At 56.5% G+C, this 115,343-nt stretch carries 99 protein-coding genes and 1 pseudogene (2 of these 100 running past the window's edge); 54 read left to right on the top strand and 46 right to left on the bottom strand.

Annotated elements, in window-relative coordinates:
- The 3 genes from PSQ90_RS01420 to PSQ90_RS01430 all read left to right on the top strand — a co-directional run.
- Positions 1-1,615 carry the 3' portion of a beta-galactosidase gene (locus tag PSQ90_RS01420; RefSeq protein ID WP_282211660.1) on the top strand. 398 nt of this gene lie to the left of the window's left edge, so only the last 1,615 of its 2,013 coding nucleotides appear in the window; its start codon lies beyond the left edge, outside the window; its stop codon occupies positions 1,613-1,615.
- 333 nt (positions 1,616-1,948) lie between these two features.
- Positions 1,949-2,149, top strand: a complete 201-nt coding sequence (locus PSQ90_RS01425; RefSeq protein ID WP_282211661.1) for a hypothetical protein — start codon at positions 1,949-1,951, stop codon at positions 2,147-2,149.
- A gap of 321 nt (positions 2,150-2,470) precedes the next feature.
- A complete protein-coding gene (locus tag PSQ90_RS01430; protein ID WP_282211662.1) occupies positions 2,471-3,832 on the top strand; it encodes a putative bifunctional diguanylate cyclase/phosphodiesterase in 1,362 nt (453 codons plus the stop codon).
- A gap of 49 nt (positions 3,833-3,881) precedes the next feature.
- Here the strand turns inward: PSQ90_RS01430 and PSQ90_RS01435 are convergent, their stop codons facing one another.
- Positions 3,882-5,150 carry an MGH1-like glycoside hydrolase domain-containing protein gene (locus tag PSQ90_RS01435; protein ID WP_282211663.1) on the bottom strand — a complete coding sequence of 423 codons (1,269 nt, stop codon included), beginning with the start codon at positions 5,148-5,150 and terminating at the stop codon, positions 3,882-3,884.
- A gap of 188 nt (positions 5,151-5,338) precedes the next feature.
- Positions 5,339-5,776 carry a VOC family protein gene (locus PSQ90_RS01440; protein WP_282211664.1) on the bottom strand — a complete coding sequence of 146 codons (438 nt, stop codon included), beginning with the start codon at positions 5,774-5,776 and terminating at the stop codon, positions 5,339-5,341.
- A gap of 289 nt (positions 5,777-6,065) precedes the next feature.
- On the opposite strand from PSQ90_RS01440, the gene PSQ90_RS01445 reads away from it, so the two are divergent.
- The 8 genes from PSQ90_RS01445 (at position 6,066) to PSQ90_RS01480 (ending at position 14,812) form a co-directional block, all read left to right on the top strand.
- Positions 6,066-6,452: a hypothetical protein gene (locus tag PSQ90_RS01445; RefSeq protein ID WP_282211665.1), complete on the top strand. Its 387-nt coding sequence runs from the start codon at positions 6,066-6,068 to the stop codon at positions 6,450-6,452.
- Between the two features lie 10 nt (positions 6,453-6,462).
- On the top strand, positions 6,463-7,656 hold the full coding sequence (locus tag PSQ90_RS01450; RefSeq protein ID WP_282211666.1) for a hypothetical protein: 1,194 nt from the start codon (positions 6,463-6,465) through the stop codon (positions 7,654-7,656).
- A 267-nt stretch (positions 7,657-7,923) separates the two neighbouring features.
- Entirely contained in the window at positions 7,924-8,853 is a 930-nt protein-coding gene (locus PSQ90_RS01455) for an ABC transporter permease (RefSeq protein WP_282211667.1), read from the top strand.
- A complete protein-coding gene (locus tag PSQ90_RS01460; RefSeq protein ID WP_282211668.1) occupies positions 8,850-10,034 on the top strand; it encodes an ABC transporter permease in 1,185 nt (394 codons plus the stop codon). The genes PSQ90_RS01455 and PSQ90_RS01460 overlap by 4 nt, the downstream gene beginning before the upstream one ends.
- Before the next feature lie 91 nt (positions 10,035-10,125).
- Positions 10,126-11,058 carry an ABC transporter ATP-binding protein gene (locus PSQ90_RS01465; protein WP_282211669.1) on the top strand — a complete coding sequence of 311 codons (933 nt, stop codon included), beginning with the start codon at positions 10,126-10,128 and terminating at the stop codon, positions 11,056-11,058.
- On the top strand, positions 11,058-12,044 hold the full coding sequence (locus PSQ90_RS01470; protein ID WP_456077452.1) for an ABC transporter ATP-binding protein: 987 nt from the start codon (positions 11,058-11,060) through the stop codon (positions 12,042-12,044). The genes PSQ90_RS01465 and PSQ90_RS01470 overlap by 1 nt, the downstream gene beginning before the upstream one ends.
- Before the next feature lie 75 nt (positions 12,045-12,119).
- Entirely contained in the window at positions 12,120-13,700 is a 1,581-nt protein-coding gene (locus PSQ90_RS01475; protein ID WP_282211671.1) for a peptide ABC transporter substrate-binding protein, read from the top strand.
- 128 nt (positions 13,701-13,828) lie between these two features.
- Positions 13,829-14,812: a Gfo/Idh/MocA family protein gene (locus PSQ90_RS01480; RefSeq protein ID WP_282211672.1), complete on the top strand. Its 984-nt coding sequence runs from the start codon at positions 13,829-13,831 to the stop codon at positions 14,810-14,812.
- Positions 14,813-14,844: 32 nt separating this feature from the next.
- Here PSQ90_RS01480 and PSQ90_RS01485 read toward each other — a convergent pair whose 3' ends face one another.
- Together PSQ90_RS01485 and PSQ90_RS01490 are read right to left on the bottom strand one after the other, a co-directional pair.
- A complete protein-coding gene (locus tag PSQ90_RS01485; protein ID WP_282211673.1) occupies positions 14,845-15,765 on the bottom strand; it encodes an acetamidase/formamidase family protein in 921 nt (306 codons plus the stop codon).
- Positions 15,766-15,888: 123 nt separating this feature from the next.
- Positions 15,889-16,926: a LacI family DNA-binding transcriptional regulator gene (locus PSQ90_RS01490; RefSeq protein WP_282211674.1), complete on the bottom strand. Its 1,038-nt coding sequence runs from the start codon at positions 16,924-16,926 to the stop codon at positions 15,889-15,891.
- Between the two features lie 298 nt (positions 16,927-17,224).
- Between PSQ90_RS01490 and PSQ90_RS01495 the strand changes: the two genes are divergently transcribed.
- Genes PSQ90_RS01495 through PSQ90_RS01515 form a run of 5 tightly spaced genes read left to right on the top strand, consistent with a single transcriptional unit; the run spans position 17,225 to position 22,991 of the window.
- Positions 17,225-18,736 (top strand): sulfatase family protein, encoded by a 1,512-nt coding sequence (locus PSQ90_RS01495; protein WP_282211675.1) that lies wholly within the window; start codon positions 17,225-17,227, stop codon positions 18,734-18,736.
- A gap of 54 nt (positions 18,737-18,790) precedes the next feature.
- Positions 18,791-19,660 (top strand): carbohydrate ABC transporter permease, encoded by an 870-nt coding sequence (locus tag PSQ90_RS01500; protein WP_282211676.1) that lies wholly within the window; start codon positions 18,791-18,793, stop codon positions 19,658-19,660.
- Positions 19,661-19,705: 45 nt separating this feature from the next.
- Entirely contained in the window at positions 19,706-20,950 is a 1,245-nt protein-coding gene (locus PSQ90_RS01505; RefSeq protein ID WP_282211677.1) for an ABC transporter substrate-binding protein, read from the top strand.
- Between the two features lie 9 nt (positions 20,951-20,959).
- Entirely contained in the window at positions 20,960-21,901 is a 942-nt protein-coding gene (locus tag PSQ90_RS01510; protein ID WP_282211678.1) for a carbohydrate ABC transporter permease, read from the top strand.
- A 19-nt stretch (positions 21,902-21,920) separates the two neighbouring features.
- On the top strand, positions 21,921-22,991 hold the full coding sequence (locus PSQ90_RS01515; RefSeq protein WP_282211679.1) for an ABC transporter ATP-binding protein: 1,071 nt from the start codon (positions 21,921-21,923) through the stop codon (positions 22,989-22,991).
- Positions 22,992-23,003: 12 nt separating this feature from the next.
- Here the strand turns inward: PSQ90_RS01515 and yghU are convergent, their stop codons facing one another.
- Positions 23,004-23,879, bottom strand: coding sequence for a glutathione-dependent disulfide-bond oxidoreductase (yghU, locus tag PSQ90_RS01520; RefSeq protein ID WP_282211680.1), 876 nt, complete (start codon positions 23,877-23,879; stop codon positions 23,004-23,006).
- A 216-nt stretch (positions 23,880-24,095) separates the two neighbouring features.
- Between yghU and PSQ90_RS01525 the strand changes: the two are divergent.
- Positions 24,096-26,403: pseudogene (locus PSQ90_RS01525) on the top strand (Tex family protein).
- Here the strand turns inward: PSQ90_RS01525 and PSQ90_RS01530 are convergent.
- The 17 genes from PSQ90_RS01530 to PSQ90_RS01610 all read right to left on the bottom strand — a co-directional run bounded on the left by PSQ90_RS01530 (position 26,400) and on the right by PSQ90_RS01610 (position 44,770).
- On the bottom strand, positions 26,400-27,458 hold the full coding sequence (locus PSQ90_RS01530) for a dihydrodipicolinate synthase family protein (RefSeq protein ID WP_282211681.1): 1,059 nt from the start codon (positions 27,456-27,458) through the stop codon (positions 26,400-26,402). The pseudogene PSQ90_RS01525 and the gene PSQ90_RS01530 overlap by 4 nt on opposite strands.
- A gap of 31 nt (positions 27,459-27,489) precedes the next feature.
- Positions 27,490-28,128: a TetR/AcrR family transcriptional regulator gene (locus PSQ90_RS01535; protein ID WP_282211682.1), complete on the bottom strand. Its 639-nt coding sequence runs from the start codon at positions 28,126-28,128 to the stop codon at positions 27,490-27,492.
- The gene (locus PSQ90_RS01540) at positions 28,128-29,009 is read right to left on the bottom strand and encodes an NAD-dependent epimerase/dehydratase family protein (RefSeq protein ID WP_282211683.1); all 882 of its coding nucleotides are present in this window, start codon (positions 29,007-29,009) and stop codon (positions 28,128-28,130) included. The genes PSQ90_RS01535 and PSQ90_RS01540 overlap by 1 nt, the downstream gene beginning before the upstream one ends.
- Positions 28,945-29,169 (bottom strand): hypothetical protein, encoded by a 225-nt coding sequence (locus PSQ90_RS01545; protein WP_282211684.1) that lies wholly within the window; start codon positions 29,167-29,169, stop codon positions 28,945-28,947. The genes PSQ90_RS01540 and PSQ90_RS01545 overlap by 65 nt, the downstream gene beginning before the upstream one ends.
- A complete protein-coding gene (locus PSQ90_RS01550) occupies positions 29,166-30,620 on the bottom strand; it encodes an enolase-like domain-containing protein (RefSeq protein ID WP_282211685.1) in 1,455 nt (484 codons plus the stop codon). Before PSQ90_RS01550 ends, PSQ90_RS01545 begins: the two co-directional genes overlap by 4 nt.
- Positions 30,620-31,447 carry a sugar phosphate isomerase/epimerase family protein gene (locus PSQ90_RS01555; protein WP_282211686.1) on the bottom strand — a complete coding sequence of 276 codons (828 nt, stop codon included), beginning with the start codon at positions 31,445-31,447 and terminating at the stop codon, positions 30,620-30,622. Before PSQ90_RS01555 ends, PSQ90_RS01550 begins: the two co-directional genes overlap by 1 nt.
- 4 nt (positions 31,448-31,451) lie before the next feature.
- The gene (locus tag PSQ90_RS01560; protein ID WP_282211687.1) at positions 31,452-31,970 is read right to left on the bottom strand and encodes a tripartite tricarboxylate transporter TctB family protein; all 519 of its coding nucleotides are present in this window, start codon (positions 31,968-31,970) and stop codon (positions 31,452-31,454) included.
- The gene (locus PSQ90_RS01565) at positions 31,967-33,484 is read right to left on the bottom strand and encodes a tripartite tricarboxylate transporter permease (RefSeq protein WP_282211688.1); all 1,518 of its coding nucleotides are present in this window, start codon (positions 33,482-33,484) and stop codon (positions 31,967-31,969) included. Before PSQ90_RS01565 ends, PSQ90_RS01560 begins: the two co-directional genes overlap by 4 nt.
- A 95-nt stretch (positions 33,485-33,579) precedes the next feature.
- The gene (locus PSQ90_RS01570; protein ID WP_282211689.1) at positions 33,580-34,590 is read right to left on the bottom strand and encodes a Bug family tripartite tricarboxylate transporter substrate binding protein; all 1,011 of its coding nucleotides are present in this window, start codon (positions 34,588-34,590) and stop codon (positions 33,580-33,582) included.
- Between the two features lie 234 nt (positions 34,591-34,824).
- Positions 34,825-35,688 carry an NAD-dependent epimerase/dehydratase family protein gene (locus PSQ90_RS01575; RefSeq protein WP_282211690.1) on the bottom strand — a complete coding sequence of 288 codons (864 nt, stop codon included), beginning with the start codon at positions 35,686-35,688 and terminating at the stop codon, positions 34,825-34,827.
- 101 nt (positions 35,689-35,789) lie between these two features.
- A complete protein-coding gene (locus PSQ90_RS01580; RefSeq protein ID WP_282211691.1) occupies positions 35,790-36,794 on the bottom strand; it encodes an ABC transporter ATP-binding protein in 1,005 nt (334 codons plus the stop codon).
- Entirely contained in the window at positions 36,791-37,822 is a 1,032-nt protein-coding gene (locus PSQ90_RS01585) for an ABC transporter ATP-binding protein (RefSeq protein ID WP_282211692.1), read from the bottom strand. The genes PSQ90_RS01580 and PSQ90_RS01585 overlap by 4 nt, the downstream gene beginning before the upstream one ends.
- Before the next feature lie 13 nt (positions 37,823-37,835).
- Complete coding sequence (locus PSQ90_RS01590) at positions 37,836-38,744, bottom strand: ABC transporter permease (RefSeq protein ID WP_282211693.1); 909 nt, start codon at positions 38,742-38,744, stop codon at positions 37,836-37,838.
- A gap of 6 nt (positions 38,745-38,750) precedes the next feature.
- The gene (locus tag PSQ90_RS01595; RefSeq protein WP_282211694.1) at positions 38,751-39,749 is read right to left on the bottom strand and encodes an ABC transporter permease; all 999 of its coding nucleotides are present in this window, start codon (positions 39,747-39,749) and stop codon (positions 38,751-38,753) included.
- 76 nt (positions 39,750-39,825) lie between these two features.
- Entirely contained in the window at positions 39,826-41,616 is a 1,791-nt protein-coding gene (locus PSQ90_RS01600; protein WP_282211695.1) for an ABC transporter substrate-binding protein, read from the bottom strand.
- A gap of 427 nt (positions 41,617-42,043) precedes the next feature.
- Positions 42,044-43,570 (bottom strand): glucose/sorbosone family PQQ-dependent dehydrogenase, encoded by a 1,527-nt coding sequence (locus PSQ90_RS01605; protein ID WP_282211696.1) that lies wholly within the window; start codon positions 43,568-43,570, stop codon positions 42,044-42,046.
- A 150-nt stretch (positions 43,571-43,720) separates the two neighbouring features.
- Positions 43,721-44,770, bottom strand: coding sequence for a mannonate dehydratase (locus PSQ90_RS01610; RefSeq protein WP_282211697.1), 1,050 nt, complete (start codon positions 44,768-44,770; stop codon positions 43,721-43,723).
- Between the two features lie 128 nt (positions 44,771-44,898).
- Between PSQ90_RS01610 and PSQ90_RS01615 the strand changes: the two genes are divergently transcribed.
- The 4 genes from PSQ90_RS01615 to PSQ90_RS01630 all read left to right on the top strand — a co-directional run bounded on the left by PSQ90_RS01615 (position 44,899) and on the right by PSQ90_RS01630 (position 48,418).
- Complete coding sequence (locus tag PSQ90_RS01615) at positions 44,899-45,549, top strand: GntR family transcriptional regulator (protein ID WP_282211698.1); 651 nt, start codon at positions 44,899-44,901, stop codon at positions 45,547-45,549.
- 65 nt (positions 45,550-45,614) lie between these two features.
- Positions 45,615-46,100, top strand: coding sequence for a 2,4'-dihydroxyacetophenone dioxygenase family protein (locus PSQ90_RS01620; RefSeq protein ID WP_282212966.1), 486 nt, complete (start codon positions 45,615-45,617; stop codon positions 46,098-46,100).
- Positions 46,078-46,845: an SDR family NAD(P)-dependent oxidoreductase gene (locus PSQ90_RS01625; protein ID WP_282211699.1), complete on the top strand. Its 768-nt coding sequence runs from the start codon at positions 46,078-46,080 to the stop codon at positions 46,843-46,845. The genes PSQ90_RS01620 and PSQ90_RS01625 overlap by 23 nt, the downstream gene beginning before the upstream one ends.
- Before the next feature lie 82 nt (positions 46,846-46,927).
- The gene (locus PSQ90_RS01630; RefSeq protein ID WP_282211700.1) at positions 46,928-48,418 is read left to right on the top strand and encodes a M81 family metallopeptidase; all 1,491 of its coding nucleotides are present in this window, start codon (positions 46,928-46,930) and stop codon (positions 48,416-48,418) included.
- A gap of 83 nt (positions 48,419-48,501) precedes the next feature.
- Here the strand turns inward: PSQ90_RS01630 and PSQ90_RS01635 are convergent, their stop codons facing one another.
- A complete protein-coding gene (locus tag PSQ90_RS01635; protein WP_282211701.1) occupies positions 48,502-49,275 on the bottom strand; it encodes a phytanoyl-CoA dioxygenase family protein in 774 nt (257 codons plus the stop codon).
- Positions 49,276-49,399: 124 nt separating this feature from the next.
- On the opposite strand from PSQ90_RS01635, the gene PSQ90_RS01640 reads away from it, so the two are divergent.
- Genes PSQ90_RS01640 through PSQ90_RS01650 form a run of 3 tightly spaced genes read left to right on the top strand, consistent with a single transcriptional unit; the run spans position 49,400 to position 53,612 of the window.
- The gene (locus tag PSQ90_RS01640; protein ID WP_282211702.1) at positions 49,400-50,206 is read left to right on the top strand and encodes a helix-turn-helix transcriptional regulator; all 807 of its coding nucleotides are present in this window, start codon (positions 49,400-49,402) and stop codon (positions 50,204-50,206) included.
- An 11-nt stretch (positions 50,207-50,217) separates the two neighbouring features.
- Positions 50,218-51,300 carry a sialidase family protein gene (locus tag PSQ90_RS01645; RefSeq protein ID WP_282211703.1) on the top strand — a complete coding sequence of 361 codons (1,083 nt, stop codon included), beginning with the start codon at positions 50,218-50,220 and terminating at the stop codon, positions 51,298-51,300.
- Positions 51,301-51,320: 20 nt separating this feature from the next.
- On the top strand, positions 51,321-53,612 hold the full coding sequence (locus PSQ90_RS01650; protein ID WP_282211704.1) for an MFS transporter: 2,292 nt from the start codon (positions 51,321-51,323) through the stop codon (positions 53,610-53,612).
- Here PSQ90_RS01650 and PSQ90_RS01655 read toward each other — a convergent pair.
- The 4 genes from PSQ90_RS01655 to PSQ90_RS01670 are packed head-to-tail and all read right to left on the bottom strand — an operon-like array spanning position 53,602 to position 56,857.
- Positions 53,602-54,729, bottom strand: a complete 1,128-nt coding sequence (locus tag PSQ90_RS01655) for a sialidase family protein (protein WP_282211705.1) — start codon at positions 54,727-54,729, stop codon at positions 53,602-53,604. The two genes, PSQ90_RS01650 and PSQ90_RS01655, sit on opposite strands and share 11 nt — an antisense overlap.
- A 4-nt stretch (positions 54,730-54,733) precedes the next feature.
- Positions 54,734-55,225, bottom strand: coding sequence for a hypothetical protein (locus PSQ90_RS01660; RefSeq protein ID WP_282211706.1), 492 nt, complete (start codon positions 55,223-55,225; stop codon positions 54,734-54,736).
- Complete coding sequence (locus tag PSQ90_RS01665) at positions 55,222-55,680, bottom strand: hypothetical protein (RefSeq protein ID WP_282211707.1); 459 nt, start codon at positions 55,678-55,680, stop codon at positions 55,222-55,224. The genes PSQ90_RS01660 and PSQ90_RS01665 overlap by 4 nt, the downstream gene beginning before the upstream one ends.
- A complete protein-coding gene (locus PSQ90_RS01670) occupies positions 55,673-56,857 on the bottom strand; it encodes an N-acetylglucosamine-6-phosphate deacetylase (RefSeq protein ID WP_282211708.1) in 1,185 nt (394 codons plus the stop codon). The genes PSQ90_RS01665 and PSQ90_RS01670 overlap by 8 nt, the downstream gene beginning before the upstream one ends.
- A 63-nt stretch (positions 56,858-56,920) precedes the next feature.
- Here PSQ90_RS01670 and PSQ90_RS01675 point away from each other — a divergent pair, with 63 nt between their 5' ends.
- Genes PSQ90_RS01675 through PSQ90_RS01685 form a run of 3 tightly spaced genes read left to right on the top strand, consistent with a single transcriptional unit; the run spans position 56,921 to position 59,081 of the window.
- Positions 56,921-57,682, top strand: coding sequence for an SDR family NAD(P)-dependent oxidoreductase (locus tag PSQ90_RS01675; RefSeq protein WP_282211709.1), 762 nt, complete (start codon positions 56,921-56,923; stop codon positions 57,680-57,682).
- Complete coding sequence (locus PSQ90_RS01680; protein ID WP_282211710.1) at positions 57,679-58,674, top strand: hypothetical protein; 996 nt, start codon at positions 57,679-57,681, stop codon at positions 58,672-58,674. The genes PSQ90_RS01675 and PSQ90_RS01680 overlap by 4 nt, the downstream gene beginning before the upstream one ends.
- Before the next feature lie 17 nt (positions 58,675-58,691).
- A complete protein-coding gene (locus PSQ90_RS01685) occupies positions 58,692-59,081 on the top strand; it encodes a RidA family protein (RefSeq protein ID WP_282211711.1) in 390 nt (129 codons plus the stop codon).
- On the opposite strand, the gene PSQ90_RS01690 is transcribed toward PSQ90_RS01685, so the two are convergent.
- The 7 genes from PSQ90_RS01690 to PSQ90_RS01720 are packed head-to-tail and all read right to left on the bottom strand — an operon-like array spanning position 59,076 to position 65,769.
- Complete coding sequence (locus tag PSQ90_RS01690) at positions 59,076-60,056, bottom strand: acetylxylan esterase (protein WP_282211712.1); 981 nt, start codon at positions 60,054-60,056, stop codon at positions 59,076-59,078. The genes PSQ90_RS01685 and PSQ90_RS01690 overlap by 6 nt on opposite strands.
- Before the next feature lie 31 nt (positions 60,057-60,087).
- Positions 60,088-61,371 carry an amino acid deaminase gene (locus PSQ90_RS01695; protein WP_282211713.1) on the bottom strand — a complete coding sequence of 428 codons (1,284 nt, stop codon included), beginning with the start codon at positions 61,369-61,371 and terminating at the stop codon, positions 60,088-60,090.
- Entirely contained in the window at positions 61,371-62,183 is an 813-nt protein-coding gene (locus PSQ90_RS01700; protein WP_282211714.1) for an HpcH/HpaI aldolase family protein, read from the bottom strand. Before PSQ90_RS01700 ends, PSQ90_RS01695 begins: the two co-directional genes overlap by 1 nt.
- Positions 62,184-62,203: 20 nt before the next feature.
- Positions 62,204-62,992, bottom strand: a complete 789-nt coding sequence (locus PSQ90_RS01705; RefSeq protein ID WP_282211715.1) for an SDR family NAD(P)-dependent oxidoreductase — start codon at positions 62,990-62,992, stop codon at positions 62,204-62,206.
- Between the two features lie 3 nt (positions 62,993-62,995).
- Entirely contained in the window at positions 62,996-63,955 is a 960-nt protein-coding gene (locus PSQ90_RS01710) for a Gfo/Idh/MocA family oxidoreductase (RefSeq protein ID WP_282211716.1), read from the bottom strand.
- 12 nt (positions 63,956-63,967) lie between these two features.
- On the bottom strand, positions 63,968-64,762 hold the full coding sequence (locus PSQ90_RS01715) for an SDR family oxidoreductase (RefSeq protein ID WP_282211717.1): 795 nt from the start codon (positions 64,760-64,762) through the stop codon (positions 63,968-63,970).
- Positions 64,759-65,769: a Gfo/Idh/MocA family protein gene (locus PSQ90_RS01720; RefSeq protein ID WP_282211718.1), complete on the bottom strand. Its 1,011-nt coding sequence runs from the start codon at positions 65,767-65,769 to the stop codon at positions 64,759-64,761. The genes PSQ90_RS01715 and PSQ90_RS01720 overlap by 4 nt, the downstream gene beginning before the upstream one ends.
- 258 nt (positions 65,770-66,027) lie before the next feature.
- Here PSQ90_RS01720 and PSQ90_RS01725 point away from each other — a divergent pair, with 258 nt between their 5' ends.
- From PSQ90_RS01725 to PSQ90_RS01780, 12 genes are all read left to right on the top strand, one after another.
- Complete coding sequence (locus tag PSQ90_RS01725) at positions 66,028-66,702, top strand: RraA family protein (protein WP_282211719.1); 675 nt, start codon at positions 66,028-66,030, stop codon at positions 66,700-66,702.
- Between the two features lie 162 nt (positions 66,703-66,864).
- A complete protein-coding gene (locus tag PSQ90_RS01730; RefSeq protein ID WP_282211720.1) occupies positions 66,865-67,188 on the top strand; it encodes a GntR family transcriptional regulator in 324 nt (107 codons plus the stop codon).
- Positions 67,185-67,571, top strand: coding sequence for an FCD domain-containing protein (locus PSQ90_RS01735; protein ID WP_282211721.1), 387 nt, complete (start codon positions 67,185-67,187; stop codon positions 67,569-67,571). The genes PSQ90_RS01730 and PSQ90_RS01735 overlap by 4 nt, the downstream gene beginning before the upstream one ends.
- Positions 67,572-67,651: 80 nt before the next feature.
- The gene (locus PSQ90_RS01740) at positions 67,652-69,229 is read left to right on the top strand and encodes an ABC transporter substrate-binding protein (RefSeq protein WP_282211722.1); all 1,578 of its coding nucleotides are present in this window, start codon (positions 67,652-67,654) and stop codon (positions 69,227-69,229) included.
- Between the two features lie 81 nt (positions 69,230-69,310).
- Entirely contained in the window at positions 69,311-70,273 is a 963-nt protein-coding gene (locus tag PSQ90_RS01745; protein ID WP_282211723.1) for an ABC transporter permease, read from the top strand.
- Complete coding sequence (locus tag PSQ90_RS01750) at positions 70,270-71,208, top strand: ABC transporter permease (RefSeq protein ID WP_282211724.1); 939 nt, start codon at positions 70,270-70,272, stop codon at positions 71,206-71,208. The genes PSQ90_RS01745 and PSQ90_RS01750 overlap by 4 nt, the downstream gene beginning before the upstream one ends.
- Positions 71,209-71,212: 4 nt before the next feature.
- A complete protein-coding gene (locus PSQ90_RS01755; protein WP_282211725.1) occupies positions 71,213-72,229 on the top strand; it encodes an ABC transporter ATP-binding protein in 1,017 nt (338 codons plus the stop codon).
- A complete protein-coding gene (locus PSQ90_RS01760; protein ID WP_282211726.1) occupies positions 72,216-73,229 on the top strand; it encodes an ABC transporter ATP-binding protein in 1,014 nt (337 codons plus the stop codon). Before PSQ90_RS01755 ends, PSQ90_RS01760 begins: the two co-directional genes overlap by 14 nt.
- 58 nt (positions 73,230-73,287) lie before the next feature.
- The gene (locus PSQ90_RS01765) at positions 73,288-74,217 is read left to right on the top strand and encodes a dihydrodipicolinate synthase family protein (protein ID WP_282211727.1); all 930 of its coding nucleotides are present in this window, start codon (positions 73,288-73,290) and stop codon (positions 74,215-74,217) included.
- A 138-nt stretch (positions 74,218-74,355) separates the two neighbouring features.
- On the top strand, positions 74,356-75,660 hold the full coding sequence (locus tag PSQ90_RS01770) for an aminotransferase class III-fold pyridoxal phosphate-dependent enzyme (protein ID WP_282211728.1): 1,305 nt from the start codon (positions 74,356-74,358) through the stop codon (positions 75,658-75,660).
- A 13-nt stretch (positions 75,661-75,673) separates the two neighbouring features.
- Positions 75,674-76,138 carry an ureidoglycolate lyase gene (locus PSQ90_RS01775; protein ID WP_282211729.1) on the top strand — a complete coding sequence of 155 codons (465 nt, stop codon included), beginning with the start codon at positions 75,674-75,676 and terminating at the stop codon, positions 76,136-76,138.
- 11 nt (positions 76,139-76,149) lie between these two features.
- A complete protein-coding gene (locus PSQ90_RS01780) occupies positions 76,150-77,070 on the top strand; it encodes an aminotransferase class IV (RefSeq protein ID WP_282211730.1) in 921 nt (306 codons plus the stop codon).
- Between the two features lie 16 nt (positions 77,071-77,086).
- Here PSQ90_RS01780 and PSQ90_RS01785 read toward each other — a convergent pair whose 3' ends face one another.
- From PSQ90_RS01785 to PSQ90_RS01800, 4 genes are all read right to left on the bottom strand, one after another.
- On the bottom strand, positions 77,087-78,376 hold the full coding sequence (locus tag PSQ90_RS01785; RefSeq protein ID WP_282211731.1) for an HlyD family type I secretion periplasmic adaptor subunit: 1,290 nt from the start codon (positions 78,374-78,376) through the stop codon (positions 77,087-77,089).
- A gap of 102 nt (positions 78,377-78,478) precedes the next feature.
- On the bottom strand, positions 78,479-80,629 hold the full coding sequence (locus tag PSQ90_RS01790; RefSeq protein WP_282211732.1) for a peptidase domain-containing ABC transporter: 2,151 nt from the start codon (positions 80,627-80,629) through the stop codon (positions 78,479-78,481).
- 15 nt (positions 80,630-80,644) lie between these two features.
- On the bottom strand, positions 80,645-80,962 hold the full coding sequence (locus tag PSQ90_RS01795) for a hypothetical protein (protein ID WP_282211733.1): 318 nt from the start codon (positions 80,960-80,962) through the stop codon (positions 80,645-80,647).
- A gap of 27 nt (positions 80,963-80,989) precedes the next feature.
- Entirely contained in the window at positions 80,990-86,050 is a 5,061-nt protein-coding gene (locus tag PSQ90_RS01800; RefSeq protein ID WP_282211734.1) for a DUF4082 domain-containing protein, read from the bottom strand.
- A gap of 931 nt (positions 86,051-86,981) precedes the next feature.
- Between PSQ90_RS01800 and PSQ90_RS01805 the strand changes: the two genes are divergently transcribed.
- The 4 genes from PSQ90_RS01805 (at position 86,982) to PSQ90_RS01820 (ending at position 91,593) form a co-directional block, all read left to right on the top strand.
- Positions 86,982-87,668, top strand: coding sequence for an acyltransferase (locus PSQ90_RS01805; RefSeq protein ID WP_282211735.1), 687 nt, complete (start codon positions 86,982-86,984; stop codon positions 87,666-87,668).
- A gap of 157 nt (positions 87,669-87,825) precedes the next feature.
- The gene (locus PSQ90_RS01810) at positions 87,826-88,749 is read left to right on the top strand and encodes a glycosyltransferase (RefSeq protein ID WP_282211736.1); all 924 of its coding nucleotides are present in this window, start codon (positions 87,826-87,828) and stop codon (positions 88,747-88,749) included.
- 162 nt (positions 88,750-88,911) lie between these two features.
- On the top strand, positions 88,912-90,102 hold the full coding sequence (locus tag PSQ90_RS01815) for a hypothetical protein (RefSeq protein ID WP_282211737.1): 1,191 nt from the start codon (positions 88,912-88,914) through the stop codon (positions 90,100-90,102).
- Positions 90,103-90,186: 84 nt separating this feature from the next.
- Positions 90,187-91,593, top strand: a complete 1,407-nt coding sequence (locus tag PSQ90_RS01820; RefSeq protein ID WP_282211738.1) for an O-antigen ligase family protein — start codon at positions 90,187-90,189, stop codon at positions 91,591-91,593.
- Between the two features lie 13 nt (positions 91,594-91,606).
- Here the strand turns inward: PSQ90_RS01820 and PSQ90_RS01825 are convergent, their stop codons facing one another.
- The 3 genes from PSQ90_RS01825 to PSQ90_RS01835 are packed head-to-tail and all read right to left on the bottom strand — an operon-like array spanning position 91,607 to position 94,760.
- Positions 91,607-92,860, bottom strand: coding sequence for a glycosyltransferase family 4 protein (locus PSQ90_RS01825; RefSeq protein WP_282211739.1), 1,254 nt, complete (start codon positions 92,858-92,860; stop codon positions 91,607-91,609).
- 9 nt (positions 92,861-92,869) lie between these two features.
- The gene (locus PSQ90_RS01830) at positions 92,870-93,790 is read right to left on the bottom strand and encodes a glycosyltransferase family 2 protein (RefSeq protein ID WP_282211740.1); all 921 of its coding nucleotides are present in this window, start codon (positions 93,788-93,790) and stop codon (positions 92,870-92,872) included.
- A 7-nt stretch (positions 93,791-93,797) separates the two neighbouring features.
- Entirely contained in the window at positions 93,798-94,760 is a 963-nt protein-coding gene (locus PSQ90_RS01835; protein WP_282211741.1) for a glycosyltransferase family 2 protein, read from the bottom strand.
- Positions 94,761-94,999: 239 nt separating this feature from the next.
- Here PSQ90_RS01835 and PSQ90_RS01840 point away from each other — a divergent pair, with 239 nt between their 5' ends.
- Positions 95,000-95,857 carry a WecB/TagA/CpsF family glycosyltransferase gene (locus PSQ90_RS01840; protein WP_282211742.1) on the top strand — a complete coding sequence of 286 codons (858 nt, stop codon included), beginning with the start codon at positions 95,000-95,002 and terminating at the stop codon, positions 95,855-95,857.
- Between the two features lie 10 nt (positions 95,858-95,867).
- Positions 95,868-97,127 carry a UDP-N-acetyl-D-mannosamine dehydrogenase gene (gene wecC, locus PSQ90_RS01845; RefSeq protein ID WP_282211743.1) on the top strand — a complete coding sequence of 420 codons (1,260 nt, stop codon included), beginning with the start codon at positions 95,868-95,870 and terminating at the stop codon, positions 97,125-97,127.
- Here wecC and wecB read toward each other — a convergent pair.
- Positions 97,100-98,281, bottom strand: a complete 1,182-nt coding sequence (wecB, locus tag PSQ90_RS01850) for a non-hydrolyzing UDP-N-acetylglucosamine 2-epimerase (RefSeq protein WP_282211744.1) — start codon at positions 98,279-98,281, stop codon at positions 97,100-97,102. The two genes, wecC and wecB, sit on opposite strands and share 28 nt — an antisense overlap.
- 470 nt (positions 98,282-98,751) lie before the next feature.
- Between wecB and PSQ90_RS01855 the strand changes: the two genes are divergently transcribed.
- Positions 98,752-99,435 (top strand): sugar transferase, encoded by a 684-nt coding sequence (locus PSQ90_RS01855; RefSeq protein ID WP_282211745.1) that lies wholly within the window; start codon positions 98,752-98,754, stop codon positions 99,433-99,435.
- Positions 99,436-99,443: 8 nt separating this feature from the next.
- Here the strand turns inward: PSQ90_RS01855 and PSQ90_RS01860 are convergent, their stop codons facing one another.
- Positions 99,444-100,736 carry a polysaccharide biosynthesis/export family protein gene (locus PSQ90_RS01860; protein WP_282211746.1) on the bottom strand — a complete coding sequence of 431 codons (1,293 nt, stop codon included), beginning with the start codon at positions 100,734-100,736 and terminating at the stop codon, positions 99,444-99,446.
- Positions 100,737-100,961: 225 nt separating this feature from the next.
- Here PSQ90_RS01860 and PSQ90_RS01865 point away from each other — a divergent pair, with 225 nt between their 5' ends.
- Entirely contained in the window at positions 100,962-102,500 is a 1,539-nt protein-coding gene (locus PSQ90_RS01865) for a GumC family protein (RefSeq protein WP_282211747.1), read from the top strand.
- Entirely contained in the window at positions 102,497-103,282 is a 786-nt protein-coding gene (locus PSQ90_RS01870; protein ID WP_282211748.1) for a CpsD/CapB family tyrosine-protein kinase, read from the top strand. Before PSQ90_RS01865 ends, PSQ90_RS01870 begins: the two co-directional genes overlap by 4 nt.
- Before the next feature lie 3 nt (positions 103,283-103,285).
- Here PSQ90_RS01870 and PSQ90_RS01875 read toward each other — a convergent pair whose 3' ends face one another.
- Entirely contained in the window at positions 103,286-104,638 is a 1,353-nt protein-coding gene (locus PSQ90_RS01875; RefSeq protein ID WP_282211749.1) for an HlyD family type I secretion periplasmic adaptor subunit, read from the bottom strand.
- On the bottom strand, positions 104,631-106,352 hold the full coding sequence (locus PSQ90_RS01880; protein WP_282211750.1) for a type I secretion system permease/ATPase: 1,722 nt from the start codon (positions 106,350-106,352) through the stop codon (positions 104,631-104,633). The genes PSQ90_RS01875 and PSQ90_RS01880 overlap by 8 nt, the downstream gene beginning before the upstream one ends.
- A gap of 373 nt (positions 106,353-106,725) precedes the next feature.
- Here PSQ90_RS01880 and PSQ90_RS01885 point away from each other — a divergent pair, with 373 nt between their 5' ends.
- The 5 genes from PSQ90_RS01885 to PSQ90_RS01905 are packed head-to-tail and all read left to right on the top strand — an operon-like array spanning position 106,726 to position 111,546.
- The gene (locus PSQ90_RS01885; RefSeq protein ID WP_282211751.1) at positions 106,726-107,226 is read left to right on the top strand and encodes an acyltransferase; all 501 of its coding nucleotides are present in this window, start codon (positions 106,726-106,728) and stop codon (positions 107,224-107,226) included.
- A complete protein-coding gene (locus tag PSQ90_RS01890) occupies positions 107,223-108,260 on the top strand; it encodes a Gfo/Idh/MocA family protein (RefSeq protein ID WP_282211752.1) in 1,038 nt (345 codons plus the stop codon). The genes PSQ90_RS01885 and PSQ90_RS01890 overlap by 4 nt, the downstream gene beginning before the upstream one ends.
- The gene (locus PSQ90_RS01895; protein WP_282211753.1) at positions 108,257-109,360 is read left to right on the top strand and encodes a DegT/DnrJ/EryC1/StrS family aminotransferase; all 1,104 of its coding nucleotides are present in this window, start codon (positions 108,257-108,259) and stop codon (positions 109,358-109,360) included. Before PSQ90_RS01890 ends, PSQ90_RS01895 begins: the two co-directional genes overlap by 4 nt.
- 30 nt (positions 109,361-109,390) lie before the next feature.
- Positions 109,391-110,365, top strand: coding sequence for an NAD-dependent epimerase/dehydratase family protein (locus tag PSQ90_RS01900; RefSeq protein WP_282211754.1), 975 nt, complete (start codon positions 109,391-109,393; stop codon positions 110,363-110,365).
- Positions 110,362-111,546, top strand: a complete 1,185-nt coding sequence (locus PSQ90_RS01905; RefSeq protein ID WP_282211755.1) for a DegT/DnrJ/EryC1/StrS family aminotransferase — start codon at positions 110,362-110,364, stop codon at positions 111,544-111,546. The genes PSQ90_RS01900 and PSQ90_RS01905 overlap by 4 nt, the downstream gene beginning before the upstream one ends.
- On the opposite strand, the gene PSQ90_RS01910 is transcribed toward PSQ90_RS01905, so the two are convergent.
- Positions 111,543-113,090 (bottom strand): O-antigen translocase, encoded by a 1,548-nt coding sequence (locus PSQ90_RS01910; protein WP_282211756.1) that lies wholly within the window; start codon positions 113,088-113,090, stop codon positions 111,543-111,545. The two genes, PSQ90_RS01905 and PSQ90_RS01910, sit on opposite strands and share 4 nt — an antisense overlap.
- A gap of 433 nt (positions 113,091-113,523) precedes the next feature.
- Between PSQ90_RS01910 and PSQ90_RS01915 the strand changes: the two genes are divergently transcribed.
- Positions 113,524-115,343, top strand: the 5' portion of a protein-coding gene (locus PSQ90_RS01915; protein WP_282211757.1) for a M10 family metallopeptidase C-terminal domain-containing protein. 139 nt of this gene lie beyond the right edge of the window; the window shows 1,820 of its 1,959 coding nt (coding positions 1-1,820); the start codon lies at positions 113,524-113,526; its stop codon lies off the right edge, out of view.

Below are 115,343 nucleotides of genomic sequence, written 5' to 3' on the forward strand. Positions count from 1 at the left end.
GAAACGCTATGGTAATCACGAGGCGCTGGTCGCCTGGCAGACTGACAATGAATATGGGTGTCACGATACCACCTATAGCTATTCGCCTGCGGCCCTGGCCGGCTTCCGAGCGTGGCTGGTTGAGCGCTACGGCGATATCGCTGCACTTAACGCCGCTTGGGGTACAGTATTTTGGTCCATGGTCTATCGCAGCTTCGACGAAATCGAGTTGCCAAGTGGCACCGTCACTACCCCCGCCCCAGCGCATTCACTCGATTTTAGACGTTATTCTTCCGATCAGGTTGTCGCATTTAACCAAATTCAGACCGAAATTATCCGCCGAAATTCGCCCGGACGAGCCATCGCCCATAACTTCATGGGCAAGTACACCGATTTTGACCACTACGCGGTTAGTAAGGATCTCGACATCGCGTCTTGGGATGCTTACCCGCTAGGATTTTTGGAACGCGAGATCGGCGATGACGCTTTGGCTGAGCGCTACACCGGTGTAGGTGACCCGGACTTCGATGCTTTTCATCACGATCTTTACCGCAGCTGTGGTCAATTACGAAACGGTAAAGATCAGGGTCGATGGTGGATTATGGAGCAGCAACCCCCAGGCCCGCTAAATTGGGGAAAGTACAATCCGGCACCGAAACCTGGCGCTGGTCGTCTTTGGGTGTGGGAAGCCTTTGCTGCCGGCGCGGAAGTCGTCTGCTATTTCCGTTGGCGGCAACCGTCGTTTGCTCAAGAGCAAATGCACGAAGGGCTGTTGCTGCCCGATGGCCGCACAAATTACGGTTACGAGCTATGTAAGCAAATATCTTCAGAACTGGATGCATTGCAATGTGCGCCTGCCTCCGACCGCTCGTCGGTCGCCTTGGTTTTCGATTACGAGAGCATTTGGTCGCTTGATGTCCTAAAACCGTCCCAGGATATGAATCATTTTGATGCTGTGATGCGGACCTATCGCGCCCTGCGTCGGGCGGGCGTGAACGTCGACATAATACCACCCGAGCCAGAGGCAGTGGCGGGTCGCAAGCTCGTTCTGCTCCCCACACTGGTGAATATATCGGCAGAGCTGGTTACAGCGCTTCAACAAAGTCATGCTGTTGTACTTGCAGGCCCACTAACCGGATCCAAAGGAAAATCCCTCAACATTGCCGACAGTTTACCTCCTGGACATTTGAGATCAATGATCGATATTGCCGTTCGGCGCGTAGAATCTCGTCGACCATCGCTGCCCTATGTGTTGCGCAATGGTGGTAACTTCGTGGGATGGCTGGAGGAGGTTATTGTAGAACCAGACGTCGAGATTATCGAAAAATTGGACGACGGTCGACCCGCGGTGCTCAAGCAAGGCCAAACTATTTATGTTGCCGGCATGGGCGATGATGTCGCGATGGATCGGATTGTACGCGCGACGCTGGATTTGGCCGGTGTTGAGTGGTTTGACCTCCCAACGGACATCCGTTTGCGAGATAATGGTCCGATGCGTTTTATATTTAACTACGGGTCTGCCACGTTGGACTTAAAGTCCCTCTTTAATGGACACGATGTCGCGTCTGGCTCCCTCGAAATGCGAAGTTGCGACGTGACCATCCTGCGGACGAACAAAGCCACCCAACATTTGTAACCCGCGGTACCCAGCCCAAAGCTATTTGTCCCCGTCAGCGCCTGTGTCCCCAATTTAGGTTGTGATGGGGCGGATAGAAACATCATCGGAATAATATTCGATCTCAGGAAAATGCTCGGCATTCCTACTAACGCAATAACCTCCATTCCTTCTCTTCATAGAAAACACGAGACTTCCGAAATTTGTTTGCCCGAAATCGTGCCCAAGTACTCCAGAATCAAAGCGATTGCACATCCAGTGCCGTCGCGCCCATAGGCCCGCCATCGACGCAGCAAATCACACTCTTCTGAGAGGCAAAAAGCGAAACTTTCAGCTGATTGGGGGTAGCCGCTGATGATCACCCTTGCGACGTCTACTACCCGGCTAGGTATTTCGGCGCACCGCCCGGCTAACCTCAACCAATATGCCAAGCCCTATGGCGAACGCCGCCACTACTGCGGCTTGATCGATTGCTTGGGCTGGTGGCATCCCAAGGTATCGAGCGGTCCAAGCCCTTGCCTCGTCGGCATTGGGTATGCCGATGAGGATGTATAGCGCGATGCCAATCCGACCCGTTGCCATGACGAGCGCAATCCAAGCTACAATGTTTCCAAGTCTCGTAAAAATCATACTCTGCCCCCGGTGCATGAGGGAACAATCCTAAGCATAACCGAGATGGCGTCCACGGCTGCTGGCCGGTTTTGCAGGGGGAAAGCAATGCGCTGGAATGGTGATCACTGAAGCGGCGTGGGGTGGTGATTGTTCGCGGGGGCATTTAGAGTTCCTTAGCCACGCACCGATTAAATTGTGTGTGCATACGACTGGTTCATCATAGCAATGCGAAGATGGTTCGAGGTCAACTTTATTAGATAGCCCATGCCCAACCCGACGCCTGTCCATATCAGCCAATATTCAAAGCGAACGGCCGTTGCCTATCGTTATGGTTCGCTTGCGATTGCTGGTATTGGACTGATTTGGGCGGTGATCTTTGCTGCGATGGGCGCTTGGGTTGGGGTGGCGATGGAAGTCGCGGTTTTTGCCACCGGGCTTGTAATCTACCAGTTGAACCTACGCGGCCATAACACCTTCGGAATACTGGCAGGCCAGGCCGCCTTGATAGCGATTGCTACCACCATGGGGTTGTTTCTGGATGTTCCGACCGCAACGGCGCCACGGGTCAGCCATCTCTATCTTTTGGTTGTGGCGGCTCTCGGCTACCTCAATTATCAGCGGGAAAAGTCGCGCGCGCAGCTGGCATTGATCGGTCTATGCCTGATGGCTTTCATCGTGCTCGCCAGCGCGCCGCTGACATCGCCCCAAGTCGTGATGCCGGAGATGGTGCGCAGCGCTGGCACCTGGATCAATACGACGATTGCCACCGCCATGCTTGCCGCCTGCATCCATGCAATGCAGGCCGAGTTTGTGCGCAAGGACAAATTTGGCCGCGATCTAATGGCCGGCTTGTGGAACAACGAGTTTCAGCTTGTCTACCAACCGCAGGTCGATCTTTCCCACGCTACAATCGGGGCTGAAGCGCTGCTGCGCTGGAACAACCCGCAGCGGGGTTCGGTCTCCCCAATGGAGTTCATTCCGCAGGCAGAAAAGTTTGGCCTTATGGTCGCCATCGGCAGCTGGGTGCTCGAAAAGGGCTGCTACACGCTGGCCGAATGGGGCAAGGACCGCCATTTTCAGCACCTGAGGCTGTCCATCAATGTCAGCGCCAGCCAGCTCATGCATGAGGATTTTGAAGTGCTTGTGGGCAACACGTTGGTCAAGACCGGCGCGGACCCGCAGCGCCTGATCCTTGAACTGACCGAGAGCGTTCTGGTGACTGACATGGAACTGGTCATCACCAAACTCAACAGGCTGCGCGAAATGGGGATTACGATCTCGCTCGATGATTTCGGCACGGGGTTTTCCGCGCTGTCCTATCTGCGCCGCTTGCCCATCCAACAGATCAAGATCGACCGTGGCTTTGTGCAGGACGCCGTCAGAACTCCACGCAGCGCGTCGCTGGTCGGGAATGTCATCCGCATCGGCCTGGACCTCGATCAGGACGTTCTGGCCGAAGGCGTGGAAACCACGGAACAGCATGCTTTGTTGGCCAAGCTCGGTTGCACGCAGTTTCAGGGCTATCTCTACGACAAGCCGATGGCGCTTCCCGATTTTGAGAAGCGAATTGAAAACGAAGCGCAACGGCCCAGCCCCAAGATCGCAGCGCTTGGGCGCGTAGGCTGATATTTTCGGCAGGTAGGCGCCATAAACGGCTTTGTCTTGATCTGCGCGGCTATTGTTTCGAGAGGAATTCAACGACCATGGCCGCCGTCCAGGTGAAGTGACCGCCACCACAGGGGGTGCCGCTGATCGGGTCGTAATATTCAGCGAAGCCGGATTTTTCGATCAGTTCCAGACTAGAGTCGATTATGAGTTTTGCGACTGCATTTTCTCCGGCGGCCGCCAGACCGTCGGCGATCATATAGTTGGTTACAAGCCAGACCGGACCGCGCCAGTAACGCGGGGCGTCAAACCGCCTGTCGGCCGGGTCATGCGAGGGTACGCTGAACTGCACGGACTGGCTCAGTCGCTCGACGGTACGGGCAATGGCGTGGGCCCGCCCGGACGGGATTGCCGCGAAGGTGGCCAATATCCCGCCAATGGAAGCGCTGTCGATCAGCGTATTTATCGTACGGTCGCGGCATAGATACTGGCCATGCGGTTCGCTCCACAATCCCTCCATGGCCGCCAGTCCCTTGTTCGCCCAGGCACGGTTGTCTGCGGCGATACCGGGCTCGTCCAATGCATCGGCCATCGCGGCGAGATCGGCGCAGGAGCGGATCAGGATAGCGTTGAATCCGGGGTCGACGACCTGAAATGGCGAGGCGTCGTGAAGCCTGGAATTATCCCAGTTCAGGCTCCGGAAGCGCTGTACCAGCCAGAGATAGCGGTCATACTGAGTCTTGGTCGGGCGGTGGGCAGGATCGGCATGTTGGGTGTCGCGTCTCGAATATTCCCCTACCCCTTCGGTCGGCACCCTCTCCAGTGCCGCGTCCCAATCAATCGAGTTGTCGCGGCCCGACTCCCAAGGATGCAGGATCGCCACCAATCCTTCGCCATGCGGGTCGCGATTGGCGAAGAACCATTTGTGCCAGGCATTGATTTTGGGTAACAGGCGTCGCGCCCGCTCTTCGGCCAATACGCGATCTTTCGCTCCGTCAAATATTCGCTTTGCGGCAAAACCTGCTACGGGCGGCTGGGTCATACCCGAAGTCGGGGTTGGACGGTTGGTGCGCCAGACTTCAGGGCCGGGAAAATACTGGTCGGAAACCTCGTGAAAAACGATATGGGGCACCATGCCGTCCTCCCACTGATGGGCGAACAAGGTTTCAATTTCGGTCCAGGCGCGGGCCTCGTCGACATGACGCTGGCCCAATGCCGTCAGGCAGGAATCCCAGTTCCACTGGAACGGGTATAGCCCCTTGGTTGGCACGGTATAGGTGCCGCGATCATTCTGTTTGAGAACGTTAACGGCGCGGTCATAGGCGGTTTGAGGGGCCATGGTTTATCTTTGTCTAGAGGCTAACGCTTTGGAAATGGGCGTTTGGGGGGTTCACGAGTGATCTGGTTGATGGCGATTTCGGTGCCCGGATTGGTAGTAATGAACTTGGTTACAACTTTGTAGTCCTCAGTATCCTTGCCGCTGAGCACTCACATCGCGTTGGTTGGCCAGCCGTCTTCGTATGGCGCTCAGCTGAGTTCCTGGGCTAGACCGATAAGAAGCCCTTCGGGTCCCCGAATGTAACAGAGCCGATACGCGTCTTGATACTGGACGACTTCGCCGACAAGCTGCGCGCCATGCGTGCGGAGCCTTTCCAGCGTTTCGTCGATATCGTCCACGGTGAACATGACGCGGAGGTAGCCAAGGGCGTTGACCGGGGAATTCCTGTGATCAGCGACGATGGGCGGTTTGAGGAAGCGGGAGATTTCGAGCCGATTGTGGCCGTCCGGCGTGCGCATCATGGCAATTTCGACATGCTGATCGCCCAGTCCGGTGACACGTCCGGCCCATTCTCCCTCGACCGTGCCCTGCCCTTCAAGCTCGAGACCGAGCTCGCGGAAGAAATCAATCGTCCTTCCGAGGTCATCGACAACGATCCCTACGTTGTCCATCCGTTTGACCACCATGTGTCCAATCTCCCAATGTCGTCCGAGCCGTCAATGTCGATCTTCTATATGAACCGTCTCAACGGCGCGTGCATTTTTGCATACTCACCGTCGGAGGCGAACTGGGCATGATTGCTAATGTCGGCAAGACAACAATTGAATTTTTGGTAAAGCCCGTTGGCACACAAGAAAAATTTATAGTTACCTGTGGCCTAAAGCGGCAATTTTTCCCTACATTTTTTCCTCGCTTCTTCCGACCAATTGTGACTAAGATTATATGTAGTTGGCATGATTATCATTGCGCAGGATTATGATGGACCAACAATTTGAAATTCGCCTGGAAGATTTTCCTACCAACCGGTTGCGGCAGGAAATTCTCACTGCGTTAGACAGCAGGCACGATCTGAGCGGCGTAACGCTTGCGCCCCAACGAACGACCGACGCCGCGACGTCAGCACTGGCCGATCCGTCAATCGTCATCGCTATGATTAGCGGTGGAACCACGGTCTTGGCAGCTCTCATGCCGCTCATTGTGGGCATATTTGTGAGGAAGTCGGACACGCCAAGTCCGGTGGTCATCGTCTTCCACGGCACCGGCGATTCGCGCGAGATTGCCTCGGAATCGATCAGCAAAGAGACCCTCGACAAATTGCAAAATGATATCGGCTCGATAGTAGGGGCCGAGATCCGCTCCTGAGGTTGCGATCATGGCCGCTCCCGTTATCGAAAGCGCCGAGGGCATCACTCTCACCACTACCGGTCTTGTGATACTGAAAGAACACCATCTTTTTGTCGAAAGGGTGCTGCGCGGCCAGTTGGCCGATCCGCCTCGCGCCTCGCGCCTCATGATGACTCTCAATCACGAGACGGTTCATTTCATTCAGTGCTTTACCGCCTCTATCCCATATAGTTTTTCACTGCATTTGCGCGAGCTCGCCTCCCAGTTCATGAAGGACTGCCGGGAAGGTCACATGTCCGCGGACCTCGCGGCCGGCTATCGCAAAAATTTTGCCTCAAGTGTAGCGCAATATGCCTCGCCATATCAGGGTCTTTCCACGTTGGATCTGCTCGAGGCCATGGCGGTTACAGAAGGCTATCGCGCGACTGTTCATAGTGATCAAAACACTGCCGCGCGCTTCCGCATTTTCCTTGAGCGTGATTTCCCGGAACCGCAGAGCGAGTACCGCAGGGCGATCGATATTGTTACGAAGTTGCTGGGGAACGAGGCGGGATACGAATTGACCCCGAGGCTCTGCTACATCGCCCTTAACGGCGATACGCCAGCAAAAAACTTCTACCACATGGTCGAGGCCTTGGCCGTGCAATCAGGCGGCGATGTCGCAAAGATGACCGCGTGCGATCTGCTTGACCGCTTCGGCATGACGCTTGGGGGGGCCCTTCTGGCGCAATTTCAGAACGGCGTCGGCCATGCGTATTTGCATCCGGTCTTTGCACCCTTTATCGCCCACCTGAGCGATATCGGCGATCTGGCGGCCCAATATGAGTTCGCGGCAAAGCCTGGGGCGCTCATAAGACAGCGCACGCCAGAAGTAGAATCCATGAACCCGCCCCTCGTTGCGTGCAGCGGGGGTGCGGCGGTACCTCTCGGCATCGGAATGTCCTGGCCCATAGAGCAAGCGCACGATTATCTGAACGCCGCCGCCATGATCGGTGCATACCTTCGGCTGATGTCCGGCCACCTATATGCGCAGACTTGCCAAAAGGCCGACTGCCCAATCCATCGTTCCGCCCTGTGTCATGCATGGTATGCCAAGCCACAGACTATTGACTGGACCGAATGCGCATTTCCCAAACAGCTCGAATTGCATTTCGGCCCAGAGGCGCAGGACCTGCTTGCGTCGTTCGGACCCGATCAGGACAATGACCCGGATATGGCCTAACGGGACCTGGCTGAGTCGGGGCCTGTTCAAAGAAATCGCCCTCCCCCGTTGGGACAGGCTGGCGTTGATTGGCTCGGTGGCGGTCAAAGTGAAATAGCGCCTGCCATCCACCAAGCTTGTTTAGCAGTGCTAAAAAAATGTTGGTGGCTAGTTGATTGTCGGTGGGTTCGGTGGTCGAATGTTCTGATGAATATTCAGCGGCGTTATATTCGTTTCAGCCTTACCAAGTGCGGTGCCGTCGTGGCCGTATCGGGGATGATTTAGGCTATGGCTGGCTATGTGCTGCAGCGGCTTGGACAAATGTTGCTGACGCTTCTGGCCATTGCGACACTGACATTTTTTCTCATGCATGCGATCCCCGGCGGGCCATTTGTTTCCGAGCGCATGTTGGCGCCTGAAATCGCATCGGCTCTAAATGACAAATTCGGACTGAGTGATCCGATCTGGCTGCAATATCTGAATTATCTGCGCGGCATTGTGACGTTTGATCTCGGCCCATCATTTCGATATCCGGGCGTAACCGTCAACCAAATGATCGCGGACGGGCTGCCGGTAACGTTGCGTACGGGCCTGCTGGCGGTGATATGTGTGGTGGCGCTGGGTGTTCCAATGGGCATTGTGGCGGCGCTCAATCGCAACAAATGGCCAGATACAGCGGTGATGATGCTCGCGACCATTGGCGTTGCGATCCCCTCCTATGTCATTGCCACCCTGTTGCTTTATGTTTTCGCCTTGAGACTGGGCTGGGTGCCGACTTTCGGTCTGGATGACTGGCGCGGTTATATTCTGCCGGTTCTGGCCCTGTCAGGCTTTTGGGTATCGTTTGTGGCGCGGCTGGCGCGCTCAAGCCTGCTCGAAACCTTTGAACAGGACTATATGACCACGGCGCGCGCCAAAGGATTGCGGCCGGGCCAGGTACTGTTCAAGCACGGCCTGCGCAATTCGCTCATTCCGGTAGTGACAGTCTTGGGGCCGGTGGTTGCCAATTTGGTGACCGGATCTTTCGTCATTGAACAGATTTTTGCCCTGCCCGGCATTGGCCGCCACTTCGTGCTCTCGATCACCAATCGCGATTATACCGCGATCATGGGCATTACCATTTTCTACGCGGCGCTGCTGATGGTGATGATCCTGATCGTTGATCTTCTTTATGTATGGCTGGATCCGCGCATCAAATTGCAAAAGGCTGCACAATGACTTCGGAGCCGATTATCGCCCCGGCCATGTGGGAAAAGCCGGATCGCAGCATCGGTGCTGCCGAAATCATCACCACGCCCAGCCTGACCTATTGGCAGGATGTCCGGCAGCGCCTTTGGGCCAACAAGCCCGCCGTTGTCAGCATCTGTTTTATTGTCGTGTTGATATTTGGGGCTGTATTCGGACCGCTCATCAGCCCATTCAGCTATTTTGAGCAAAATTTGCGGCTGTCCAATATTCCGCCGGTGTTTGAAACCTATCGGGTTTCGGATGGTGCCGGAGAAGATACGCGGTTTTTTCTGAATGCCAGCAATTTCAATCTCTATCAAATTAGCGAAGGTGGGCAGGTAGAGGGTTTGCTGCGCGGCGGGCGCAAGGACATTATCAAGAAGAGTCAGAGTTTTGAATTCGGCGCCACAGACATAGCCCTCGATTATTCCAGCCGCCCTGCCCGTCTGCTGCGGGCTGACGGCACTGAATTGCGCCCTGAGGGGTGGCAATGGAACATGACTTATCTATTTGGCACCGACCAATTGGGCCGAGATGTTCTGGTGCGCCAGCTATATGGCGCCCGCATTTCGCTGCTGGTGGCCTTTGTCGCCACCTTGGTCAATTTCTTCATTGGCATCTTTTACGGCGGCATTGCCGGGTACATCGGTGGCAAGACCGATGCGGTCATGATGCGCATTGTTGAAATCATCTCCACCATCCCGCTGATGCTCTATGTCATCCTGCTTATGGTGGTGCTCGATAGTGGGCTTATTTCTATCGTCGTGGCCATTGGCTCGGTATTCTGGGTGGATATGGCGCGCATGGTGCGTGGCCAGATATTGACGCTCAAGCAACAGGATTATGTCGCCGCAGCGCGCACCATGGGTGCAGGTACGGGTCGGATATTGACGCGCCACCTTCTGCCAAACAGCATTGGGCCAATTCTTGTGACCCTGACGATGCTGATCCCCAGCGCCATATTCATCGAAAGTTTCATGAGCTTTATCGGGCTGGGTGTAACCCCGCCGATGGCCAGTTGGGGCACCCTGACCAGCGAGGCGGTGGAGACGATGCGCGCCTATCCTCACCAGCTATTCTTTCCCGCTGCTGCTATCAGCCTGACGATGTTTGCCTTCAATTTCCTCGGCGATGGCCTACGCGATGCGCTTGACCCACGGATGCGCCGATGAGCCGCTCCCCCATTTTGTCCGTCCGTGATCTACGCACCAGCTTTTTACCCAGCGTGGTGAGGTTCAGGCTGTACGCGGGGTCAGTTTTGATGTGGCACCGGGCGAAATTCTGGGCATCGTTGGGGAAAGTGGCTCGGGAAAATCCATTACCTGCATGAGCATATTGCGGCTGCTCAAATCCAACGGGCGGATTGTTGGTGGTCAGGCGTTATTCGACGGTCAGGATCTTATGGGGCTCGACGAAAATGCCATGTCAGACCTGCGCGGCAATGACATCGGCATGATTTTTCAGGATCCGATGACCAGTCTGAACCCGACGCTATCGGTGGGCGAACAGGTTATCGAAACCATTCTGCGCCATCGCCCCATCAGCCGAGCCGAGGCGCGCAAACGCACCATTGAACTGTTTGAACTGGTGCGCATTCCATCAGCCGCCCAGCGCATACAGTCTTTCCCGCATGAATTTTCCGGCGGCATGCGCCAGCGTGTGATGATCGCCATGGCGCTTTCATGCGACCCCAAACTATTGATCGCCGACGAACCCACAACGGCACTCGATGTGACGATCCAGCGTCAGATTTTGTTGCTGCTCAAGCAATTGCAAACCCAACTGGGCATGGCCGTTATCCTGATCACCCACGATCTGGGCGTCATCGCCGAAGTGACCGACCGCATTGTGGTGATGTATGGGGGCATGGTCATGGAACAAGGGAGCGTTGCCGAACTGTTCGCCCGCCCGCGCCATCCCTACACACAGGGGCTTTTGGGTTCGGTGCCTGACCTGCGCGATGGTGAGCACAAGCGACTGACCCCGATTGCGGGCACACCACCCGACATGAGTCAGCCACCAGCGGGTTGCCCGTTCGCGCCGCGCTGTGTCCACGCCATGAACCAATGCGACAACGCCATACCCCCGCTTTATGAAATGGCAGATGCCGTTGATCAAATTGCCCGATGCTGGCTGCATCATCCTGAAGCCCCGCGCATTGCCGGCATCAACGTGACCGCCGAGGAGGTGGCATGATGATTGCCGATGCAGAACCATTGATCTCGGTACGCCAGCTCAAGAAACATTTTTCGATGGGGGGTGGATTTTTGAGTCCGAAACGTCCATCGCTGCGAGCCGTTGATGGCGTGGACCTTGAAATCCGGCGCGGTGAAACGCTGGGGCTCGTTGGTGAAAGTGGTTGCGGCAAGTCGACATTGGCCCGCACGCTGATCCGCCTCTACGAGCCAAGTTCAGGCCAGATAGACTTTGATGGCACCGACATTGCCCGACTTGATGAGGCGCATCTGGCCCCGTTTCGTCGGCGCATGCAGATGATTTTTCAGGATCCCTATGCGTCGCTGAACGGCCGCATGACTGTGCGCGATCTCATTGCTGAACCATTGGAAATTGCGAAAATTGGCGATGCTACGAGCCGCACGGCGCGGGTTTTTGAACTTTTGGAGCGCGTAGGGCTGAACCCGGACCATGCCACCCGTTTTGCCCATGAATTTTCCGGCGGCCAAAGGCAGCGCATTGGCATTGCCCGCGCCATTGCGCTTAGCCCTGAGCTGGTGATCTGCGACGAACCCATTTCGGCGCTCGACGTGTCGATCCAGGCCCAGGTCGTCAATATGCTGGAAGATCTGCAGGATGAGTTGGGGCTGACCTATTTGTTTATCACCCATGATTTGTCGATGGTCCGGCACATTTCTGACCGCATCGGGGTGATGTACCTGGGCAAAATTGTCGAACTTGCGCCCAACCATGCGCTCTATGCACGGCCAAGCCACCCCTATACCCGCGCCCTGTTGGCGTCCATTCCGGTTCCCGACCCCACTGTTCGAACGGCAAGTGAACCGATGGTGGGGGAAATTCCCAGTCCCACGGCTATTCCAACGGGGTGCCGTTTCCGCACCCGCTGCCCTCTGGCATCAGACCTGTGCGCGGCCGAGGAACCAGAACTCAGAGATATTGGCGGCGGACATCTGGCCGCTTGCCACTATGCCGGTGAACCGGCGTGATGAACGGCATTGAACAATGAGTGCCGATGATTTGAACGGGCCGGAAATAACCGCGTCCCAAAACAGGAGACAAGCATGAACAAGCTATTATTGCCCCTGCTTACAGCAACATTGCTGGCCAGCACCGGCGCGACCCTTGCGGCGGGCGAGTTGACCTATGTGGTCAATAATGAATCGGCAAAATATGACCCCGGCACCACCGCTGAAACCTTTGCCGCCCCGATCATCGGCAACACATTTGAAGGTCTGGTTCGGTTCGACAAGGAAGGCGAGGTCATCCCCGCTTTGGCCGAAAGCTGGGAGGTCAGCGAGGATGGGTTGAACTACACTTTCCACCTGCGCGATGCGAAGTGGTCAGACGGCAAGCCAGTAACGGCGGGCGATTTCGTTTATGCTTGGGATCGCGTTCTTGATCCCGCGACGGGCGCCATGAATTCGGCGATGCTGTATCCCATCGTGGGTGCTGAGGAGCACTATGCGGATGCCGGAAAAGGCGACATTGCCATCAGCGCCCCTGATGACAAGACGCTTACATTCACGCTCAAGGCGCGCGTCCCCTATATGATGCAGCTGTTGACCTACACGACCTTTTTCCCCGTCCGCCAGGATGTGGTTGAAGCTGACCCGGAGGGCTGGACGCGCGATCCGGCAACGTTCATTGGCACGGGCCCGTTCCGGGTGACTGAGTTCAATGCTGGCAAGTCCGTGGTTTTTGAAAAAAACCCCAACTATTACGATGCTGACGCCGTTAGCCTCGACAAATTGACCTTTCGCCTGATCCCCGAACCCGCAACCGCTCTGGCGGCAATGGAAGCTGGACAGGTTGACGGCATTGAATCTGTCCCAGCGCCTGAAATTCCGCGTCTGTCGGTTGAAAGCGATGCCTTTATGGTGGTGCCGGCATTGGGCACAACCTATGCGTTCTTTAACCCACATCAAGCGCCACTCGACGATGTCCGCGTTCGCAAGGCGCTATCGATGGCGATTGATCGCGAGGAAATCGTTGAATTCGTCCTGCAGTCCGCAGACGTCCCTGCCATCGCTCTCGTGCCGTACGGCATCAACGTCAATGGCGAGGATTTCCGCGACGGCACCGACGATTTCGGCCTTGCAACGACGGCCCAGCCAGAAGCCGCTCAGGCCCTTCTGGCCGATGCTGGCTACCCCAACGGCGAGGGTTTCCCCGATACGGTGTTTGTCACCTATTCGTCTCCACCAATTGAAAAACTGCTCGAAGCCATTCAGCAGATGTGGAAGAAGAACCTCAATATCGACGTCAATATCCAGGCAACCGAGTGGCAGGTCTTTTATCCTGAAGTGCAAAAGGTTGAATACCAGATTGCCCAGATGGGCTGGGGTGCTGACTATCCGCACCCGATGACGTTCCTGGACAATTTCGTCACCGGTAGCCCCAACAATCTGGCTAACTGGTCCAACCCTGAATATGATGCCGCAATTGCTGCAGCCAAGGCTACCGGCGATGAGGCAGAGTCACTTGCCGAAATGCGCAAGGCCGAAGCCATCATGATGAATGATCATGTCATTCTGCCCGAATATCATCGCAATAATTACATGATGATGAGCCCCAAGGTTCAGGGCTTTTGGCGTTCGACGCTGAACGTGCCTTATTTCCGCGATGCTTCAATCGCCGAATAACCAAACGCTAGATTCTGTCGTCCTGGTGGCGGCAGAATGTGGCCTCCGTCGCATGGCCAAGATTTTGAGATGCGACGGGGACGACCTATCAGACTGCGTTAAGAAGCCGAACCTTAGAAAGAAACGACATGAGCAAGAAACTGCGTTGGGGAATTCTGGCGACCGGCGGCATTGCCCACCATTTCACCAGAGACATAGTTGCCGCAGGCCACAATGTTACCGCGGTCGGATCACGCAGCCAAGACAAGGCAAACGCGTTTGCCAAGGAGTTTGACATCGCAACGGCGCACGGCAGTTATGAAGACCTCGTGGCGGATAGCAATGTCGATGCGATCTATGTTGCAACGCCGCATCCCATGCATGTTCACAATGCCAAACTCGCCCTTGAGGCTGGCAAACACGTTCTGATCGAGAAGCCGTTTACGATCAATGCTGGCGAGGCCGCCGAAATTGCCGAACTGGCTAAGCAAAAGAACCTGGCCGTGCTGGAAGCCATGTGGACGCGCTTCTTGCCCCACATGATAAAAATTCGGGAAATCATCGCCTCGGGTTTGTTGGGCGAGATCACCTCACTGAATGCCGACCACACCCAGGCGCTTTCCGACGATCCTGCCCATCGCCTCAATGCGATTGAACTTGGCGGTAGTGCCCTGATGGACTTGGGTATTTATCCGATTTCCTTTATCTGGGATATTTTGGGGGAGCCGACGCTCACCCACGCTGAGGCGCGGTTTCGGTCGACCGGTGCCGACGCCCACGTCTCGGCGATTTTTCGCCATTCGAGCGGTGCGATTTCCTCGATGCTGGCCTCCAGCGAAGTGGCTGGTCCCAACCGCGCGCAAATTCTGGGCACCAAGGCGCGCATTGAAATCGAGGGCGTCTGGTACGCACCGACATCTTTTCGGGTGGTTGCCAAAAACAAGGACGTTATCGAGGAATATCGTTCCGAGGTAACAAGCGGGGGCAAGCAATTTGAGGCCGAGGAACTTGAGCGTCTGGTCGCCGAGGGCAAAACCTCCAGTGATATTCTGCCATTGAGCGAAACAGTTGCCATCATGGAAACCCTCGACGCGATCCGCGCCGACATCGGCTTGCGCTATCCCTGGGAATAGTGGCGTAAGATTTTCACGCTCGGCGTTGGTTGTCAGCCGGGGACCTTGGGTGGCAGCCAACGCTTTTCGATTCTGGCGACCATGGTGTAGGCGGGATCGAAAACATTGCCGACGTCATACCGGATGACCTGCCCCATCAAATGTGAGGCAGCAACCGCCGACAAGCCATACTCACTGGTCAACCAGTCGAACATTTCAGTCGTGGCGTGCTGCAACGCCTGATCGAGCGGGCGGGCATTGCCAACCGTCAGGATCGCGTCTTCCGTTTCACCCCGCGGCCAGACAGCGGACTTGCCCTTGACGACAGAGAGACGGACCTCAACCTCCATTGCCGTTTCCACCCCGGTGCCGACGATTTCACCGTCGCCCTGTACCGCGTGGCAATCTCCCAGGAAGAACAATGCGCCGGGGACAAAAACCGGAAACCAGACCTTGGCGCTCGGCCCGAAGCCGCGATAATCCATGTTTCCGCCATTTTCGGCGCTGGTTGCGGTAGAAAACGCCTGCCCCAGGGCCGGGGCGACGCCGAAACAACCGATCATTGGATCAAGCGGAAGCACCAATTGTTCAAGGCCGGCAACAGGCTCGGCCAGAGACACTGTGGCCGCCGCAATATCAATGTGCCATTCAGTGCGTTTGCGCTGCGGCAAATCACGGACCCTATCGGGTTGAACCACATTGGCCGCCAGCGCCGCGCGCGTCCATCCCATCGCGCGGATCGGCGTCATGCGCAGGATTTCGACCAGGAGCATATCGCCGGGCATTGCGCCTTCGACATAGATCGGACCATTCATCGGGTTACCGCCGCCGGCCCGGCTGACCCCATCCTTGTCCATTCCCATGGCATCAAGCGTTTCGGTGACAACGCAATCGCCATCCCCTATCCGCAATGCTGGTGGAACGGTGCCTAGAACATTGTGCCAAGCGTTACAGACCAGCCGGTGGGTTGTCATGTTGGGTGCTCTTGTTGATTTCAGGTCAGTGGGGCAGCGTTCAAAATATGCCTGACCATATGCCAGCATGCAATTTTATGCGAATTCTTCAGACCGCCTGATCTGGTTACAGCGCCTGGTTGATTAGTCTGCTTTTTTTGGTGGTCGCGTGGAGCCCCGGAGCACGATGTTGCAATCGAGGCGAACCGACACTGGCGGCACCATTTGCTGGGCTGAAAGCCGCTCCAGCATCACGCGAGTTACCTCCTTGGCAATATCGGCCAAAGGCTGGGCAATTACGGTGATGCCAGGGTCCAGTAACGCGAAGAGATCAACGTCGTCGAAGCTGATCAGCGAGATATCGTCAGGGATACGGATATTGCGCTCGCGCAGGAGCTGTAGCACACCGATGGTCATCTGATAATTTGAAGAAAATATCGCCGTCGGCTGAGGGGAAGCAGACATCAGTCGATTTGCCGCCTCATACCCTTCGCGGCGCGTGCCGTTGCCGGGTTGTTGCAGCGCGGGATCTATCGGCAATCCAGCATTTATGTGGGCATTGCGGTAGCCCCGCAGGCGCTCGTCGTGCGGCCGTTGGCCGATAGTGCCTGTGACGATGCCGATATGGGTGTGTCCGATATCAATCAGATGTTCCATAGCGCGAGTGGTGACGTCGCAGTTCTCCACCTCAACCCGATCCACCGACCAACCATCGGGGTGGGTATTGTAAAACGCCATCGGCATGCCGGTTTGAAATACTTTGGCCAGCGATTTATTTTCGGCCGAAAGGTTGCCGACGATCAGTCCATCGACGCGGTGACCGACAAGGAAATCGACGGCCTCGCTGAGCGAGTTCGCGGTGTCAGCGTAGGTGACTGTGAGCGCTGAATAGCCGGCCTGACGCAAGTGATTGGCTGTTCCGGCAAGTATGCGGGCATGAAATTCATCGAAATTGGGCACCAAAATGCCCACGGTTTTGGTTGCCCGACTGCGAATTGACCCAGCCAGGGCATTGCGAAAATACCCCAACTCTTCGATGGCCGCGCGAATTTGTTCAGGCTTTCGAACTGACAGCCCGTTGATGTAGCGAGACACCGTTCCAATCGACACATTGGCGGCGGTGGCCACTTCCACAATGGTAGCGGATCGACTGGGCTTTTTTGCTCTAGACGTGACTTCCATCGCCCGGGCTTTCAGAATTCAGTGGCGCAACTCAAAACATTATGACTGAAGTCGCGATGGCTTGCGGCGTCACGACCGCGTCGTTGTCTTTGCTGTGCCACAAAGTGCCCTGAACCAGCGCTGGTTGTCAATTACGACCACATTTTTACCCACATTCAACGACCCAAGCCCTTGATGCACCGAGTGATTGTACGAAGGCAAACAGAGGGAAAATGCTCCATCAATTCAACTCAACACCACCTCTAGTTGACAACGTTATGAGTGACGTTTACGGTTTGGCATCTGCTGGGAGGGTTAGATGAAAAAGCCGAATATCCTGTTTATCATGGCGGACGATCACGCGGCCAAAGCAATCAGTTGCTATGGGCATGCGATTAATCACACGCCCAATATCGACAGGATCGGCGAGCGCGGCATGCGCCTTGACCATTGCTATGTCAGCAACTCGATTTGCACGCCCAGCCGCGCCTCAATCCTGACCGGCACCTACAACCATGTGAACGGCGTCACAACGCTTGATACGCCTTTTAATAACCGCGCGCCGCATCTGGCCAAGCATCTGAAATCGGCTGGATATTCCACTGCGATCTTCGGCAAGTGGCATCTGGGCGAAGGCGCAGCCCACCAACCAACGGGCTTTGACGATTGGTCGGTGCTGCCCGGTCAGGGCGAATATTTCGATCCCAAGATGATTGGCCCGGAAGGCGTACAGCGCGAACAAGGCTATGTCACGGACATCATTACGGACAAGTGCCTCGATTGGCTCGAGAAGCGCGATGCTGAAAAGCCGTTCTTTTTGATGTGTCATCACAAGGCGCCGCATCGCAATTTTGCGCCTCATCCGAAATATCGCGACATGTTCGAGGGTCATGATTTTACGGCACCGGAAAGCTTTTCGGATGACTACAGCAACCGAGCGCGCGCGGCGGCGGCAGCGACCATGCGTGTTCGCAAGGATTTCACCTACGCGGATCTGGGATTGGCCCAACCCGAAGGCGGATCAGAGGTTGGTGCAGAGCTTTTCGAAGACCGCTACGATCGCAAGATCCCTGATCCGGACGACGTCAGCACCCTGCGGCTGGTCGATGCCAACACGGGTGAAACATTTACGTTTTCTGATCAGGAAGAGCTACATCAGTTCAAGTTCCAGCGCTATATGCGGCGTTATCTTCAGACCGTTGCCTCAGTGGATGAGAGCGTCGGGCGGTTGCTCGACCACCTTGAAGCGACGGGCCAGATCGACAACACCATTGTCATCTACACCTCCGATCAAGGCTTCTTTCTGGGCGAGCACGGCTGGTTCGACAAACGCTTCATCTATGAAGAATCGCTGCAGATGCCGTTCGTTGTTAGCTATCCACCCAAGATTGCGGCAGGGTCGCAATGCAAAGATATCGTCAGCAATGTCGACTTCGCCCCTACCCTGCTCGACTTGGCCGGCGTTCCCGTACCCAACTATATGCAGGGCAACAGCTTCAAACCAGTTTTGGAGGGGAACACGCCCCTTGATTGGTCGCAAGTGGCCTATCACCGATATTGGATGCATCGCGACAGCGGCCACAACATCTTCGCGCACTACGGAATCCGCAGCCAAAGATACAAGCTTATCTATTGGTACAATGACGACCTGGGTCACCCGGGCGCTGTATCAAGCGACGACCCCCCCGAATGGGAATTGTTCGACTGCAAGTCGGATCCGCTCGAACTTTGCAATGTTTATGACGACCCAGCCTATGATCAGGTGAAACTGGAAATGCACGGGCTGCTTGATGCCAAGATGGCTCAAATCGGGGACGTGCCGGAACACTAGGGGCTGCGCGAGCCGTTCACGAAGCTGCGTCATCACATCAAGGGGGAGACTTGAATGTCCGTCAATGGTCAGACAAATCCATATCGAAACGAACTGGTGCAGGAGCGCTTCCGCCGGGCGGTAATCTATATTGCGCTGACAATTGTCACGCTGATCATGGTGTTTCCGGTCATGTGGATGATTTCGGTGTCGCTCAAGCCGACAACCGAAACATTTTCGCTGCCACCGCAGTTCATTCCAGAAACATTGCAGTTTGACGCTTATTCGCGCGTTCTGGGCAACGCGCAGTTTCGCGGCTTTTTTCTCAACAGCTATCTGGTCGGTATCGCGGTTACGCTCCTGTCGGTGGCCATCGGCACCCTCGCGGCCTTTGGATTTTCCCGCTACCGGTTCTTTGGCGAAAAGACGGCAAAGCTGTTTGTGATCACGACACAGATGGTGCCGACCATTACGCTGCTGATCCCGTTCTTTGGCGTGATCGTCTGGCTGCGCCTTTACGATTCCCTTTGGGGGCTGATCGTTACGTATCTGACGTTTGCCCTGCCCTATTCCGTCATCATGATGAATGGCTATCTCGATACCATTCCCAAGGATTTTGACGAAGCCGCCATCATCGATGGGTGTACCCCGATCGGCGTTCTGTTTCGGGTCCTGTTGCCGGTTGCAACCCCCGGCATCATTTCAACGGCGGTCTATACATTCTTGCTGTCGTGGAACGAATTTTTGTTTGCACTTGCCCTGACCCGCTCAACCGAAATGCGCACCGTGCCAGTCGGCATTGCCATGATGGTGGGTGAGTTCGGGTTGAAATGGGACGAGATGATGGCGTTTTCCGTCCTCGGCTCGGTCCCGATCCTGGTACTGTTCATGTGGGTGCAACGCTATGTGGTCTCAGGCCTGGCAGCGGGTGGCGTGAAGGGTTAGCCGTTCGAAAATTCTGACAAATCAACTGTGTGGAGGAGAAACACAATGTCGAAAAAACTGATAAAGGCGATGGCCGTGGCGGCCATCGCGATGATACCGGTCCAGAGCTTTGCTCAAACAAAGATCGAGTGGCTGCAATGGTTTGCAGCCGAGGCCGGGGCCGACACCTACAATAGCCTGGTGTCGGAGTTTGAAGCCGCCAATCCCGACATCAAGATTGAACTCGTGAACCAGCCGTTTGGCAAGGTGCGCGAAAGCATCGTGACCGATCATGCAATCGGCATCAGCGCCGATGTTCTGGGCCTCAATATGCCCTGGACCAAGGAATTTCTCGATATCGGCATTCTGGCGCCGCTCGATGATTATCTTGGCAAGGCGGACAACGGCTTCAGCAAGGACCAGTTGGTCCAAGCACCGATTGGAGAAATCGACGGTCATACATGGATGGTGCCCCTGACCGCTTTCCCCTTCGTTCTGCATACAAATATGACTTTGGTCAAAGAAGCAGGCTTTGAGCACCCGCCCACGAACTGGGATGAATTAAAGGAATATGCGACGGCTATTTCGAAGTTGGGTGACGGCATTTCGGGCATCGGTTTGCCCTTCTCGTCGCAGCCACCGGCCAATGGCCCAATCCTGACACTCCTGCCGCTGCTTTATGCGCATGGGGGGCACTCAATGAACGGCACGACCCCAGATTTTGACAATCCGGCAGTCGTGGAAACCTTGCAGTTGCTCAATGATCTCAACGCTTCGGGTGCCGCCGCACCGGGTGCCGCATCGCGTACCGGCGGTGTGGATGTCGAGGAGTTCGTTGCGGGACGCACCGGGTTTCTGATTTCGCCGGCGGCGCATTCTGCCAATGTGCGCGAAAGAGGCGCCGATTTCGAATATGCAATGACACGGGTGCCGGGCGATGTGAACGCCTATCGCGTTCATGGTTTTGAATTGGGGATTTCCGCCAACTCCAAACACAAGGACGAAGCCTGGAAGTTCATTTCCTTCCTTTTGGGCAAGCAGGCCAACGCCAAGGTCGCCCACGCATCGGCCTCCCTGCCCGGCAATCTCGAAGCATTGGCTGACTTCAACACCGACGGAGACGAGGTGCTGGCCAAGCAGATGGATATCCTGAGCAATGACACACCGGTTGAAGAGCTTCGCCAGGCGCCCAAGGCTACGGCCAGCTGGTCGATCATGACTGAAGAAATTCAGGCAATGCTGGCAGGTAACCAGACCCCCGAAGCCACAGCGGCCGCCGTTCAGGCGCGTTGGCTCGAACTGATCAAGTAGGGCATTCTCATGGCAATGGAAGCGCAGGGCCAAGGGCCCAACTTTTCGACACGGGGAGCCTCCCTGTTCCAGGCAATCCGCGACAATTCAGCTGGCGCAACGCCCTATCTGTTTCTATTGCCATGTCTCGTGATCCTGGGGGCGCTGCTGGGCGTTCCGCTTTACAAGGTTGTCGAATACAGTCTTTTCGACAATGTCATCATCAAGCCCGATCCAATTTTTGTCGGGCTTGATAATTATTCGAACCTGCTTTCGGACTCCGGCTTTTGGAGCGCACTGCTCAATACCGGCATCTTTACGATCGGCTCAGTGCTGGGCCATCTGGTGGTCGGCATGTCGCTGGCCATGATGGTCAATGCCGACATCCATCCACGCGCCCGCACCATATTTCGTTCGCTGCTGATCCTGCCCTGGATATTTACCGCGGCGGTGGTGGCGCTCAACTGGCAGTTGCTGCTCAACCCGTTCGGCGTCATCAACTACTGGCTGGGCGCGGCGGGCATCATCAATGAACCCCTCGACTGGCTGGGCGATGCCAATCTTGCCATGTGGTCCTTGCTGCTGATTTCGACATGGCGCGGCTATCCGTTCATCATGGTCAGCTTTCTGAGCGGTTTGCAGTCCGTCCCGCGCGAGCTCTATGAAGCTGCCGAAATCGATGGCGCGAACTTCTTCCATAAATTCTGGCACGTTACCGTGCCGCAGCTCAAACCGGTCATTTATGGCGTGGTGCTGCTCGACCTGATCTGGACCTTCCAGCTGTTCCCGCTGGTCTGGCTGACCACCGGTGGCGGGCCGGGTCGCGTCACTGAAGTGCTCTCGACCCTCACCTATCGGCTGGCGTTCGTTGACTTCCAGTTCAGCCAGGCCGCCACTGCCGCCGTTTCCATTCTCGTCATTTCGGCAGCTTTCACCATTCTCTATCTGCGCAATGAAACGCGCAACAAATAGTCAAACGGAGTTCTTGAGCATGTCCAACATCGAGATTCGAGACCTGGTAAAGCGCTATGGAACCGTTGAGGCCTTGCATGCCATCAACATCAAGATAGAGCCGGGCGAGTTTGCTGTTCTGGTTGGCCCATCGGGCTGCGGTAAGTCGACAACCCTGCGCATGGTGGCGGGGCTGGAAACCATCTCGGGCGGCGAAATCGTTATTGGCGACCGGGTGGTCAATGGCCTACGCCCCAAGGAGCGCGGCATTGCCATGGTGTTCCAGAACTATGCGCTTTACCCCTCCAAGACCGTTTACCAGAACATGGCGTTTTCGCTGAAACTGTCGCGGGTGCCCAAGGATGTCATTGATCAGAAGGTACGTGCTGTTGCTGAAATTCTTGAACTGACGGAGTTGCTGGAACGCAAACCGGGAGCCCTTTCGGGCGGGCAGCGCCAGCGCGTCGCCATGGGTCGAGCGATTGTGCGCGACCCAAAGGTGTTTTTGTTCGATGAACCACTATCCAACCTCGATGCCAAGCTACGCGGCCAGATGCGCGTCGAAATCAAGCGCCTGCACCAGCGGCTCAAGAACACCATCATTTATGTAACCCATGACCAGGTCGAGGCCATGACGCTGGCGGACCGCATCGTGGTCATGCGCGATGGCCACATCGAGCAGCAAGGTACGCCCGACGAAATTTTTCACGATCCGGCCAGCGAGTTTGTTGCCGGTTTCATGGGTAGTCCGGCGATGAACCTGGTCAAGGCGACTGCGGGGGCCGACGCTATCACAATCGGCGACACCTCGATCCCATGGGCTTTGCCAGCAAGCATTTCCAACGGCGACACTCTGACATTTGGCCTGCGTCCCGAAGACATTCGACCAGCCATCGATGCCTCCGAGGTCAGCACCCGGCTCACAGTGACGCTTGAGCTGATTGAACAATTGGGCACCGAGAAGCTGATCTATTTTACCGTGGGTGGCCATTCGTTCGTGGGAAAGGCCGAGGGCCGCGCCGATCTCAGGGTGGGCCAAAGCATTGAAGTTGCCTTTGACATGGTCCACGCCTATGGATTTTCGCCTAATAGCGGCGCTCGCCTCCGATAGCGGCCGCCGCCGTCATGCTGAGACGGCGGGCGCCAATTTATCTTGAGTTCTGAGATCGAAATCCGAGGCATCGTGGCGTTCGTGCAGTTGACCCTCGAGTGGCCCCCAGACACGGTTGACCATGCGGCCGCGTTGTACGGCGGGGCGTTTTAGAATTTCGGCAGCCCAGCGGCGCAGGTTCTTGTAGCTTTCAACATCAAGGAACTCGCCTGCCCCGTAGGCCTCGCCCAAAACGAGATTGCCGTACCATGGCCACGTAGCGATGTCGGCGATGGTATATTCGTCACCACCCAGATAGCGGTGATCGGCCAGTTCCCGATCCAGCACATCCATTTGACGTTTCGCCTCCATGGTGAAGCGATTTATCGGATATTCGAACTTGGTGGGTGCGTAGGCGTAAAAATGGCCGAAACCACCGCCCAAATAGGGCGCTGAACCCTGCAGCCAGAACAGCCAGTTTATAGCCTCGGTGCGCGCCAATTTATCCCTGGGCAGGAAGTGGCCGAACTTTTCGGCGAGATAGAGCAGGATCGCACCGGATTCAAACACGCGACTGCCAGTTTCGGTATCGACCAGCGCTGGTATTTTCGAATTCGGGTTGATCGCGACAAAGCCCGACGAAAACTGCTCGCCTTCGCCGATATTGATCAGATACGCGTCGTATTCAGCGCCTGACACGCCAAGTGCCAATAGCTCTTCGAGCAGGATGGTGACTTTCTGGCCGTTCGGCGTTGCAAGGGAATGCAGCTGCAAAGGATGCTTGCCACGCGGCAAGGTGACCTCATGGGTCGGGCCTGCAATCGGCCGATTAGTCTTGGACCATTCGCCGCCGTTTTCAGCGTCCCAGGTCCAGACTTTTGGTGGAACGTAGGTGTTTTCGTCGGTCATTGGCCTGGTCACTTTCATTGAATGCGGGCGTGCCGAATTTCAGATGTCACGGCAGCGTCATTGCGGCTTGTTTAGAATTGCTCGGGCGCCAATTCAATGGTGATGCCGAGCATTTGCGGACGGATCGCCATATTGCCGGGGGAATTGGCAGATATTGGTTGTGGGCAACGATAGAGGGCCATTATGTGAGGCCTACTATTGGCAGGAGGCCATTTGATGTCCGCACTCGATAATCGTATCGCTGCTCAAATCGCCAATGAGGTCATTGCCCGCCCGCAACAGGTGACTGCAGCGGTCGAACTGCTTGATGGGGGTGCCACCGTTCCGTTCATTGCGCGCTATCGCAAGGAGGTAACGGGGGGATTGGACGATTCTGCAACTGCGCCTGTTGGCCGAGCGGCTGACGTATCTGCGTGAACTTGATGCGCGGCGCAGCGCCATCATCAAATCGGTCGATGAGCAGGACAAACTGACCGACGCGCTGCGCGCCGCTTTTGCGGGCGCGACCACCAAGGCGGCGTTGGAAGACCTTTACCTACCATTCAAGCCGAAGCGTCGCACCAAGGCCGAAATCGCGCGCGAACGCGGTTTGGAACCGCTGGCACAGGCAATTTTGGCGGACCGGCGCGCAGATCCTTCCCGGCTGGCAGCCGCTTTTACCAATGAAGCGGTACCGGGGGTCAAGCAGGCGCTGGATGGCACGCGTGATATTATTGTTGAAGGGTTGACCGAAAATGCCGCGCTGCTTGGCAGATTGCGCCAATATATGCGCGACAAGGCCATGCTGAGGGCGCAAGTCGCGAAAGGCAAGGAAGAGGCCGGCGCAAAGTTTTCCGATTATTTCGACCACAGTGAACGCTGGGCAAAGGTTGCCGGACACCGGGCGCTGGCGATGATGCGGGGGCGCGACGAGGGCTTTTTGAACCTTGACCTCGAAGTTGATGCCGATAGCACGGATCAGGTGCCGCCGATTGAACGGTTCGTCAATGCGGCGCTTGAGGCGCAGAGCAATGCGCCGGGAGACGAATGGCTGCGCACGGTGGCCAACTGGGCCTGGCGCACGCGGCTGCGCCTGTCTTTGTCGGTTGACCTGATGGTGGAACTGCGCGAGAGCGCCGAACTGGAGGCTATCGGGGTATTTGCGCGCAATCTCAAGGATTTGTTGTTGGCAGCGCCCGCAGGCGCGCGCACCACAATTGGGCTTGATCCGGGCATTCGCACCGGGGTCAAGGTTGCGGTCATCGATGCCACTGGCAAGGTGCTGGATACCGATACGATCTATCCATTTCAGCCCCGCAATGATGTGATGGGTGCCCAGACGGCGTTGCAGCATTTGATTGGCAAGCACGGCGTTGATCTGATTGCCATCGGCAATGGCACGGGCAGTCGCGAGACTGAAAAGCTGGTAGCCGACCTGATCGAGCGCCTCCCTGCCCCAAAACCCACCAAGGTCATTGTTTCTGAAGCTGGCGCCTCGGTCTATTCGGCCTCGGAGCTGGCGGCCAACGAGTTTCCTGATCTCGATGTTTCTTTGCGCGGTGCGGTGTCAATTGCGCGGCGGCTGCAGGATCCGTTGGCGGAATTGGCCAAGATCGAGCCCAAGGCAATTGGGGTTGGACAATATCAGCATGATCTGGATCAGGGCCGATTGAGCCGATCGCTGGATGCGGTGGTTGAAGATGCAGTGAATGCGGTTGGGGTCGATCTCAATACGGCCTCCGCGCCGCTTCTGGCCCGCATATCGGGGCTGGGTTCTTCGGTTGCTGACGCCATTGTGAGCCATCGCGACAGCAACGGTCCGTTCCGAAGCCGCAAGGCGTTGCTGAAGGTGCCACGTCTGGGGCAGCGTACCTTTGAGCAATGTGCTGGTTTCTTGCGGATCGCAGATGGTGTTGAGCCGTTGGACGGGTCGTCGGTGCACCCAGAGGCCTATGGCGTCGCGCGAAAGATCATTGCTGCCTGCGGGCGCGACCTGCGCAGTCTGATGAACGACAAATCGGCGCTGGTTGGGCTGGACGCCAACCAGTTCGTTGATGACCGGTTTGGTTTGCCGACGGTGCGGGACATTTTGCTGGAACTGGAAAAGCCGGGGCGCGATCCTCGACCGGCGTTCAAGACCGCGACGTTTGCTGAAGGGGTGGACGATATCAAACATCTCAAGGCGGGCATGATGCTTGAAGGGACGGTCACCAATGTCGCGGCCTTTGGCGCCTTTGTTGATATTGGCGTGCACCAGGATGGATTGGTGCATGTGTCGCAACTGGCAGACAAATTCGTCAAGGATCCCCATGAGGTGGTCAAGGCGGGCGACGTTGTCAAAGTCAAGGTTGTCGAGGTCGATATTGCGCGCAAGCGCATTGGCTTGACGATGCGCAAGGACAATTCGCCTGCGCAGACGCGCGAGCGTCCGAAGGACCGTCCCGTCAAGGCTGCAACGGCACGTCCCGCCGCTGCCTCATCCGGCCTTGGCTCGCTCGGCGACCGCTTGAACGAAGCTATGCGCAAGGACCGAAATAGGCCTTAGGCGCCCAACCACCGATCCAGATTGGCCGCGACGAAGGCGTCGTCGTTGAGTTCGGGATAGGCGCGATAGACGCGGTCAATCTCGGCGGCCTGATTGGGGCCAAGGTCTTCATTGGGATCAAGGCACAAGATGTTGTCCAGCAATCCCTGACGGCGCAGCACTTCGTGCAAACCGGCGATGACGCCAAGGAAATTGTTGGCGGCATCGAAAAATGCGGCGTTTGAATCGGTAACGGCGGCGTCGCGGGTCCACCAGTGGCGCTCGATGCTGCCGTTGGTGGGCAGTTGTTGGACATCATCGAGCAGGTGTACGGCTTTTTGGGTCCATACCGACCAATGCCCCAGGAGGCCGCCCTTTATGTTCAAATGTTTTGGCTGGCCGTCAATTTCGACGGGAAACGGCGTGAGCAGATCGCCCACGATATGGTCGTCGTTGCCGGTATAAAGGGTTATGCGATCAGCGGCGTTGGCGGCAGCCACACCTCGCACGACATCAAGCGTCTTGTAGCGATTGAACGGCGCGATTTTGATCCCGACGACATTATCAATGGTGGCAAACTGCTTCCAGAAATTGAAGGACAGATTGCGTCCGCCGACGGCAGCCTGCAGGTAAAAGCCGATGATGGGCATGACCCTGGCCACGCGCTGGCAATGCTCGATGAGCTGGTCTTCGGACGCATCGCCCATCGCACCCAGGCCGAGCAGCGCGGCGTGATAACCCAATCCGCGAGCCAGTTCCGCTTCCTTGATGGCCTGGTCGGTTTTGCCCATGACGCCTGCGACCATAAATGGGGTATGATCAACCCAGTTCTGCGCCTCTTCCATCGCAATGCGTAGAACGGGCTCGAACAGGCCAACGTCGCGGATGGCGAACTGGGTGGTGTGCACGCCGACGGCCAATCCGCCCGAGCCAGCGTCAAGGTAGTACCGCGTCAGGGCACGTTGGCGGCGGGTGTCGATTTCACGAGCGCCTGTCAGTGCCAGCGGATGGGCGGGAATGACGCAACCGTTCTGGAAACGTTGCAGAGCGTTGGCATCAATATCGGTGATCAACATGGACTTTCACTCACAGCTGGCATTGGCGCGGTCAGGGCCGCAGATAACCCAGGATTATATCCGAGACGTGGGCGCGGCGGCGGGCAAGTTCTTCTTTGGAGCCAAGCTTGCGCGCGAAAATGGCCGATAGCGTGCGCTGGTTGGAGAAGTAGAAATAGGAAATGCCGGCAATCGAGATATAGAGTTCAACGGGATCGACGTCGGCGCGCATCTGTCCGCTGGCTACACCTCGCTTGAGCAGTTCAGAAATTGCGTCGACCAGAGGCGTATTCAGGCGACGGACCGCCTCGGAGGATTCAGCGTGTACCGCCTCGAGCAGGTTTTCTGCGTTGAGGATCGGAATGAAGGTCGGATTGTCATTGAACCAGTCAAAACTGAACACGACCAGTTCTGCCATGGCTTCCATGGGGTCACGTGAACTCAGTTCGAGTGCCTTTTCGGCTTCGCGGATTTCGGTATAGGTGCGTTCCAGAACGGCCTGAAACAGGCCATCCTTGTTGTGAAAATAATGGTATGGCATGCGCTTGGACACATTGGCGCGGCGTGCGATATCGTCTGTGCGGGCGCCCTCAAATCCCTTGGCGGCAAACTCCTGGCGTGCCGCTTCGAGAATGTGTTCACGCGTGCGCACCCTGTCGCGAGTACGCGGTTTTGTGTCGTCAGTTTGCACTAATAGTTTCCATCACTGACTTCAAAATGCGTTGGCTTGCCCAGGCTTGATTGACCGCGAGACACCCAATCAGCGGTCCACTTAACGAGGCGCGCCAACGGCACCTTGGGGTAGCCGAACAGTTCCTGCTGCAAATCGGTATTGACCAGCCATGTGCTGTTGCTCTCTTCACCGACAAAAACCGGTTTACGGTCGAAGTGAGCAGCGAACAGATTGGCGATATTGCGGATGCTGACCGTTTCCGGGCCAGACAGATTGAGGGGCGAAGTTGGCGTCGTTGTGTGCCCCAGCGCCCGCAAGGCAACGGCATTGGCATCGCCCTGCCAGATAACATTGGCGTGCCCCATGGTGATGGGTATTTCGCGCCCGTTGAGGACGTTTTGGGCGATATCGTGCAGGACGCCATATCGCATATCAATGGCATAAGAGAGCCGCAGCAAACGTCCCGGCGTGCTGTGGACGTTTGAGAAGTGCTGAAACAAACGTTCGCGGCCGACGCAGGAATTGGCGTATTCGCCCACGGGCGTTGGGGGCACGATTTCACGGGCGCCCTGATGACGAACATCGACATAGGGGTAAACGCAGGCCGTGGAAAATGCCACGATGCGACTGGTGGTGAAGTGATCGGCGACCAAGGCAGGGACATAGGAATTCATCGCCCAGGTCATTGGCTCGTTGCCCGAAGCGCCAAATTTCATCCCAGCCATAAAGATCACGTTGGGCGTAACTTCAAGTTTAGCGATGGCCGTTTTATCGAGGAGGTCACAGGCAACCGTTTCAATACCGGCGTCCTCAAGCCTTTGCCTCACTGCCGGGTCAGAAAACCGCGCGACCCCGATAATGCGGCGCGCCGAGATCTGCGCGTTTGGCCAGAATTGCAAGGGACGGCCCCATCTTGCCGCCGATACCCAAAATGGTGATGGCCCCGGGTGCCTTGGCCAGATCGTTAGCCAGCCCGGGCATAGGCCGGGTCATGAACTCATCGAGTGCGGCCTCGTCTTCAAAACGCTCGGGCAGGTCGCCTTCGGTCCAATCGGTCATGGTTTTGTCTCCAACATTGAAAACCGCCAATCGGCTTCCGCGATGGCATCGGTCAGATCGGGATGGTCAACCACGCCGAAGCCGGGGACTTGCAAGGAGCCGATTTCGAGATTTCCACGCGCTATACGCAGGCGGGCAAGGCCGCCGACATTTTCGTAAAGGTCACCGTGATGTAACAACGCCCCGGCCTGTTCGGCGGCGGGCAAATGGACAAGGCCCACGAAATAATGGTGGCCGTTGCGTTCAACGTGGGGGATGCCCAAGCTGGCAATCATGGCTAGGTCCGCCTGCAATGGCACGACGGCCAGATCAGTCAAATCTTCTGCGGATTGGAAATAGTGCACGTGGCCATCGGCCTTGTTGCGCTGATCCGCCAGAGCGGCGTTGAGCAGGGAGCGATAAACGCCCTTGCAATTTTTATGGCTCACTCCTTCATAACCAAGGTTGATGGCATCGCTGAAAGCGGTCGTCCAACCGTCAGCCTCATCGATCAGCAGGGGTCGGCCGATGGCGGCTTTGGCGGCAGTTGAAATCGGCGCATTCATCGCCACATCACGGTGCAAGGGCTGCTCAATGAAGAGGATTGACTGATAGAGCGCGTCCAGCGCCGGAATGGCCCGGATGTCGTCGATCACTGCGGCAAAATCGTCGATACTCTGATATTGCTCATTGCCATCCAGCGTCACCTGTATGGGGCGGCCCAAGGCTTTGACGACGTCAGCGATTTCGCCCAATCGCGCGATGTCGGCAGGCTGATCGCCGCCGAGCTTGATTTTGAGATAACCCAGTTCGTCGGTGCGAATGTAGCTTTCCAGCGATACCGGCAAACCATCGTCGGGACTGTCACCGTCCAACTGCGCGTCGGTTAGCGGATCAAGCATGCCAACGGTGTGGCGAAGTGCGATTTGGGTTGCCGGTCGATCTGGCAATGCCGCCAAAATGTCAGTGAACCGGATGGCCGGGAAAATCGTTTCTGGGCGCAGACCCAGCGCGTTTTTGCGCAGCATCTGATCAAAACTCAGCCCCAGGTGTCGCCCGACCGCATCAATGACGGCTCGCTCCAGCATGGAACTGGCAAACGAAGCAATCAGCCGGTTGAGACCTAGTGCCAGAACCGCCCGCTCAATCTCCTTGTGTGCAACATTCCACAGATCATAGGGCGTTGCCGCAGGCATTTGCTGGTAGATATCACGCGCAACGCGAAGCGCCCGGAGCAGATCAGCGACGTTGTCGGCCGGGGTTTTTGCCGGGTCCTTGTCGAACCATTTATAGGCCAGGATATCGCTGGCTACGCCGGTTGATCGAGATTTGTCGGCAAACTCCACCTCAAGCTGCAAAATGCCGGTGGCGGCGGCCTCCATGGTGACCGCGCCAAAGCGGAAGGGCAGCCGGGTAAAAGCGTTGCGAATGACGAGTGTGCTCGAAAGCAGTTTGACGCCGGGCGCTGACACTATATGGCCTCCAAAATGGCGCGCATATAGCCCGCCGATGCAGCCGCGGTGGTCGGCCCGTCCGGCTCATAGACAAAGGGTTCGGCTGCAATCACGCCGTTGTATCCAACCTTGGCGAGCGCCTTGATTATCGGGCCGAATTTCAGCTCCCCCTGCCCTGGACCGCGCAAATTTGGATCATTGACCTGAACATGGGCGAGATGGCCCGTCGGCCAGTATTTTTCAATTGTGGCGGCAAGGTCCAACGGTTCTTGCTGGGCGGACGAAGAGGTGTCCAGCATGGTCTTAAAGGCTGGCGAATTAATGTGGGTGACCAATGAGATCCCGTCTTCGATAGTATTGACGAAATCGGTTTGCACCGCAGACAGCGGTTCGATGCAATAGGTCACACCGGCATTTTCGCAGGCGGCGGCAATCTGGGTGAAGATACCGACGGCGTTGGCGCAGGCGGCCTTGGGATTGGCGGCATGTGTCAGCAGGCGCTGTTTTGGCGAACCGTGCACTAGCACGGAACCTCCCATCAGGCGGCAGATTTCGACTAGTCGGACCATCAGCGACAAGGTTTTTGCTCGAACTGTTGCATCGTCGGTTGTGATGGAGAGGCCATCGGGAGCGACCAGAAGCCAATGCAGTCCGGTAATGCTCAAGCCGTGATCCTCGGCAATCCGGCGGACTTCGAGAACCCGCGTGTCACTGAGCGAGAACGGGTCGGACGCCAGAGTGAATGGCGCGACTTCCAAACCCTCGTAGCCCAGTTGCGCAGCCATGCGGCATTGGTCGGCAAAGCTGAGTTCACGCAGAACTTCGTTGCAAAGGCTAAGCTTCATACCCCTAGCCTCCCGGCAGTCGAACAAAGAACAATTGCTGGAAAACGTAGCCAATTATCAAACCGGCCAGAACGGCCAGTATGAGCCCGGTCACCATTGCCTGCCACTTTGGCCAACGACCCAATGCCATGGCTTCGGCGGTCACGACAAAGGCGAAAACGAACAGTGGGGTTGAAAAATTGAAGGGCACGTGGGGAAACAGCACCAGCGCATAAAGCAAGGTCAGTCCGAGCGTTGCCGCGCTCCGTTGCACCGGGGCTGATGTCACCCATGCGGCGGTGTCCTGCCCGGTAATGCCCAAACGCCAGCCGCCTCGTTTGACCGAACGAACCAAAATCGCGAAGCCACAAACAGCCAGCAAGAGGCCTAATACGCCGGGCACAATGCCGGGCACGGTGAACTGGTTGACCTTTAGGTTTTCGAGCCGGGGCATGCGCAGGCTTTCCACCAGAATCGCAATGCCAAATATCGTCAAAACGATAGAGGAAACGAAATCCAGTCGGTCCATTTGCGTCGGTTTCATGACTGTTTATCCGCCTGATCTCGATTGAACAGGCGCGTAAACATTTTTCGGACCGAGGGCATGGTCAGCAGGATGAACCCAAGAGCGGACACCCAAAGCACCATGGATATGGGCCGCACAAAAAAGGCGCCAAAATCACCGTCGGAAAGGACCAGTCCGCGCCGCAGGCTTTTGTCCAGAATGTCACCCAGAACGATGCCCAAAATGAGCGGCGCCATTGGATATTTCAATTCGCGAAGGACAAACCCGAAGATGCCGAAAAACACCATGATCCAGACATCGAACGTCCGGCTGGCAATGGCGAATGCACCGACGGTGCAGAGTACGAAAATAATCGGCATCAGCCGTTCGCGAGCGACGCGCAACACCATTATCAGTGGACGGGTGAGTAAGAGCCCGAGCACGCCCATGGCGATTGTGGCCAGAAAGACCATGGCGACGACCGAGAACACGAAATCGGGCGATTCAATCATGATCAATGGACCGGGCCGGATGCCGTGAATGACCATTGCGGCCAGCAAGACCGCTGCGGGTGCGGACCCCGGCACGCCTAGCGTCAGAACAGGAATAAGTGCACCAGGCACAGCAGCATTGTTGCCGGTTTCAGCAGCCAACAGGCCCTCGACTGAGCCTTTGCCGAATTCATCCTTGTTTTTGGAGGCCTGACGGGCGGCGGCATAAGAGGCCCATGAGCCCATATCTTCGCCAACCCCCGGGATCAGGCCCATGAAGGTGCCGATCAAGCCAGAGCGAAGGGCTGTCATCTTGTATTTGTAGGACTCGCGAATACCCCCCCAAATGCTGTCCACCCTGGAGTGCACCACGGAATAGGCTTCCTGGCGCATTACGGTCAATATTTCGGCAAAGCCAAAGGCGCCGACCATGGCCGGCAAAAGGCCAATGCCGCCTGCAAGATCGGTGGAACCATAGGAAAACCGGGGCACGCCGTGGATACCTTCGCGACCGATCATGGCCACGAACAGACCCAAAAATCCGGCGATCCAGCCTTTGATCGGATCGTCGAGCGAGGTCAGTTGGCCAGCGACGAGAACGCCAAAAACCGCCAGCCAGAAAAATTCATATGCGCCGAATGACAAGGCGAATTCGGCGAGAACCGGGGCGATGAACGCAAGGGCAACCATGCCGACCAACCCGCCAAACATCGAGCCAGTGGTGGCGATTGCCATGGCGGAACCGGCCTTGCCGGCGCGCGCCAGCGGATATCCGTCCAGCGACGTGGCAGCATTAGCGGGTGTGCCGGGAATGTTGAGCAAAATGGCGCTGCGTGAGCCGCCGTAAATGGCGCCGACATACATGCACACAAGAATGAGAATGGCCTGATCGGTGCCCATCTTGAAGGTCAATGTCGTCATGAGCGCAACGCCAAGCGTTGCGGTCAAGCCCGGCAGCATGCCAACCACGATGCCCAACAGCGTCGCCCAGACCACATCAATGATGGCCCAACTGGTCACCATGGCGGACAAAGCACCCAGAAATGAATTGAAGCCGTCCATCTGCGTAAACCTTCAGATCAGCTATTTGATCAAGCGCGCGAAATCTGGTCTCTGGCGCCGATTGCGCCAGAGTTTGATGGTTGAAAGCTCAGAATTTATGGGCGTTCAAAGCCGAAATCAGCAGGGTCATTTTCGGTCTTGCCGCCATCGAACATCAACCAGACATTCTGGGTCAATGCTGGCATGGCCGCCGCAACGGCGGCGTCGCCGCTGGAAGGATCAAGGATCGCGCCGCGCTGGCCGGCATATTCCTTCATCGCCGCAGAGTTGGCGATCTTGTCAGCCCAGATGGCGTTCATGGTTTCGATCACCTCAGGAGGCGAATCCTTGGGCACCCAAATGCCAAAATAGTTGGCGGCGGTCTTGATCTCAGGGATCCACTGCTTGATCGATGGCACTTCACCAAAACCCTCGATATTGAGCGGCTTGTCGGACAAAACGGCCAGCGGGATAATACGCCCGGCACGGATCATTTCGGCCTGTTCCGAAGCCAGCTGAGTGGTGATGGCGGTTTCGCCGGAAACCGTTGCCAAAACAGCGGGATTGCCGCCGTCATAGCTGACGTGGCGATATTCAACGCCGGCGGTTTGAGCGATTGACTCCATGGCGTTGTGTCCGCCCGATGTTACACCGGCGGTGGCGACACTGATCTCGCCGGGGTTGGCCTTCATTGCCTCAAGCAACTCACCGAAATCGGCATATCCGGCATCGGGATTCGCCCCAACTACAGCCACATTGGCGATATGCAAATAGACTTCCCAATCGGTCAGGGGTACGTCGAGCATGCCAAGAACCTGATAGGAGCCAAGGTCTAGAGCAGCCCCTGCACCCCAGGTCATGCCGTCATGGGGGGCTTCCCAAGCGCCTGTGGTGCCAACAGAGCCAGCGGCACCTGGCTGGTTGACGACAACAACGGTCTGGCCAAGCGCATCTTCCAACTCGCCTGCCAGAACGCGGGTGACACTATCGGTCGAGCCGCCAGCCGACCATGGCACGATGATCGTCACCGGTTTGTCTGGCTTCCAGCTATATTCTGCCGCAATTGCGGTTCCTGCCAAAATAGTCGAGAGCGCAAGTGCTGCGCCAAAGGCCTGTACGAATTTCATGGTCTTCTCCTCCCATGGGTTAAGTAACCTGCTGGATACTAAAGGGGAGATTGGGGGGAAAAGCTGCCCGATGTCAAGCTTACATACAAGATGGCTGCGGGGTCATCGTGCTCGACGGCTATGCGTTGCTAACAAGAGCGGCGATAGCGGTTTATTGCAGTCGAATATCATTGGCCGCCAGCATCCGGGTGGAGGGCTGCCAAATGTGGGTACGACAACCGCGGCGGACCGCTTCTAAACCGCCGCAGCAGAGCCGTTGGATTGGCCTATCGCTGCGTCGTGGTTCCAACCCAATATTTTTTCGGCCTTTGCAGAACTGAAAAAGCTGCGGTTGTCGGGTAAATCGGCGTGGATTGGTACATTGGGGAAATGTTCGGCGGCCAATTTCAGGCTCGGCGCGTCGACCGTGGTGATGGGGGCAACGATATAAAACACTTCGTGGCCGTCAAACGGCGCGACAAGCGAACGCATGCAGGCGTCTGCCGCGGCGTCCTGATGGGTCCACGCCCAAAGATGGGTGTACGGGACCGGGCTGTCGACCGGATAGAATTCGGCAGCAACCGACCGCTCTGGCACGACGTAGTGAAAACGCATGCTGGCGATGCGCATTTCTTCGTAACGGCGCACAAAACTGTCGGCCTGTTGCTCGCATATCCATTTTGAGAGGCTATAGGGCTCCTCATTATAGTTGGGATGGGCCTCGTCAAGCGGGAAATAGTCATAACGAGCATGCCGGCTGAAGGCGTGGCCGATGGCGTTGACGCTTGACGCCTGACAAATGCGCATGATGCCATGTTCAGCAGCGGCCCGCAGCGCGTTGTAACTCCCCACAACATTGTTATTGTGGATCACATGGTCGGGGTGCCGTCCGGGTGACGGTATCGCCGCCATATGGATTAGTGCATCGCATCCGGCGAACGCTTCGACGAGCGCATCATAATCGGCCATTTCCGCCTGAATGAACCTGACGCCCTCATGCTTTAACGAGGGATGGGCCGGCTGCTGGTCAATGCATACCAATGAATGGCCCTGCTCCAAGGCCATTGCGGCAATCCTGCGCCCGACGCGACCGCTGGCGCCGGTAAGAGCTATCTTCATTGTAGTTTCCTATTTGATTGCCATCTGGCCAATGCGAACTTCGGGCGATTTCGAGCATGAATCCACTCGTAAAATCAATCCAACAGTCGCTGACAACGGGCTTATACAGGTAGAAGTTGGGTCAACTTTTCGGCCACGACTTCGGGCTTTTTGTCGTAAAGGTAACAGGCAGCCGCCTGCATCTCGCCCGTCTGGAACAGCGGCGGACGGGTAGCGCAGATATCCATTGCGCTTGGACAGCGCGAACGGAACGGACAGCCACTGCCGGTTGCGCTGTCGTCGCGCGCAATGATTGGCGTTTCGCCCCAACGCTGATTGAGATTTGGCCATGGGATCGAGTCGACCAACAGCTTTGTATAGGGGTGTTGGGGATCCTTGATCACCGCATCGACGTCTCCGGCCTCCATAACGCCGCCGCGATACAGCACAACGATCGACCGAGCGATATGGTAGGCAGTTGTCAGATCGTGGGTGATATAAATGATCGAAACACCGTGATCGCGCTGCAAATTGCGCAGGGTTTCCAAAATGTTGGCACGTAAAGATGCATCCACCATGGAAACCGGTTCGTCGGCGATCAGCAGGCGTGGCTTGAGCAGAAGTGCGCGCGCCACATTGATACGTTGACGCTGCCCACCAGAAAGTTGATGCGGAAAGCGGCCCAAAACGTCTTCGGGGCGCAAACCGACGGCCGTCAAGGCTTCTTCCATGCGATTGCGAGCGTCTGTCTTGTTCTTGGCCAGCTTGAATCGCTTGATCGGGACCGACAACAAATGATCGACCGTATAGAACGGATTAAAAACCGCGAACGGGTCCTGAAACACAGCCTGGACTTCACGGCGATAGGCCAGCCGATCCTTGCCGCGCAGCGAAGTGATATTTTGCCCGCGATAAATGATCTGGCCAGTTGTCGGCGTAATGAAGCCCAAAAGCAGCATGGCCAGGGTTGTCTTGCCGCTGCCGCTCTCCCCGGCCACCGTCAGGATGGTCGGCTCGTCCTCGCTCAATGTCAGTGAGATGTCGCGCAGAGCGACGTTGGCCTTCGCGTTGATCAAGCCGCGATGATAGACCTTGGAAACGGAATTGAGTTCCAGAAGGTGGGTCATTGGCTGGCCTCTTCGTCAAACAGGTGACAGGTGACCAATCGGCCCTCCTCCAGATTCTGCGGTTCGGGGCGCTCAACGCTGCATCGTTCCATTGCGAACTCGCACCGGGGATGGAAGGCGCAGCCGGATGGCAAGCGAAGCAGCGATGGCGCAAGTCCGGGTATACCCTGAAATACGCCCTTGTTATCGAGATTGGGCAAGCTGCTGATCAATGCCTTGGAATAGGGATGGTTGGGCGCGGTGAACATGTCGCGCACGGCGCTGACTTCGACCAGACGCCCAGCATACATGACCGCAACCTTGTCGACGAACTGGGCCATCAGCCCCATGTCGTGCCCGATCAGGATCACGGCAGCGTTGATCTGGTCCTGTACCCTGTCGATGGTTTCCATCACCTGACGTTGGGTAACCACATCAAGCGCACTGGTGGGCTCGTCGGCGATAATGACCTTGGGTTCGAGCAGTATGCCAATGGCGATGCAGACGCGTTGTTTCATGCCGCCACTAAGTTCGTGGGCATACATACGGAACACGCTTGGATCCAGATCGACCGAACGCAGCGCGTGAACGCAACGATCTTCGATAGCAGACCGGCTCTGCCGGGCCGAGTGTGACTTGATTGCATCGACCATCTGCGCCCCGATCCGTGTCACCGGATTGAGCGAATTCATGGCGCCCTGGGGAATATAGGCAATCTTGCTGAGGCGAGCCTGACGCATCTCGTCTTCGGTCATCGCCATCAGATCTGTATCATCAATGAAAACGCTGCCCCCCTCGATCCGCCCCGGCGGCTTGATCATTCGCATCATGGCCAGCGCCATGGTGCTTTTTCCAGAACCGGACTCGCCGACCATGCCCAGCTTTTCCCCGGCGCTTAAGGCGAAGCTAACGTCATCAAGCGCCTTTGCGCGGCCCAGATCAGTATAATAGGTTACCTCAAGCCCGCTGACCCTAAGGACTGGCGTGGCCCCGCCTGCATCGAACGCTGAAGTGGCGTTGCGCGACCCTGCCCGTGTTCCACTCGTCATAGAATTCATCATGCTATTCCGTTTTCCGAACGCGCGGGTTGGCCAGTTCATCCAGCCCCATATTGATCAGGGCGAGAGAACCAAGGATCAGGATCATTGCAAAGGCGGGCTCAAGCGGCCACCACCACCAACCATTAAAGAAGGCGCCCTGTGACTGGGCGGCCCAGATGATGTTGCCCAGAAGTGGTTCGCGCAGGGGCCCAAGTCCCAACACCGCCAGATAGAAGGAGGCGAACACAGCAGCGAATACCTGCCCCACGAATGCAGCGGCAATGAAGGGCAGCAAATTGGGCAGTATCTCTTTGAAGATGATGCCGAAATCGCTCATGCCCGACAGTTTGGCGACCGCAACGAATTGTCGCTCCTTCATGGTCAAGACCTGGGCCCGTATGACCAGCGTCGGTCCCATCCATGCCAACAGAACCACAATGAGGGCCATGGTGAAAATCGTGACATCGCGTTTATCGAGCGACCCGGCAATTACCACCTGAATGAGCAGGACGGGGATCGGGGTCAATATCTGGCAAATTATTCGGATGGTCGAGTCGATTTTGCCGCCGAAATAAGCTGAGGTGAAGCCCAAGACCACACCGATGAAGGTGCCGATACCTCCCGCCAGCAAGCCGATGAGAGCGGTCTGCCACATGCCCACGACCATGGCCGCCAGCAGGTTGCGCCCGAAGAAATCTGTACCCATTGGATATTTCCAGCTCGGCGGCTGCTTGAGGGCGGCCGAAAGGGGATAGGCGTGCTTGGGGTTGATCACCAATAGGCCGATCAAGGTGAACAGGGTCAGAAGCAGCAGTATGAAAAAACCAACTGCCAGTCCTTTATTGCGCCGCAGATAACGCCACGCCAGCACCAGCCGGCTCGGCTGCTCCATGGCGGTTTCTTCTGTTGGCAAGGTTATGGTTGTCACCATGCGCTCCTAATTTTCCCGGATCCGAGGATCCAGCAACGGATAGATGAATTCGAGCGCGGTCATCAGAACCGCCACTGCGATGGTGATGAACAGCACGACGCCGTAAATCGTGGGAAAGTCGTTGGAACGGATGGCAAGGTTGAGCAGCGAGCCAATCCCCGGCAGGCCAAACAGCCCCTCGACAATGATAGCAGAGGTAACGACTGTGCCCAGAGCCAGTGCCAGTCCGGTAACCTGCGGCAGCATTGCATTGCGCAGATAATAGTCGCGGAAGATGCGGCCGCCCGTCAGTCCTTTGTGCTCGGCGAAGTTCACATAATCCTCGCCCTGGATGGTGATGCCCATGCCGCGCATCGACAACACCCAGCCGCCGACAGAACCCAAGATGAGCGACAGGGCCGGCAATATCTGGTGGGACATGAGGTCAAAGAAGAAACCCCAGGACCAGTTGGGCACGACGCCGACCGAATAGGCACTGCCTAATGGCAACCATTTCAAGCGGAAGCCGACGAAAAAGACCAGCAAAATGGCCATGATAACCGGGGGAACACCAGTCAGCAGAATGAACGGCGTGGCAAAGGTGCGCATCCATTGGGGTGCCCGCGGCCAAGCGGAAACAGCGCCGAGCAAGGTGCCGATGATGAAACTGAGGACTGTTGTCACCAGCAGCAGACCGATTGTCCAAGGTAGTGCCTGCGCAATCAATTCGGTGACAGTGGAAGGGTACTTATAAAGCGAGTAGCCGAAATCGAGGTGAATGATCTGGTTGAGGTATTGCACGTATTGCTCGAGCAATGGCTTATCGAGGCCAAATTGCTGCTGCATCGAGGCAATGAGTTTTTCCAGATCGGCCGGCGAGAAACCGCCGGTACGTGAGAGTTCACCAAATCGCTCTCGAATGGCGTTGCGCGAAGAAAGACGCGGAACGAAAAATACGATGGTGGACGCCGCCCAGATGACCAGGACCAGAAAAAATAGCCGCTTAACAATGATCTTGAGATTCAATGGACAGATCCTCGGTGTCACTTGTCGCTAGGGGAGATGCGCGCCCCAGTTGGCGCGCGCATCTCAAAAGTGCAGATTATTCGGCGCCCGAAGGCTGCAGTGAAGCAATCACCAGCATACCTGTATGGGCCCAGAATGCGCCATTCGTACCCATTACCGGATTGGTCGAAGACGGCCAGTTGACCCAATAGTGGTTGTTGTACGGAATGCGGTGCAGCCACTGGATGATCGGCACGTCGATCGTGTCGCGCCAGTAGATGCCGAGTGCCTTGGCGGCCCCTTCAATGAACTTTGGATCGTTTGAATCGAGCGGTGCAATTTCGTCGATCAAAGCGTCATATTCGGGGTTGCTGTAGCGAGAGAAGCGGTTGTTACCAGCAGACGATCCGATGGCGTTGCTGAATTTACCGTGGAACAGGTTCAGCGCCTCGAACGGGTCGAAGAGACTGGCGCCGTGGCCGAACATGTAGAGCCCTGCCTTGCCATCAACCATGTTCTGGTATGCGTCGGTACCAAAGTTGACGTTGGCATCGAAGCCAGCATTGCGCAACATTTCAGCCAGAACCGGAGCGATGTCGCCATGGATAGTTTCAAACGCCTGGATGGTCGCGTCAATTGACTTGCCATCCTTTGCCCACAAGCCGTCGCCGTTCTTTTCAAAGCCCGCGTCTGTCATCAGCTGGGCGCTCTCGTCGAGGTCAAATTTGCCGGGTTCGTATTTGGCTTCCTCGGCTTTGACTTCTGGAGAATCTGCAAATTTTTGCAGGTTCGGATAGAGCGGGAACGGATAGATCGTTGCGATCTTGGCTCCTTCGTAAAGAATTTCGTCGATCAGATTGCGGTCAATTGCCAGACTGATGGCCTTGCGTACATTCGGATCGCTGAAGGGTTCAAGCTGGTCATTCATCCAGAGCGAATTCGGCCACCAGTCAAGATAGCCGTAAGGTGACTCCTTGCCGGTCCAGGATTGGACGTCCGGGTTCTGCTCAAGAATAGTGCCAATGATCTGAGCTCGCATGTCCACCGATGAATCAAACTCGTTGTTCACGATGCGCTGGGCCACAGTGTCGATCGGCTGATTGAGGATGTTGACCACAACCACACGCTTGACCGCTGGTTCGGCGATACGGCCGGCCTTGACGGCCCACCAGTCCGGACGCAGATCGAAGATCTTCTGGTTGACGTTCCAGGCCACAATATCATAGGGGCCCGAATGAGGCATTTCATCGCGTCCGGGCGCCAGGGTTGGATCGGCCTGGGCCGATAGATAGTCAGCCGGAACGATAGGAATACCAGTATCAAATTTTTCGCTAAGCACTTCGAACTTGAAGCGCGGCGATGGCTCGGTAAATTTGACCTCGATGGTGAGATCATCAATTGCCGTTACACTGGCAACCTGCTGCGAAAACTGTGCATGGTAGGGCAGTTTTTCGTTCTGCATCTGCCCTTCAAATGTGTAAACGACGTCCTTGGATGTCACCGGATTGCCGTCACTCCAGGCGGCGTCCTTGTTCAGCTTGATTTCAAGCGTGGTGAAACTGTCGTCGGTATATTCCATGCTGTCGGCGAGCCAGGGAACGAATTCGCCCTTGTAGATGGCGAAATACATCAGCGGCTCCCACATCAGGTTGTTGCCTTCCTGATGGGTGTAACCTGGCAGAGCCCATGGGTTGGTGGTGCCGACGGATGACCCTCCGGCAACGCCCCACCCCAGCGCGAGAGTCTGATTGCGTGGTACCACTGGCAATGGTGCGCTGGGTACGATTTCCGTGGCCGCTATGGTTGCGGCATCCTGGGCAATGGCAGCGACCGGTGCAATGACCAGTGCTAACGAAACCAATGCGGCGGATAATTTCAATCTAACCATGAGACAGTTTTCTCCCTTTTTCTGTCTTTTGGAACGAAAAGGCATCTAAACTTCAGAGCAATTGATGTGACAGTTTTGTACCGTCGATCGTCTCCTCTCCTTCGGCTCGCACCGCGTCTTGATTGACGGGCATATATTCACCCCAAGGCAAACATTCGCAATGCCAGCTCAATATAAACCTCAACAGGACGAGTATAATTGCGCAGCGAACAAGCGTTCGTCAGCATAATTAGCCCCATTTAGTATAAACCGAACAGTATTACCCACTCATATGGATATTTCCGCTCGACTTCTCCTCGCAATTGGTATCGAACGACCTAAGTCGTCGGTCCAATTTTATTTGTAATACTTAATGAGTAGAGGCCGTTAACTCCCATGTCAACAGCCCTGATTCGTTGGTGCACCGTCCGTTCGGCACCGACTGTGCTTATCTGCTGCCCTCCCTATTTTTGACGGCCAATCCGGATAGGTATCTTGCCGCCGCGCCAGGCCTTGGTGCCATTGCTTCTGCAGCATCCGAGGAAAATGTGAAGGCCAGGATCGCGCCGGGATGCTGCATTTTCGTTGTCGTGCCACCCGCTAGCGCTTCGGCCATTCCGCCAGAATCCGTGGCGACATAAATTGTGCGCTGGTCAGGGCTGAGGGCGGTATCGCGGAAGCGATCCTCCGACCGGAAATAGCGCTCGATTGGACCACGAAGCGACTGCCCGTCATCGCTCAATGGCAGGCGATAGATCGAACCGCGTTTGAGCGTCGTGACCAGAAGCGAATTATCCCAACCGGGGATGCCGCCGGAACTTGGCATATAGGTCTGAATGCTGGATGCGGCGACCGTTGGCCAGCAGATGAAATCTATGCCGTTACAATCGGGATCGGTAAAATTCCAATCACTTGGCACGGTAAACAGCGTTGCCAGCGGCGGTTGAAAGGGCTCGGTCCATGCAGTTTCGTTTTCAACGGGCACTGATGGATCAATCGTGATGTCGCTGAACTGGAGTTGCTCGCAGGGCGTTGAGGCATCTTTCCAGCGAGCAAACTGATAGGCCTTGTCGTCTCTGAATCCAGCGACGTGCGGCCAACCATAGTTGCCCCCCGGCACCAAAACATTGACTTCATCATCGGTTTTCGGCCCCTGTTCAGACGCATAGAGTGTGCCGTCCGGCGCAAAATCGATGCCCTGCATGTTGCGGTGGCCATAGGTGAAAATATGACTGCGAATGCCATCAATCGCTGGATTGTCCGAGGGTATTGAACCATCCAGATTGAGCCGCAATGATTTTCCCTGGTAGGCGATAAAGTCGCTTGCAGCCAATTCGTCGGCTGTGGGTAGCCGCTGCGCCTCTATGGGGATGCACCAATTGCCAAGCTGGTTTTTGCCGCCATCACCTATGGTGTAATAGAGCTTGCCATCGGGACCAATTTTCATGCGACCGGAATTGTGGTCGCTGCTGGCAGGCAATCCGGCGATCAGTTCGACGGGACTAGCAAGGGATCCGGTGGTTTCATCGTAGGTCAGCCGAACGATTTTGGTATACAAATAGCGATAGGGACTGTTGGGGTCCGTCACCACCGGGTCAGCGCCGCGCGCCTTATCAATATAGGTGTAGGCGGCATAAATGTAGTCATTGCCGGTGCCCTGCAACAGACCGGGATCCAGCGCGAGACCCAACAATCCATCCTGCCCGCCGGGCGCATAGGCTTCTTCAATCGTTATCAAGGGGGATTTAACGCCGGTTTCGGGATCAATGCGGGTAATCTGGCTGGCGGTACGTTCGGTAACCCAAAGCATATCATCGGGTCCCCAGGTCAGTTCCCATGGGGCGTCGAGGCCGGTGGTCAACACGCGCATCTGGAACTGCACATTGCCGGGCACGACCCTGTCGGGCGCTTCCTGGGCACAAATAGGCGCCGTCGCCAACAGGGCAACCATTGCAAGTGCTCCAAGATGCTTCATCCGAACATTCCCCTCCCCGCGCCGTTGTCCGGCGGTTGTCGTTCAAATTATCAATTCATCGCAGTTCTGTTTTGCTTCGCTACCGGCTTAATATCCTTTTCGTGCTGATGTTCGCCTGCCCTCAATTTACGTATTGCGGCGTTCGTCGGGTCAATTCACTTTCAAAAAGTCTGCCATCCGAACCAGACCCTGCATATAGCCAACGGCGTGGGAGCGGCCTCTGTGGTTCCAATCGCTGTCGCCATCAAGCTTGGGCACATGGTCGTCCAACAAAAATCCATCAAAGCCATTTTTGGCTAAAAGAACAATGACTTCGGCGGGATCAAAATTACCATCGCCGATGAAGCACTCGGTAAAGTTTGGCACCGAGCCTTTCACGTCGCGGAAGTGGATGTAGGAGATTCGGCCTTTGGGGGCGAAATACTCGATCATTTCGGTGACGTTGTCTTTGCCGCCTTCCATTTCCGAGCAGCAGCCAAGACAAAGATCAAGCGACCAGGCTTCCGATTGCCCTGCCAGCTCATAGGCATGTTTAAAGCCCCAGGGACGATAGAACAGCCGCGCGACACCACCCAACATAGGCACTGGTGGATCATCGGGGTGCAGGGCCAGCTTTAGCCCCTCTTCCTCGGCAACCGGCAGGACCGCATCCATGAAATAGGCATAGTTAGCCCACATTTGATCTTCGGTGATGAACGGGCCATCCTTGCCGAACAGGGGCATGGAGGATGCTCGCCCCAGGGTTGTAGGCATAAAGCTGCGCAGCGTTTCCAGATCGTCAATATTGGCTTCGACGATGGACATGTCGAACTGGCGCGCCGTGGCGCCGCCGCGCGTCAAGGCGGTTCTGCTGGTTGACCAGACAGAATTGGGCATAAAATGGTAACCCAGAACCGGCACCCCTGCCCGCGCCACTGCGCGGATGGTTGCCTGATAATTTTCTATCTGTTCGTCGCGCCCATCCAGCCCCATCATCACCTTGTGGTAGAAGTGAGTAGGCACATTTTCGATGGCTTCGAATTTGAGCCCGGCAGCCTCGACCTTTTCAACAAGGGCGCGCACATCTTCGGGTTCCCAGCGTTTATCCCCCGGCAGCGTCGGGTTATTCATCTGAAGGCCCGTGGCGCCGATCTGAGCGGCAAAGCGCAGCCGCTCTTCCGTCAGTTCATGAAATTGCCCCACGGCAATTCTGATGCCCATGATTTTGCCCCTATTTCCGCAGCACCATCAAGAGTGATGGTTTAAATATATTTCAACGAGCCTAGAAAATCTTATTCTGGTATCGTAAGAACTGTCAACGCCCCTAATCATTGGCGAGGGAGGCAGGCATGGGCAACGGGATAGAAAATCCCGGCTATCTGGCATTTGTTGACGCGTTGATAGCGGGCGACCTCAAGCTTGGACAAACCCTCAAGCAGGATGAGCTATGCGAGGTTTTGGGTTTCTCATTGTCGCCGATGCGCGAAACCACAACGCTGCTCGAAGCGGAGGGGCTGATTACAGTTCGCCGTCGGATCGGGATCACGATTTTTTATCCCGACGTCAAATTTGTCGGCAATACGTTCCAGTTTCGCGGCATGCTGGAGCGTGAAGGGCTGGCCAAATTTGCGAGGTCTGTGGATCTGGATTGGGTGGCCAAAATGCAAGCTGAACACGAAGCAATCATCGATTATGTACAGCGCGTTGGCGAACCCACGATCTATCGCGAGCCAGTGCGGTTGCTGGAATGGGATTTTCACAGCAGGTTTGTCGATGCATTTGAGAACCAACAAATTGATACGGTGTATGAGCGGTTGCACCAGAAAATGTTTCTACTGCGGCTGGTCAATCCAGATGCAGTCGATCCAGCCAGTACGACGAGATCGATGAGCGAGCATCTTGCCCTGCTCGATGCATTGGGCAAGCATGATGTTCAGGGCGCACTGGATGCGCTCGACAAGCATTTGCAAGGCGTATTGCACCGTATTCTGACAACCTGAGACTGTTCATCAGGCTTTTTCACCAATTGGGAGATCATATCGTGGCAGGTTCAATGTATACCGACATGAAAGGAACCGCACACCGACTGGCACCGCCTGAGATTGCCGTGGAGGCTGTACCCAATGACGAACGCGTCTGGGTGCCGCAGGCTGAAGGGGTCTGGTTCCGACCGCTGATGCTCAATACGTTGCAGGGCCAGTGGTGCAATCTCCTGCGTGTGCGGCGCGCGGGAGTCTTGTCGCGTCACCTGCACCCCAATCCAGTCCACGGCTACGTCATCAAAGGGCGCTGGTATTATCTCGAACACGACTGGGTCGCCAATACCGGGTCCTATGTTTTCGAGCCGCCGGGGGAAGTCCACACCTTAATGGTACCCGAAGATTGCGCCGAGATGATCACCTTTTTCAACATCACCGGCTCGATGATTTATCTGGACGATGACAACAAGCACGTTGGCTACGAAGACGTTTTCACCAAAATCGATATGTGCCGTGCACATTATGACAGCAACGGGCTAGGTGCTGAATATGTCGACCAATTTATCCGCTGACGTGGACGCCTATGAGTGGGCCAGGCCGTGGTATACGGGCAAGCGAGTTCTGGTGACTGGCGGTACATCAGGGATCGGTCTGGCAGTGGCGCGCGCATTCGCAGCGGCAGGGGCTGATGTTACCGGTGTCGGTGCCTTTTCCCATGAAATTGAGGCACTTGGGGATAAGCCTGTTCCTGCCGACATGCGGGTGCTTGATGTTCAAGACGGCGAGGCAATCGCCGGCATGATGGCGGGACTTGACCGTCTCGATGTGCTGGTCAATTGCGCCGGTATCATTCGGCGCAATGATGAGCATGATCCGGAAGTTTTTGCGCAAGTCGTCGACATCAACCTGAATGGCACCATGCGTATGTGCGCTTCGGCCCGCACGCTGTTGGCAGCAAGCAGCACTGGATCAATCGTCAATCTGGCATCGATGTTGTCGATTTTCGGTGGCGGGTTGGTGCCTGGATATGCCGCAAGCAAGGGCGGCATATCCCAACTGACAAAGTCGTTGGCTATTGCCTATGCGCCCGACAATATTCGCGTCAACGCCGTTGCGCCGGGATGGATTGCAACGCCCCTGACCGGGACATTGCGCGCAGACGAGGACCGCAGTCAGGCTATTCTCTCGCGCACCCCGCTCAACCGCTGGGGGCAGCCAGACGACATTGCTGGTGCGGCGCTGTTTCTGTGCTCGCCAGCCGCCGCATTCATTACCGGCACGACGCTGGCGATCGATGGGGGATATTCAATCGCCTGATCTGGGATACCCGAATTGACGCGCCCATGCATTTGGTTATCATACTAATATGATAATTGAAAAATTGGCGAGATAGCAGGGTATGCGTACTGTTTTGTTGGCGGGCATTTATCACGAGACGCATACGTTTTTGCAGCAGAAAACGGGATTGGATGCTTTCGAGCAGATGGCGCTCAATCAGGGTGACGCTGTTATTTCCAACAATTTGGGCAATGGTTCGCCAACCGATGGGTTTATCAGCCACGCGCAGGCGGAGGGCTGGTCGATCATTCCAACCATACAGATGGCCGCCATGCCCTCGGGTACCGTTGAGCAGGCCGCCATTGACCTTTTTCGCAGCAAATTGTTTGCGGGGCTTGAACAGCATGTCGACAAGCTCGACGGCATATATCTGGTCCTGCATGGCGCGATGGTCAGTGTGGACATTGACGATGTTGAAGGGGAAATTCTTGCCGAGGTGCAAGCCTTTCTCAAACGGGCCAAACGCAATATCCCCGTCGCTGGCGTGATTGACCTCCACGCCAATGTTTCGGCAAAAATGCTGGAGAACAGCGACTGCCTCGTATCGTATCGCGAAAACCCGCATACCGATGCCCGTCAGGCCGCAGTGCGCGGGGCCGAATTACTGGGCAATCTAATGGACCGACCGGATGTTACTCAGGTCCACCTGGCGACAAAATATGTGTTTCCGCCAACGGGGCTGGGAACCAGCTCGAACCCAATGAAGGCCGCCCTCGCCCAAGCCCGCGCCATCGAAGCGGCAGACTCAGAAATATTGTGCATCAATGTCATGGGTGGCTACGCCTATGCCGATATTGCCGATTGCGGATACAGCCTCAACTGTTGCACGCGCGGGGATCGCGCCAAGGCCATGGGATATCTTGAGCAAATTCTGAAAACCACGGAAAGCTGGCTGAAAGAGGCCTATCCGGCTGAGAGAAATCTTGATGCCGTGCTGGCCGATATTGATGCCGACCCGCCAGCGGACGGTCCAATACTCCTGATCGAGGCGGCCGACAATATTGGGGGCGGCACGCCGGGCGACGCGACCGGCATTCTGGCCCCCCTGCTCGCAACTGGCCGACGCGGCATTATCGCGATCATCAACGATCCGGCGGCGGCTCAACTATGCCACAAGAGCAAGCCAGGACAGTCGGTCACACTGTCAATCGGGGGAAAAATTGACCGTCATCACGGCGAACCCATGCCGTTCACCGGGACAATCGAGAGCTTAAGCGATGGGGCATTCGAGTTGGAGAACCGTCGATCCCATCTGGCTTCAATGATGGGAACGCACATTGAAATGGGACCGTGCGCGGTTCTGCGAAATGAGCAAGCCATCGTGCTGGTGACCAGCCGAAAAACACCGCCGATGGATTTGGGGCAATTACATTCCCAGGGGATCAATGTCGAAAAGGCGCGCTATGTCGTGGTCAAGGCAGCCGTATCACACCGCGAGGCCTATGATCCCATCGCGGTGCGCAGTTACAATGTGGACAGTCCGGGGCTTTGCACCAGCGATCTGAGGCGGTTGCCGTTTGAAAAACTCTCCGGCAAGCAGATCAGCTTATGAACCCGGCTGGCGCGGTCAGGATTACATCCACACGCGCCAACCAGTTCATCGACGGCGAATTTGTCCGGGGCCGGCCATCCGCATCAGATTTTTTGGCTCTGGCGCAATTCGCTTTCCAGTTTGGCCTTGTAGGCGGCCTTTGCCGCTTCATCTATACGGGTACTTTTGGCAAAATAGATAAAGCCCAGGGCGCGTCGCGACCGCGTGGTGGAGCGATTGGCGCCGGCCCAATGGATGGTCTTAGAATCATGCAGCAAGAAGGTGCCTGCATCGCCGGGAAAATTGACGGTGTTGGTTGCGTCTTCAGGCGTTCCAAAATCGGTTATGCCTTGCGAAAAGCCAAGCACACCCGAGCGTCCGTGGGGCCGAAAGCCGTCGGCTTTGTGCGATCCGCGGACGTAGTGAATGCATCCATTCTCATCATCAACCGGCTCCAGAGCCAACCAACCGGTAACGGCTTTGGGTGGTGTGAGGTGAAAGTAGTAACCATCCTGATGTGGTGGCGTGCCTTTGCCAATGCCTGCGGGCTTGTTGAAATATTGCAGGTTCACCGGATTCACTTCCTCGCCCAGCGCCGTTTCCGCCAAGGCACGGATGGTGTCCGTTTCGATCAGGTCGCGGAAATAGTCGTCGTATTTGAACATGTTTTGAAGTTGCTTGAGCGTGGATGGATCATCCTTGTTCTCATAGTAGACTTCGGTATCGGGCATTTTCGGGATGCACTGGGTGATGTAGCGATCCAGTTCGCCGCTGATCTCAGCCATTTTCGCAGCGTCAAAAAGCGGCTGACGCGTAATATAACCATCGCGATCAAAATCTGCCTTGTCCGCGTCCTCTTGCTGAGCCAGAGCGGTCATGATGTTTTCCTCCTCGGAACAATGACACCAGTAAGCGCTCCTGGAAGGCTGGTTGTCTCTTGCGATGATCGGCACAAGAATAGGATTTCCGACAACTTCACCGCGATAGCGGACGATTTTTGTTATGGAATATGATGTTGATCCGAGATCGCTGGTACTACGGGATCATCGTTTCGGACGATTTGACCGGCGACTGCAGATCGGGCCAATGGAGTGGCCGTTTCATGATTTGCTTTGGATACATGAAGGCCGGGCGCGGATCGGATTCGAACAGTTGGGCAAGTATCTGGAATTGGCAGCGCCGAACGGGGTTTTGATCATGCAGGGGACCCGATTCGAAGGGCGGGCGATTGGCGCATTTGCAACCGCTTCGATCTGCCATTTTGAAGTTTTGGCAGTCGACGGATATGCACAGCCCGGCCCGAGCATACTGCTGCCGCACAAGGGCGAGGAGTTGCATCTGCAAAACCAGATCCGGCTCGCCCTGCAATTGGCGCGTCGCCCCGACAAGGCCCTGCTTGGGCGCCGACAACGGCTGCTGCGCAGCATATTGGACGGGTTCGATGTATCCCAGGACGTCGAAGAAGTAAAAGATTCGGACGAGGAAGACCGGCTATTGCTGGCCTGGGATCTGGCGGCTCGATCGCTTGGAAAAATGCGATCCCTGAGTGATGTCGCCCACACCCTCGGTATTCGGGAAAGTGCGCTGCGCTCACTGCACCGCAAGATCTGGCGCACGTCAGCGGGCGAGCACTTGCGTGAACTGCGGTTACGCAAGGCTGAGGAATTGCTGGCAACCACGGGCTATTCCCTTTCAGAGATTGCGAAGGCGGTGGGCTATGGACATCCGGCAACGCTGAGCGCGGCATTCAGAAAATCCCGAGGCAAAACGCCTGGCCAATATCGAGCTTGGTCAAACCCATTTGCGTGAAAGAAAATGGCATGAAAGTCATCGAAGAAGTCATTGTCTACGAGAACCCACAGCCGCTTCTGGTTAGCCGTCAGGCGGTGTTTCCGGGCGTCGTGCAATTGAACAATGACGAATTGCTGGCGCTGTTTTCCATTGGACAGGCCTTTGATGCTGCTGATCAGCGCGCCTATTGTTGCCACAGTGCCGACAATGGCCGCCACTGGTCGGCTCCAGAGCCCCTACATTCGCATGAATATGGAACCGTGCAGCAGTCGGAAAGCTTCAAGCCGCTGTTGTTGGACGATGGTACGCTGATTGCCACAGGCTATACTTTTTTGCGACCCGATGCCCTCACCCCGATTGTGGATGAACAAACCTTCGCGGTGCTGCCAATGCACAACAAGGTCAGCTTTTCGGCGGATGGCGGGCATATTTGGTCGGTGCCGGAAAATATCGAGATTGGTGGGAAGCCACTCGAAATGTCGGGCCCCTGCATTCAGTTAGCCTCGGGGCGCGTACTGGGGGCTGCAGCGCCATTTCATCTTGGCACCAGTGGACATGAGGGCTGGATTATCTGCAGCGACGATCATGGGAAAAATTGGTCGAAGCTTTCCACGTTCTTTGCAGCGCCCGGCGGCACTATCGCCGCGTGGGAATGCCGGTTGTGCGAAATTTCTCCGGGACGGGTCGCTGTGCTGTTTTGGGCCTATGACACCGTCAACAAAGCCAATTTGACCAACAGGCTGGTGATATCGATGGATGGCGGCGTCGGTTTCGGCGCGGCTATTGATACTGGCATTTTGGGCCAGGCGGCCAATCTTGTCGCTTTGGGTAATGGCGAACTGCTGACAATACATGCTCACCGGGAAGCACCGGTTGGACTGGTGGTGCGGCGGAGCCAGTTGGTCGACAACAGGCTTGACGTTATCGAGACGCTGGATCTATTTGCCGATGCCGGGCTTGGCAGCGATACATCCGATATTCGCAAGCAGTTTGGCAGTCTGAAATTTGGCCAGCCATCGCTGCTAGAGCTGCGCAATGGTGAGGTGCTGGCGACTTGCTGGATGGTCGAGAACGGCCAACATGTGATCAAGTCTTTCATTGTGGAATTATAGCGGATCGGGGAGTTCGATCAGTGTCCGATGCGCAGCACCTAGCGCCCAACGCATTGCCGGTGGAGCAGACCGACTACGACAAAATGCGACGCTTGCCGTTCCTGTTTATCTCCAGCACCTTGACGGGTGCAGCGGCGATGACGCTTGTCGGCGCACCGATGACGTTGTTTGCTTCTGAAATGGGGTTGGAGGCCGACCGGATTGGATTGTTGGGGGGCATCATGCCCTTTTTCCAACTGCTGGGCATTGCATTCCTGCCGTTGATCATGCGGTTCGGCTGCAGGCGTGTGGCCAGTACCGCGCTGACCGTTCGCTACCTGTTCCTGTTGTTGTTCTTGATCGCTCCTACCTTTTATGGTGCGCCCGACACGGTTTTTTGGCTGATGTTCACGGCCATGGCGCTATTTTCCCTGTCCCGCACCATTGCCGAAGCCGCCTACGTACCGTGGTCGCAGGAATTCATGCCGCGTGTGGTGCGCGGTGTAATCATGGGGCGGTTGGCCATTGCAGGTTTGCCAATCGCGCTGGGCGTTTCGTTTGCAATCAAGCTGTGGCTCGATAGTCGGGTCGGGTTGGACCGTTTCGTGCCGGTCTTTGGCATTGGCATCATTGTGGGCCTTATCGGGGCGCTCAGTCTTATTGGCCTGGGCGGGGGAAAACCAAATCCGCAGGGCGCCCGTGGCATGGCGGCGATGGCCAATCTCAAGGCACCGCTGCGAGACCACAACTTTTTGATTTTTCTGTTTTCTTCGGGCACCCAATATTTGATCGTGACGGTCATGGGCGTTTTTCTGCTGCTGTTTTTCAAGCTTCGGCTGTCGCTGGCGTCAGGCGAACTGATTTTCCTCTCCACGCTGATACCGGTGGGGGCAGCCATCGGAAGTCTGGCGACCGGCTGGATTGTTGATCGGTACGGCTCACGCGGCATCCGCATCACGTTGCAAGTCTGTCAGGTTTTTCTGTTGCTCAGCTTTCCTCTGATGAGCCCGGAGTTGCCCGGCGTTACCATCATCGCGGCGCTGATGTTTTCCGCGTTCGGCTTTCTGGCCTATGGCTCGATCACGGCAGGCAACGTCTATTTGCTCAATTATGTGCCGCCGGCCAACAAAGAAAGCTACACTGCCCTGTCCTATAGCGTCGATGGAATCGTGGGAGGCTCGGCCACTTTTGGCGCCGGATTTCTGGTGTTCTGGCTGGAACAGTCAAAGCCTCAGGTGCTCGGCTTTACGTTGGGCAGTTACGAAACGCTATTTGTCTTGTGTGCGCTCCTGTTGTCAGCATCGCTTGTCGCCTTTGCCTTCCTGAGGGAGGAAGGCGGAACGGGCGTCAAGGACTTCATCAGTCAGTTCTCCACTGGCAACTCCCTGCAGGCCCTTTGGGGCGTTCATCGCTATGGACATCTGACATCGGAAGAGCGGCGACGCGAATTGACCTATCGCTTTGGCGGGACGCGCAGTGCGCTTGCGAAAGAAGAATTGTTCGAGGCGCTGCGCGATCCCAGTTTCGATGTGCGCTATGAAGCCATTCAGGCGCTGGGACACTTGCCCCGAAATGCCCGCGTGGTCACCGAGCTGGAAAACATGCTCCGCTATCACGGGCTGGTGGAGCTGCAATATGCAGCGCTGACGGCGTTGGGGCGACTAAGATCTGTGACGAGCCACAACCAAATCTCTGAGTTCCTGAATGATCCAAATCCGATCCTGCGCGCCCGAGCCACGCGTTCGCTCGGCGAAATTCGCGACGATGCCAGTCTCCCGTTGATCCGTGCGCAGCTGGAAGACGATCCCGAACTCGATTGTCGGCTGGCTGCTGCGTCGGCGCTTGGCAAGCTGGGGGATCGGGAAAGCGTTGAGCCACTGCTGAGGTTTTACTGTGAATTGGTGCGCGATGACGTGGATATTGCAGGCGAGCCGCGTAGCAAGGTCGTTCTGTTGGCGGTGTCCAAAATTCTTCAATGCGAAGAGTCGTTTTCGCAGGACTGGCGGCGCGAGGAAAAATTCATCGGCTTTCGGCTGCCAAACCTGCTCAATCGCATTGCCGACACACTCCGGCGGCTTTCCAACGAGGAGGCGCAGAACCACCGGAAATTGTTGGCCAAAGTGGCGGCAGAACTGGGTGGCGGCGACACGCTGACAGCGTTTCGCGCATTGCAGGATCTGCGCGCCTATGTGGCCAATAGCAAGCACCCCAATAGCACGATGGTGCTATCGGTCATGGATGCAACGCGGGAAATTAAGGCACCGCATCGGGCGTTACTGGTATTGCTCTGCATCGTCATGCGCCCGGTGCTGAAGCACCGGCTCAGGGATTGATTCGCATCCAGTGCAGACTCATCGCCTCTGGCGTTCCAGCGTAATAGCAAACAATAGCGCCGCCATCGGGCGCGGCCTCGGCATAGGGCAATCCGAAGTTCCACAGTCCCATTTCAGCCAGCAGTTCGCCGGTCGCAGCGTTCGTGCGGCTGTCCGTTTCCAATTGCTGGTGCAGGTCGATCTGCGTATCAGGCTGGAACGGCGCATCAATGCCCTGGGCCGTGCGCAGCTGAATTGAGGCGCAGCCAAACCGGTCAACCCATGGGAGCAGCAGGCGGCCATCGCGCAGTGTGGCAGGTCGCCCTGCCTGGTCGGTGATGCCCAAGTCCTCGGACGCTGTCCAGCTGCGACCGCCATCTGTGCTGATGCGGCGATGTATGTTCAAATAGCGATTGGCTTTTTTGTCGTAGGTCCAGGCGAACGTGGCGATCTCGTCAGTCGGGGTGACGACACAGCGCAAATCCCAGTTGAAAATTCTACCCGACGGGTCGACAGCGACGTCCCAGGGATCAGACCAATGCTCACCCTTGTCCTCGGACCGCACAAAGACGGCTTTTTGTTTCCAAGGGGAGCCGTCCATATAGGTCTTGTTGGTTTCGATGCTGAGTAGCCAGGTTCCATCTGTCAAGACCATCATCGGATTTGTCAGGCTGGGTGGCCCAAGATTTTCAGGCAAATCGACTTTGGAAAACCCGGACCAGGTTTGCCCGTTGTCGTGCGAATGAGCGAGAAGGATGGCCATGGGAAGACAGCCCTCAGTCTCGGGATTGAACAGCGGTTGGCCGGGAAAGGCCGTTCGGTCAACCCACATGACCGCTGCAACGAGTTGATCGGGCGTGATCTGGGTTACATAGCAAATCTTGAGACTGCCATTGCGCCCGTCAACAGTTGCAGCATCAAAGGGAAAGTAGGTCTTGCCCCACGTGCGGCCATTGTCGGTTGATCGGCGAAAGCCAATGATCTCGCTGTCGCACTCCTTGCTGGAGCCCTGCCGCCAACAAGCGAGCATGTCGCCGTTGCTCAGGCAGGTAATCGTTGGGAAGGTCAGCGCCGCATGATCGGTGCCTGCCTCGGCCTCAACGAGCGTTCCGCGCGCTGATATGTGCATTTTTGACATTTTGTTATTCGCGCTCTCGTTTGCCCGGCCAACCCATCAGCAGGGTTGCCTGCTTTTCCGCAGCCTCCGCCTTGGAGCGATCCTTGAAGACGCGCAGAACACATTGCGGCTTTGTCCGGTCGATCACGTCGTAGACGAGATGATAGCCCGTCTTGTCCATGATCGGGCCGATCCAGCCGGCGCAGTGATCGCAATATTTCCCCATTGGGGCAGCATCATTGTCAAGAACCTTACTCAAGCTGGGGCAAACGTTCATCCGTAATTCCAGATGGTCGTCGTGCAGTTCCAGGTCCAGATCGCAATTTTCCTCATCGCGGATATGGGACCAGTATTCGTGCATACCGGTCAGGCCCCTGGTTTTGAAAAGCTCGAGCGTGTGGCGCTCCTGATTTTTGCTAATTTCTAGCCAATATTGCTCGAGGGCTGCATGTCCCTGTGTGGCAAGAAATTTGAATACCTCGTTGTAAAACCGGGGGAAATGATCGCTGGGAATCATGATCGCCTCCGAATGACCTGTCTGCAGGCCCCGGGGCCTGTGATCTCGGTATCAATGCAGAAGGGCGTTCCGGCGGCCATGGCGTTGTTGGTCTTTATGGTCTGGTCGCAAAAATGGGGAGATACCGCGCCGGTCAGTTTTTGAACGTGATGGTAGGCCGTGCAATGTCTGACTGTGAGCACGATTTCGTCGTCGGTTGCCTCGATGGAGAAGTCGGCATTCTCGCGGCCGAAAAAATGCTCCCAATGGCGGGCGATTTCAGAAGGATCGTCGGCTAACAGGTGCTGGCGAAGGTCGGCGTATACCTCGCGGCCAACCTTGGCGAAAATCTCGTCCATGACCTCAACGCCAAATTGGGCGATTATGTAGTCGATGGTGGTATTGGTAGCGCCATGAAAATCCAGATGCACATTGCCCCCTTCGTGGTAGCGCATGGGCTTTTCGTGATCAGGCATGAACCTCTCCTCCATAGACAAGATGCGCCCCGATGATTGTTTGACTGACGCTCAATGTATCAGGTTCCAGCACCGCGAAGTCGGCGCGTTTACCAACTTCGATGCTGCCGATTTCGGCGTCCATTCCCAATATGCGTGCTGGTACAAGGCTACTGGCGTGGGCAGCACGCGCCAGATCCTTGCCGGAAAAGTGCAGAAAATTCCGCATCGCTTCGGCGGGCGTCAGTGATGAACCGCAAAGGCCACCATTGCGGTCAACAACCGCTTTACCGGGGGCGCTGGTGACCCAATAGCCGGGATAAAATTCGAATTCTGTGGCACTGCTACCCGCATATTTGTTGGCATCAGTCTCGAGGAAAACCCGATCGGGCGGTAGATGGGAAAGCGATTGCACCAATTTGGGATGCACGTGAATGCCATCGCTGATCAGCCCGAGCGCTATTGATGGTTCGGCGATAAGGGCATCGGTGACGGAAAAGACCGGCACGCCGTCCGTGCGCGGCGGCAGGGTGGGCATGACGTTATATGTGTGTGTGACCGCATCAATGCCCCATTGGGCATAGCGGGCGATATTTTCAGGCATGGCTTGGCTATGGCCAAAATGTACTGAAACACCTGCATTTTTCATGAGCGCAATAAACGCTTGGGCTCCCGGAAGCTCCGGCGCGATGGTGATTGCTTTCAGCTTGCCATCGGCCGCGCGCAACATGGCTTCGCCCAAATCAAGGGTGGGAAACTGAATGTTTTCGGGGTTGTGAGCGCCGGGAGCGCCGAAGCACGGCCCTTCGCTGTGAATGCCAAGGGCGCGGGCACCGGTTTCTGTTACGCACTCTTTCGCCAAGCGCGCCAATACATCGGTTAACGTTTTGCGCGGCAGGCAACTGATTGATGGCAAAAATCCGGTTACGCCGTGCGTTGCCAGCAATTTCGCGTTTTGGCGAACGCCATCTGGCTCGGCGTCATTGTAGAGATGATCGGCGAAGCCGTGCTGGAGCAGATCAATAATACCGGGAAACAGGACTTTTCCCTGGACATTGACCTGTTGCCAATCGGGACCGACCGGTTCATCACGCGGAACCAATGCCACGAAGCGTTCCTGCTCGATCAAAAGATCGCTCTGGACTGCCCCGCCCGGCGTGATAATGGTCGCCCCACTCCATCGTTGCCTGACTTGCATCGCTTCACCCATCCTACTATGTTATCATATTAATGAAGTAGGTTGACGATTCAAGGACAAAACATGAGCGCGGCCTGCGTTTGTATATCAGGGGCGACCCACGGCATCGGATACGGCATTGCGGAAGCCTTCGCGCGAGCGGGTGCACGGCTGGTCATCAATGCTGAACGGCCAGACAGCCAGGCGCTTTCGCGCCTCAAAGAACTGACCGAGTGTCATTTTGTTCAGGCCGATCTGTCGACGGTTGCGGGTGCACGCAAATTCATCGACGAGGCCCACGCCAAACTGGGGCGGCTGGACACGCTGGTCAACAATGCCGGGACGTTTCAGGACGTCGATTTTATGGATGTCGAAGAAGCCCAGTTTGCCAAAACCTTTGATCTCAACGTCAAAGGCTATCTGTTTGCAGCTCAAGCTTTCGCGCGCCACGTGGGGAATGATCAGGAAAACGCCAGCATTGTTTGTGTCGGATCAACCAACTCAAAGGCCGCCGAGAAGAACAGCGTCATCTACGATTCGTCCAAGGGGGCGATTTTGATGTTGGTTCGTTCGCTTGCCGTCAGCCTGGCGGATCGGGGAATACGGGCAAATGGCATCGGTCCCGGGATCGTTGAGACGCCCCTGACCAAGGCGGGACTGGATGGCGATGGAGTTCGTCAGACGCTTCGGCAACAGATCCCGCTTGGCCGCATTGGCCTGCCGCACGATATCGGTGGGGCGGCCGTATTTCTGGCCTCGACGCAGGCAAGTTACATTACCGGACAGATGCTTTATATCGATGGCGGTATTACCGCCAATCAAATGTCATGGGAAAGTCTGTCTTGAACACCGAACTGGCGCCTCGCCACCTGCAATTGCGCTCAATGCTGTTTCGACGCTGGAAAACCGAGGGCGTCAAGGTTGGCGACCGAATCGAGTCCCAGAACGACATTGTCAATTTTTGCGGTTTTTCACTGATCACCGTTATCAAGACGCTCAAGGACCTTGAGGCCGAGGAGATTATTCGCCGACAAGTCGGCAAAGGGTCGTTTCTGGTCAAGACGCCTTGGGCGGAAGCCCATTGGCGCATTGGCATGTTTTACAACCGCGACATTGTGGGCGGTGGCATTTTCAACAACGAGTTCTACACCAAACTGGTCGTGGCGTTTGAAAAGAGCGTGGTTTCTGATGGCCACGAGTTTATTCTGGGCAGTTTCACGCACAAAGTGATGCCGATCACCATGTGGGACGCACTCGATGCAGTTGTACTGACCGGCATTACCAGCGAAACCTCGACCGACGCGCTGGCTAACACATCCTCGCAGATCAGCGTGATTGACACGCGCATCGACGGGCTGGCGGTTCACTCCTATCGCCTCGATTTCGAGCCAGCCATTCGCGCGGCCTTCGGCCATTTTTCAGCAAAGCCACATCGCTGGCTTTATCTCGACAGTGAGATCGCTTCGCCCGAGCAGACTGCTCGACGCAGTGCTTTCGAAAAAGCGCATCGGGAGCTGGGCGACAATCAGCAGGTGCAATACATCAGCGTCAATCAGGAAACCGGTTTCAACGATACGGCCGGGCTGATTGGTGCGCTCGAAAAATTCGGCCCCGATGTGGTTTGCGGGTATGTGCCCCACGGCTGGCACGATCTGATCAACCAGCATTGCCAGAACCGGCCCCATATCTATGGCTATGCGCTCGGATCCAATGAGCCGGGTTTTATCTGCAACACCCAAGCCTGGATGGAACAGATGATCCCAAGCCTTCAGGCAAATCTGGAAAACAGGCAGGCAGAGCCCGTGCAACAGGTTTTTCCCGCCACGTTCAATCCCTAATCAATCCCAGAGGTATCATGCTCAAAATCATCAACGAAGGCGCCAAGTCCGATCTGCCATTCTCTCCGGCAATTGTTGCGGGCGAATTCATGTATGTCTCGGGGCAGGCCTCGGTTGATGCAGAGACCGGCGGGATCATTGTTGGATCATTTGAAGAAGAAATGCGCCGCTCAATTACCAATCTCGAGGCGATCCTCAAAGCTGGCGGCTTGAGCCTCGACCACGTCATCAATGTCAAATCCTATGTCGCGAATCAGGATGATCTGGCGCAGTACAATGCGATATACGCTGAGTACTTCGCCAAGCCATTGCCGACGCGCAGCACGATCATCGGGGTTTTGGGGACCAAACTCAAATTCGAGCTGGATTGCGTTGCCTATGTGCCAGGCACACGGGGCGCATCATAGACTTGCCATGTACGCAAAGAGCTGATCCATCTCCATTGGCAGCTTTTCGTGGGCGAAATCGGGGTAGGTCACCATCTTTCTGGGGGCATTGAGCTTATTATAGGCGGCGAACTGGGTTGAGGGCGGGCATACCTGATCGGCCAGCCCTATGCGCCACAAAACCTCGCCGCGCACGCGGTCTGCAAGGTGCTGAATATCAATATAGCCCAGCGCGTTGAACACGTCCGATTCGCGCCGGTGCAGCGGATCGAAGTGGCGGAACCAGTCGGACAGTTCAAAATAGGCGTTTTTGGCCTGATCCATTTCCCAGACACGCTGATAGTCACTCAGGAACGGGAAGACCGGCGCCAGTTTAGCCACCTCGGGCACAAGGGCCGAACAGGCGAGGGTCAACCCACCGCCCTGGCTGCCGCCCCAAACGCCGACCCGATTCGCATCAACCTCATCCATGCCCATGACCAGCCGGGTGATCTGGGCGGTATCAAGAAAAATATTGCGAAACAGCAGTTTTTCTGGCGCACCCTGCAGCGCATCTTCGAGGCCCCGAACTATGTGACCGCGCAATGTATTGCCTTGCACAATGCCACAATCTTCAGACAGCCCACCCTGCCCCCGGCAATCCATGCCGACATAGCTGAACCCCTGCGCGGCAAAGGCCAGCATGGGGCCATCGGCCCAATCCCCGATGCTGCCTGAATACCCATGAAACTGCACAATGGCAGGATGGGGCCTGGACGCATCCTTGGGACGAACATATTTCGCGTGAATTCGGGCGCCGCCGACGCCAGTAAAATAGAGGTGGAAGCAATCGGCAAAGTTGCATTCAAATTCTGCAGGCACCAGTTCGACATCGGGCGAGACCGACGCCATCTCTGCCAGCCCCGCCGCCCAAAACTGATCGAAATCAGCGGGTTTGGGGTTCCGGCCCGTATAGGTCGGCAGCGCATCAAGCGGCAGGTCAAAAGTCAGTGGCAATTTTCAATCCCCAAACAGTTAGAATGTGTTTTTAGAAGAATGTCAGCATCGCGTCGATGACATCATAGTCATCATCAACCACCGGAATATAGCGCCATTTGTCAAAGGCCGTGCAGGGATGGGAAATGCCTGAGCCGATCAGGTCACCAACCTGCCAATCGGCCCCCTCACCCAGACGGACATAGGCATGCTGGTCATTGGTACTAAAAATTTCGGCTTTGCCGATATCGAGAAAGCCGACACCGGGGCGATAGCACTTGATCGGCAGCGGCAGACCGGCATCGAAGGGAATGTCGCGCTTGCCCATGGTCAAAAACGCCAGACCTGGCTCGGGCATGGACTGCACATAGGACCAGGCTTCCAGCGCCGGTTGGAAGCTTGCATTCCAATGTCGGTTCGGGTCGCGTCGCGCGGCTTCCTGCAAATTGTGATAGGCCCCATGGTCGTTGGTGACATAGCAGCCGCTGCGCAAAACGATGCGGGTGGGCACTGCAAGGTCGAGCATGGCAAACCTGTCGGCGATCATGTCGAAATAGGCCGATCCACCGCCGCTCATGATGAATTCATCAAGTTTGGCAAAGGCTTCCGGAGGGAGGGCTTGGGCAACTTTTACGACAAAATCGGCAAAGTCACTCACCGGGTTCGAGCCCTGATCCAGACCCGGCAATGCGCCCTCAAAGGCGGATAGGCCGGCAAATGCCAACTGATCGGCATCGCATTGGCGAATGGCGGCTTCAAGCGCCAGCGCAGTATCAAGATCACGCACGCCGGTGCGCCCGCCCGCGGCGCCGATTTCGATCAACAGGCGCATTGGGCGCTGCAGTTTTTTACCGGCCAGATGCCGTTGCAGCTGTTGGAGTTGGGCGCGGGAATCGAGAAAACAGTAGAACTCGAAATCCGGGTCTTCAGCCAAAAGCTGCGCAATCATGGAGACGTTGGCCTTGCCGACCAGCTGATTGGCCAAAATTATGCGGCGGACACCGAAGTGGTGCATGGTGTGGACCTGATTGGCGGTGGCGGCGCTGATGGCCCAGGCGCCATTGCGCAATTGCTCATCGAAAATCTGCGGACACATGGTGGTCTTGCCGTGCGGCGCCAGCGACAGGCCGCGTTGGGCGAGATAGTCCGCGAACAAATTTGCGTTGTAGTCCAACGCGCTGCGTTTGAGCACCATGAGGGGCAGCGGCAAATCCTCGGCCAGGACATTCCAGCCTTTCTCGCCAATATCCGCGAGCCTGAAGGGGCTGGTGGTGCCGGGTACACCCTTGGTGCGTCCGTCCAGAATGGTGCTATTGATCTGGCTGAGGTTGAGCATCACAATCGATCAAAAGCCGACAGCATTTCATCGGCATAATTGGCCAGTGCGATCACGTCGGCACCGACATTGATGAGGTTGTAGCCCATATCGACATATTCGCCCAAAACGTCTGGGCCACCCACAGTGGCGGCAATCTTGCCGTGTTTGCGCGCCACCTCGGCAACTTTCTTACGCACCGCCTTGATCTCGGGATGTTGAATCTGGCCCGGAATGCCCAAGGCGACCGAAAAGTCACCGGGGCCGAAAAACAGCGCGTCTACGCCGTCAAGTTCGGCAATGCGTTCGAGATCGTCAAGCGCTTCGGGGTCTTCAATCTGATGGCACACAAAGCGTTCCTGATTGGCGGTAGCCAGATAATCGAGGAAGCTGACGCGGGTGAACATGGCGTCATTGTTGCCGCCATCGACGGCGCGCTTGCCGGCGGGGGCAAATTTGGTGAAATCGCGTACCATGGTGGCGTCGGCCAGATTCATCACATGCGGCACAATCAGGCCGGTAGCATCCATTTCCAGCGGACGAATATAGTCTGAATAGCTTCCCCGAGCGACCCGGACCAAGGTATCGACATCATAGAGCTTTGCGGCGCGGATCTGGTTTTCGATCTGCTCGAAACTGGCCGAGGTATGCTCCATGCACAGCCATATGGCGTCCGGCTGGGCGGAGGCGAAGACCTCAGCAACCTTGGCGTCACTGGTGTTGAGTTTGAGGACGCGGGCCACCCTGCCCTCGCGAATGGTGCGAAGCACCCGGCTGGGTCGCATGGCAAATCGGGTTGCCGGTCCGGCGGTATAGGGTTGAGCTGAAGTCATGAGAGCCTCGTCAGGTTGGGTTATTTGGCTGTGTAGCCGCCATCGACTGGAATATTGGCACCGGTGATATAGGCGGAGGCATCGGAGGCAAGAAAGACAATGGCGCCCTTGAGATCAGTATCGTTGGCCATGCGGCCCAACTGGGTGCGATCACTATAGTTCTTGACGAATTTTTCGGGCTGCCCGCTCAAAAATCCACCGGGCGCCAAACAATTTACCCGGACATTGTCCGGCCCGAGTATGCTGGCGGCCCAACGACTGAAATTTAGCATGCCGCCTTTTTCATAGTGATAGATTGGCGATGGGTTCGCCATCATGTCGGTGCCTACATAATTGTGCATTTCAACGCCGACCGACCCCATCATCGAGCCGATATTGATGATCGATCCGCTGCGGTTCTGGCGCATGTTCTGACTGAACAGATGGGTGATCTTGAACAGGGCCGAGGCATTGACATGCAGGCTCTTGTCATAGGCGTCCAGATCATGGTCCCAGCCGGATATGGCGGAACGGGTGACGGCGTTGTTGATCAGAATGTCGCATTTTCCAGCGGCGGCGATGATGTCGGCATGAAGTTTTTCGATGGACTGATCCGACCCCAGATCGAGGTGGTGGGCGGTCACGTCATAACCGCGGGCGCGCTCTTGGGCGGCAACGATTTCAAGCTTTTCCAGATCGCGGGCGGCAATAAAGGTCCGGGCACCTGCTTCAGCGACCGCAGCTACGATCTGGCGGCCATAGAGTCCGGCACCGCCGGTCACCAATGCGGTTTTGCCCGCCAACGAAAAACTGTCCAATATCGTGCTCATCACCTACTCCAACTCCGATAAAAATACTTCGCGTCCGCCGTCATTGCGGCTTTCAAGCCCGCCGATGACCAATTGCATGAGTTCGCGCGTTTCGGCCCAGGGTACGGGCGGGGTGCCAGACCGCAAATAGTCGACATAGGCCTGCAATTGCTGCTTGAAGGAATAGTAATTGTCAAAGAACCGCAATTGGGTGGCTGCTGCCGTCCCGGCCAGGGTCATCAAGCCGAAGCCACCGTACAAATCGTTGACAACCGCGAGCGTGACGTCGACGCCGTCGCGGTGTTTGAGATGGACGATATTGCGATCCGCGTCGCCGGTATTGCGCACCGAGACAAAGCCGGGGCCAACGATGGGATAAACCGCTTCAAGAGCGTGAATGCCGTAGGTTTCCCAGCTCTTGGCCATCGTCATGTCGATATAGCGCAGGGCGCCAAATTCATGGGTCGCGCGGTGAAAGGGTTCAAATTCCTTGCAATAGCGCATGGCCGACGAACTGATAAGCGGGTGCCCCCTGGCTACCCAATCGGAAAAAACCTCAAGATCGGCACGATTGTCGCAGAGCGGTTTGTCGATGAAGACGGGCAGTCCGGCCTCGACAAACGGACGGCAGCGCTCGACATGTTCAAAGCCCTTGTCGGTGGCGACCAACACCGCATCGACGTGACCTATCACATCCTCAGGGCGCGCCACGACGTGGGGAATCTTGGCCACTTTGGCGACGGACCTGGCATCGTCGGGGTCGTCGGTCCAGATGTGGGTTACCTCGGCACCGGCTATTCCCAGCGTGTTGCGGGGCTGTTTGCCGATATAGGTCTTGATAGCGGCATAGGGACAGTTGGCCAGCGCGTCAGCATCATAGTCGCCATTGATGATGATGCTCCACGAATAGGGATGGCCATTGCCTTCGACCATACCGAGCATGGCAAGCCGGATGGTGGGTTGAGTGAGCGGAAAAACAGACATTTCAGGCTCCAATTACCAAGCGGTCCAGCCGCCATCGACGCTGAGGACCTGACCGGTGATGTAGCTGGCGGCTGGTGACAGCAGGAAAGTGGCGGCACCGGCCGTTTCATGCTGTTCGCCAGTGCGTCCCAACATGGTGTGTTGCTCAAGGTTCTTGACGAACGGCTTGTTCCAACCGGTGGTATTCAGATTTGGAAACGGGCCGGGCGCGATGGCGTTGACGCGGACATTGCGCGGGCCATAATGGGCGGCCAGATAGCGCACCATTTGCGCAAGCCCGGCTTTGCCCGCGCCATATTCGATCGGATTCGGATTTAACCCCTCGGGATATGCGGCAGGATTGGGCGCAACCAGACCGTACATCGAAGCGTACATGAGTATGCTGCCGCCCTGCTCCATCTGTTCGGCAACCTTGCGCGCCATCAGGAAGGCACCGGTCAAATTCACCCGATTGGCGCGGTCAAAATCCTCGCTAGTCAGATCTTCGAGCCGCTTGCCAGTCGAGCCGAAGGTAGCGTTGACAAAACCATCGAGGTAGCCGAAGCGCGCCGCGCAGGCATCAATGCAGGCATTGATCGAGTTTTCGTCGCCAATATCGAGGTCAATGCCGAATATATCGCCCTCAAACCCTCGATTACCCAGCTCGGTCGCGGCGGTTTTCAGTCGGTCGGGATCACGGTCGGCAATGCATAGATTGGCACCCAGATTGGCCGCCAATGCAGCGACCGGCGCGGCAAGGTAGCCGGCACCGCCGGCAATGAGTATCGATTTTCCCTTCAGCGAAAAGGGCAAAGTGGACGCGCTCATGGTGCCACCGCGATGATGCGTTTTTGCTGCCAGGACTGCTTGGCCGCGTGAGCAATCATCAAGTTTTGCCGCGCCTCGGCAAGCGTTGCCAGTTCGCAGGGCTTGCCTTCCAAAGCGTCGAGCATTGCGTGCGCCTGCAGACCGAACCGAGCCTGATGGGCTTCGGTGGGTACCATGCCATCCATGTAGTCATGTGTTTCGCTCCATTTGCCACTATCATCGTCGGCAAAGTGCAACCGTGATTGCTCAAGTTGCAGATTGCCTTTTGTGCCGATGAATTCAAAGGTCGCGACATTGGGCTTTTGAAACTGGTTGAGCACGATATTGGCCATGACTCCGCTTTGAAAGCGGATACTGATCAGGCACGTATCCTCGGTTTGCGTGCCCTCAAGAACCAGCCGGTCATACATGCACATGACCTGATCGGGCGCACCGGCGATCCAAATCAGCAGGTCGAACAGATGGCTTGCTGCATCAAGGATGGCGCCGCCGCCCAATTCAGGGCGTGCATAGTAGGTCTCACGATAGTCAGGACGGTATTTCGGAAATTCTTGCGACGAGTTCATGTAGACCAGTTTCAGCGCACCGATTTTGCCATCGAGCAGCTGCTTGCGCAGCGCCTGCACTTCCTTTCCGACGCGCCGGACATAGCCCACACGGGCCAGTAGCCCCTGCTCATCGACAAGCTTGACCACCTCGTCCACACCTTCACGCTCAACCGAAAGCGGCTTCTCGACAAGGAAGGGCAATCGGGCTTGAGCGCAGGTGCGCATCAGCGGAACGTGGACGTGAGCCGGTGCGCAGATTACTGCCAGATCGAACTGGGCAAGCGGCACCTCATCAAGGGTCGGATGGGCTGCGGCAAGATTGAATTCCGCGGCTACAGCCGAACGTTTGTCCGAGTCAGGTTCAACAATCGCCAACTCGGCACGGCCGGTTTGCAGGTAGCCTTTGAGGTGACGGCGGGCAATGCCCCCAGCGCCAATCATCAGTACACGTTTGCTCACTACGTCCCCCACGAGCAAAAATTCGAGCACGGTGGCTGCCTCGCTGACCGAGGCAAACCCGCTTTCCAATTGTCGCTTGACTTAGCCAAATACTATGTTGTTATGTTAATGAGATATCTTGGGCTGTCAACAAGCTTTAGGATGTCGCACAAATTAGAATAAACCGTTTAATTACAATTAGTTAATCGACGTGATTAATCTACGCAATATCGGTGCAAAGCCTGACAAATCGCTCGGGCAACTGGAGGAATGTCGTTCGTGAGTTCTGAAAACCGCCTGTCGGAAATGATTAGTTTATGCCGCGAACAATTGTTCACAGCGGTCGTCGCCGACACCCTGGACATGCTTGGCTATCACCATCAGGTGCTGACGCCCGGCATTACGCCGCTGGATCCATCGCGGATATTGTGCGGGTTGGCGCGGGTCGGGCTTTATATGCCGATCTACCACGACGATGAGACGACCAAGGTTTACGAGCACGAAATCGCTTTGGTCGACAGTTTGCGCACCAATGATGTGCCGGTTCTGGTCTGTCATGGAAACAAGAAAATTTCGCCATGGGGAGAATTGCTCTCCGAACGCTCCTCCTATCTCGGTGCGGCCGGCTGCCTGACCGACGGATGCGTTCGCGATTCTCGCATGATCCGAGAGATGGGCTTCCCCGTCTATTGTGCCGGCACCAACCCAAGCGACACAAAATATCGCGGCAAGCTGATGATGTGGGACGTACCCGGCGAAATCGCAGGCGTTCGCGTGGAGAGTGGCGATCTTGTGTTTGGCGATCAAGATGGCACTGTCATCGTCCCTAGCGCTGTAATCGCGGAAACCATCGAGAAGTCGTTTGAGAAGGTGACCGCCGAAAACACGGTTCGCGACGAAATCCGACGCGGCGACAAACTGGTCGATATTTTTGGGCGGCACGAGGTTCTGTGAAGGTGGCGGCGGACCCATTGCGTCAGCGGATAGTCAGCGCCCTCATTGGGATAATTGGAAAGCCAGCGCTGAGCCTTTGGTTTACCAAACATTATTTTCTAGACACCAAAGAGAATACGTAGTTTGATGATCGCGGGAGGGTTTGGAGGAGCTTTACCGACGATGAGCACAAGTTCTGCACTGCAGATTGCCAAGACGCTGGCCAGCGAAGTTCATGCTGGGAGTGTAAGTCCGGGCGAAATGTTTCAATCGGAGCGAGAGCTTTGTGAACGCTTCAGCGTCGGGCGAAATGTGGTGCGTGAAGCGATTACCCTGCTCCAGGGAATGGGCGTCGCGGACCTTTCCAAAGGCCACCGACCAAGGGTAGCCGCGCCGACGTTGGCGCGGGTCATGGTCGGTGTCAGCGACGCGGCTCAGTTCTTTTTCAAAGCAGTGAAGGCAAGGCTCATCTGGAACAGGCCCGGCTTTTTCTGGAAACAAGTATGATCCGCTACGTCGTGGTGCATGCCACAAACGCGCAACTGGCCAAATTGGTCAGCGCGGTGGACGAATGCCAAGCGGCCATCAACGATGTTGCCGCATTTCGCGATGCCGACGCCAAGTTTCATCGGGCCTTGGCAGAAGTGCCCGGCAACCCGATCTTCATAGCGCTTCACGATACGTTCGTTGAGAAGCTGATGAAGAACCGACCGGTTCAGGACGATTTCGAGGCGCGCAATCGCGCCAGCAACGACGATCACAAGCAAATTCTGGCGGCGCTGCTCGCCAAAAATTCTGATGCCGCTGAGGCCATTCTCACGCGGCATCTGACACGCAATTACGGCACGTACTTTTTCGAGACCCTGAACGGTCTCGGTGCGGTTTCGTAATCAATGGTTTGAAAGCCGAAGAACAAGGGGACTGAAAATGAAGAAGATTTTCGCGCTCGTCGCGGTTATCGCGTTTCAGTTTGTGTCGACCGGGCTCGCCTGGGCACAAGCTACAAACGCGAGATCCGCTATCAGACATTCGCGTACGACACGCTATCGCATACGCTATCGACATGGATACCATTGTTGAAACACTCCTCGAGGGGAAAGCCATCAGCGCTGTGGGCCTATTGCCCAATGGGCCACTGAAGCCCGAAGGGCTTAATGCCTACAAGTATGATCCCGACAAGGCTCGGGAACTGCTCAAGGAAGCAGGTTGGGATTCCAGTCAAGAACTGGACATGGTCTACTACTATGCTGATCAGTTGACCGCTGACATGATGGCAGCATTCCAAGCCTATCTGGCCGATGTTGGGATAAAAATGAACTATCGCCTGCTCGAAGGTGATGTTGCAGCCCAACTGAACACTGTTCCTGAGGATCCCGTAAACGGACCTTCGGCGGTCAAGTGGAACCTTGGCTACGGCGCGCGCGCCGCGCTTGCATTGCAGGAATACTACAATGGCTTTGCTACCGGCAGCTCCGCTCACACCCCCGGTTCACCGGAAATGGATAAGCTGATCGCTGGCATCAATGCCACCTCAGATCCAGCCAAGCTGAAGACTGCCTATGCTGCGATCCAAACCTACGAAAATGAGCAGCTTGATACTATTCCGCTCTACTATCAGCAGCTATTCATCTACGAGAGCACCCGGTTGAACCGCAATGGCCATGAATATGGCAACGAGCAGTACAACTATGACTGGGGTATTGTTGACTGGACAGTTGAACCCGATGCCGATGGCAAAAAGGTTTTGTACACAAACACCGCGCCAGCTCAGTTCTTCGAACAACCCTGGCTCAACCTTGGCATCTGGATCCACAACAAGGTTGTATTCGATCACCTGCTGGTGGCCGATGGCAGCCTGACGAGCTTTGGCCCACAATTGGCTGAAAGCTACAATGTCAGTGATGACGGGATGACGGTCAGTTTCACACTTCGTGATGGCCTGACCTGGCATGACGGTTCGCCACTGACGGTGGAAGATGTCGCCTGGAGCATCAAGACTGCGATGATGATCCCCACGGTCAATCCCGTGGTCTCCAACACCATCCACTCAATTGAAGGTGCCGATGCCTATAGCGATGGCAGCGCAGACGATGTGAGTGGCATTGCGCTTGACGGCAATACGATCACGCTGACCTTTGCCACGCTTGATCCAAATGTGCTGCTGTCGTTCAGCCAGTTTGCACCCCTGCCCGCCAAGTACTTCCCTGATATCGATCCGCTGCAGATTCAGCAATCGTCCTTCTGGCAGAAGCCAATTGGTTCGGGTCCGTTCATGGTCAGCGAAGTCAAGATGAATGACTTTACCACAATGGTGCCCTTCCCCGACTATTTTGGCGGCGTTGCCAAGATTGACGAAATCGTGGCGTTCCCCAGTGGCGATGGCGACGGCAACCTGCTCAAGAACGCAGGCGCTCACAAGGCTGACTATGGCTTCACCAAGAATACGGCCGATGTCAGCGCGCTTGAAGGCATGGACTTCATGAAGGTCACGCCTGCCGACATTCCCTACACCCGCATGATGTGGATCAATCACTATCCAATGAACTAGAGCGACCGGGAAAATCAAACACTGCTGTCGCGGCATCAGGTTGCGGCAGCATCGTACCAAGTCCGATAAAGAAGGCTGTCAATGCTCGCTTATGTCATCCGACGCATTCTTATCCTGATACCCATGGCACTGGTCATCAGTTTCCTGGTTTATCTTGGGCTTGAGCTTACGCCGGGCGATGCCGTTTCCCATATGATCAGCCCCGAAATGATGGCCAGCATCAGCGCCGAGCGACTGGACGCGTTGCGGGAGTCGCTGGGACTGGAGCAACCTTTTTTCGTGCGCTACTGGATCTGGCTGCAAGGCATGTTGCAGGGCAATTTCGGTTATAGCACCGCCGGTGGTGTCTCAATTCACACCATTCTATCGGATCGACTACCGGCTACGCTGGAGCTGTCGGCCGTGGCGCTGCTGTTCTCAACAATTTTTGGATGTGTGCTTGGCGTTATCAGCGCTTTGAAGCGCGGCTCGACCACTGACAACGTGCTGACCGTCACCGGTATGCTGGGCGTGTCGGTTCCTGAATTTTTCTTTGGCCTCGTGGCCATATTGATCTTTGCCTTGAAACTACAATGGCTGCCGGTCGGGGGGCGTCTTCTGCCCGGATATGACAGCTATTGGGACCATGTTCCCCATGTCATCATGCCGGCGCTGGTGCTGTCGATCATGATGACGGCGGGGGTGATGCGCTATGCACGCTCCTCGATGCTGGATGCATTGAGCAAGGAATATATCAAGACCGCCCGCAGCAAAGGCCTTCCCGAATGGCGGGTCAATCTGTTGCACGGATTTCGGGTGGCTCTGACCCCGGTCATTGTCTTGATCGGCTTTAGACTGCCAGTTCTGATCGGCGGGTCGGTTATTATTGAACAGGTCTATCAATGGCCCGGCGTGGGGAGTGAATTCATCTCGGCTGTGCGTTCGCAGGACTATCCGCTGGTGATGATGATTGCGCTATTGTCAGTCATGGCGGTGCTTACCGCCAGTCTGCTGGTGGACATCCTGACAGCTCTGATCGATCCGCGCGTGAGGTTGGACAAATGAGCGTGACCCACGATAGCGGCCGCAAGAAAAACCACCTTGATCGACAGTTCGACCTGATTCGTCGACGCGAGGAAGCGGGCGAGCTTTCCAACCCCAAGGGCTACCGCTTTGCCCGTAAGTTCCTGAGCAACCGCCTGGCTGCTTTTGGGTTGGTTGTCTTTACTCTTATTGTGCTGGTTTCGGTTTTGGCCCCGCTGCTGACGCCGTATAATCCGCGAGCAATCGATCTGCGCAACATATTGAAACCACCCACCTGGGAGCACTGGTTTGGCACTGACAAAGTAGGGCGCGATCTGTTCACTCGGGTTCTTTATGGCGGGCAGATTTCCATTCTGGTTGGATTAGGCAGCGCCCTGGCATCCGCGGTGGTTGGGGTGCTCGTTGGTTGCTACACTGGATATGTGGGTGGTTGGCGCGATGCGCTCGCCATGCGCGTATCAGAAATATTCATGTCGTTTCCCCAAATTATCCTGGTGTTATTGCTGGTCGCCATTCTTGGGCAGTCGCTCTCCAATTTGATCATCATATTCATCCTCACGGGTTGGGGCGGCATCTATCGGCTGGCCCGAGCGCGTATGCTGTCGCTGCGCGAGGAGGAATATGTGCAGGCGTTGCGCAGCTTCGGGCTGAGTACGCCGATCATTTGCTACAAGCACATCCTGCCCAACGCTCTGGGGCCGATTATGGTCAACATTACGCTGAGCACTGCGGCCTTCATCCTGGCTGAAGCGGGGCTCAGCTTTCTCGGCCTTGGGGTGCCGCTCGACATCCCGACCTGGGGCAATATTCTTAATGTGGCGCAGGACTTGCGCATTCTGGAGAATAACTGGTGGGTCTGGCTGCCAGTGGGAATCGTGATTTCGCTGTTCGTGCTCAGCGTCAACTTCATCGGAGATGGCCTACGCGATGCTACCGATCCAACGCAGCAAGGGTGATGCCATGAACGAACATCAAGACGTCGCCCTGAGCGTCAAGAACTTGAAGACCTTTTTTTACACCAACAAGCGCTGCAACAAGGCGGTCAATGGTGTGTCGTTCGACATCAAGAAGGGCAAGACGCTGTGCATCGTTGGGGAGAGTGGTTGCGGCAAGAGTGTGACGGCTTCCACCATCATGCAGTTGCTGCCAACTTTGTCCCGCATCGAAGAGGGTGAGATTACCTATCATTCCGAGCACGGCGATATCAGGATCGATCAGCTCGAGCGCAACGGCGAAAAAATGCGCTCCATTCGCGGCTCCGAAATTGCGATGATTTTTCAGGACCCGATGACGGCGCTCAACCCGGTTTACACAATCGGATTTCAGATATCGGAAAGCCTCAAATATCATACCGACCTGTCGCGCTCGCAATACAGAACCCGAGCAATAGAGCTGCTGCGGGACATGGGCATTTCCCTGCCCGAGAGCCGGGTCGACGACTATCCACACAGCTATTCCGGCGGCATGCGCCAACGCGCCATGATTGCCATGGCCATGTCGTGCAGCCCCAAAATTTTAATCGCCGACGAACCCACGACCGCGCTGGATGTGACCATTCAGGCGCAAATATTTGAGCTTATGGACAAGCTCAAGAAAGAGCACGGCACCGCCATCATGCTGATCACCCATGACATGGGCGTGGTCGCCGAACTCGCCGACGAAGTGGCGGTCATGTATATGGGCAACATCGTGGAAGCGGGCACTGTCGATGAGGTGCTACGCAATCCCACGCATCCCTATACGCGCGCCCTGCTCGCCTCCATTCCGGTCCTCGGCAAGGGCAAGAACCAGAATGTCGAGGCAATTCCGGGTTCAACGCCTGATCCATACGACCGCCCCAAAGGGTGTCAATTCGCAGATCGGTGTGCCTATCGCATAGCAGCTTGCGACGTCATGCCAGACGAAACGCAAATAGGGTCGACCCATCGGGTCATGTGCTGGCGTCATGAAGAGGTTGGTGCCAATGCAGCAGAATAAGGATGTCATTCTCAAACTGCGTGATCTGAAGGCGCACTTCCCCGTCAAAGCGGGCGTCTTCAAACGGACAGTGGGCCATGTCAAAGCCGTCGATGGCGTTGATCTGGACATTTATCGCGGCGAGGTGCTGGGCGTCGTTGGTGAAAGCGGCTGCGGAAAGACCACGCTGGGCAAGGCCATTTTGCGACTGGTTGAATCGAGCGAAGGCCAGGTGATCTATTGCTCAGACGACGAGCAGAGGGACCTTACAACACTGGATAATGAGGGCATGGTGCCCTATCGCAAGAAATTGCAGATCGTCTTTCAAGATCCGCATTCCTCACTAAATCCGGCCTTCACAATTTTTGGTTCGCTGGAAGATCCGCTCAAGAAGTACGGAGTGAAATCACGGGCCGAGCGCCGCAAGATCATCGGCGACCTGCTTGAAGCGGTGAACATGCGCCCCGAATATATGGATCGCTATCCCCATGAGTTTTCAGGCGGCCAACGTCAGCGCATTGGCATTGCGCGCGCGCTCAGCATTGGGCCAGAGCTCATCGTTTGCGATGAGGCTGTCAGCGCGCTTGATGTATCAATTCAGGCGCAGGTGCTGCAATTGCTAATGAAGCTGAAGCAGGAAAAAAACCTGACCTATGTTTTCATTACCCACGATCTGAGCGTGACCGAATATATCTGCGACCGGATCGCGGTGATGTATCTCGGGCGGGTGGTCGAATTGTGCGACTCCGAAGAATTATACAACCATACGCTGCACCCCTATACCAGGGCGCTGTTGTCAGCCGTACCAGTGGCCGATCTGGACAAGCAGACGGACCGGATCGTGCTCGAGGGCGATGTACCCAGCCCGGTCAACCCGCCAAGCGGTTGTCCGTTCCACCCACGCTGCCAAAGCGCCATCGAACGATGCAAGACCGACGTCCCCAAGCTCAAGCGCTATGAGGTGGATGGTAGAGACCATTTTGCCTCCTGCCATCTGGTCGATCTTCCCGAGGCGGTCTGAGCGCCCTACCCCACCCACAATGAAATCTTTCGCGACTATTTCTTTCCCGGAGTTGGAAATGCCTGCTTTCAAATTAAGCGATATCACCGGTGTGATCCCGGCCCTGATTACCCCATTCGATGAAAATGAGGCTTTTGACGAGAAGCGGATGCGGGCGTGCGTGCGCTTCCTTTTGGCGCGCAAGGTGGATGGATTTTATCTGACCGGCAGCACCGGGGAAACGTTTCTGATGTCGCCTGAAGAGCGCAAGCGGGTTGTCGAGGTAGTGGTGGATGAAGTGGCGGGGCGCGTGCCCGTCATGGCCCATATCGGCGCCATCGGCACGCATTTGTCGATTGATCTGGCCCAGCATGCACAGAAAACCGGTGTTGATGCACTATCGTCGGTGCCACCGTTCTACTGGTCATTTCCACAGCATGAGGTGCTCGGTTATTATGCTGACCTAACCGCATCCACCGATCTGCCGATGATCGTTTACAATGTGCCATTGGCCGGGCTGTTCGGCTTTGACATGATCGCCAAACTGGCACAGATCAAGGGCGTTGAGGGGATCAAATATACCGCTCCGACTCAGTTTGAAATTATGCGGATCAAGGCCGAAATCAGCAAAGAGTTCGTAGTCTATTCGGGCGCCGATGAAATGGCGATGTCGGGGCTGTCGTTTGGCGCGGATGGCATAATCGGATCGCTCTACAATCTGATGCCAGAATTGTTCATTGGCATTCGCGACGCAATCGCCACCAAAGATCTCGGCAAAGCGCAGGCGTTGCAGGAAACGGCGAACGCCATCATTTTCTTTGGGGCAAGCCGCGGCCTAATGGCGGTGATCAAGCGGGGCATGGCATGGCAGGGCGCGGATGCTGGCTATTGCCGTCGGCCGTTCTCAAACTACTACGATCCCGAGGCCGAAGAGGCGCTCAAAAATGAATTCCGCCTTCTCAAGAAAGAGCGAAACCTTGTGGGCGTCAAATTCCTCGACGCGATTTGACGAAACCGGCTTCTGAATTCAACTGACCGCCTACTCTTACGGGCTCCCACCATGTGCCGGGCGGTCATTTAGTTCTCTGATTGACTAATATCATGTTATTAGTATAACCATATATTATATGAAGCTTGGGAGGGTCAGTTGGGGAGCGGACAAGAGCTTTGGAAACGCGCCAAGTCGGTGATTGCCGGCGGCAACATGCTGCTCTCCAAACGCCCGGAGATGTTTTTACCCGAATTTTGGCCCGCCTATTTTTCAAAAGCCAAAGGGTGCCGGGTTTGGGATCTCGACAACACTGAATTCATCGACATGGGCTTCATGTCCGTGGGCACCAATACCTTGGGTTATGGCCACCCTGAAGTCGATGATGCAGTCAGGCGGACAGTGGATCTGGGCAATATGTCCACACTCAATGCCCCCGAAGAGGTGGCATTGGCGGAACGCCTGATCAAAATGCACCCATGGTCAGACATGGCCCGATTTGCCAGAACCGGCGGCGAGGCCAATGCGATTGCCATACGCATTGCGCGCGCTGCAACAGGACGCGACAATGTGGCGATCTGCGGCTACCACGGTTGGCACGACTGGTATCTTGCAGCAAATCTTGGCGACAGCGAAAAGCTGGCGGGTCATTTGTTGCCCGGCCTCAATCCCAATGGTGTGCCGCACGAGTTGGCAGGCAGCACCATACCGTTCAACTACAATGATTTCGATCAGCTCGAACAGATCGTGCGCACCCAAAATCTTGCCGCCATCAAGATGGAAGTGATGCGCAATCATGCCCCTGAGAACAACTTCCTGCAGCGCGTCCGCGATTTATCCAGGCAGTTTGGCGTGGTTCTGATACTAGACGAGTGCACTTCAGGATTTCGGCAGGAATTTGGCGGCCTGCATAAGGGATTTGGGATCGAGCCCGACATGGCCGTGTTCGGCAAGGCTTTGGGCAACGGCTACGCGGCGACGGGCGTTATTGGCCGCCGCGCCATCATGGAAGCCGCCCAAAACACGTTCATCAGCAGCACCTTCTGGACGGAGCGCATCGGCTCCGCTGCCGCATTGGCTACGCTTGACGTAATGGAGCGGGAAAAGTCCTGGGAGGTCATTACAAGAACGGGCGAAGCGGTAACGCGAGGCTGGCATGCAATGGCTGCCCGACATGGAATTTCCATCAAGACCAGCGGTCTGGCCGCACTGACCAGTTTTGCATTCGAAGGCCCCAATGGGTTGGCCTACAAGACACTGATTACGCAGGAATTGCTGGACAAAGGTTACCTCGCGGGCACCAGTTTTTATGCCAGCATCGCGCACACACCAGACATTATAGATGACTATTTCACAGCGCTCGACTCCGTGTTTTCCCTGATCGCCGAATGCGAGAACGGGCGCGATGTCATGGGGCTACTCAAGGGACCTGTTTGCCACAGTGGCTTCAAGCGCTTGAATTAGCGGGGAGTATTCAATGCATATCGAGCCAATCAACCAAGAGGGCCTCGGCGATCTGGCCTTGCTGCTTGGCGCACCCGAGGGGCAATATCGCGATGTGCCGGAGGTATATGACCATGACGGGACGCCGGGTCAGTTCGGCATGGCGATCCTTTGTCCGCCACAGGTTGAGGACGGACCCGTCCCGATATCAGCCGTGGAGCGACATCCGCATAGCGCGCAGACATTTTTTGCACTGAACGCCACGCGTTGGCTGGTTTGTGTCATGCCATCATTACCCGATGGCTCGCCCGACATTGCGAAGGCGCGCTGCTTTATGGCCGGGGTCGGCGATGCGGTTTGCATTGCTGCCAATGTCTGGCATGCAGGGCTGACGGCTCTGGATGCAAATGCCCGGATGGCCATGATGATGTGGCGCACCGATAGTGGCGAGGATGGCGTGCTGTTCCAGTTGGAAACACCCCTAACCTATTCCCTTTAGGAGAACAGATCGTGGAAGAGCGGCAGGTTTATATTTCGGGCAAAATGGTGCCAGAGTCGCAGGCGCGGATTTCGATATTTGATAGTGCGGTCATGCTCGGCGATACAGTGACCGAGTCAACACGCACCTTCGGCCACGTGCCGTTCAAGCTCGAGGAGCATATCGAGCGGCTCTACAAATCCTTCAAGGTCACCCGGATCGACCCGCAGTGCACCGCAGATACCATGTTGAAAATTACCCAAGACGTGCTGGCGGCGAACCTGGGCCTAATGGGGCCCGGCGATGATTGCTGGATCGTTCATAATGTTTCGCGTGGTTTGGCGATTGCAGGGGCTGATCCTACGGTGCAGCTGGGTTCTGCAACGGTCATGATTTTCACCCAGGCAATGAATCTCTTGCCGTGGGCGGACTATTACACCGGTGGGTGCCACGCGGTAACACCAATGAGCCGCGCCGTCCCCTCCCAATCACTCGATGCCCGGATCAAGAACCGCAGTCGCATGGCCTACACATTGGCTGAAATGGAAGCCAAACTGGTCGACCCTCTGGCGCAAAGCGTCATTCTGGACGTGCATGGCAATGTCGCTGAAAACAAGGGCGGAAACATTTTTTTGGTGTCAGACGGAGTGCTCAAAACGCCGACCACCGCAAATTGTCTGGCCGGTCTGAGCCGTCAGGTCGCGCTCGACCTGGCCCGCGATCTTGGCATTCCTGCCGTAGAAACGATCCTGCAGCCTTACGATCTGGCAACGGCCGATGAGGTGTTCTTCACCAGCACCCCCTACTGCATCATGCCAGCGACTCGCTTTAACGGAATGCTCGTTGGGGATGGCACCGTGGGGCCGATCACCAAACGTCTGCTGCAAGCCTGGAGCGAATTGGTCGGGCTCGACATTGCTGGTCAGGCGCAAGCACAACGGGCAGCATCCTAGCCCCGACCGGGCGGGTTTATGGCTCCCTCAAGCTTTCGTCCAGGCCCCGGATGAGTGGATAGAGGAAATACGAGATGACGCTTCGTTCGCCTGCATGAATTTCTGCGGCGACGGTCATGCCCGGCAACATACGAAAAGTTGCTGGAACATTGCGCAGTTCGTCCTCGCCGAGCGCTATGCGAACCTTATAGAAAGCGGCACCCCCGGCCTGGTCGGCATTGGCCTGCTTGGCGAACGAGTTTTCGCTGATAGAAGTCACGTGGCCTTCCACTGTTCCATGTTTCTGGAAGGGGAAAGCATCGAACTTGATGCGGGCCGCATCGCCAGTTGTGAGGTGACCGATGTCATTACCGGCCACACTTACTTCAACCTCCAGCGGAACATTCAGCGGCACCAACGTAATCAAGGGCTCAGCCGGTTGCACGACAGAGGCGACGGATCGCTGGGCGACTTCGAGTACGGCGGCGTCGGCTGGGGCAATCAATCGCGACATTGCGGTGCGCAGATCCACCTTGCGCAATTCCTCGCTGGCCCCGGATTGCCTGTCCATCAAGTCAACCAGTTCTTCCATGGCAACGCGGCGGTACTCCTCGACAAAATTCTGACGTTCGGCCCGCGTCTGCTCGATTTGCTGGGCCGCCTCAGCGGCCTGCCCGCGCACCTGGGTCAATGTAACCTCAATGTCCAGACTGACATCACGGCTTTGCAGAAACGTCAGGCGCGATCCGTTACCGGAGTCTGCGAGCGTTGAATACATGCTCTGGATTTCCTGCAAACCGGCCAGCCGATCTCCAAGCGTTTGCTCCTCCGATTTCGTCTTGTCGATCACCGCCTGACCATGAGCAATCTGGGCGTCGAAGTCGGCAAGGCGTGAGTTGTAGGCGGCGAGCCGCTGCGCCGCCAATTGCCCCTGCATACGTGCCTCGGGGGAAGAGCCGAGCGGGGGTTGGTAGAGGCTGTTGTCCAATTCGGCCTCAATACGGGCAATCTGTGCCTTGAAACCATCCAGCTTGGCTTGCAACTGCCCGGTGTCGGCAGAGGCAAATGTCGGATCGAGGGTGGCCAACAATTGGCCCTTGCTTACGATGTCACCCGCCTTGACGTTCATTTGACGAATGATCGAAGTTTCAAGGGGTTGCATGACCAAGGTTGGCTCGCTGGTGGTCAATTTTCCGGTCGCCACCACGATTTCGTCGAGCTGGGAAACACTGGCCCAATAGATGCCGCAGCCAATTGCCAACGCCACAAGGTAGAGCGTCATGCGCGCCGATATGGGGGCGACGCTCTTCGAGCGCGATGGCGTCACTCTGAAACTCGGATACCGTGGCGGTCTTTACCGGTTCCACCAGTTTGACTTCGGGCTTTTTCTTGGGTGGCTTGACCAGCCTTGGTTTTCTTTGCGGTGCACTCATCCGACTAGCTTCATCTGCTGGTTCCACAACTGCCGGTAGGTTGTGCATCGCGATACCAATTGGCCATGAGGGCCGACGTCGACCAGACGGCCGCGGTCAACGACGAGAATGTTGTCGGCGTCGGTGAGCATCGACAGTCGATGGGAAACGATTACAACGGTTCGGCCTGCGGCGATCCCTTTGATACTGCGTTTGACGATGGCCTCGCTCTCCGGATCGAGCGCACTGGTCGCTTCATCAAGGATCAATATTCTGGGGTTGGTCACCAGTGCTCTGGCGATTGAAAGACGCTGGCGCTGGCCACCAGAGAGATTTTCAGCCCCCTCCTCGATCAACGTGTCGTAGCCGCGTTGCATTTGTTCGATGAACTCGACAGCCCCGGCAAGCTTTGCCGCCTGTACGATTTCTTCAAAAGTTGCGTCTGGCTTGGCGGCGGCGATATTTTCGCGCACCGTGCCACGGAACAGGAAATTGTCCTGCAACACGACACCAACGCTGCGGCGCAGATGGTTGAGATCAAGCTCGCGCACATCATGCCCACCAATGCGGATAAGCCCTTGCTGGACGGGATAAAGGCCCTGGATCAGACGTGTAATCGTGCTTTTTCCTGAACCGCTACGGCCCACCACGCCGAACACACTGCCCGCCGGGATTTCAAAGGACAATTCATCAAGGGCGAAGGCACCGTCCTGCCGATAGCGGAAGGCGACGTCTTCAAATTCAATGGAGCCGGATATTTCGGGACGCAGTCCTTCAGTACGGCCGGCGCGTTCGACCTTCTGGTTCATCACTTCACCAAGCATGCGAACCGACAGAGCCACTTCCTGATATTCGTGGACCATGGTGACAATCTGCACCAGCGGTCCGGAAACCCGGCCCGCCAGCATATTAAAGGCGATAAGCGCGCCGACGGTCATTGACCCGTCAAATACAAACAGTGCCCCGACGCCAATGATTGCAACGGCCATCAGCTTTTCGAGAAGCCCGGTGACTGCCTGGGCGGTGATCGAGATGGTTTCGACCTTGAAACGCGTGGTGATGGTTTGGGCTGATCGATCATCCCAGACGCGGCGCTGCAATGGCTCCATCGCCAGTGATTTAAGGGTGCGGATGCCGTGGACCGTTTCAACCAGTAGTCCCTGCCGTCCGCCTTCGGCCGCATAAAGAGCGGCGAGGCGCTTGCGAAAGGGGGCGACCAACATGGCCACCACCAGCCCGATCAGCGCGCTAAAGCCCAGCACGATCATGGCGAGTGCCGGGCTATAAAGCATCAGCACCGGCACAAAAACCAATAGTGACAGTGCATCAAGCAAGGTCAGAAACAGGCGGCCAGTAAGGAACTCACGGATGCGGCTTGATTGCTGCATATGTTTGACCAGAACACCCGCCGATGCCTGCTCAAAAAAGGAAATCGGCAGGTCCAGCAGGTGCCGGAACGTGCGCGTAGCAACCCGGATATCGATGCGATTGGTAGCGTAAATCAGCAGATAGCGTCGCAAGAACACAAAGATGGCTTCAAACAGCAATGCGATCCCGACACCAACCGCCAGCACCATCAGGGTGGTGTAGCTTTGGTGAACAAGCACCTTGTCGATGACCAGTTGGAAGAAGATCGGCGTTGCCAAACCCAGCGCATAGAGAAACAGGGCGGCAATGGCTACGTCGATGAACAGGCGACCCTGATGCATGATCTCGGGCACGAACCAACGGAAGCCAAAGGGCTGTTCGGGATCGGTGATGCCGAAACTGCGTTTGACCAACAGCAATTGGCCGCGCCAACGCTTGCTGAATTGGTCAAGACCAACACTGATTATACCGCCGGGCGCTTCGGCCAGGGGATCAAACAGGCGCAAGACGACGGCACCCTCCGGATCCGTTTCAGCGCCCAACACTGTAACCCAGTTGCCGTTTTCAAGCCGGGCAAGCGCGGGATAGGCTTGGCCCAGGCGTAGGATGGTTTTCCGATTTACCTTGGTGCGCCGGGCCTTTAACCCCGCGTCGCGGGCCATGCGGAGCATCAGGTCAAGACCTATGCCCTCGTCGCGGATGGCATAGTCCGCAATCAAACTTGCAGCGCTGGTATCAATGCCGTGGTGGCGCAATGTAGCCGCCAGGCACTCAGGCCCGGTTTGGGGTTTGTCTTCCATGGTGACGCAGTACTCTTACTCGAAATTCGGGGACCCATTGCGACTTGCTGTGCCATTTGGCTGGACGCCCTTTGCGGGGACCACGATGTTTTCTGCGTTGGTGTCTGTGCGGTGAATTGCGCCGGCTTCGATCAGGCCATTCATAGCTTTTTGCAGTACATCAAAACTGTTGGCGAAGCCCTCAAGGGACATAATTACACGCTGACGATGCTCGGGCGCCGGCTGGCCGGTATCATCCCGCTGCGTTGCTGACAGGCTCACAAGATCTATACGTACAACTGTTCCGGTGACCGTGATTTCGCCGATGGCATCAGCATAAAGTTCGTCTCGCATAATATAACCCCTTGGTACGCGCTGGCACTAGGACGCCAGCTGTCCGTTAAAAATCACATCGACATAATAATTGGAGGCATTGTAGCTACTGGTCGGGAAGGCACTGGCGCCGCCGTAGGCATAGAGCCCATTGCCGCCGCTTGAGGCGCTGGAAGGCGCGGTCAACGGACCTGCGGTGGCGGCGGAGCCAAAGCCGTTTGGCGTTGCCGAATAGAAACCATCGGTATGATAGGAAGCAACGTAGGTTGTATTGGCATCTATGGCGATTGGCGACGCAAAGGACGCCGTCTGCCAGCCGCTTGCCGTTTCGTTCTGGAAGGTGAGCGTTCCGAGCGCGGTGCCCGAGGCGCTCCACAGGGTTCCGGTGTGCGTGCCGGTGTTCTGCTGTCCCTTGTAGAACTTCAGGCCAGTAATCGTTCCGGCTTCGGAACTGGTGAATTTCATCCCCAACTCAACCCCGTTTGGATCGTTGACCGAGGGCATTGTGGGAGCGGACGCAGTGGAGAACAGCGACACGCCGGTTGCCGCTGCTGCGACGTTGAGGGAAACGCTGGCTGACGAGCTACCGCCACGGCCATCCGATATGGAATAGGTAAAGCCTGCTGTCCCCGAAAAATCAGTTGCTGGGGTAAAGTTTACGGTGTTGGTTTGCGCATCGAAGGCGACAGTCCCATTGGTGGGCGCGCTTACGCCGGTGATCGACAGTGGGTCGCCATTGGCGTCGGTGTCGTTGGCCAGAAGATTGGAGGCCGCAATCTGCAGCGTGGCATTACGCTGGGTGGTGTAGCCGCTGTCGTTGCTGGCGACGGGCGCCGTGTTGGCGGCTTGCTCGTAATAAACATCCACCCAATAGTTGGTCGCATTGTAGGTATTGGTCGGAAACAAGGTTCCCGAGCCATAGGCGTAAAGACCATTGCCATTGTTGGTGGTGCTTTGCGGCGCCGACAGAACGCCGTTGTTGGTGGCTGTATTGAAATAGCCGGAGTTGGCAGCGTAATAGCCGCTGTCGGTATGGTAGGACACAATATAGCTGGTGCCGCTCGAAACCGCGATTGGGCTGCTGAAACTTGCCGACTGCCAGCCGGAGGCGGATTCGTTGCTAAACGTTACGTTGCCCAGTTGTGTGCCCGTTGCCGACCACAGTGTACCGGTATGGGGGCCGACGTTTTGCGCACCCTTGTAGAACCGCATACCACTGATTGTGCCGGCTGAGGCGACGGTGAATCTCATTCCCAGTTCAACCGAGCTTGGATCATTTACGGAGGCCGCAGCAGGTGTCGCATCGGTTGCGAATAGACCACTGCCTGACGGCGGCAACGTTACCGATAGCGTCACATCGGCAGACGATATGCCGCCACGACCGTCTGAGATCGCGTATGTAAAGCTGGCCGGGCCGGTATAATTGGCGGTCGGCGTGAAGGTGACAATATTATTCTGAGCGTTAAAGCTGACAGTACCGTTTTGAGCGGCGCTCACACCGGTAATGGTCAGCGGATCGCCGTCAGGGTCGGTGTCATTGGCCAGAAGCGATGCGGCGCCAATTTGGGCTGCAGCGTCACGCATCGTGGAAAATCCGGTGTCCCCAGTCGCCGTAGGTGCATTGTTGGGCGCCGCTTCAACGGTCAACCCGACCGTCGCGCTGGCAGTGCCACCGCGTCCGTCCGAGATGGCGTAGACAAATGATGCAGCACCCGAATATCCAACTGTTGGCGTGAACAGAACGGTATTGGTCTGGGCATCGAAACTGGCAACGCCGTTTACAGCGCCGCTGACACCTGTCACAGAAATCGGATCGGCATCGGGGTCATTGTCATTTGCAAGCAAGGCCGCTGCTGCCAGGGTCAATGCGGTATTGCGCGGCGTGGTGTATCCGCTATCCGCATTGGCAATGGGCGCCTGGTTGGGGCTGACGGTCGAGGTCATCAGGACGTCGACCCAGTAATTTGATGCGTCAAACGTGCTGACAGGGAACAGATTGCCATTGCCATAGGCATATACGCCATTGCCTGCAGCCGGCGCCGTCAGCAGGCCACTGACCTTGTCGGTAGTGAAATAGTTTGGCGTCAACGCATAATTGCCGTTGCTGTGGAAGCTGGCGACATAAGTTGTTCCAGACGAAATCGGCACCGGATTTGAGAAGTTTAGCGTTTGCCAGCCGCTCGCAGTTTCATTGGCGAAGGTTGCCGTTGCAAGCAGTGTACCCGTGCTGGACCAGAGTGAACCTGTGTGAGTGCCGGTATCGGTGGCGCTTTTGAAATATTTGATACCCGTGATCGCCCCACCCGCTGAGGCAACAAATTTGACACCCAGATTGACCTGGGATGGATCGTTGCTGCCCAGAACAGAAGGGGTGTCGCTGGGGCTAAACAGTGAACTGGTGCTGACCGAGGCTGCAACATCCATGTTGACCGCAGCTGAACCAACGCCACCGCGACCATCAGAGATTGCATAGTTGAAGGATGCCGGGCCGGTGTATCCGGCATTCGGGGTAAAGGTGACGGTTTGAGCTTGCTGATCAAAGCTAACGGTTCCACCGGCGGCGTTGCTCACGCCGGTCAATATCAGCGGGTCGTTATTCGGGTCGGTATCGTTGCTCAGCAGCGTGCTAGTTGCGAATGTGATGGCCGTATCGCGCGCCACCAGAAACCCATTATCATTTTGGCCGACGGGAGGCTCGTTGGGCGTCGGGACGCCGCTGAACACCACATCGACCCAGTAATTTGCCCCGCCGCCTGACTGGGTAGGTAGCGCATTCGTGCTGGAATAGGTGTAGACGCCGTCCGAAAGCGTCAGTGGTCCGCGCGTTTGTGGCGTTGCAAAGAAATCGGGCGTGATCGCGTACCCGACCCGGCCAAAGAAGCTGGCGACATAGGTTGTTCCAGCCGTGATGGTCACGGGCGAGTCGAATATAACTGTCTGCCAACCGCTTTGCGTTTCGTTCTGGAACGATGCCGAACTCAGCAATGTGCCGGTTGAAGTCCAAAGTGAGCCAATGTGTTCACCGGCGTTTCCGACGCCTTTGTAGTAGCGCACGCCAACAATTTCGCCCGACTGGCTGGCGCTGAACGTCACACCAATATTGACTGGGACACTGTCGCTGGAAAATGACTCTGCAGGGACTTCATTGGGTCCAAAGAAGAGGTCAGCGCCGCCCTGATCTACATTGACGGTTAAACCGGCGCCGGGGACTTCAAGATTGATGCTGTCATCGACGGCACGGGTGAGGATGGTATATTCGCCGCCCACGATCGGGGTCCAGCTATAGGTCCAGTTATCATAGCCGGTGGCCCGGTGCCAGCTTGCACCGTTGTCCGTCGACACTTCAACGACAGCCACCCAGCCACCGCCGGCGTCAGTCGCTGTGCCGGTAATCGTCAAGGTTTCGGCGGCAGTCAGGCCTGCGGCGCCGGTTGGCGAGGTGATAACCGTTGTGGGAGCCTGGTTGTCCGTGCTCTGGCTGGCAACCGCCAGGCTTTGCATCAGGGTGGCGGGCTGAACACCCATATCGGCGAACAGGTTGATCATCGCCTGTTGCACGTTGGGATCAGTTGGCGTGGTTTCCAAATCGTGGTTGGCATCAAGGCCCCAAGCCCAATAGACCGACCCTGCCCCGAAAACCAAGGCGCCGCTTGGGGCGCGATAAAGTGTCAGACTATGATTTGAATTGCCCGGTCCAACCGTATTGCCATAGTCAAGCAGCTTGGAATCTACATCAATGGATGTATAGGAAAGCGGCACCAGGCCTGCAGGGCGAAAACCGTTGTCGACGTCGGAATCCCATTCATAGCCGAGCAGATTTTGGGTGAGGGTATAGACTTCACCGGGCTGAAGATCGGCCACCGCTGTATTGGTCCAGAAGCGGAATTTGGACATATCGTAGGGCACATCGATAGCGTCGAGCCGGTAGGAGTCGACGGTAAACATCGTGCCGGTCAGTGCATTTTCGGGGTTACCCGAGCCTAGCAACGGGTCGCGCCAGGTTGAGGTCGTCCCGTTCGCGTCTATATCGGCATTGTCCCAGATTTCCTTGTAGGAAACCAAGGTCTTGTAGGGCGTTCCGGTGCCGTCGATACTTGGTTCCCAGCGGGTTTCCCAGTAAACTTCATTACCACTCCAGAAGGAGAGGTTTACCCCGGCGTCGCGCGCAGCTTCAACATTGGTGCGCTGATCGGCCGACCAATATTCATCGTGGCCAACGGAGAGAAAAATCTTGCTGTTCAGCAATTGGGCCGCATTGGAAGCGGTATCAATGCCCGAGATATAATTGACGTCATAGCCATTCTGCTCAAGAAAGCGGATGGCCGGATACTCGACGCCGAAGATGAAATCTTGCGGCCCGGAAGCAAAGCCGCCGTCGCGGGTTATGATGGGGCGATTATAGCTGACGGCGCTCGCACGTCCGGCATGGCCACCTTCGTCAACGCCACCATAAAAGTTGTAACCGCCCCACCAGTTGTAGGCCTGCCAGCTGGTATCAGAGGTCTGGAAAGTAATATCACTCGGTGCTTCGTCATCGCGCACGATAAAAGGAATGATGTTCGCGCCACCTGAGCCATCAAACCGGGTCATCCGCGCAAAATAGATGCCCGAGACGGCCTCCTGAGGGATGTCCCAAGAAGCAGTGACGTTCCAGTTACCGGCATCCACCAGCTTGGTGGTCGGATCAAAAATAGGGACCGGCTGGGTCGCGGCGGAACTCAGGTTCTTGTCGATGGACCCAACCAGGCGCGCACCATCGCCGCCATAATAGCCAAGGCGATAGATGTCGATGCGGTAGTTGGTAGAATCGGTATCGATTTTGAAGTTGACCGTTTGGCCGTGGTTGATTGTGAACTGCTCGGCAAAGCCTTCGATGCTGGCGTCGCCGGCATCGATCATCCAGACGCTTTCTGGCGTGCCCTGCTTCTGGTTCTCCAATACGATCGGATTTACAAGATTGGCTTCACTCAGCAGCGGCACATTGGTGGTGCTGTCGGCGGAAGGTTCAAAATATACGGGATCGCCATATTCCTCATCTTCGTCGTGTGAGCCGCCTGCGGCATCTGACGAGGTCGCGCCCGATATCCAGCCCGCTTTCCATTCTGCCAAAGTCGGCCCACCAGATTCCGTTCCAGTATCGACCGGCGGAGGGTTATCTGTGTTTCCCGGTGGGTTGGGCGTTTGGCCCGGTGAGGTTGGTGTGTGTTCATGCCATGGGTGATGGCCCGCCCATTTCCCGGGCTCCCCCATTTTGCTGCGGGGGGCTATATTGATGATGGTGGGAAGCAAACCAGGACGCGGGCGTTGAATTGGTCGGCGCGCCGTCCGACGTCTCCGGCGAACCAGAAGCGTCAGAATCGTTGGATGGGAAAAAGTGGCTTTTGCCCGCTCCGAACATAAGGGCCGTGTGCCCCAGCTTTGCGACCAGCGTAGGTGCGTTGAGTCTATTATAGGAATTCGCCAGCGCGGCGGCCCACGGCGCGTTGGACCCATCGCCACGGAAATGGGAAATTGCCTTGGAGCGGGCGCTACCCTGCTGCCGATGTCGTGCCAGAAGTGCCGGCTGGACAGCCACGTTCTGGTACAATGTCGACTGGCCGCGAACTGTATTGCTGTAGGATTTCACGCGAGCCCCCGTATCTAAAGTTTCGAATACATTGGCACGGCAGACGGGGCACCGAAATCAATCGAAGGATTATTGCGGTACTAGTCCGTCAAGCAAAGTCGAATACTGGTTAATACCGAGGGCAACGTGGTCATTTCCAAATCGGCGCGCGCGCATGCATGGTTCTCGCAGATATATCGGCGATTTGAACTCACCTTTTCGTTGGCCAGCATGATTGAGCAATTGGCGTGTTCGGACTTCGAATAGATCATTGTGCTTAGCTGGATCGTCAAATATGAGGCAATGCGCCTAGAACGTCGCATAACCCTCTAACTCCATTGAGAAATTTTCACGCGGCCCCAGTGCTGCTAACCTTGACTGCGATGAATAAGATCAAGTGCCTGCACAGCAGGGACGCCAACGTCAGGCGGAGACATGTCGACTGAAACGATTGATACCGATCGCCAGATACAGGCAGTCCATGGGCGCCGCGCCATTGAGGATGACCCTCTGTTTGAAGTTGGATTGGCGGACTGGCTGCAGTCTGCCTATGGTGCAGAGGGACTCCAGGACGTCTATGCGCGCTTCGCGGTTGGCGACGGCAAACTGAATTTTCTGATGCGAAAGATGATCTGGAAAGGCGGGGCGCGCCGCTGCGGCCCGGGTTTGCAAGTGGCCAGTCAGGTCAGCTTCAAGCATCTGGAAACCTTTGAAATTGGGGCCAATGTATTCATTGGCGTCGGTGCCAATATTCAAGGCCGGTTTGATGGAACCTGCATTATTGGCAACCGGGTCTGGATCGGACCGCAGGCTTTCTTTGATGCCCGCAATCTGGTGCTTGGCGACAATGTAGGCTGGGGACCCGGCGCAAAGGTATTGGGCTCACAGCATACCGGGCTGCCGCTGAGTGAGCCTGTGATAGCAACTCAACTTGAAATTAAGCCGGTGCGCGTTGGCGCAGGTGCTGACATTGGCACTAATGCTACCATTTTACCGGGCGTAACGATTGGCGAGGGCGCAATCATTGGCGCTGGTGCGGTCGTGACGAGCGATATTCCCGCCTATGCCATAGCTGCGGGCGTACCGGCGCGGGTACTTCGGATGCGCCAGGATTTGGAATGAGGTTGTTGATGCGCTCGTCCAGGCAGCGCAATGGTCCCCAATTCCATCATATCGAGCTATGGGCCCCCAGAACTCGGGTTATTGCTACCCGAGAACAGAGCCTCAACAATAGAAGCTGGCAAGGATGGTACCAAGGCCATCAGGGGAGAATACGGCGATGGCCGAGCAGCTCGACGTCAGCGTTATCATCCCGCACCTGAATGAACCCGACGATTTACGCCTCTGCCTTTTGGCGTTGAATGCCCAGCAAATGCCGGGTATGAATTTTGAGATTATCGTCGTTGACAATGGTTCGGTTCAGATGCCGGACTTTGCCACTGTGCTGGCGCCCAATGTGAAATTGGCGCGCGAACTGACCCCCGGCCCGGGACCGGCAAGGAACTTGGGCGCTTCGTTGGCCAGCGCACCGATACTCGCCTTTGTCGATGCTGACTGTGTACCGGCTCTTGGCTGGCTCGAAGTCATCGTCCGCACCTTCAGGGACAACCCCGGGATCGATTTTGCTGGCGGCGACATTGGTATCCGTCCGGCCGATGCACGACGTCTGACGGCGGTCGAATGCTATGAGAGTCTCTACAGTTATCGCGCGCGCCGATATGTCGAACGCGACGGCTACGCTGCCACTGGCAACATGGCCGTCCGCACCGAGGTGTTTCGCCAAGTCGGGCCTTTTGGTGGCATCAAGACCATGGAAGATACCGAATGGGGCAAGCGCGCCAGTGCCATGGGCCATCGCATTGCCTATATGTCGGAAGCGCGCGTCAACACGCCATCCTGCGGTTCGTTTAACGCATTGGCGCGGCGTTGGGATCGCCATGTTGCCCATGAATTTGGCGAATTGCAGGGGCAATCGCTGGGAAAGCTGCGTTGGCTTATCAAAAGTGCGGTCGTTGCGGCGTCACCTGTGGCTGAGCTATTTACCGTTGTAAGGACATCCAAGTTGGGCCGGTGGCGGGACCGATGGGCTGCGTTGGCCTGCGTTACGCGGGTGCGGCTTTATCGGGCGCAGCGCATGATAGGGCTGGCATTTCGTGACGATGCGGCGATGCGGCTCGATATGTGGAATCGCGACGATCTCTGACGGTTAGACATGCATAAATCGGGCTATTCTGAACCGGCTGACTAAGCCGGGTGTTAGAGAATTGTGCAATCGTTGCATCGCATGAGCAACGTGCGCGCCCTGCCCTGCCGTGGCAAATTCTACTGGAAGTAGTTGCTGTTGAGTGGATTGCACGGGGTAGACATGCCACAGGCCATAGACCATGCCAACGTTGGCGAAATCCAGCGAGCTCATGACCGGCTCAAAGGGTTGGATCAAAGTTCGTCAGAGGCCATTGCCCGTATTCCGGATTATTGCGCGTTAGCCCTTGATGGGTTGAAGCGGATGCGGTTGGGCAATGGGCATTTTCCTCAGACGATGCGGAACATTACTCGAAGTAACGGGTCGGGGACGCGGGCCGAAGGCGACAATTTGCGCTATGCGACCATTGTGGCGCAGGGGTTGGGATGGCTACCCGAAAGGTCGCAACGATCTGTTCTTGAAGGGATAACCGCCGCTGAGCTGGCGTTGATCTGCGTGCAACGCGCGGCCCATTCCAACGATGTCGGTGTCGTGGCGCTTGCGGCGTGGGCGGCTGCGGAAACGGCTGGCGTATTCGCCAAAGGCCTGTTCGACCGGCTCGAAAAAATGTTGGCAAGTGTTAGCATCGAGACCGTTCCGGTTGCTTGGACGTTAACCGCGACACTCGCAGCGCGTCACCTTGGCAATGTCGAAAATTTGCAAAAAGTCGCGACGCGGCGACTGATGGATGCGCAGGGTCCAAAAGGTCTGTTTGGTCACGTCACGCCACTGAGTTCTGCGCGGTGGCATCGCGCCCATCTGGGATGCTTTGCCGATCAGGTTTACCCCATTCAGGCCCTCGCCCGTCTTGGCCAGGCCGATGGCAACAGTGAGGCGCTGCAGGCGGCCAATGATTGTGCGGCTCGTATTGTTCATTTGCAGGGAACCGCCGGGCAATGGTGGTGGCATTATGACGTTCGCGACGGCAGCGTTACCGAGGGGTTCCCGGTATATAGCGTGCATCAGCATGCAATGGCGCCGATGGCGCTGCTGGACCTGCATGAAGCGGGTGGCACCGACTACCGCGCAGCGGTCATCAAAGGTCTGGAATGGATCGACAATCCATATGAAGCGCGAGACCCGCTGGTTTCGCTTGAAGATGGGATGATCTGGCGAAAGGTGGGGCGGACTGAACCGCCGAAGTTCGTGCGCTCGATTTCGGCCCTGAGCACTTCCGTCAAGACCGGTTGGCATTTGCCTGGGCTCGACGCGATCTTTCCGCCTGGAAAAATCGATTATGAGTGTCGCCCTTATGAATTTGGGTGGATGCTTTATGCGTGGCACGCGGGCGGCGTGGTGAAACGGCTGGCCTGACCGGTTCGAAGTCTAGCTCCTATTAGCAATCCCCAACTGGCAGCGATCCCCGTAATCTGGGCTCTCAATATCGAGACCGCACCTATGTCGACACTCACCGTCAGTCGCGCTGACAGACGCGCAAAGGTCGCCCACCGCAGCCCGAGGGATGAGCGGCCAGGTGTCGGGCGTGTGCGCGAACCGGGCAATTCCCATCGCCTGCATGGCGCGGTGATCCTTTTGCTTTTCACCTGGATGCTGCCTTGGGAGTATTTTCTCGGATCCGTCCGACTGACGCCCTATCGCCTGTCGCTCATTGTGCTTTTGCTGCCCAGTCTGATGTGGTTCGCCGCCGGACGCGCGGGCCGCGTCAGGCTGCCCGACGTTCTGCTTTTAGGATTTGCCCTTTGGTGCATGCTCAGCCTGGGGGTAGTCCATGGCATCAGTACGGCGTTTCAAACCGGCGGCATTCAATTTCTTGAAACGCTGACGCCTTATTTGATAGCGCGGTGCTGCATCAGAAACGCTGACGACTTTCGCGCCCTGGCGCGACTGCTGACCTGGATTGTATTGGCGCTGTTGCCATTTGCAGTCTTTGAAGCGGTAACCGGGCGCAACATCTATCTTGAAATCATGTCGCAGTTCTTTTCCACCATTGAGCTCGCACATAAGGACCCTAGATGGGGTTTGAGGCGGGTGCAGCTGTTCTTTGAGCATCCAATCCTGATGGGTGTTTGCCTTGGCAGTATCCTGACGCTGACACATCTCGTTGTCGGTCGGGAGTTCTATTTCGGTCGCCGCTGGATGCGATCGACAATGGTTGGGCTAACCGCCGCACTTTCACTGTCCTCAGGGCCACTCAGCGGCATGATGGTGCAGATAATATTGATGGGATGGAACTGGTTCTTCAGCAAAATCAAGGGGCGTTGGACCATCCTGATATCGCTGGTTCTGATGTTCATTCTGGCGGTGCAGCTGTTTGCCCGCCGTCCCCTGCCGAACATTCTGGTGTCGTTCGCCTTCGAGCAGGAATCTGGATACTATCGGATACTCATCTGGAACTATGGGTCTGAGTCGGTCGCCCGGCATCCCTGGTTTGGTGTTGGCCTGGGGAGTTGGGACCGGCCTGCATGGATGCCCCCGAGCATTGACATGTTCTGGCTCTACAACGCTATCGTATTTGGATTGCCAGGTGGCGTGCTGATGATGGCGTTTTTCGCTGTCACAGTCTGGTCGATTGGCAAAGTTCGCAATCTGGACCAGCGCCTATACGACTATCGCGCCGCCTATCTGATTGCCATGACTTCGTTTTTCCTGACCGGATGGATGGTTCATTTCTGGAACGGAACCTATGTGTTCTTTCTGTTCATGGTAGGCGCTGGCATGTGGCTACTAAACGTGCCGCGCCAAGATGATGGGCTCAAGCTTGAGCCAGAGGAGCGGGCCATGGCAAGCCGGTCCCGGCGGCCCCTTCGGGCCCCTCGTCAGCCCGTTGGACACAGAGAGAGGTAGTTGTCAGCGGTTCTTAAGGGGACTGGCGCGAGAACTTGGCGACCTTGGCAATCTCATCAACGGCATTGAAATCTTCGGGGGCCTGTCGCCCGGTCAGACGGACAAACCGACCACGTGCCTTATGCACCAGTAGCTGGGCTGCCGTGCTGGCCGCTTCCCTGAACAGGGTTATTCGACTTGGTCGCTCGCGCATCCATTCCTCGTAAAAACCGATCTGCCGTTCGGCGGCACCGGTCAGGCTGAAGCGATCTTCGACAAATTTTCTCGAAAATGCCGCCAGTTCCGACCTTCGACTTTCGCTTTGAAGAAGCCCGGCAAGAATATTGGCAAGCGGTTCTGGTCGCGTGTTGCCATCGCCAAGCCCATAAAAACCCTGCCAAAGGAACATTTCAGCCGTATCGGGGGTCAAAAGTTCGGAAAAGCCTCGTTCGCCGAGAACGATGACAGGTTTTGCAAACGCCATCGCCCGCAATGCCGAACCACCCATCCCGAGGATGATATCAGCGGCAGCGTATGCGGAACGCGGATCGGCGCGCTCACCGGTGAGTATGATCGTTTTATCGCCGGTGCGTTGATTGACCTTGGCGGCGGCACTGGCGAGCGCCTGATGCGCAGGACCGTCGCCGACAATTACCAAACGTGCGCCGGTTTGGTCTGCCAAGAGATCGACAGCGGCGATGGCGCGCTCCAACCCCTCGAGTTTGAGTGCGACGGCCAGCCGTGAAACAACGACGATTGTTGGTCGATCATCCAAATCAAATTCGGCCCGGAACCCCTGTCCATCAATCATCGGCGAATTGCTTTGGACGTCGACCGGCGGCTCGATGACTCGGATAGGGCCCGAGCGGCCGGTACGGGCCGCCGCTGCGATCTGCTCGGTCCCCACGATCAGGGGCATTGAGGATGGAATGAACGGTGCGACAGACATCGACATTGCCGTACAGCCAACGGTCACCCCATCCGAAAGCAGTGGCCCATAAAACCCTTCGATCGAGGGTGGCCATTCGTAGCCGTGGACGACGTCGATATTCTCGCTCCGGCAGAGATCACGCAGGGCGCAGGCAATTTGCATTGAGGGACGCACCCTATGGGGTGGTGCCAGAACAAGCGGCAGATCAAGCTCTTTTATAGTGGTTGCGAGGCTGCCGGTTTCGGCGGCGAAAATGGTTACATCGTGCCCACGGTCCCGGACTGCGGCGGCAAGTTCAATGGCGTTGAGCTGACTGCCGCCGATGGACAGGACGTGGGGGTAAACAACTATGCGCATGGGGAGCCGCTAACCCAAAAAGCTATGGGCGACGCGCCGAAGCGAGCGGCCGGTGCGGCGCATCTGGCTCTGTGCCAGAAGCCAGATTGCCGAAGGGTGAGCGCGCACGCTTTCCACAATGAAGCGCCTGGCCCAACGGGTTTTGCCGGTCGCAGCTAGACTGCGCGCGATATCAACCATGATAGCGGCGCGTTGGCTGGGATATTGGCGCAGCAGTTCCCGATTGACCGTCAGTATGCGCACCGTGCCCATAGCCTGTTTGCTGCGACTACCCGAAATGCTGTCGGGTGACACATAGGCCAGCATGACTGGCCGGTTGTCTTCATGGATGCGGGTGATCTGGCTGATCCGCACGGCGAATTCCCAGTCTTCATTGGCCTTGGCGCAGATGTCGAACCAATCGGCTGTCGGCAGCAAATTGCGCCGAAACAGGGCGCAGGGCAGAACCAGCCGATTGGCATCGAGCATGGAGCCGACCTGATTTGACTGGTCGATGGCTTTGCTGAGATCTGGCGCCACGCAAACCTTGTCAGCGCCGAAAACATAATTCTCGTCGCGCCCGTATATGATCCGGTGACTGGTGACGACGCCGACATCGTCGGGGAGCGCGGCAAACATTGCCAACTGCCACTCCAACTTTTTTGGCAACCAGAGGTCGTCACTATCCTGAAAGGCAACGAATGTGCCTTGTGCGGCGGCAACGCCGGTATTGCGGGCGGCAGCGGCCCCGCCATTCTGCTCGCGCCGGATATATTTGATCCGCGGATCGCCAATGGCATCAAGGACCGACTTGATGTCCTCCTTTGACCCATCATCGACAACGATAAGTTCGAGATCGCCAAACGATTGCGAGAGCACGCTGGTTGCGGAGGCGCGGATCGAGTCTTTTCGATTGTGCGAGGGCAGAATGACCGAGACTGTGGGGTTCATGCATGCCTCATTGTTGCTGGAATATTTTTGGCCAGTTGGCACCTGATGGCTGGCGTCGGATTGCAGCCGCCATGCCGGCGCGATGCACCGGCGATCCGCCTGCGCTGCGCAGGGCCTCGCCGGTCCAGACCGCCAATCTGAACAGAGCCGTCGAGATCATACCATGATGGCGAGCATAGTCGCGAATGCGGTTGATCGTGAGAATTGAATACAGGCGGCTGTTTTGTCCATATTCCCCGCCGATGTGGATCAGTTCGGCCTCGGGCTCGTAAACGATGCGGAAGCCGGCAGCGCGCACGCGTCGCTGAAAGTCCACTTCCTCGCTATATAAAAAGAATGTTTCGTCCCAGGGACCGACACGCTCGCGCGCTTCGGCCGAGATAGCCAATGCAGCGCCGCTGGCCCAATCAACATCCCGAGCGATTCGATAGTGAGTATCATCGACTATGCACTCGCCCTGATCAAAGCTGGAGCCCAGTTTGTCGCCGAGCAGCGCGTCGGCCCAGGCGGTTAGAACTGTGGGTTCGCGGCGGAGCGAAAAGCTTGGTGTTCCGTCTTCATGCACGACCCTTGGGGCCGCAACGCCGACGCCGGGGAGCCGCAATGCTGCCACCAACCGGGCAGCAGCGCCGCGCGACAGCCGAATATCGGGATTGAGGATGAGAACATCTGCGCCCGCCTCAATTGTTGCCAATGCGGCATTGATCCCAGCCGCATAGCCGCCGTTTCGGCCTGTAGGAATGATCCGGGGGCAAATTGGATGGGCCGAGGCCAAGGCAATGCTGTTGTCGCTCGAGGCGTTGTCGGCGATCACGACTTCTGTGTTCGAGAGGCCCTCAAGTCCGTCGGCCAACGTATCCAGCAAGCCGCCCAATGTGTCCGCACTATTATATGTGACAATCACAAGGGCGAGCGGCCGGTTGTCGCTGGCCGAAAATCCTACAGCTACTGATGCGGTCTGAACGGTCACCCGAAGCGCTCCAAGTTACATTTTCTCCTTTTAAGACTATCCGTTAGCGGGGCGGCGGGTGAACTAGGGATTTTAGGTTAAGCGGGTGCCGTTCTGCTTAGCGACTAAATAAGGATAGCCATTGGATGCCTACTCTTGGGCTAGAGGGCATCAATATTACTCCCCTCCCAGACCGGCCCGATTGATTGCTGACCTATCTCACCTCCCCCTAACCTCGCAGTGGAAACAGGGAGGCTGACATGGCTTTCGACTTTGAAGCACCACGGGGAATGACCGCGATCACGGGAGCAAAGCCTTCCCCCCGCAGGCTGCTTTTCGGCCTTTATGTCGATAGCATGCGCATGGACGAGACGGTTGAGCGCTGCCGACAGGCCATCCAGACGCACACATCGTTGCTCGTTGGCGTGCTGAATGCGGCGAAAATCGTCAATCTTCGGCGTGATCCGGGCCTGCGCGAAGCAATTTTGGACTGTGATCTGCTGCTTGCCGATGGACAATCGATTGTGTGGGCCAGCCGGTTGCTGGGCAAGCCATTGCCGGAGCGGGTGACGGGGATCGATCTTTTCGAGCAATTGCTCGCCCTGGCGGATCAGCAGCAGCGCGGCATTTATCTGCTGGGCGCCAAGCCTCAAGTTCTTGCTGCGCTGGAAGCAAATATCGCAAAGCGTTGGCCAAACGTAAAAATCGCTGGCAGTCATCACGGCTATTACAGCGAAGATGAGGCGACCACGATTGCAACCGACATTCGTGCGTCGGGTGCCGACATGCTTTTTCTGGGCATGGCCTCGCCGAAAAAGGAAATATTCCTGCGCCGGTTTCGCCATGAGCTCGATGTTCCTGTGCTGCACGGGGTCGGTGGATCGTTTGATGTTCTGGCCGGCCTTACCCGACGCGCGCCGCCGAGTTGGCGACGGCTCGGCCTCGAATGGGCCTATCGGCTGGTTCAGGAACCGGGGCGGCTATGGAAACGATATCTGATGACCAATAGCGCCTTTGTGGCGCTGACGGTGCGCGAGGCCCTACGTCCCGCAGCGCCGCTGGGGCCATCCGCATCTACCGAACAAATCGAACCCCCGCCGCATAAGCGCGCGCCATAGGACCAATGTGATGATGAACGAAGTTTTTAGTGGAACGCTTGTTGTTGTAGGGATGGGCTATATCGGCCTGCCGACGGCGACGGTTTTGGCTACCCGCGGCGTCAAGGTTATTGGTGTCGATGTTAATCCGCGGATCGTGGAAGCGATATCGCGGGGCGAAACGCCCTTCATCGAACCCGACCTTGCCGTTGCGGTCAGTGGCGCGGTGGCGATGGGGCGCTTGACGATGTCGCGCGACATGCCCGAAGCCGATGCCTATATCATCGCAGTGCCGACACCGTTCAAGGATGACCACACTGCTGACCTTTCCTATATCCAGGCGGCGGCCGAACAGATTGCGCCCAAGCTTCGGCCCGGTACCATCGTGGTGCTGGAATCCACCAGCCCGCCCGGAACGACGGAGAAGGTAAGCCAGTGGATCGGGGCGAAGCGCCCGGATCTGCGGATGCCCCATATTGCAGGGAGCATTGCCGATGTGTCGATTGCCCATTGTCCCGAGCGGGTGCTGCCCGGTCGTATCATGATCGAAATGGTCACCAACAACCGGGTCGTGGGTGGGCTGACCAGCCAGTGTGCGGCCAAGGCTGCGAGCATTTATCAGGTCTTTTCGCAGGGAGAAATATTGCTGACGGACGCCGCCAGCGCCGAGATGGCCAAGTTGGTTGAAAACTCCTATCGTGACGTCAATATCGCCTTTGCGAACGAACTTTCGCTGATCTCGGAATCGCTGGGGCTGGATGTGTGGGAAGTCATCAAACTTGCCAATCAGCATCCGCGCGTCAATGTGTTGTCGCCCGGACCCGGCGTTGGCGGGCATTGTATTCCGGTCGATCCCTGGTTCATCGTGGCGGCGGCGCCCGAATTGGCCCGGCTCATCCGAACAGCCCGCGAGGTCAATGATCACAAGCCGCACCATGTCGCGGATCAGGTGATCGCCAAGGCAAAGCGCTTCGTGTCGCCGTCGATTGCCTGCCTGGGGCTGACCTTCAAGGCCAACGTTGACGATATTCGTGAGAGTGCGGCCATCGAGGTGGTGGGTCTGATTGCCCGTGGTCTGCCCGAGGTCGAGATCATGGTTGCTGACCCCTATGTCGACGAGCTGCCGCCCAAACTGGGTGGCAATGCCAATCTTCGACTGGCAAATGCCGGCGAGGCGGCGGATGCGGCCGACATAATTGTACTGCTGGTGGAGCATGAAGCGTTCAAGCCGCTCCGCCACATCCGGCAGAACGGCAAGGTGGTTTATGACACGCGTGGCGCCTGGGCTTGAGCCCGGGTTGGCGTGGCTGTGGCGATAAAATCGCGCGGCCGCGTCGCATGTCCGAAAAAGTGCTCGATTGACTGCACGCATCTGTCGGCGGCGTGACCATCGCCATAGGGATTGACCGCTTTGGCCATGGCATCATAGGCAGTTTTGTCGGTTAGCAAGGTACTGACTTCATCGACGATCAACGCCTGATTGGTGCCCACCAGTTTGACTGTTCCGGCTGAAACGGCTTCGGGGCGTTCAGTGGTTTCGCGCAAGACCAAAACGGGCTTGCCCAAGCTCGGCGCCTCCTCCTGAACGCCGCCGCTGTCGGTCAGAACGATTTCGGCAGAACGCATTGCGCCGACAAAATCGCTGTAGCTGAGCGGTTCGGTGATCAGCACATTGTCGAGCTTTTCCAGTGGCGGTAGCAATATTTCGCGGACTACGGGATTGAGGTGAACCGGCAGGACCAGATGGACATCGGGGAACCGGCGGGCAATTTCAGCCATCGCCTGCGCGGTTCGGCGCATTGGCTCACCCCAGGATTCGCGGCGATGGGCTGTAAATATAATGGTCCGTTTGCCTTCGACCCTGCGCAGATCCGGGTTGTCTGGTGGCAAGCGACGTGCCGCCACTTCGAGCAAGGCATCAATGACAGTATTGCCCGTGACGCTTATATTTTTGGCCGGAATGGCTTCACGCAGCAGATTTTGCCGTGATGTATCGGTGGGCGCAAGGTGCAGCGAAGCCAGCTTTGAGACCATGCCCCGGTTCATTTCCTCGGGGAACGGATTGTAGATGTCACCGGTCCTGAGCCCCGCCTCTACATGAATGACCGGCACTTTTTGATAGAAGGACGCCAGAGCTGCCGCAAAGCAGGTGGTTGTATCACCTTGCACCATGACCGCGTCGGGGTTTTCCGCAGCGATGACATCCGATACGCCTTCCAGCGCGCGACAGGTGATACCCTGCAGCTGCTGTCGTTGGGATATGATGTTGAGATCGTGGCTGGGCGCAATGCCGAACAAGGCGTTTACCTGGTCCAACATCTCGCGGTGCTGGCCCGTTACGGCAACCACCGCCTCGAGATGTTTGGACCGCGCCATGGCGGCAATCAAGGGCGCGACCTTGATTGCCTCTGGGCGCGTCCCGTAAACGACTAGGATCTTGTGCATGGCGTAACTCCCCGTCCACACCCCGGTATGGGCTGCAGCAAGGTTACGGCGGTCAATTTTACAGAAAAATACGTCAGATGGCGCTGACGCCAGTCGATAGCAAGGCCTGGACATTGCCCCAACCTACATCGCTGCCATCAATTGGATATGGATGAGGCTTTTACCGTGGTTGATCGAGCTAGTTCTGGATTGGTTAATAAATCGTTAAGGCTACCTTCGGGGCACAACAACGCTCAAAGAAAGTAGAAAATCGCGAAATATATTAATGAATTCAGCAACATCGACTTCTGGATCACAGTCTAATAAGCCGATCTGCGCAGTTCTTGATATCGCAGGAAAGTCTAAGCTTCTGGCACAATGGACAAAACTGCCGTGCATAATGGCTTTGGAAATCCGCGGTGATCGCTAACGCACCGACGTTCTGAACAGAAAACCAAAGCTTTTTCGCGCCGGCAAGATGCGAGGGCGAAATGCTTGACGAGCTACCCTGGAAGCAGACGAATGCCGGTATTTTACTGGCCCGTGAAAATTCAATCAAGAAACGCGATGTCGGATTCTATCCGTATTTCAAGCGCTGCATGGATGTATTGCTTGTTTTACTTAGTTTACCAATTATTTTGCCGCTTATGATTGCAATCGGCACGTTGGTCTCGTTGGATGGGGGCTCTCCCCTCTATTCGCAGCAGCGTGTGGGACGCAACGGCAAGATTTTCAAGTTCTGGAAACTCCGGTCCATGGTGCCCGATGCGAAATCGGCACTGGCCAAATATCTTGAAAATTGTCCGGAAGCGCGTGCCGAATGGGAAACGACACAAAAGCTGAAGTGTGATCCTCGACTGACCTATCTGGGACGCTATCTACGCAGATATTCACTCGATGAATTGCCGCAGCTGTGGAATGTACTAGTCGGCGACATGAGTCTTGTTGGGCCACGACCGATGATGCCAGAGCAACGCACGCTCTATCCCGGAACCGCCTATTACAGTGTTCGGCCCGGCCTGACTGGCCTTTGGCAGATCAACGCCCGGAACAATTGTTCGTTCGCGGGGCGCGCCGAATATGACAACAAATACGCGATGACCATTTCGGCCCGCACCGATATTGCCATCCTGTACAAGACAGTTGCAGTGGTTTTCCAAGGCACCGGTTGCTAGCCCACACATCAGGGTTGGGCTAGCGTGATCATCCGATTTTCAGCCATTGCGCTGCCTGCTGGCTGATCCATCTGGGTCGTGACCCGCACCAGATCACCGGGCATTAGCAGACTTGCATCAGTTGCCGGCAACTCGGTTGGGTTCCCCTGTTCCTGACGAACGAGCGAATAGCTCAGGCTGATCTGTACGGTATTTGCCAGTTTCAGGGTCTCGTTGATCTCCACCGACTGGCGCAGCATGCGCATGGTGGTGACCTGGCTGAGTTGGAGCCTTTCAAGCCCCGCCTGCTCGGTTTGCAACTGGATTGAGGCGTCAGACTGCTGTTCATCCTGAAGTCTTGCCAAATCGCGCTCAGACCGGTTCAGATTTTCGCGTGCCGTCATGGTGGCAATCAGATTGTCCAGCTTGTCGGAGCGCAGATCGGCGAGGATGCGCTCAGAGTCTGACAGGCGGGAAATTGTCGCCGATCCGGCATTGACCAGACTTTGAACAGCATCAACCTGCTTTTGGGCCCTTGCGATCTGCTCATCGATCGCTTTTTCCTTCTGCCCGAGCGCATCAATTTCGGCATTATAGAGCTCAGCGAGGTGAACCAACCCGGTCTGCTGGCGTTCGAACCCATTGATATGGGCCTCGAATATGCGCCGTTCCTGCTCCAATATCTCGGCAATGGAAGGGTCCGAGGGATCAAGCGCTGGGGGGAAACTTATGGTCTTTTCGCGTGCAAATTCGCTTTTGAGGCGCGCCAACCGCGCCGACGTACGCAGAAAGTCGCGCGCATAGCCGTTCAGGTCGGCTTCCAACTTGATGGTATCGGATAATGTATCGCCTGCCTCGGTCCGATGCTCACCGCCGGCGAGCGCCAGCGCCTGTGCCACGGTCATGCCGGGCCGGAAGGGATATTGTCCGGGCTTGGCAACACCCCCAACCACATAGACTGGTGGATATTCCAATATCCGAACCGATGCGTCCGGTGCATCGAGTAGCCCAAGCTTGGCTTTCAATCGCCGACCAATTTCTGTGCCCAGTGCCGCTGCGCCAAGGTCCGTTACATCAATGGATCCCAAAGTTGGAACAGCCACCGTGCCATCCGGCCCCACTTCTAGATCACCCCCCAAGGCGTCCCAGCTCTTATAGTCGCCGGTTGCGGGCACGAACTGAACCACAGTCAGCCGAAGCTTGGTCAATGGCACCAACCCGGCCGCCTCGATTGCGAGCGCCGATGTGGACGAGACTGCAACGAGCAATCCAACCAGTAGCAAGCGAGCTGACCCGTTCAGGAATTTTTGCTTTGGCCGCATTGTTCAATGCCCCCTTATATGTCGCAAAAGCTGACCTAGAGTACTGTGCCAGACGGGAATAAAGAACCGACTAGAGGGGATTAGCTCCATCGGGTTATCGCAGCGTCAACATCGCCCTTGTTGACGATAGATGAGTTCCTATTCGTTGAATAAGGTCGTCTTTCACATGCGTCCTGATAATGCGCAAATTGCACAGAATGAAACGGATGACCGATGGGTAGTACCTTGAGTAACATCGACTTCAGATTCTACCTGTGGCTGTTTTTCCGTCGGCTGCCCCTGTTCATCGCCGTGGTCATATTGGTCGGAGCAGTCGGCATCGCGCTTACCTATCTTATGCCGCGCACCTATCAGGCGACCGCAAAAATTCTGGTAGAGTCACCTCAAATTCCGGCTGATCTGGCCAAATCGACAGTGCCCACCGGGGCTGCCGAGCGATTTCAGATCATTGAAGAAGATATTATGTCGCGGCAGAGCCTTCTGGATGTGGCCGACCGTTTTGCCATCTACCAAGACACGCCCGACATAACCAGCGCGGACAAATTTGAGGACATGAAGCGCCGGACCACCATTACGCCGGTGCCGGTCGTGGTGCCGAGCGGCAGTCCCGCAACGGTGTTTCATATCTCATTCAAGTCGGCGCGCCCCGAGATTGCGGCCAGACTGGTCAATGATCTGGTGCAGACGATTTTGGACAAGGACGTGAAACTTCGAATGGCCAGGGCGACGGACACGGTTGCGTTCTTCAGTCGCGAGACGCAACGGCTCGATGATGAATTGCGGGGCGTGGATAGCAAGATCCTGGCGTTCAAGAACGCTAATATCAACTCCCTGCCCGACAGTCTGGATTTCAGACGTAACCAACAAACCGCCCAGCAGCAGCGGCTTCTTGCGCTGACGCAGGAAGAAGCAATATTAAGCAAGCGGTTGGTGGACATGCCGTTGCGGCCGCTGGAAACGCAGACGCCAACGACTCCTGAAGAGCAAACCCTTCAAGACCTTCGCCAATCTCTGGCGCAACAGCAGGCGCTTTATGCCGAAGACAGCCTGACCATCAGGTCATTGCGCGACCGGATTTCAACGCTTGAGAGCTATATCACGGAGCGGAACATCGCCAACGAGGGCATGTCCGGCCAACCGCAAAGTGCTCGGGATTTTGAAATTTCCGATATCAAGGACCGACTCGCAGCCATAGCCAGCGAGCGCAAGGCAATTGGCCAGACAATTGAGCAGTTGGGCAATTCCATCGCCCAGACGCCTGGAAACGAGACGACATTGAACTCATTGCTGCGCGATCACCAGAACCTGCAGGCGCAATATGACGCGGCCGTGTCGCGGCTGGCCGATGCGTCGACGGGTCAGCAAATCGAATTACTGCTCAAGGGCGAGCGGCTTTCCTTGATTGAGACCGCTGTTGCTCCGCAAAAGCCGCTGGGTCCATCTGAAAGGATATTGCTGGCGGCCAGCGTTGCGGGTGCAATGATGCTTGGATTGGTGGCAGTCATCCTGCCCGAATTTATCAACAAGCGCATTCGGCGGCCGGAGGAACTCACGAGCCGGTTGCAGATAGTGCCCTTTATCACCGTTCCCTATATCGAGCGTCGGTCGTTTGGCCGCGCCCAAATGGCGATGTTGATCGGCATATTTGCCGTATCCGCACTACTGCTGACTTCCCAATTCTACATTGGGCCGGTCAATACCCTGATCAATCAGGCAGGCACCGACTTCCTTTCTTCAATCTCCAGCGCCGGGTATCTACGATGATCAGCGAATACAGGACCAGCAGCAGAACCGAACTTGGCGCTCAGATCACTCCGCTCGGCAATAATCCCTTTTCCTGGCCGAAACTCGAGCCGCTGACGGTTGAAGCCAAATGGCTGGAAAAGCAACGCCTCGTTTCATTCAGTCGCCACAATCCGGCGGCGGTCAGCTTCGACATCTTGCGCACCAAGGTGCTGCGAAGTGCCCGGGAGAACAATTGGCGTTCGCTGGGGATTACGGCGCCAACCAGTGGCAGCGGCAAGTCGACCATCGCCGCAAATCTGGCAATAAGTCTCACCAAGCACGAAAAGATCAAAGTGGGCCTTGTCGACCTCGATCTTCGCCGCCCCCGCATTGCAGAAATGTTCGCCCATTCAGGCCGGTATAGCACCGAGGAATTTTTGCACGGGGAGTGTTTGATCGAGGACTTTTTTGTCCGTTTTGGCGATAATCTGGCGATTGGCGCGAGCCAGCACGCAAGTGGCAGTAATGCTGCCGAAGTGCTTCACGGACAAAGTGCCGGGCAGGTATTGAAGCGGGTCCAGGAGGAACTGGGGGCGGACATTGTCATTTACAATCTGCCAGCACTACTCGTGGGCGATGATTGCATTGGCCTGCTGCCGCGCATGGAGGCGACGATGCTCGTGGTCGGGGCTGAAGCGAGCACGGTTGCGGACATTGATGTTTGCGAGCGCGAATTGGAAACGCGCACCAACCTCTTGGGCGTTGTGCTGAACAAATGTCGCTACAAGGCTGATCAGAACAACAATTTTTTGGGAACCTAAGGCTCAGTTTTCCCGGAAAGTGCGGCTGAAGCGCTCTTCGATTGGCGCCATTAGATAAGACCAGACGGTCCGCTCGCCAGTCTGGAAAAAGCTCTCCGCCGGCATGCCCGGCACCAACGCCGCATCGGCCGGAAGCTTGTCGCGCTCCTTGTCATCAATATTGACGCGAACGCTGAAATACTGGACGCCCGTCGTTGAATCGCGCACCAGATCGGGGGAGATAGTGTTGACGTTGCCGACAAGATTTGGCGTGGTGCGCGGATCAAAACTGAGCATGCGCACCTCGGCTTCCTGGCCCACATGTAGTTTGTTGATTTCCATCGGACTGACCCGCATATCGACGAGGAGATGCTCTTCCTCGGGCACGATCAGCATCAGTGTTTCGGATGGAGAGATAACCCCGCCGACTGTCTGGACAATGGATTCGTGGACTGTACCGGAAACGGGTGCACGTATATCCAGACGCGATAGCCGTGCCTGGGTCGCGATCATCCGTTGCATCAGTTCAGCAACCGTTTGAGAAACGGTTTGCAGGTCGGTCAGAGCCTTGGCCCGGAATTCGCTGGTGACTTGATCGGCTTGTATCTGGAGCTCGGAAATGGAAGCCTGGGTCGCCGAGATCGAGGCCTGAACACTCAGGATCTGGCCCGAAAGTTCGGCTTCGCTGCGCTTTTGTTCGTTAAGCCGCTGATTGGAAATCAATTTCTTTTCGAACAGCGCTGCCTGCTGGGTTATTTCCTCCTGAACCAGCTTAAGCTGACCGTTATAGGCTTCGAGTTGGGCTTCATAACCCTTGATCACCGCGCGCTTTTCGTCGATGAGCTGGCTGAAGCGGGCAACTTCAGTCTCGAGCGCCTTGCGCCGCGACTGTCGCAGGTTTTGCTGATCGGCCATGACTACGGACAGTTTGGGATCGGGCGGCCAGTTTTCCGCCACCGCCGGTATCAGTATCATGGATTCATCGGTGCTTTCGGCGGCAAGACGGGCCCGATTGCCAATACCGTCACGCAGTTGGGAAAGAATGACCTCAAGTTCGGCGCGGATGGAGACGTCGTCGAGCTTTATCAGGACCTCGCCGGCCTCGACGTGCTGGTTATTCTGGACCAGTATTTCGCGAACGATGCCGCCCTCTGAATATTGAACCTTACGCGATCCGCCTTCGGACACAACGACACCGCTGGCGATTACGGCACCCTCGACGCGCGTCGTCACGGCCCAGCCGCCCAACCCGACGAACAGGGCGGCAATCACACCGAGGCCAAGCAAGGCGTGCTGGCGAAGGCTCGAGAGGTTTTTTCCGCCGCCCACCGCATTTGGCGTGGGCTTACGACCGCTGCCCGTCAGAAATTTAAGCACTTTTTCTCCTGTCGATCGGCGTGGGCGGTAGCGCGATCTGGCTCATCACGGCATCCTTGTTGCCAAAGGCGATCTGGCGGCCGTCGCGCATGAACAGAACCTTGTTGAGGGCGGCGATGGCACTCGGTCGATGCGCTACAACAACCACGATGGCGCCGCGTTCGCGGGCGTCCTCAATGGCCTTGGTCAAGGCCTGATCGCCTTCCATATCGAGATTTGAGTTTGGTTCGTCGAGCACCACCAGGAACGGATCGCCATATAGAGCGCGCGCCAACCCGATGCGCTGCCGTTGACCTGCTGACAGAACCGATCCGTTTTCGCCGACACGGGTTTCGTAACCATCCGGCATCGTGACAATCAAATCGTGAACGCGGGCGGCCTGGGCCGCTCTCAAAATGGCGTCGGTATCGTGATCGGGGCTGAACCTTCCGATATTGTCGGCGATTGTGCCTTCGAGAAGCTGGACTGACTGAGGCAAATAGCCAATGGCTGTGCCGAGCCGGACCGGATCAAAATGAGCCAGTTCCGAGCCGTCGAGCCTTATTGAGCCACGCAGCACCGGCCAGACGCCGACAATGGCGCGGGCAATAGAGGATTTACCCGAGCCTGAAAGGCCGATGATCCCGAGGCCATCACCCGAATTAAGGGTTATATTGACGTCGAATACCACAGGGTTTCGGCGCACATCGGGTCCGGTGGACAGGCCTTCCAGCGTTAATCTGTCACTTGGCAATGGCAGTTGGGTCGGTCTTGGCGCGACTTCACTGATTGCCAGGATTTGCACCAGCCTTGCCGAAGCCTGACGAGCGTTTACGAAACCACGCCATTGCCCGACGACCTGCTCAATTGGAGCCAAAGCGCGGGAGGTCAAAATTGACGCCGCGATCATCAGACCGCCAGTCACTTCGCCCAGGATAACCAGATAAGCGCCAACGGCGAGAACCGCAGACTGCAACAGATACCGCACCCCCTTGGTCAAGGAGGCATAAAACGCGGTGCGGTCGGCTGAGCGCTGCTGGGACTGGGCAAGTTTGTAAGCCGAATGTTCCCAGCGGGTAGTGACGGAATCAATCATACCCATCGACATGATGGATTCAGCGTTGGATTCGGCATCACTGGTCAGCGCGCCGCGTTCTCCGGCGGCGGCTGTCGTTGCGAGTGCCGGGCGGCGCGAATGAAGTTCGTTGATAACGAGCAGACCGGCGATCACTACCCCGCCACCGAGGGTAAAGGCGCCAAGCAATGGGTGAAGGAAGAACGAAACGGCCAGATATATGGGAATCCAGGGCAGATCGAGCAGCGCAATCGGGCCGGAGCCGGACACGAACATGCGCAAGACGTCGAGATCATTGATTGGATTGACCCGCCCGGCGTGCCCCGAGACCAGCTTTAGCCGAACCGCTGCCTGAAAAAGTGCCTGCGCGAAACGGTCGTGGATCAGCCCCCCAAGCCGGACCGCCATACGAGCCCTTATCCATTCGATCAGCGCATAGAATCCATAGAGCACGATGACCAACGTGGTCAGCGCGATCAAGGTATCGGTTGAACGGCTGGGCAATACACGATCATAAACCTGCAACATGAATACCGAACCGGTAAGCATGAGCAAGTTGGATGTGACGCTGAGCGCAAACAAGACAAATATCTGGGCGCGCGCCATTTTGACGAGATCGAGCACAGGTCGGGACTCAGCACCCCGTTGAATGGTCTCCAAATGCCGTCCTTTCAGCTGCGCGGGTAGAGGCGGTACCGAGCGCGTGCTCATTAAGTGCCAAAACGTGTCCCAATTGAGGACAACCAACGTTGAACTCGATATTTCCCTAATTCCATAAGTGGAAGAAACTAGACTGGCTCAATGCGCCTCGCCCAAAAGGAGTCAGGTACTGGCCACTAAATCTCATGGGCTATGAATTGACGTTAGGTGATGTCCCGAGACCGAAACATTAGTTAGCGCTCCGCAGAAACAGACCTAACTCTATAGCTCTATTGAGAAATTGCGATACCGGCACGGCCTGATAGCCTTTCGGTGCAATCGCGAAGTTATCAGTTCTTTTCGCGAATTTTGATGGGGGCCCAAGGGGAACCAAATGCTCAATCGCGTCTCGCTGGGAGAAGGGACTGTTATTCATCAGCCCGACCTCGTGAATCTTTATGACTGCTCAATCGGGGACAACAGCCGCGTTGGTGCGTTTGTTGAAATTCAGAAAAATGCCTCGATCGGGCGCAACTGCAAGATTTCCAGCCACAGCTTCATTTGTGAAGGGGTGACGATTGAGGACGGAGTCTTCATCGGCCACGGCGTGATGTTCACCAATGACCCCTACCCCCGCGCCACCAATGGCGATGGGCAATTGCAAGGCAATGATGATTGGGAAGTGATCTCCACCGTCGTGCGCCAGAACGCTTCAATTGGCAGCAATGCCACCATTCTGTCCGGCATCACCATCGGTGAAGGAGCGCTGGTTGGCGCTGGCGCCGTTGTGACACGCGACGTCCGGCCAGGGTCAACGGTCGCGGGCGTACCGGCGCGAGAAATAAACACTGCGGCGTCCACTGAAACCAGACGAGCCGGAGGGCTGAATCGATGATCGGCATTGGCGTAATCGGCTACGGCTACTGGGGCCCCAACCTGGTCCGTAATTTTTGTGACATTCCTGGCGTGCAGGTGCATTGGGTCTGCGATCTGCGAACTGAACGGCTTGCTGGGATACGCCTGCGTTATCCCGCAGTTGGTATTACCGAAGACGTTGATGAGGTTTTGCGTGATCCCAGGATCGATGCTGTTGCCATTGCAACGCCGGTCTCATCGCATTTCGAAATTGCCATGCGGGCACTGCGCGCTGGCAAGAACGTCTTCGTTGAAAAACCCATCACGGCAACGGCAGAACAGGCCGAACGGCTCAATGAAGAGGCGGATCGTCGGGGATTGATCGTTGCGGTTGACCACACCTTCATACACACGGGCGCGGTCAAGAAGCTGCGCGAGCTGATCAAGAATGATCTGGGCGATGTTTATTATTATGACTCGGTGCGAGTAAATCTTGGAATATTCCAGCGCGACGTCAGCGTCATGTGGGATCTGGCAGTACACGATCTTGCCATTATGGATTTCGTGCTCGACGCCCGCCCACGCGCCGTATCTGCTGTCGGCATGTCCCACGTCGCGGGTGTTCCTGAAAACATTGCCTATTTGAACCTGCATTTTGACTGCAAACTGATGGCCCATGTCCATGTGAACTGGCTGGCACCGGTCAAAATTCGGCGTACCCTGATTGGTGGCAGCAACAAGATGATTGTTTATGACGATCTGGAGCCCAGCGAGAAAATCAAGGTTTACGACCGGGGGATCACCGTTGATCCGATGGCCCCGCGCGCCAGCGAACGCATCCGCCAAATGCGGATCGGCTATCGGGCTGGCGATATGTTTGCGCCCCAACTCGACGTCACCGAGGCCCTGGGCTGTGAATTGCGCGAGTTTGTATCCTGCGTCGAGCACGGCACGCGTCCCACAGCCGATGGTATTGCGGGGTTAAGGGTCGTCCGCATCCTGGAAGCCGCTTCCAAGTCGATGGCGAACGGCGGGCAAATGGTCGAACTTCCTCAAGAGATGGTTTTGGCATGATTCCGTTTCTCGATCTCAAAGCACAATACGCCACCATCGGTCACGATATCGAGGCCGCAGCGCTACGGGTATTGCGGTCCGGCCGGTTCGTACTTGGCGACGAAGTGGCGACGCTTGAAGACAATTTCGCCGCCTACTGCGGAACCCGGCACGCCATTGCGGTTAATACGGGCACCAGCGCGCTGCACCTTGCACTGCTGGCCGCTGGTGTTAAGCGCGGCGATGAGGTCATCACAACGCCGTTCACTTTCATCGCCACTGCGGCAGCAATTCGCTATATCGGCGCGCGCCCGGTGTTTGTCGATATTGATCCGGCAACCTTCAATATTGACCCGGGCCGCATTGAAGAAGCGATCACGCCGCGCACCCGCGCCATCGTGCCAGTGCATCTATATGGCCAGATGGCAGACATGGACGCCATTTTGGCGATTGCTGAAAAGCACGGTCTGGCTGTGATCGAAGATGCCTGTCAGGCACATGGGGCCGAATACAAAGGTCATCGGGCTGGCAGCATGGGAATTTCAGGCTGTTTCAGCTTCTATCCAGGCAAAAATCTGGGTGCTTGTGGCGAAGGTGGCATGGTGGTCACCAATAGCGATGATCATGCCAAACAGATACGCATGTTGCGCGACTGGGGGCAAGACCGCCGCTACCACCACATTGTTGAGGGTTACAATTATCGAATGGATGCCATTCAGGGCGCCATTCTCGCGGTCAAACTGGCGCAGTTGGAAAACTGGATCGAGGCACGGCGCACCCGTGCCCGGCTCTATGGCCAACTTTTGACCGGGCCGACAGTGGACGCGCCGCGTGAGGCGGCTGGTCGTCGGCACGTTTGGCATGTTTTTGCTGTCAGGACGCGGGATCGGGAGCAATTGCAAAAAATGCTGGCGCGCGAAGGCGTGGAAACAGGCCTGCACTATCCGGTCCCGGTTCATCTGCAGCCAGCCTTTGCTGATCTGGGCTACGATGTGGGCAGTTTTCCGACCGCGGAAGCTGCCGCCGATAGCGTGCTTTCGTTGCCGCTCTATCCAGAACTTGAATTGTCATCGGTCGAAAAGATCTGCGACCTCATTGTGCAGGACGCTTATGTCGACTGAGTTCACCATTTTTAAGCACGGGGCATGATCATGCAGGGCAAGCGGATACTTATTACCGGCGGCGCAGGCTTGATCGGGTCTCACATTGCAGATCTTGTCGCTGAACGGAAGCCATCCGAGATTATCATTTTTGATAATTTTGTGCGCGGCAGAATGGAAAATCTGGCGCAGGCACAAGCAAGCATGCCGCTGACTGTCATCGATGGTGATGTTCGGAATGCTGAACTGCTGGCCAAGACGATGGACGGCGTTAATCTGGTTTTCCATCAGGCCGCCATTCGCATTACCCAATGCGCCGAAGAGCCCCGGCTGGCCCATGATGTGCTGGCGACTGGAACTTTCAATGTGCTTGAGGCTGCGGTTTCGGCGGGTGTTGAAAAAGTAGTTGCCGCCTCGTCGGCATCGGTTCTGGGCGCGGCGGACGTGTTTCCGACGGACGAGAACCACCATCCATACAATAATCGGACGATCTATGGGGCTGCCAAAGCCTATAATGAGGGTCTGCTACGCAGCTTTAATGAAATGTATGGCCTGCGTTACGTCGCCTTGCGATATTTCAATGTCTATGGGCCACGCATGGACGTGTATGGAGCATATACAGAAGTGCTGATCCGCTGGATGGAGCGGATTTCGGCCGGTTTGCCGCCCATCATCATGGGTGATGGCAAGCAAACCATGGATTTCGTCAATGTCGCCGATATTGCCCGGGCCAATGTGTTGGCCGCAGGTGCGGACGTATCAGACGTTGTTTTCAATGTTGCCAGCGGCAAGGAAACAAGCCTTGCCGATCTAGCCGGGATGTTGCTGAAAATCATGGGCTCATCGCTGGAGCCGGTCCATGAACCGGCGCGCAAGGTCAATGCGGTGCCGCGCCGCCTCGCATCGACTGAAAATGCGGATCGACAGATCGGCTTTAAGGCGGAAATTTCAATGGAAGAAGGTCTGCGGGATCTGGTTTCCTGGTGGAAAGCGGAGCGGCAGACCGAACAGGATGACGTTGCATGAGCACGCCCACTCGCCAGATCCCGGTTGCCAAGCCTGTTCTTGGGGAGCCGGAAGCAGAAGCCGCTCGCCGGGCCATCCTTTCGGGCTGGGTGACACAGGGGCCTGAAGTGGCCCAATTCGAGCAGGAGTTTGCGGCCTTTGTTGGCGCGCGACATGCTTGCGCGGTGTCAAATTGCACGACGGCTTTGCATCTGGCGCTGATGGCGGTTGGCGTTGGTGCGGGTGATGAGGTTATCACAGTCAGCCACTCCTTTATCGCCACGCCGAACGCCATCCGCTATTGCGGGGCTACGCCGGTGTTTGTGGATATTGAAGCTGACGGTTTCAACATTGATCCGGGCAAAATCATCGCCGCGATATCGCCGCGCACGCGGGCAATTTTGTGCGTGCATCAGTTGGGCATGCCCTGCGACCTGCGGCAAATATTAAAGATTGCGCGCCAGTTTCAACTCAAGGTTGTCGAGGACGCGGCCTGCGCGACGGGTAGCGAAGTGCTTTGGAATGGCAAGTGGGAGCGCGTCGGACGGCCCCACGCAGATGTTGCCTGCTTTTCCTTCCATCCACGCAAGGTGGTCACAACCGGAGACGGCGGGATGCTGACTACGGCGATCGGTGAATATGATCGTCAGTTTCGCCTGTTGCGCCAACATTCAATGAATGTGCCCGACACGGTGCGGCATGGCTCCAAGCAGGTGATTTTTGAAGAATATGACTCGGTTGGCTTCAATTACCGCATGACCGATGTTCAGGCAGCGATCGGCCGGACGCAGCTGGGCCGGTTGCCTGAGATCGTGGCGGCACGACGTCGATTGGCCGCGCTCTATACCGAGTTACTGTCAAAGATAGACGGGATCCGCCCGCCGGTTGAACCGGAGTGGGCGCGGAGCAACTGGCAGAGTTATTGCGTTGGACTGCCGCGGCAGGCCGATCAGGTGTCCATCATGCAAGCCATGCTGGATCGTGGCGTTTCCACGCGTCGTGGGGTGATGAACGCGCATCTCGAACCGGCCTATCACGGGTCGGGCCTTTGCCGAACTGTGGGCTATCTCGATAATTCTGTAGCGGCACAGAACACAGCGATCATGCTGCCACTATTTGTGCAAATGAGTGAAGATGATGTTCGTTATGTTGTCACAGCGCTCGAAGAGGCCCTGACCGAGAGTTTGGTGCCTGCGCTTTAAGCGCGCTCCGGCACGAGCTTGGGCTGGTGGCGTAGCAGAAAATAGATCAGTGGCCGGAGTTGTGAAGGTATCCATTTTTGTGGGACCAGCCCGATCAATTGTGTCGCCGAGATCCAACAACCCAGCAGCGTGCCGGCTATGGCAATTGCCAGCCCCGGCCAGAACGGAGCCAGTTCGACAACGAGCAACACGCTGATAGTCAGGCCCAGAAACAGCGTGCCCAGGATGAGGTTGTCCCTCGTCCAGCGAAATCCCGACATGCGCCGCACCAGCACATAGATCAATATGGCGTGCCAGACATACAGTCCGACAAAAGCTATCCCTGCCCCGGCAAGGCCAAAAGTGCCGAGCAGAAGCCAGGCGAGACCCACATGGACCGTCGCGGCAGCAACTTCGGTCCAAAAGAACATTTTTTGAGCGCCTTTGGCCAAAACGATGAAGCCCATTGGCCAGGAAATGACCCGCAACAACATGCCGAGGCAAAACCAGCGAAGCAGCGGTACGGCATCGGCAAACTGGGCTGAATAGAAGACTGTGATTACCAGCGGGGCCAGCGCCAGGGTTCCCAGCAAGCCGGGACCGGCCAGAAGAATGCTGACGCGCGCCTGCTCGTTGACGCTGCGATTGCAGGCCACGTTGTCGGCGCTGATCGCCGACAGGCGCGGAAAGAAGTCTGTGCCCATGGCCTGAAGGATGAAGCCGATATAGATGCCACCCAGCGCCCAGGCGGCCTGATAATTGCCCGCTGCATCAACGCCGCTCTGCTGAACAACCAGAATGCGGATGACGAAGGCGGCGCCAACGGTCAAAAATCCGCTGGCCATGAAGGCAAAACCGAGTTTGAGAAGCGCGCTGGCCTCCCGGGAGAACTCGGGTCGCGTGAGTTTGACCTTTGGCAGGTGGATTTTTCGACAGTACCAGAGTGCGGCAATCCAGGACGTCAGGCCCAGGGCCAATAATGAGGGCACAATGCCCGCTTCGCCGAAGAAATACACCAGTGGGATGGCTGCGACCGTATTGAGGACTGCCCCCACAACTGTCATCCGGGCGAGGTCGCCTATTCGCCTGTTGCCCTGAATGATGGCAGTTGGCGCGCCCGACAGGATGCGCAATAGAACCGCCAAACCAAGCAATGCCACCGCTGAAGCGCGACCCGCAGTGCCAAAAGTCAGCGTTGAAATTGGCACGGCCAACAGCGCGACCAGTATCGCGCCCACAATCCCAAGCACGATCGACGAGAGTTTGAGCACGCGGGCGATCTTGGCGACCTTGACCAGATCGCCGCTCGAAGTCGCCACGGCGACCTGGCGCACACCGCTGGACTGGATGCCAAAGCTGGCTAGGTTGGCGCAAAGCTCGATGACAACATAATACAGGCCGAACAACCCGACACCGGCCGGCCCCAGCAGCACAGCCAAAACCTTGAGCCGCACCACCGACAGCGCCATGCTGATGACCGAGGACGCCCCGATCAACGAGGTCGATTTCAGGATATTGCCGTAAGCTGAGTCGGCCTTGTTCTTCTCAATTGTGTCGTCAGCCACCTTATTCCCCGGCCTTGCGCGTACCTCTGAAGTGTCGCAACGCCTGCGATGAACCGCAATTGCCAGAAAAATAGTGAATAAGAAGAATTGCTTAGATCAATCGGGTTAGGCTTTTGGAAAAAATTGGCGCTGAATAGCTCGTTATCGGGAAAAATTACCCAAATAGGCCAATTCTGTTGCGCATCAGCAACAAATTTGAGCTATCCGACCTCAAAATACGACAAATTCGAAAAATCATGACAGCGATATTACGCGAATCAATCACAGTTTTGCGATGAGCCTACAAATGCTTACACGAGCCAATCGGTTTCAACCCGACCGGACTTTGTCAGAAGCTAGGCATATTCGCCGCATTCTGGGCAATAGCCGTCGTCTAGTGGCCCGATTTCTCCACCAAACAATGCCGCGTGATAACCACAATGAGGATTATTAAATGGCTGGATGGCCGGATTCAACTAACACTGGCGTGCCTGACGGCGTAACGCTGCTGCCGTCAGGATCAATTATCGTGACCAAACCCGGGACGGTGATCTCGGGACTAGATATCAAGGGTAATGTCTATATCGATGCGGACAATGTCACGCTCGAAAACTGCAGGATAACTTCAACCAACTTTTCTGTCGTGCAGATCAAGGATGGCAATTCGGGCGTTGTTGTTCAGAATTGCGAGATCAATGGAGTGGGTTCGGGCAATGAGGGCAGCAACGGCATCACTGGCGTTGGCACCTTCCTGAACAACGACATCTACAATGTCGAAAATGGCATTGCAGTTGGTGGTGGTAGCGGCACGGTTATCGAAGGCAACTATATCCATGATCTGAAGGCATCCGGGTCGCCACACTACGATGGCATCCAGATCGACGGCGGGCAGTCGGATATCCTTATTCGCAACAACACAGTCATCAATGATCACGGCCAGACGGCTGCAGTGATGATCGACAACTGGTTCGGCCCAGTCTCCAATGTTGTGCTCGAAAACAACATTCTGGTTGGTGGCGGCTATACGATCTATTCGGATGGCCAGTTTAACGGCGGTTCGATTTCGGGCGTGCAGATCATCAACAATCACATCGGTGGCGGCTATTGGGGCGACCTCAATACCAACGGCAATACACCCGTTTATACGGGGAATGTCGACGACGGCGAGAGCATTGTTCAGACTCTGAACGGCAATGGCAACGACACCAGCGGTGGTCCTGAGCCGACACAGCCACCTGTTGAGCCAACGCAGCCACCTGTTGAGCCAACGCAACCGCCTGTTACCGAGCCAGTTCAGCCTCCGGTGACAGAACCTGTACAGCCTACGCAGCCTCCTGTGGACAACAGTTCCTCAGCGACGCAAGGTGACGATGTTATCTTTGGCGATGCTCTGAACAATGTTTTCAATGGTCTTGGCGGAAATGATATCATTGATGGTGGCGCTGGCGTGGACACGCTGACCGGCGGCGCAGGCGCCGACATTTTTGCCTTCAGTAAAATCGGCGACATCGGCATGCGGGCTGGGGCGCGCGACGTTATCACTGACTTTACCCAAGGGCAGGATAAGATTGACGTTTCCGCCCTCGATGCAAACGCCAAATTGTCAGGGCATCAGGGTTTCAGTTTCCTTGCAGATGATGATGCAATCTTCACCAAGACACCAGGTGAACTTGCATGGCATACCGAGGCGGATAAAGGCATCACTGTTGTTCAGGGTGATATTGACGGCGACGGATGGCATGATTTCGAATTTGAGATCAAGGGAACCACAAACCTCAAGGCCAGCGATTTCATTGGCGTGGAAGGTAGCGATAGTGGTTCTCAGTCTGGCGGTTCGTCAGGCGGCGATGGGACGGTTCAGCCTCCCGTTACCACACCGACAGTTCCTCCTGTCACTCCAACCACGCCTGAAACGGCTCCCGAAGGCAACTTTGAGTCAATCAGTGGCACATGGAGAAGTGATCGGCTGGATGGTGGCGCGGACAATGACCACATCGAAGGTCTGGGCGGCAATGACCGTCTAGACGGGCGTGCAGGCGATGACATCATTGATGGTGGCGCGGGCCGAGACATCATGACCGGTGGTTCAGGCAGTGACATATTCCAGTTCAAGTCACTGTCGGACATGGGTTCCACATCCCGCTCACGCGATGTCATTCGTGATTTTGAACATGGTCAGGACAAGATCGACCTTTCGGCGCTTGATGCAAACTCAACGGTATCAGGTAATCAGGAGTTCGCATTCCTTGCTCAGGACGATCAGTTGTTCAATCG

The sequence above is a fragment of the Devosia rhodophyticola genome (assembly GCF_028816475.1).
GTDB classification, from domain to species: Bacteria; Pseudomonadota; Alphaproteobacteria; order Rhizobiales; family Devosiaceae; genus Devosia; species Devosia rhodophyticola.

What these genes read in the sequence shown, in the direction of transcription:
- PSQ90_RS01715 (WP_282211717.1), bottom strand. Translation starts at nt 64,762, where the DNA reads ATGAGCGCGTCCACTTTGCCCTTTTCGCTGAAGGGAAAATCGATACTC.
- PSQ90_RS01450 (WP_282211666.1), top strand. Translation starts at nt 6,463, where the DNA reads ATGGCCGCTCCCGTTATCGAAAGCGCCGAGGGCATCACTCTCACCACT.
- PSQ90_RS01425 (WP_282211661.1), top strand. Translation starts at nt 1,949, where the DNA reads ATGATCACCCTTGCGACGTCTACTACCCGGCTAGGTATTTCGGCGCAC.
- PSQ90_RS01795 (WP_282211733.1), bottom strand. Translation starts at nt 80,962, where the DNA reads ATGCGAGACGAACTTTATGCTGATGCCATCGGCGAAATCACGGTCACC.
- PSQ90_RS01470 (WP_456077452.1), top strand. Translation starts at nt 11,058, where the DNA reads ATGATTGCCGATGCAGAACCATTGATCTCGGTACGCCAGCTCAAGAAA.
- wecB (WP_282211744.1), bottom strand. Translation starts at nt 98,281, where the DNA reads ATGCACAAGATCCTAGTCGTTTACGGGACGCGCCCAGAGGCAATCAAG.
- PSQ90_RS01460 (WP_282211668.1), top strand. Translation starts at nt 8,850, where the DNA reads ATGACTTCGGAGCCGATTATCGCCCCGGCCATGTGGGAAAAGCCGGAT.
- PSQ90_RS01885 (WP_282211751.1), top strand. Translation starts at nt 106,726, where the DNA reads ATGCTCAATCGCGTCTCGCTGGGAGAAGGGACTGTTATTCATCAGCCC.
- PSQ90_RS01705 (WP_282211715.1), bottom strand. Translation starts at nt 62,992, where the DNA reads ATGAGCACGATATTGGACAGTTTTTCGTTGGCGGGCAAAACCGCATTG.
- PSQ90_RS01630 (WP_282211700.1), top strand. Translation starts at nt 46,928, where the DNA reads ATGCGTACTGTTTTGTTGGCGGGCATTTATCACGAGACGCATACGTTT.
- PSQ90_RS01660 (WP_282211706.1), bottom strand. Translation starts at nt 55,225, where the DNA reads ATGATTCCCAGCGATCATTTCCCCCGGTTTTACAACGAGGTATTCAAA.
- PSQ90_RS01635 (WP_282211701.1), bottom strand. Translation starts at nt 49,275, where the DNA reads ATGACCGCTCTGGCTCAGCAAGAGGACGCGGACAAGGCAGATTTTGAT.
- PSQ90_RS01440 (WP_282211664.1), bottom strand. Translation starts at nt 5,776, where the DNA reads ATGGTGGTCAAACGGATGGACAACGTAGGGATCGTTGTCGATGACCTC.
- PSQ90_RS01575 (WP_282211690.1), bottom strand. Translation starts at nt 35,688, where the DNA reads ATGAAGATAGCTCTTACCGGCGCCAGCGGTCGCGTCGGGCGCAGGATT.
- PSQ90_RS01710 (WP_282211716.1), bottom strand. Translation starts at nt 63,955, where the DNA reads ATGTCTGTTTTTCCGCTCACTCAACCCACCATCCGGCTTGCCATGCTC.
- PSQ90_RS01640 (WP_282211702.1), top strand. Translation starts at nt 49,400, where the DNA reads ATGGAATATGATGTTGATCCGAGATCGCTGGTACTACGGGATCATCGT.
- PSQ90_RS01735 (WP_282211721.1), top strand. Translation starts at nt 67,185, where the DNA reads ATGATCCGCTACGTCGTGGTGCATGCCACAAACGCGCAACTGGCCAAA.
- PSQ90_RS01855 (WP_282211745.1), top strand. Translation starts at nt 98,752, where the DNA reads ATGCTTGACGAGCTACCCTGGAAGCAGACGAATGCCGGTATTTTACTG.
- PSQ90_RS01545 (WP_282211684.1), bottom strand. Translation starts at nt 29,169, where the DNA reads ATGACCGATTGGACCGAAGGCGACCTGCCCGAGCGTTTTGAAGACGAG.
- PSQ90_RS01445 (WP_282211665.1), top strand. Translation starts at nt 6,066, where the DNA reads ATGATGGACCAACAATTTGAAATTCGCCTGGAAGATTTTCCTACCAAC.
- PSQ90_RS01645 (WP_282211703.1), top strand. Translation starts at nt 50,218, where the DNA reads ATGAAAGTCATCGAAGAAGTCATTGTCTACGAGAACCCACAGCCGCTT.
- PSQ90_RS01510 (WP_282211678.1), top strand. Translation starts at nt 20,960, where the DNA reads ATGGCAATGGAAGCGCAGGGCCAAGGGCCCAACTTTTCGACACGGGGA.
- PSQ90_RS01570 (WP_282211689.1), bottom strand. Translation starts at nt 34,590, where the DNA reads ATGAAATTCGTACAGGCCTTTGGCGCAGCACTTGCGCTCTCGACTATT.
- PSQ90_RS01495 (WP_282211675.1), top strand. Translation starts at nt 17,225, where the DNA reads ATGAAAAAGCCGAATATCCTGTTTATCATGGCGGACGATCACGCGGCC.
- PSQ90_RS01530 (WP_282211681.1), bottom strand. Translation starts at nt 27,458, where the DNA reads ATGTTGATCACCGATATTGATGCCAACGCTCTGCAACGTTTCCAGAAC.
- PSQ90_RS01870 (WP_282211748.1), top strand. Translation starts at nt 102,497, where the DNA reads ATGATCAGCGAATACAGGACCAGCAGCAGAACCGAACTTGGCGCTCAG.
- PSQ90_RS01605 (WP_282211696.1), bottom strand. Translation starts at nt 43,570, where the DNA reads ATGAAGCATCTTGGAGCACTTGCAATGGTTGCCCTGTTGGCGACGGCG.
- PSQ90_RS01590 (WP_282211693.1), bottom strand. Translation starts at nt 38,744, where the DNA reads ATGGTGACAACCATAACCTTGCCAACAGAAGAAACCGCCATGGAGCAG.
- PSQ90_RS01765 (WP_282211727.1), top strand. Translation starts at nt 73,288, where the DNA reads ATGCCTGCTTTCAAATTAAGCGATATCACCGGTGTGATCCCGGCCCTG.
- PSQ90_RS01820 (WP_282211738.1), top strand. Translation starts at nt 90,187, where the DNA reads ATGTCGACACTCACCGTCAGTCGCGCTGACAGACGCGCAAAGGTCGCC.
- PSQ90_RS01745 (WP_282211723.1), top strand. Translation starts at nt 69,311, where the DNA reads ATGCTCGCTTATGTCATCCGACGCATTCTTATCCTGATACCCATGGCA.
- PSQ90_RS01455 (WP_282211667.1), top strand. Translation starts at nt 7,924, where the DNA reads ATGGCTGGCTATGTGCTGCAGCGGCTTGGACAAATGTTGCTGACGCTT.
- PSQ90_RS01825 (WP_282211739.1), bottom strand. Translation starts at nt 92,860, where the DNA reads ATGCGCATAGTTGTTTACCCCCACGTCCTGTCCATCGGCGGCAGTCAG.
- PSQ90_RS01615 (WP_282211698.1), top strand. Translation starts at nt 44,899, where the DNA reads ATGGGCAACGGGATAGAAAATCCCGGCTATCTGGCATTTGTTGACGCG.
- PSQ90_RS01840 (WP_282211742.1), top strand. Translation starts at nt 95,000, where the DNA reads ATGGCTTTCGACTTTGAAGCACCACGGGGAATGACCGCGATCACGGGA.
- PSQ90_RS01695 (WP_282211713.1), bottom strand. Translation starts at nt 61,371, where the DNA reads ATGCTCAACCTCAGCCAGATCAATAGCACCATTCTGGACGGACGCACC.
- PSQ90_RS01620 (WP_282212966.1), top strand. Translation starts at nt 45,615, where the DNA reads ATGAAAGGAACCGCACACCGACTGGCACCGCCTGAGATTGCCGTGGAG.
- PSQ90_RS01665 (WP_282211707.1), bottom strand. Translation starts at nt 55,680, where the DNA reads ATGCCTGATCACGAAAAGCCCATGCGCTACCACGAAGGGGGCAATGTG.
- PSQ90_RS01555 (WP_282211686.1), bottom strand. Translation starts at nt 31,447, where the DNA reads ATGAAGCTTAGCCTTTGCAACGAAGTTCTGCGTGAACTCAGCTTTGCC.
- PSQ90_RS01805 (WP_282211735.1), top strand. Translation starts at nt 86,982, where the DNA reads ATGTCGACTGAAACGATTGATACCGATCGCCAGATACAGGCAGTCCAT.
- PSQ90_RS01435 (WP_282211663.1), bottom strand. Translation starts at nt 5,150, where the DNA reads ATGGCCCCTCAAACCGCCTATGACCGCGCCGTTAACGTTCTCAAACAG.
- PSQ90_RS01685 (WP_282211711.1), top strand. Translation starts at nt 58,692, where the DNA reads ATGCTCAAAATCATCAACGAAGGCGCCAAGTCCGATCTGCCATTCTCT.
- PSQ90_RS01890 (WP_282211752.1), top strand. Translation starts at nt 107,223, where the DNA reads ATGATCGGCATTGGCGTAATCGGCTACGGCTACTGGGGCCCCAACCTG.
- PSQ90_RS01500 (WP_282211676.1), top strand. Translation starts at nt 18,791, where the DNA reads ATGTCCGTCAATGGTCAGACAAATCCATATCGAAACGAACTGGTGCAG.
- wecC (WP_282211743.1), top strand. Translation starts at nt 95,868, where the DNA reads ATGATGAACGAAGTTTTTAGTGGAACGCTTGTTGTTGTAGGGATGGGC.
- PSQ90_RS01430 (WP_282211662.1), top strand. Translation starts at nt 2,471, where the DNA reads ATGCCCAACCCGACGCCTGTCCATATCAGCCAATATTCAAAGCGAACG.
- PSQ90_RS01900 (WP_282211754.1), top strand. Translation starts at nt 109,391, where the DNA reads ATGCAGGGCAAGCGGATACTTATTACCGGCGGCGCAGGCTTGATCGGG.
- yghU (WP_282211680.1), bottom strand. Translation starts at nt 23,879, where the DNA reads ATGACCGACGAAAACACCTACGTTCCACCAAAAGTCTGGACCTGGGAC.
- PSQ90_RS01755 (WP_282211725.1), top strand. Translation starts at nt 71,213, where the DNA reads ATGAACGAACATCAAGACGTCGCCCTGAGCGTCAAGAACTTGAAGACC.
- PSQ90_RS01580 (WP_282211691.1), bottom strand. Translation starts at nt 36,794, where the DNA reads ATGACCCACCTTCTGGAACTCAATTCCGTTTCCAAGGTCTATCATCGC.
- PSQ90_RS01600 (WP_282211695.1), bottom strand. Translation starts at nt 41,616, where the DNA reads ATGGTTAGATTGAAATTATCCGCCGCATTGGTTTCGTTAGCACTGGTC.
- PSQ90_RS01670 (WP_282211708.1), bottom strand. Translation starts at nt 56,857, where the DNA reads ATGCAAGTCAGGCAACGATGGAGTGGGGCGACCATTATCACGCCGGGC.
- PSQ90_RS01560 (WP_282211687.1), bottom strand. Translation starts at nt 31,970, where the DNA reads ATGAAACCGACGCAAATGGACCGACTGGATTTCGTTTCCTCTATCGTT.
- PSQ90_RS01565 (WP_282211688.1), bottom strand. Translation starts at nt 33,484, where the DNA reads ATGGACGGCTTCAATTCATTTCTGGGTGCTTTGTCCGCCATGGTGACC.
- PSQ90_RS01610 (WP_282211697.1), bottom strand. Translation starts at nt 44,770, where the DNA reads ATGGGCATCAGAATTGCCGTGGGGCAATTTCATGAACTGACGGAAGAG.
- PSQ90_RS01810 (WP_282211736.1), top strand. Translation starts at nt 87,826, where the DNA reads ATGGCCGAGCAGCTCGACGTCAGCGTTATCATCCCGCACCTGAATGAA.
- PSQ90_RS01790 (WP_282211732.1), bottom strand. Translation starts at nt 80,629, where the DNA reads ATGGAAGACAAACCCCAAACCGGGCCTGAGTGCCTGGCGGCTACATTG.
- PSQ90_RS01505 (WP_282211677.1), top strand. Translation starts at nt 19,706, where the DNA reads ATGTCGAAAAAACTGATAAAGGCGATGGCCGTGGCGGCCATCGCGATG.
- PSQ90_RS01625 (WP_282211699.1), top strand. Translation starts at nt 46,078, where the DNA reads ATGTCGACCAATTTATCCGCTGACGTGGACGCCTATGAGTGGGCCAGG.
- PSQ90_RS01700 (WP_282211714.1), bottom strand. Translation starts at nt 62,183, where the DNA reads ATGACTTCAGCTCAACCCTATACCGCCGGACCGGCAACCCGATTTGCC.
- PSQ90_RS01655 (WP_282211705.1), bottom strand. Translation starts at nt 54,729, where the DNA reads ATGTCAAAAATGCACATATCAGCGCGCGGAACGCTCGTTGAGGCCGAG.
- PSQ90_RS01860 (WP_282211746.1), bottom strand. Translation starts at nt 100,736, where the DNA reads ATGCGGCCAAAGCAAAAATTCCTGAACGGGTCAGCTCGCTTGCTACTG.
- PSQ90_RS01485 (WP_282211673.1), bottom strand. Translation starts at nt 15,765, where the DNA reads ATGACAACCCACCGGCTGGTCTGTAACGCTTGGCACAATGTTCTAGGC.
- PSQ90_RS01750 (WP_282211724.1), top strand. Translation starts at nt 70,270, where the DNA reads ATGAGCGTGACCCACGATAGCGGCCGCAAGAAAAACCACCTTGATCGA.
- PSQ90_RS01760 (WP_282211726.1), top strand. Translation starts at nt 72,216, where the DNA reads ATGCAGCAGAATAAGGATGTCATTCTCAAACTGCGTGATCTGAAGGCG.
- PSQ90_RS01775 (WP_282211729.1), top strand. Translation starts at nt 75,674, where the DNA reads ATGCATATCGAGCCAATCAACCAAGAGGGCCTCGGCGATCTGGCCTTG.
- PSQ90_RS01515 (WP_282211679.1), top strand. Translation starts at nt 21,921, where the DNA reads ATGTCCAACATCGAGATTCGAGACCTGGTAAAGCGCTATGGAACCGTT.
- PSQ90_RS01815 (WP_282211737.1), top strand. Translation starts at nt 88,912, where the DNA reads ATGCCACAGGCCATAGACCATGCCAACGTTGGCGAAATCCAGCGAGCT.
- PSQ90_RS01475 (WP_282211671.1), top strand. Translation starts at nt 12,120, where the DNA reads ATGAACAAGCTATTATTGCCCCTGCTTACAGCAACATTGCTGGCCAGC.
- PSQ90_RS01585 (WP_282211692.1), bottom strand. Translation starts at nt 37,822, where the DNA reads ATGACGAGTGGAACACGGGCAGGGTCGCGCAACGCCACTTCAGCGTTC.
- PSQ90_RS01730 (WP_282211720.1), top strand. Translation starts at nt 66,865, where the DNA reads ATGAGCACAAGTTCTGCACTGCAGATTGCCAAGACGCTGGCCAGCGAA.
- PSQ90_RS01830 (WP_282211740.1), bottom strand. Translation starts at nt 93,790, where the DNA reads ATGAACCCCACAGTCTCGGTCATTCTGCCCTCGCACAATCGAAAAGAC.
- PSQ90_RS01480 (WP_282211672.1), top strand. Translation starts at nt 13,829, where the DNA reads ATGAGCAAGAAACTGCGTTGGGGAATTCTGGCGACCGGCGGCATTGCC.
- PSQ90_RS01895 (WP_282211753.1), top strand. Translation starts at nt 108,257, where the DNA reads ATGATTCCGTTTCTCGATCTCAAAGCACAATACGCCACCATCGGTCAC.
- PSQ90_RS01490 (WP_282211674.1), bottom strand. Translation starts at nt 16,926, where the DNA reads ATGGAAGTCACGTCTAGAGCAAAAAAGCCCAGTCGATCCGCTACCATT.
- PSQ90_RS01675 (WP_282211709.1), top strand. Translation starts at nt 56,921, where the DNA reads ATGAGCGCGGCCTGCGTTTGTATATCAGGGGCGACCCACGGCATCGGA.
- PSQ90_RS01905 (WP_282211755.1), top strand. Translation starts at nt 110,362, where the DNA reads ATGAGCACGCCCACTCGCCAGATCCCGGTTGCCAAGCCTGTTCTTGGG.